Genomic DNA, 89,225 nt, shown 5'->3' on the forward strand with positions numbered 1-89,225 from the left:
ACAGCGTGCCGAGCTTGACCTGGCCGGCAAAGACCACGCGGTCATCTTCGCCGACCGATTGATAGGCAGATGCCGTTGCTTCGAAGGACGAGAAAACCGTGCTGTTGAGGATCTCATAGCTTGGCGTCACGTTGATCGCGGCGCGATAACCCTCGGTCGGGTTGAGCTTGTTGTCGCGGGCATCTCGCACATATTCCAGCGGAATTGCGAAGGTCAGGTACTGGTTGTTGCCGAAGGCGTCGTCGATGTCGGCAAATTCCAGCGAGGTGCCGGCCGAGACCGTGTCATAGTCAGTCAACTCGTAGGAGAGGCCGACAAGTCCGGTCACCGTGGCCGAATCGTAGGAGTCCGTATTGAGCGTCGCAGCCTTGACGCTGGCGTTCAGCGTCGCGGAGGGAAAGAAGGCTCCCGGCTTGGAAAACAAGATGCCTGCCGAATAATTCAGCTCGGTCGCGTCGGTCGTTTCGCCAAGACCGCTGACGGATCCTTCGATCCGCAGGGATTCCGCCTGGCCGAACAGGTTGCGGTGTCCCCAATAGCCCTCCAGCCCGAAGCCATCGATGGTCGAGACCGATGCCCCGGCACCGAAGTAGCGATGCTTGCCTTCCGATACGACGATGCCCAGAGGGATGGAGCCATCGGCAGCCAGTTTCTCATCCTCGCGAATGGACACGCTTGAGAAGACGCCGAGCTTGCGCAGGCGGTCGCCTGCCTTGCGCAGGTCTTCGGGTGAATAGGGCTTGCCTTCGTTGAGACGCGAGTAGCGCCGGATGAAGTCCGGATCGACGGCCTTCGTGCCGGAAACCGAGACTGTTCCGAGGGGCGCCACCGGGCCGCCATCGGCGCCGATGGTCACGTCGACGGTGAGCGCCTTGTGATCGGCAACAACCTCGCGGGCCGTCAGCCGAGCCAAAGGCCGGCTTCCCGCCTTCAAGTCCTCGACGATCTTGTCGGCGGCTTTCAGGATCAACAGCGAGCCGGCACTGCCGCCGGGCACGAGATCGTATGTCTCAGCATCCAGTTCCGCCGCGTCGCCGGTCAGCGAGACACGGCCCAGCGTGAACACCGGGCCGGGCTCCACCTTGATTGTCACAGGCACAGGAGCGGCATGGCTGAATTCGGGGTTGGGCGGCAGGGTGTCGATATTCTGGCCGTCGATTTCCACGGTGACGACGCCGCCATAGCGGGCATTTTCATAAAGGGCGGCCAGCAGGCGATCGCGGTCGTCGCGCGCCTTGATCACCAGCCCGAGATCGCCGGATACGGGCTTGTCTGCTTCTTGGACCAGGCGGGAGCTGTTTTCCAAAACCTCGCGTAGATCCGGATCGGTCGTGGAAGTGCTCAGGTCGGCCTTGTAGGAAACAGGGTCGATAACGTCGTTGGCCGTTTCGGGTTCGCCGAAAATCGTTATCCCGAATAGCTTGAAAGCGTAAGCTTTGCCGGCAACGAGTGGACACAGGGACAGGGCGGTTGCGACCGTCAACCCGGTGCATGCCTTCCGAAACGCGATACTAACCTTCGGTGATGTCGATCTACTCGGCATACGCAGCTTTTTTGTTTACCCGGCCATCATGGCGGACAAGGGTTTCCGCTTAGCTAAGGTTCCACTTTAATAGCAAAAAGCCGGGATGGATATCATTTTGGGACGCATATCCCGAAAACTATCCTTGAATGAGGTCCGGGCGCAGGGCCCGGACCTCTGGTATCGACGGATATCAATAGCCGCGCGGGCAGGAATCGACATAGCGACGACCGTAGCGGTCGCGGTAGTAGCACTGGCCCGGCTGATCGGCGACGCTGCCGATAACAGCACCCGAAACGCCGCCGATGGCTGCGCCGACGGCTGCACCGCGCACGTCGCCGGTGATCGCGCCGCCGATGATGGCACCCGACACGGCGCCGATGCCGGCACCCTTTTCCGTCTGGGTGCAGCCAGCAAGCGACAGGCCCGCCAGCATGAGTACAATAGCCTTCTTCATGGTTCTCTCCAATTTGGGATCGTTGCGGTATTCCGGTTCGATCCGTCCTGCCTATCAGCGCCAGCCTTCATCCACCGTCCACTAAATGACGACTGCTCCGCGAAAATACCGTTGAAACTGTGAATGTCCACGGGTGGCCCGAGGTTTTTAGAGTCGCACCGGCGGCAATGTGCCGACCGTCACAATAATCAGGCGACGTTGCTGCAACGCAGCAAACAAAAAAGTTCCCTTTTCCAAAGTACAGGTTGATCCGGTCCGGAAAAAGACAAATGATGGTCTGGTGTCAGGGAGAGACACGAGGAGGAGCAATATGGCTAAGGTAACGCTGACGGTGAACGGCCGGACAGTGAGCGGCGACTGCGAGGAGCGGACGCTGCTTGTGCATTTCATTCGCGAAAAGCTTGGACTGACCGGCACCCATGTCGGCTGCGACACATCCCAATGCGGTGCCTGCGTGGTTCACATGGACGGCAAGTCTGTGAAGAGCTGTTCCATCCTCGCCGTGCAGGCATCGGGCTCGACGGTCACGACCATCGAAGGCCTGGCCGGCAACGGCGAGCTGCATCCCGTCCAGGCGGCGTTCAAGGAGCATCATGGCCTGCAATGCGGCTTCTGCACGCCGGGCATGGTGATGACTGCGGTCGACATGATCGCCCGCCACGGCGGCACTCTCGACGAGGCAACCGTCCGGCACGAGCTGGAAGGCAATATCTGTCGGTGCACCGGCTATCATAATATCGTCCAGGCGGTTCTTGCCGCCAATACAGAGATGCATGCCGGCCGCCAGGCCGCCGAATAAGCATAGATCGAGACGCCGGCCGGCCGCCGCTGCTGATAAGGTCCTGCGTGCGGATATCCGGGCTGGAAACGCCATCGGAGGATATCATGGGTATTGAAGGTGTGGGTGCGCGGGTGACGCGCAAGGAAGACAAGCGCTTCCTGACCGGCAAGGGCCGGTATACGGACGACATGGTCGTGCCGGGAATGAAATTCGCCTATTTCGTGCGCTCGCCCTATGCGCATGCCAGAATTAAAAGCATCGATGTTTCGGCGGCCAAGGCCATGCCGGGGGTGATCGACGTGCTGGACGGCAAGCAGTTGCTGGCCGACGGGATCGGCAACATCATCTGCGGCTGGATGATCCATTCGAAAGACGGCACACCGATGAAGATGGGCGCCTGGCGTCCGCTGGCGGTCGATACCGTTCGCTATGTCGGCGATGCCGTTCTGATCGTGGTGGCCGACACCTATGGCGAGGCGCGCGATGCGGCCGAGGTGGTCGAGATCGACTATGAAGAGCTGCCGGTGGTGACCACGGCCGTGGCAGCCCTTGAAGGCGGCGCACCGCAATTGCACCCGGAAGCGCCCGGCAACCTGATCTTCGACTGGGAGATCGGCGATAGCGCTGCCGTTGACAAGGCGATTGCCGAGGCAGCGCATGTCACGGAACTCAAGATCCACAACAACCGCCTGTCGCCCAACCCGATGGAGCCGCGCGCCACGCTCGGCATCTACGACAGCGCGGAAGACCATTACACCTGCTACACCACGAGCCAGAACCCGCATGTGGCGCGGCTTGTCATGAGCGCCTTCTACAATGTCGCGCCGGAGCACAAGCTACGGGTCATCGCGCCGGATGTCGGCGGTGGTTTCGGCTCGAAGATCTATATCTATCCGGAAGAAATCATCTGTCTGTGGGCTTCCAAGAAAACCGGCGTTCCGGTCAAGTGGACGTCCGACCGGACGGAAGCCTTCCTCACCGATGCCCATGGCCGCGACCATGTCTCGACGGTCAAGATGGCCTTCGACAAGGACAATCGCATCACCGGCCTGAAAGTCGACACGATCGCCAATCTCGGCGCCTATATGTCGCTGTTCTCGTCCTCGGTGCCGACCTATCTCTATGCGACTCTATTGTCGGGCCAGTACAATATCCCGGCGATCCATGCCAATGTGCGGACGGTCTATACCAACACGGTGCCGGTCGATGCCTATCGCGGCGCCGGTCGTCCGGAAGCGACCTATGTCATGGAGCGCACGATGGAAACGGCGGCACGCGAGCTGGGGCTGTCGCCGGCCGAGCTTCGACGCACGAATTTCGTCCGCACTTTCCCGCATCAGACGCCTGTCATCATGGCCTATGATGCCGGGGATTTCGAAGCCTCGCTGAATGCGGCCATGGCAGCGGCCGACTGGAACGGCTTTGCCGGCCGCAAGGCGGAGGCCGCATCGCGCGGCAAGAAACGCGGCATCGGCATGAGCTGTTATATCGAAGCCTGCGGCATTGCGCCGTCAGCGGCGGTCGGCTCGCTCGGCGCCGGCGTCGGCTTATGGGAATCGGCGGAAGTGCGGGTCAATGCGGTCGGCACGGTCGAAGTGCTGACCGGTTCGCACAGCCATGGCCAGGGCCATGAGACGACCTTTGCCCAGCTCGTCAACCAGCGTCTCGGCGTGCCGATCGACAATGTTTCGATCGTGCACGGCGACACCGACAAGGTGCAGATGGGCATGGGCACCTATGGCTCGCGCTCCGGCGCCGTCGGCATGTCGGCGATCGTCAAGGCGCTCGACAAGGTCGAGGCCAAGGCCAAGAAGATCGCCGCCCATCTGATGGAAGCCGACGAAAGCGATATCGTCATCGAGAATGGTGAGTTGAAGGTGGCCGGCACGGACAAGGTTCTGCCGTGGTTCCAGGTGGCGCTGGCTGCCTATACCGCCCACAATCTGCCGGCCGGCATGGAGCCGGGGCTGAAGGAAGGGGCGTTCTACGATCCCTCCAACTTCACTTTCCCGGCCGGCTGCTACATCTGCGAAGTCGAGGTCGATCCGGAAACCGGCAAGACCGAGATCATCCAGTTCGTCGCGGCCGACGATTTCGGCAATATCATCAATCCGATGATCGTCGAGGGGCAGGTGCATGGCGGCATCGCGCAGGGCATCGGGCAGGCGCTGCTCGAAGGGGTGAATTACGATCCGGTGACCGGCCAGTTGCTGACGGCGAGCTACATGGACTATGCCATGCCGCGCGCCGACGATCTGCCGTCCTTCAGCATCTCGCATCAATGCACGCCGTGCCCGGGCAATCCGCTCGGCATCAAGGGCTGCGGCGAGGCGGGCGCCATCGGCTCGCCGCCGGCGCTGATCAATGCGATCACCGATGCCATCGGCAACAACAACCTGAATATGCCGGCCACGCCGCTTGCGGTGTGGAACGCCATTCAGGCCGCGCAGTGAAGGGGAGATAGGTCCATGTATGCAACCAATTATCACCGCGCATCGTCCGTTGAAGATGCCGCCCGCCTGCTTGGTTCGGCGGAGGATGGGAAATATGTGGCGGGCGGTCAGACCCTGATCGCCACCATGAAGCAGCGGCTGGCCAGCCCCAGCGATCTGATCGACCTGCGCCATATCGATGCGATGAAGGGCATTGCCGTCGATGGCGGCACCGTTCGCATCGGAGCGGCCGTCACCCATGCCGAAGTCGCATCATCGGCGGCGATCAAGGCCGTCTGTCCGGCGCTCTCGGCGCTGGCCGGGATGATCGGCGATCCGCATGTGCGGCATATGGGCACGATCGGCGGCTCGATCGCCAATAACGATCCGGCTGCCGATTATCCCGCCGCCATGCTGGCGCTTGCCGCGACGATCATCACCGATCGGCGGCAGATTCCGGCGGACGAGTTCTTCGCGGGGCTGTTTGAAACGGCGCTTGAGGATGGCGAACTGATCACGGCGGTGTCCTTTGCCGCGCCGCCGGCCGCCGGCTACGCAAAATTCCCCAATCCGGCCTCGCGCTACGCGATGGCAGGGGTGTTCGTGGCCAAGGGGGCCGGCGGCGTGCGGGTGGCCGTCACCGGCGCCGGGGCGAGCGGCGTGTTCCGCCATGGCGCAATGGAAGCGGCCCTTGCCGCCAACTGGTCGGTGGCGGCGCTGGCCAATGTCCCGGTTGCCGAGGAAGGGCTGATGTCGGACATGCATTGCAGTTCGCAATATCGTGCGAACCTCGTGAAGGTCATGGCCAAGCGGGCTGTTGCCGGGGCCTGAGTCGGACTGTTTCCTCAAAGATTGGAAAAGGACGGCTGCGGCTGTCCTTTTTCTTTGAGTTTGACGCAGATCAAATTTCGATAGGAAGGGATCGGTTAGTAAATTTCTGGAAAGATTCGAAAAGCGCGCCTTTTGTCGCAGTTTAGAACGAATTTACAGTGCCGGGCTTGACCGCTCGCATGGACGGACCCAAAAAGGGTGTCAAAGACTGGAGTTTGGCAATGGATTTCGAAGCTTTTTTCAAAAGCGAATTGGAAAATCTTCACGAAGAAGGCCGCTATCGCGTTTTTGCCGATATCGAGCGTCAGCGCGGCAATTTTCCTCGTGCCACGCGCTATACCAATGAAGGCCAGCAGGACGTCACCGTCTGGTGTTCCAACGACTATCTCGGCATGGGGCAGAACCCCGATGTCGTGGAAGCGATGAAGAACGCCATCGACCACTGTGGCGCGGGTGCTGGAGGCACCCGGAATATTTCTGGCACCAACCATTACCATGTGCTGCTGGAGCGCGAGCTCGCAGATTTGCATGGCAAGGAATCGGCGCTGATCTTCACTTCCGGCTATATTTCCAACTGGGCATCGCTCGGCACGCTTGGCCAGAAGATCCCCGGCCTGATCATCTTCTCGGATGCCTTGAACCATGCCTCGATGATCGAGGGCATTCGCTATGCGAAATGCGACCGCGTCATCTGGAAGCACAACGATCTGAAGGACCTCGAAGCCAAGCTGGCGGCTGCCGATCCCCGGGCGCCGAAGCTGATCGCCTTCGAATCGGTCTATTCCATGGATGGCGATATCGCACCGATCAAGGAAATCTGCGACCTTGCCGACAAATACGGCGCCATGACCTATCTGGACGAAGTGCATGCCGTCGGCATGTATGGCGCCCATGGCGGCGGCATCGCCGAGCGCGAAGGCCTTATGCATCGTCTGACGATTATCGAAGGTACGCTTGGCAAGGCCTTCGGCGTGATGGGCGGCTATATCGCGGCGTCTGCCGCCCTTTGCGATTTCATCCGCTCCTTTGCCTCCGGCTTCATCTTCACGACAGCCCTGCCGCCGTCGCTGGCAGCCGGTGCGGTCGCCTCGATCCGCCACCTGAAGACCAGCCAGATAGAACGGTTCGCCCATCAGGAACGGGTTCGCCGCCTGCGCTCGATGCTTGATGCCCGCGGCATTCCGCATATGTCCAACCCGAGCCATATCGTGCCCGTGCTGGTCGGCGACGCGGCCAAGTGCAAGTGGATCTCGGATCTTCTGCTCGACAATTTCGGCATCTACGTTCAGCCGATCAACTATCCGACGGTGCCGAAGAAGACCGAGCGTTTGCGCATCACCCCGACGCCGCTGCATTCGGACGGGGATCTCGAACATCTGGTCGGCGCGTTGCATCAGCTCTGGTCGCGTTGCGCCCTGTCGCGCGCGGTCGCTTGATCGGTCCAGGATATTTCCTATAACGATGCGGGTCACGGCAACGTGGCCCGCATTTTTATTGGGAGATTTTTCAGCCATGACCATTGCGGACCGTGTCAACCGGATGCTCGACCAGGCGATCGAGCAGGAGCGCATCACCGGGGCGGTGGTTCTGGTCTACCGCGATGGCGAACCGCTTCTGCGTCGCGCCGCCGGATATGCCGATCGCGAAGCGCGGCGGCCCGTCACCCTCGACACGATCTTTCGCTACGCGTCGCTGAGCAAGCCGGTGGTTGCGGTGACGGCATTGGCCATGGCCGATGCCGGTCTCATCAGCCTGGATGATCCCGTTGTCGATATTCTGCCGTGGTTTCGCCCGAAGACCGCCGATGGGCGGGAGGCCGCGATCACCATCCGTCATCTGCTGACCCATACATCAGGTCTCGTCTACGATCCGGCCCTGGAACTTCTCGCCCCGGACCGCGCGGTGACGATGGGCCTTGTCGACACGGATCTTGATCTCAAGTCTAATTTCGAGCGGCATAACGCCATACCTCTGGCGTTTGCGCCCGGCAGCCGCTGGGCCTATTCCTTTGCGACAGACATTCTCGGCGCCGTGATTGCGGCCGTGCATGGCGATACGCTGGAGGCGGCCGTAATCCACCATGTTGCCGGTCCGCTTGGGATGTCGGATGCGCGCTTCCATGTCACCGACAAAGAGCGATTGGCCGTCGCCTATGCGGATGGCCGGGAGCGGCCGGACCGCATGCCGGATCCGTGGATAGCCGCCGGCGAGGCCGGATGGCGGGCGGCATTCTCACCGTCGCGCATCTTCAATCCCAAGGCGTTCCAGTCCGGTGGCGCCGGCATGGCCGGAACGGCCGACGACATGCTGAAACTGCTCGAAACGGTGCGGGCGGGCGGTCAGCCCGTGCTGAAGCCCGAGACGGCGAAGGCGGCGATCTCCAATCAGATCGGCGATATCGACGGCGAGCCGGGCATGCGGTTCGGGTTCATCGGCGCGGTGATCATCGATCCCGATGCGGCGGCAACGGCTCTGCCGAAGGGTGCGCTGCAATGGGGTGGGGTCTACGGAAACACCTGGTTCATCGATCCGGCCGAACGGCTGACCGTCGTCAGCCTGACCAATACCGCGCTTGAAGGCTGCATGGGTTTTTATCCCGAACTGCTGCGCCGGGCGGTCTATGGACGGCGCCAGGCGGCGAACTGATGCGGGCCTGGCCTGGCCGTCGTTACGCCGAGCGGCGAGTGGCGATCGCGTCCAAGGCCTGTCGGCGGGCCTCGTCGTCGGCTGCAAAGACGTCGGCGATGGTGGACGCGGCGCCGATGCCGCACAGGCCGTCCATCACCGTCTCGACGATATCGGCCATATCAAGAAAGCCGATGCGTTCTTCGACAAAGGCCGTGAAGGCGGTTTCTTCGGCGGCATTCATCACGGCGCCCTGCAGACCGCCGCGGGTCAGTGCCGTGCGGGCCAGCCGGAGCGCCGGGAACCGCACCTCGTCCGGCGCCTCGAAATCGAGCCGGGCCAGCTTTGCGAAATCCAGCCGCTCGACATTAAGGCTCGGACGCTGAGGATAGGTCAGCGCATAGCCGATGGCGGTGCGCATGTCCGGGCTGCCGAGCTGGGCAATCACCGAGCCGTCGGTATAGCCGACCATGGAATGGACGATCGACTGGGGATGGACGATCACCTCGATCTGATCCGGGCGGACATCGAAGAGATGTTTCGCCTCGATCATTTCCAGCGCCTTGTTGAACATCGAGGCGCTGCCGATCGAGATCTTCAGGCCCATCGACCAGTTGGGATGGGTGCGCGCGGTATGAGCGGTCACGCCCGCCATCTGCTCGCGGCTGAAGGCGCGGAACGGTCCGCCCGAAGCGGTCAGCACGATGCGCTCCAGCGCATGGCGCTGGTGGTCATCGAGGCACTGGAAAATGGCGCTGTGTTCGCTGTCGACGGGGATCAGTCGGCCGCCACCGTCGCGCACTGCCTGGACGAAGAGATCACCGGCGGAAACGAGACATTCCTTGTTGGCGAGCGCGATATCGGCGCCGCGGGCGGCCGCGGCAAGCGTCGGGGCAAGGCCCGCCGTGCCGACGATGGCCGCCATCACCCAGTCCGCGTCGAGCCGGGCGGCCTCGTCGAGCCCTGTCCTGCCGGCCGCGACATCCACGCCGCTTCCAGAAAGCGCATCCTTCAGGGCAATATACTGACTTTCATCGGCTGTGACGGCGAGCCGGGCGCCGGTGGCGCGGGCCTGCGCGGCCAGGAGATCGATATTGCCGTTGCCGGTCAGCGCCAGAATTTCGAAGGAATCCCGGCCGCCAAGCTGCGCAATGACGTCGAGCGTGTTGGTTCCAATCGAGCCGGTGGAACCGAGTATGGTCAAGCGACGCGGCACTTCGGTGACGGGGTTCATTCGGATATCCGCGGATTGCTTCATTTTCCCATGCGTCTACAAGGGAAATGGTTGTGCAGCAAGCATTTGATCCCGGATGCGCCGTCGCGCAACGGAGTTGATGGGGGGAACTGCAATGGTCGATGCGCTGGCCTTCTCGCGCACCTATGCCCGTCCTGTTCTGGCGCTGTTGGCCTTGCTGACGCTCGGCGCCGGCGGATTGGCGATCTCACTCGGCCGGGCAGACCTTGCCGCACTCGGCTGGTCGCTGGGCGCCGGCATTGTGCTTGCGGTGCTTGCCGCGGAAATCGCCGCGTCTTTGTGGCGCGGGCACTTCGGCATCGATGTCATCGCCGGGCTGTCGATGTCGGCAGCCCTTGCCTTCGGCGAACCGCTGGCCGCCAATATCGTCGCCCTGATGTATGCCGGCGGGCAGCAGCTGGAAAATTATGCGGAGGGCCGGGCGCGACGGGAAATGACGGCGCTGCTTGGCCGTGTGGCGCGCACGGCCATGCGCTATGCCGGGGAAAGCCTCGAAGAAGTGGAGATCGATCGGCTGGTGCCGGGCGACCGTATTTTGATCCGGCGCGGCGAGGTGGTGCCGAATGATGGTGTGCTGCTTGATGCACGGGCCGACCTGGACATGTCGGCGCTGACGGGCGAATCCCTGCCCATCCAACTGAGGAACGGCCAGGAGGTGGCCAGCGGTTGCCTGTCGATCGGCGGCGCCTTCGATCTCAAGGTCAGCCGGACCGCCGCAGACAGCACCTATGCCGGCATCGTCCGGCTGGTCGAAGGGGCGCAGCAGAGCAAGGCGCCCCTGGTGCGCCTGGCGGATCGCTATGCCATCTGGTTTCTGCTGGCGACGGTGCTGATCGCCGGCGGCGCCTGGTGGATCAGTGGCGACCGGTTGCGGGCGCTGGCCGTGCTGGTGGTCGCGACCCCCTGTCCGCTGATCCTCGCCGTTCCCGTGGCGATCATATCAGGCATATCGCGGGCCGCAGCGATCGGAGTGTTGATCAAGAACGGCGGCGCGCTGGAGGCGCTGGCGCGGGTGCGCACCGTCGTGCTCGACAAGACGGGTACCGTGACGACCGGGACGGCCGGGGTGGTCGATATCCGTGCCGCGCCGGGCTTAGACGGGGAGATGCTGCTGCGCATGGCGGCCTCGCTCGATCAGGCCTCGAACCATGTCAGCGCGGCAGCCCTGGTGCAGGCCGCGCATCAAAAGGGCATGGTGCTATCCAACCCAACGGATGTCCGCGAGGTGCCGGGTGCGGGCCTTGAGGGTCTTGTCGATGGCCGGCGGGTCGTGGTCGGCGGCAGTAGCTTCGTGCGCGACAGGAGCATGGTCGGCGATCCCTTCGAGCTTGGCGGTGATCTGCCGCCGGGCATGGCCGTGGTGGCGGTCGGCCTGGATGGCGCTGTCGCTGGCATCATCCTGCTCGCTGATCGCGTGCGCGACGACGCCCGCGCCACGCTCGACAGGTTTCGCAAGGCAGGGGTCAGCCGTTTCGTCATGGCGTCCGGCGACCGCTCCGACGTGGTGACCTCGATCGGCCGTACCCTGCAGATCGACGACATGCGCGGCGACCTGCAACCGGCCGACAAGGTGGAGATCGTCATCAGGGAACGTGTCGCGGCACCAGTGATGATGATCGGTGACGGGGTCAACGATGCGCCGGCGCTCGCAGTGGCCGATGTCGGGGTGGCGATGGGCGCGCGGGGTGCTGCCGCCTCCTCGGAGGCTGCGGATATCGTGCTGCTTGTCGACGATCTGCGCCGCCTGGCCCAGGCGCTGGTGGTTGCCCAGAACACGCTCGCCATCGCCCGCCAGAGCGTCGCCGTCGGTCTTGGCCTGTCCTTCCTCGCCATGGGTTTTGCCGGAATGGGCTATCTTTCGCCGGTGCAAGGCGCTTTGCTGCAGGAGGCGATCGACGTGGCTGTCATCCTCAACGCGCTCAGGGCATTGAAAATTCCAACGGACAAGGGCGGGGAGGACAGGAAGGTGCAGGCGTGAGGGAAAGCGATGGTGATTCCGGCGCGATTCGAACGCGCGACCCCCAGATTAGGAATCTGGTGCTCTATCCTGCTGAGCTACGGAACCACTTACAGGCATCCATACAAAAGGCTTAAGGCGAAGCCAAGCTTTTTTAGAGAGGCGGGGTCGGTTTGGCGGTGGCCGGCGGTCGATGTCCGGCCGCCCCAGGTCTCAGTCCGTCAGCCGCTGCTCGGCGAGCTTCACCCAATAGGAAATGCCGTGGGCGATGGCCTCGTCGTTGAAGTCATAGGCGGGATTGTGCAGGCCTGCGGTCTCGCCGTTGCCGATCATGATATAGGCGCCGGGACGAGTCTGCAGCATGAAGGCAAAGTCTTCGCCGGCCATCGATGGATCAACCTCGGTGTCGACATTGTCGGGGCCAGCCACGTCAATCGCGGCACGGGCGGCATGCAGGGTCTCGGCGGCATGGTTGACGGTGACCGGACAGGCCCGCTCATAGTCGACGACGGCCTCGGCACCGTTGGCGGCGGCAATGCCGGCGGCGATCTGGCGGATCCGGCTTTCGGCAAGATCGCGGACGGTTTCGTCGAGGCTGCGCACGGTGCCGGCCAAAAGGGCCTCTTCCGGAATGATGTTGTGGGTGGTGCCGGCAATGAATTTCGTGACCGAGACGACGACGGAGCGTAGCGGATTGGCGTTGCGCGAGGCGATCAGCTGCAGGGCGCCGACGATCTGCGCGCCGATGGCGATCGGATCCAAGGTGTGGTGCGGCTCGGCGGCGTGGCCGCCGCGGCCCTTGACGGTGATGGAGAACTTGTCTGGCGCGGCCATGATGCCGCCCTTGCGGATCGCGAAAGTGCCGACCGGCATGCCGGGCATGTTGTGCATGCCGTAGACTTCCTGGATGCCGAACCGCTCCATCAGGCCGTCCTTGACCATGGCGAGCGCGCCGGCGCCACCCTCTTCGGCGGGCTGGAAGATGACGACGAGATTGCCGTTGAAATTGCGCGTCTCGGCCAGGTATTTGGCAGCCCCCAGCAGCATGGCCGTGTGGCCGTCATGGCCGCAGGCATGCATCCGGCCGGCGACGGTGGAGGCCCAGGGCTTGGCCGTGATCTCGGTCAGCGGTAGGGCGTCCATGTCGGCGCGAAGGCCTATCGCCCGCTGGCTTTCACCGCGGCCGCGGATGACGCCGACCACGCCGGTGCGGCCGATGCCGGTCACGATTTCGTCAACGCCGAACTCGGCAAGGCGCGCCGCCACGAAGGCCGCCGTCTGCTCGACATCGTAGAGAATCTCGGGATTGCTGTGGATATGACGGCGCCATTCCTGCACTTCGTCCTGCAATTCGGCGGCTCGGTTCAAAATCGGCATGTCATTTTCCTGGCCCTGCATCTGAAACTCTGGGCAGTTTAAGCGCGGCAGTGGCCGCGTGGCAATTGACGGAATCAACGGGCTTTGCCATTGCTAAGTCATATAAGATAGATATCCGCGGGTTACGAGGGACATTCGGCAAGCGGTAAACCGTTTTGGCCGATCAAGGAGATGTCGTTGTCTGCCATGCTGCACCGTCTTGGACGCATTTTCGCGCTGTCGGCGGCGCTTGCCGCTTTGCTGCCGGCCCTTGCCGCGGCCAATCCGAAAATCGTGGTGGATGTGGCCACCGGCCGGGTGATCGAGCATGAGGATGCCTTCCGCAAATGGTATCCCGCGTCGCTGACCAAGATGATGACGGCCTATACGGTGTTCAGGGCGCTGAAGGCCGGCGAGGTCCGACTCGACAGCGTCGTGACCATGAGCCAGAAGGCCGCGGCCCAGCCGGCCAGCAAGATGTATTTCAAGCCCGGCTCGCAGATGACGCTCGACAGCGCCCTGAAGATCCTGCTCGTCAAATCGGCCAATGACGTCGCGGTGGCAATCGCCGAAACGGTGGGCGGCTCGCTCGATAATTTCATGGCGCGGATGAACAACGAGGCGGCACGTCTTGGCATGTCCTCGTCGCGGTTCATCAATCCGAACGGCCTGCCAGGCCAGGGGCAATATACGACGGCGCGGGATCTTGCTGTCTTGGCCGTGGCGATCCGCCGCGAGTTTCCCGAATATGCCGGCTATTTCGCGCTGGAAGGTATCAATACCGGCAAGCGCGAATATCCGAATTACAACATGCTGATCGGCCGCTTCGACGGCGCGGATGGCATGAAGACCGGCTATATCTGCGCCTCCGGCTTCAACCAGGTGTCATCGGCGACCCGCAACGGCCGCACGGTCGTCGCAGTGGTGCTGGGCGCCGATAGCCTCGGCGGGCGCGCCGACATGTCGGCCGATCTGCTGCAGAAGGCGCTGACGACGCGCACGGCGACCGGCGACCGGCTGGATACGCTCAGGCCCTATGGCGAGGGCCGGGATGCGGTCGTCGATATCAGCAGCGAGATCTGCAATCCAAAGGCGCGGCAGGTGCGCAGCGAAGGCCGCGACGAGGAAGGCCGGATGAAGGTGCATTCGCCTTATATCCAGCAGATGCCGCGTCCGCCGCGCACGGTATTTGCGGGCCTTATCCCTGGCACCGAAAAGCCGGTGGGCAAGCCCACGGCAGCCAATGAGATCGCCAACGTGCCGATCCCCATTCCGCGCCCGACCTTCTGAGCAAAGACAAAGGTGTCGTCATGACCCATCCCAGCGCACGGATCCCCGTGTCGATCCTTACCGGCTTTCTCGGTGCCGGAAAATCGACGCTGTTGAACCGTTTGCTTCGCGATCCCGGCCTCAGGGATGCGGCCGTCATCATCAACGAATTCGGCGAAGTGGGCATCGACCACCTGCTGGTGGAAGCCTCCAACGATGCGGTCGTCGAACTGTCGGACGGCTGCCTTTGCTGCACGGTGCGCGGTGAGCTGATCGACACGCTCGCCATGCTGATGGACAGGCTGCAGACCGGCAAGATCGCCAGGCTCAGCCGTATCGTCATCGAGACCACGGGACTTGCCGATCCGGCGCCGGTGATGCAGTCGGTGATCGGTAATCCGGTGCTGGCGGATTGTTTCGAGCTGGACGGCGTCATCACGGTCGTCGACGCGGTGAACGGCCTGTCGACGCTCGATCAATTCGAGGAGGCGGTCAAACAGGTGGCCGTCGCCGACCGGCTGATCATCTCCAAATCGACGATGACCGATGCGGCATCGCTCGTCCGGCTGACGGCGAGGCTTTTCGAACTCAACCCGCGCGCCGTGGTGATGGATGGCGATACGGATGCTGCCGGTCGGGCCGGCATTCTCGACAACGGTCTCTACGATGCGTCGAGCAAGGTGGCGGATGTCGCGCGCTGGCTCAACGACGAGGCCGCGGCCGACGACCATGGGCATACGCAACATCATCACGACCACCAGCATGGGCATCATCACGACCATGATGACGGACATGGGCACGACCATCACGGCCATCACCATGACGTGACGCGACATGGCGATTCAATCCGGTCCTATTCGATCATCCATGACGGGCTCATCAATCCGATGGCGCTGGAGATGTTCGTCGATCTGCTGCGGTCGGCCCATGGTGAGCGGCTGCTGCGCATGAAGGCTGTGGTGGGGCTCAGCGACAATCCGGACCGTCCGATCGTGTTGCATGGCGTCCAGGCGGTGTTTCACCCGCCGGTGCGCCTGCCGGCCTGGCCGGATCCCACGGATCGGCGCACGCGGATGGTGCTGATCACCAAGGACCTGCCGGAGGCCTATGTCCGGGATCTGTTCGATGCTTTCGTCGGCAAGATACGGATCGACCGGCCGGACCGCGAGGCGCTGACCAACAATCCCCTGGCCATTCCCGGTATGCGGCTCTGACGAGCCGCGGCGGCGGCCAAGCGGCTCTGATCAGCCGCGGCGAATGGAAAAGCGATGGCCGGTGTCGGTTTTTTCCGACGCGACCAGGTCGTGGCCGTTCTCGCTACAGAAATGCGGGATATCGATGACGGCGAGCGGATCGGTCGTCTCGACGATCAATTCCGCGCCCTTGGCCATATCGGCCAGACGCCGCCGGGTCTTCAACACCGGCAGCGGGCATTTCAGGCCCTTCAGGTCGTAGACCTGCGGCGAGCCGTCGGTCACTTCGAGGCCCAGAACTTCCAGAACGGCTTTTTCTCGTCGGCAGACGGCACCGGCGCCACCGCGACGGCGTTTGGATTGGGGGCCGGAACGGGAACGTTTGCCGTCTGCTGGGGGGCGGCAGGCGCAGCCGGGGTCGCCTGTGCGGCATTGGCGGCCGCTGCTGCGGCTATCGTCGGTCCTGGAGCCGGCGGTTGCGCGGCGGGCGCCGTTGCCGGTGCTGATGGAGCGGCCGTGAACAACGGAGGAACGGAAGGATCGGCGACAGCCTTGCGCAGGTTGAGCGTCGGTGCGGAGGGATCCTCCACTTCCTTCAGCTTGAGCAGCTTGCCGGCCTTGAGCGCCGAGCCGGTCGGGGCATAGGCCAGATCGCGGCCCTTGCGCAGGTCGGCCACCAGCGCCTTGCGCTCGGCTTCCGTCGGATCGTACCAGACCTTGTCGTCGTATTTCTTCATCGCCTTGTCGAAGTCGCGCGCATAGGCCGTCTGGTAGGATGCCAGCGCGGCCTGCAGAGGTGCGGGCGTCGTCAAGGTCGGGCAGGCGGCGGCGGCGTTGAAGGAACCGCTGCCCTCGATCTGCTGGTTGAAGACGTATTTCTTGTCGCAGAAATTGACCTCGGGCGGCCGCTTGGTCACCTCGAAATTGTCATAGCCGACCTTGAGGTTCTGCCAGAAGGCATAATGCGGGCTGTGGCGGTGGCGTGCCATGTTTTCGGCCGTCAGGCGAAAGGGGAAGGCCTGAAGCTGGATGGTCTCCTGGCCGCCCTTGAAGGCGTCGCGGGCAAAGGCATAGATTTCCAGGATCTGCGCGTCGGTCATCGAATAGCAGCCCGACGAGGAGCAGGCGCCATGGATCATCAGGTTCGTGCCGTTGCGGCCGTTGGCCTGGTCGAAGCGGTTCGGATAGCCGGTATTGATCGCCAGATAATATTTCGAATTCGGGTTGAGATGGTGCGGCGACAGCGAGTAGAAGCCTTCCGGCGCCTGTCGATCGCCTTCCTTGACCTTGGGTCCAAGCCGGCCGGACCAGGCGCAGATCGTGTATTCCGCGATCTTTTCGAAGCGGTTGTTGGTCTTGGCCTTCCAGATTTCCAGAACGCCTTCTTCCTTGAAGATGCGGATGGCAATCGGCGAGGTGCGTTCCATGCCCTTGGTGCGCATTTCGGTGAGAATGCGCTGCGGCAGCGGCTGCTCGACCTTGTTGCTGACATTTACAGGTGTATCGACACTATCCAAGGTGTCGTTGCAGCCGGAAAGGGCTGCTGCAGCGATCAGAACAAGTGCGGTCGATTTCAAACGCATTCCGGAAGCTCATTTGGCAGGGTCAGAAAGCTCCCGTTCGGGAGGGTTTCGGCATTGTTAACGCGACATGCTTCACAAAACATGAATCTCATATACGGCAAAGACGTTTCCGCCAATCCGATATACCGGCAAAGTAGCAGCATTGTGACCAGCCGAGGCCGGTCACCTGCTACAGATTGCGGCCGATATTCAGGAATTTCTGGCGGCGGGCCGTGCGCAACTGGTTGCCGTCCTGCCCGGCCAGATCGGCCAGTGCCTTGGCAATCGTCTCGCCGGTGCGGTCGATGACCGTTTCCGCGCCGCGATGCGCGCCGCCGATGGGTTCCGGAATGATGCCGTCGATGACGCCCAGGGATTTCAGGTCCTCGGCGGTGATCTTCATATTGGTGGCGGCTTCCTTGGCGCGGGTGGAATCGCGCCAGAGAATGGAAGCAGCCCCTTCCGGCGAAATCACCGAGTAGATGGCATGTTCCAGCATGTAGACGCGGTTGCCGGTGGCGATCGCGATGGCGCCGCCCGAGCCGCCTTCACCGATCACGACGGAAATCATCGGAACCTTGAGGTTGAGGCACATTTCGGTCGAACGGGCGATCGCCTCGGCCTGGCCGCGTTCCTCGGCGCCGATGCCGGGATAGGCTCCGGCCGTGTCGATCAGCGTGATCAGCGGCAGGCCGAAGCGATCGGCCATTTCCATGACGCGGATGGCCTTGCGATAGCCTTCCGGACGAGGGCTGCCGAAATTGTGCTTCAGGCGCGACTTGGTGTCATTGCCCTTTTCCTGGCCGATGACGGCGACCGGCTGGCCTTGAAAGCGGGCAAGGCCGGCCTGAATGGCGGCATCCTCGGCAAATTTGCGGTCGCCGGCCAGCGGTGTGAAATCGGTGAACAGCCGTGCGGCATAGTCGACGAAATGCGGGCGCGACGGGTGGCGCGCGACCTGCGTCTTCTGCCAGGCGTTCAGCTTGGAATAGATGTCCTCCATGGATTCGCGAACGCGAACTTCCAGCCGGCCGATTTCTTCCGAGGTGTCGATGCTCTCGTCCTCGGTGGCGATTTTCTTCAATTCATGAATCTTGCCTTCGAGGTCCGAAATGGGCTTTTCGAAATCGAGATAGTTAAGCATGAGATCCGTTCCGATCGTTGTGCCCACAGGTATTGGGGCGCCTGTCTCCGGGTGCTGCCGGTCCTAATCCTGTTTTTTAGCCTGTTTGGCAAGGGGGTGGTGCGTTTGAACCAGTCGCTGCAGCCTTTCCTCCAGGACATGGGTGTAGATTTGGGTCGTCGAAATATCCGTATGCCCCAGCAATTCCTGCACGACGCGCAGGTCCGCGCCGTTTTCCAGGAGGTGGCTGGCAAAGGCATGGCGCAGGACATGGGGCGAAATCATGGCGGCGTCGAGGCCGGCGCGGATTGCCAGGTCCTTCAGGTCGCGGGCAAAGACCTGGCGGGGCAGATAGCCCTCCTTGCTGGCGGAGGGAAAAAGCCAGGGGCTGGGTCCCGCCTTGCCATTATCCTGCCGGGCCAACAAGGCGCCGTAGCGACCAAGGGCGGTGACCGCCGTTTTCGACAGCGGCACCAGGCGTTCCTTGTTGCCCTTGCCGCGGATGACCAGAAAGCGTCCTTCGCGACCGAGCGTGTTGGCCGGCAGCGAGACGAGTTCGCTGACCCGCATGCCGGTTGCATAGAGGAGTTCAAGCAGGACCAGCATGCGGACGCGCAGAAGCTGGTGCTTGTCCTCGATCGCAGCCTCTTCCTCTGCAACCGAAAGCAGGCGGCTGACATCGGCAACCGTCATGGTCTTGGGCAGGCTGCGGTTTTTCTTCGGAGCGTCGAGAATGGCCGTCGGATCGTCGCCGCGGATGCCCTCGGCATAGAGGAATTTGTAGAACTGGCGCATGGCCGACAGGCGCCGCGCCTGAGAGGACGGCTCGAAGCCGCGCTTTGCCAGGTCGCCGAGATAGGCCGACAGGTCGGCGGATGCGGCGTCGACGATACTGGTCGACCGCGCCGTGAGAAAACCGCGCAGATCATCCAGGTCCCGTTCATAGGACAGCAGCGTATTGCCTGCCGCGCCGCGTTCGGCGCTCATCATTTCGAGAAAGGCCTCTATGCGGGCGTAGCTCAGATCGGACAAGACGGATCCTTGGGGACGTTCATTGCGAGGGCGCAGGCGGGTTCAGCCGTTCTGCCGGAATCTTGACGGTCACGTCGCGCGGCGTTGGCTCCACGAAGACGACGAGAGCCCACATGCTTCCATAGATCATCGCCGCGACGGTGGCGCATAGGAACAGAAAGCGGAACAATGTCGGCATGATGTCATCCCCGGCGTATTGATGGTCGATGTTTATGATGAAGCGCGCAATCAGGGCAAGACGCCAGTTCGTGCCGGTCTTTCGGCATCCACGGCTTGACGCTGCGCGCTCATTTGTCAATACCGTTGCAAAACACTTGCGAACAGGCCGATGACGGATTTGCCCCTATCAGTAGCCCCGACACTCAGCGAGCGTGCCCGCGCGGCGCTTGGACGTCGCAATCTCGTTTTCGTGGGATTGATGGGAGCGGGCAAGTCGGCGGTCGGCCGAGTGACAGCCCTGCAACTCGGGCTTCCCTTCGTCGATACGGATGCCGAGATCGAGCGCGTCTCGCGCATGACCATCAGCGAACTGTTTGCCGCCTATGGCGAGGAGGAGTTCCGGGCGCTTGAAACCCGGGTGATCAAGCGGCTGCTGCGTGGGGGCCCAAGAGTCATCTCGACCGGCGGCGGCGCCTTCATCAACGAGCGGACGCGCCGGCAGATCGAGCGCGGCGGCATATCGCTGTGGCTCAAGGCGGATATCGACGTGTTGTGGGAGCGCGTCAACAAGCGCGACCACCGGCCCCTGCTCAAGACCGAAAATCCCAAGCAGACTCTCGAGAAACTGATGAACGAGCGCTATCCGGTCTATGCGACTGCAGACCTGACGGTGATCTCCCGGGATGTCCGCAAAGATGTGATTGTCAACGAGGTTCTGGCGGCGCTCGCCTCCCTTCCCAGTTCCAGTGAAAGCAAGATCGATGAATGATGTTCAGTCCCCGGAACGCCTGGTGCATGTGCCCCTTGGCGAGCGCGCCTATGATATCCTGATCGGCCCCGGCATGATCGGGCGGGCCGGCGGCGAGATTTCGACGCGGATCAAGGGCCGGAAGGCCGCGATCGTGACCGACGAGAATGTCGGCACGCTCTATCTCGAGGAATTGATGGACAGCCTTGAGGCGGACGGGATCGAAGCCGTGTCCCTGTCGCTGCCGGCCGGGGAAAAGACCAAGAGCTTCGAGCACCTGATGAAGGTCTGCGACGTGCTTCTGGAAGCGCGCATCGAACGCAACGACGCGGTCATCGCGCTCGGCGGCGGGGTGATCGGCGATCTCACCGGCTTTGCCGCAGGGATCGTCCGGCGTGGCGTGCGCTTCGTGCAGATGCCGACTTCGCTGCTGTCGCAGGTCGATTCGTCCGTTGGCGGCAAGACCGGCATCAACGCCCGGCAGGGCAAGAACCTGGTCGGCATCTTCAACCAGCCGGATCTGGTGCTGGCCGACACGGGCGTGCTGAATTCGCTGAGCGCCCGCGAGTTCCGGGCCGGTTACGCCGAGGTGGCCAAGTATGGTCTGATTGATCAGCCTGATTTCTTTGCCTGGCTGGAAGGCAATTGGCAGGAGATCTTTTCCGGCGGCGCGGCGCGCATCGAGGCGATTGCCGCGAGCTGCCAGGCCAAGGCCGATGTGGTGGTCGCCGACGAGCGGGAAAACGGCCGGCGGGCACTGCTCAATCTCGGCCACACCTTCGGCCACGCTTTGGAAGTGGCGACGAACTACGACAGCCGACGGCTGGTGCATGGCGAAGGTGTGGCGATCGGCATGGTTCTGGCACACCAGTTTTCGGCCCGCTTGAACCTTGCCAGCCCCGACGATGCGGCCCGCGTCGAGGCGCATTTGAAGGCCGTGGGCCTGCCGATATCGATCAAAGACATTGAAGGCGAGATGCCGACACCCGATATATTGATGGACGCCATCGCCCAGGACAAGAAGGTCAAGGGCGGCAAGCTCACCTTCATCCTCACTCATGGCATCGGACGGTCCTTCGTTGCAGACGACGTTCCGTCGTCGGAAGTCCTGCGGTTCCTCACTGAAAAGCTGGAGACATGACCATCGAGATCTTCCTGGCCAATCTGGCGGAATACTGGCTGCTGATCGTCGCCATTCTGGGCCTCATCATCGCATCGGCCTTCTTTTCCGGTTCCGAGACGGCGCTGACTGCTGCGTCGCGGGCGCGCATGCATACGATGGAGAACAACGGCGATATCCGGGCGAGGCTGGTCAACACGCTGATCGAGCGGCGCGACCGGCTGATCGGCGCGCTGCTGATCGGCAACAATCTCGTCAACATCCTGGCCTCATCGCTGACGACCAGCCTGTTCCTGGCTCTGTTCGGCGATAGTGGCGTGGTCTACGCGACCCTGGTGATGACGGCGCTGCTGGTGATTTTCTCCGAAGTGCTGCCGAAAAGCTGGGCGATTTCCAATCCGGACCGTTTCGCATTGCGTGTGGCACCGGCGGTGCGGCTGTTCGTGGCGGTCGTTGGGCCGGTATCGAGCGGCGTCAACTTCATCGTCCGCGGGCTGCTGGGGCTGTTCGGGCTGACGCTGTCGAAGGAAACCTCGATGCTGTCGGCCCATGACGAGTTGCGCGGGGCGGTGGACCTGCTGCACCGCGAGGGCTCGGTGGTCAAGGCCGATCGGGACCGGTTGGGCGGCGTGTTGGACCTTGGCGAGCTGGAAGTGTCCGACATCATGATCCATCGCACGTCGATGCGCGGGGTCAATGCCGACGATCCGCCGGAGGTCGCCGTGCGGGCCGTGCTGGAAAGCCCCTATACCCGCATGCCGCTGTGGCGCGGATCGACGGACAACATCGTCGGCGTCGTCCATGCCAAGGATCTGCTTCGGGCGCTGGCCGAGCCGAATGTCGAGCCGTCCAATCTCGATATCGGCAAGATCGCCCAGAAACCCTGGTTCGTTCCGGACACGACCAACCTGAAGGACCAGCTCAACGCCTTCCTGCGTCGCAAGGTGCATTTTGCCGTGGTTGTCGATGAATATGGCGAGGTGCAGGGCATCGTCACGCTCGAAGATATCCTGGAAGAGATCGTCGGCGACATTTCCGACGAGCATGACATCGATATTCAAGGGGTCCGCCAGGAAGCTGACGGGTCGATCGTGGTGGATGGAACGGTACCGATCCGGGATATCAATCGGGCGCTCGACTGGCATCTGCCCGATGAAGAGGCTACCACCATTGCCGGACTGGTGATACACGAGTCGAAATCGATCCCGGAGGAGCGTCAGGCCTTCACCTTCTATGGCAAGCGTTTCATCGTGATGAAGCGGGAAAAGAACCGCATCACGAAACTCAGGATCCGTCCGGCGGACGAAGCGACCAAGCTCGACTGAGGCCTTCGTCTACCAACGTGTCGGTTCGCCCGGTGCGGAGGGTTCGATGGCGAGCGCATGCAGCCCGGCGTCGATTTCCGGCTTCAGCAGGTCGGTGACCGCCCTGTGGCGGGCCAGCCGCGGCAGGCCGGCAAAATGCGCCGATACGATCCGCACCCGCATATGGGTTTCGCCGGTGCCTGTGATGTCGGGCTGATGGCCTGCATGATGGGCGCTTTCGTCCAGAACGATCAAACGCTCAGGCCGGAAGGCTTCCTCGAGTTTTTGTTCTATCGTCTTTCGAAGCGACATTCGGTTACTCCCGTCTCGAGCCTTTGGAAAAAGCCCCACAAAGGCAATAACAATCTGATTTGTCAATTCTTGTTGTGTTCGGGCAGAGGTCCCATACTTACGTGATGAAGCTTGATTCAAAATATTTCGACAAGATCCGGACGCGCCGGAAGAAACCGCAGGAGCCGGAGAACACCACTCCGACCTGTCAGTGGGACGGCTGCGAGAAAACGGGTGCCCACCGTGCACCGGTCGGCCGCAATGCCGAAGGCCAGTTTTTCCTGTTCTGCTTCGAGCACGTGAAGGAATACAACAAGGGCTACAACTATTTTTCCGGCCTCTCCGACACCGAGATCGCACGCTACCAGAAGGAAGCGATCACCGGCCATCGGCCGACCTGGACGGTGGGCGTCAACAAGGCGGCCAAGACGAGCCCGCTGCATTCGACAGTGCGCTCTGGTTCGGCCGGTGCTCAGGCCCGCATGAAAGACCCGTTCGGCTTCGTCGGGCAGGGGCGCGGCAATGGGTCGCGATTCGACACCCAGGCGCGCAAATTGAAGACGCTCGAGGCAAAAGCCTTTGACGCCTTGGGCCTGCCGGGCAATTCGACGTCTGCCGAGATCAAGAGCCGCTACAAGGAGCTTGTAAAAAAACATCATCCTGACGCAAATGGCGGAGACCGCGGCTCGGAAGAGCGTTTTCGCGCTGTTATTCAGGCGTATCAATTGTTAAAGCAGGCTGGTTTCTGTTAATCGAAAACGCTACGAAATAGGCCTGACATACGCAGCCGGTCGGTGCCGTCCGGCATGGAGACACGATGAGCAAAATTGACATTGATATTTCCAATCTTCCCGACATTACGGTTTCGGTTCGGGAAGTCTTCGGAATTGACAGCGATATCCGCGTACCGGCCTACAGTAAGGGCGACGCTTACGTGCCGGATCTTGATCCGGACTACCTGTTCGACCGCGAGACGACGCTCGCCATTCTGGCCGGGTTTGCGCACAACCGCCGCGTCATGGTGTCCGGCTTTCACGGCACCGGCAAGTCGACCCATATCGAACAGGTCGCAGCCCGGCTCAACTGGCCTTGCGTGCGCGTCAACCTCGACAGCCATGTCAGCCGTATCGATCTGGTCGGCAAGGACGCCATCGTGCTCAAAGACGGCAAGCAGATCACCGAATTCAAGGACGGCATTCTGCCCTGGGCCTATCAGCACAATGTGGCGCTGGTGTTTGACGAATACGATGCCGGTCGTCCGGACGTGATGTTCGTCATCCAGCGCGTGCTGGAATCCTCCGGCCGTCTGACGCTGCTCGACCAGAGCCGGGTTATCCGTCCGCATCCGGCCTTCCGCCTGTTTGCAACGGCCAACACGGTCGGCCTCGGCGATACGACCGGCCTCTATCACGGCACGCAGCAGATCAACCAGGCGCAGATGGACCGCTGGTCGATCGTCACGACGCTCAACTATCTGCCGCATGACAAGGAAGTCGACATCGTGCTGGCCAAGGTCAAGAGCTTCCGCAAGACGGAAGCTGGTCGCGAAACCGTCGGCAAGATGGTGCGTCTGGCCGACCTCACCCGTGCGGCTTTCGTGAATGGCGATCTGTCGACCGTCATGAGCCCGCGTACCGTCATCACCTGGGCGGAAAATGCGGAGATCTTCGGCGATGTCGCCTTCTCGTTCCGCGTCACCTTCCTCAACAAGTGCGACGAACTGGAGCGCACGCTGGTGGCGGAACAGTATCAGCGCGCTTTCGGCGTCGAGCTGAAGGAAAGTGCGGCCAACATCGTGCTTGGCGCCTGAGAAAGGCATAACAGCAGATGGCAGGTCGCGGCGACAATTCCAGAGCGAAACCCGGCACGGCGGTCGATACGGAACCGTTGCGCCGGGCGATCACCGGCTGCGTGCGCGCCGTTGCCGGCAATCCGAATGTCGAGGTGGCGTTTGCCAACGAGCGGCCGGGGCTGGTCGGCGATCGGGTACGGCTGCCGGAAATCTCCAAGCGGCCGACGGCGCAGGAGCTTGCGGTGACCCGCGGGCTCGGCGACAGCATGGCGCTGAGAATCGCCTGCCACGACCAGAAGATCCATGCCTCGCTGGCGCCCCAGGGGCCTGACGCCCGAACGGTGTTCGATGCGGTCGAGCAGGCCCGCGTGGAGTCGATCGGTGCGCTGCGGATGGGCGGCATGGCGGCCAATCTGCAGTCGATGAATGCGGAGAAATACGCCAAGGCGAATTTTGCCGGCATTGCCAAGCAGGAGGACGCTCCGCTTGCGGAAGCCGTTGCCATGCTGGTGCGCGAGACGTTGACCGGGGAGAAGCCGCCGGAAAGTGCGGGCAAGGTTCTGGATTTCTGGCGTCCCTATCTTGAGGAAAAGACGGGCGGCGATTTGGCCAACCTGTCTGCGACGATCGAGGACCAGCAGGCCTTCGCGCGTGTCATCCGGCATATGCTGAGCGCCATGGAAATGGCCGATGATGTCGGCGACGACGATGCCGACGACAGCCAGGACGAGGACAGCTCAGACGAGGATCAGCCTCGCAGCAACGAGGAAGACCAGGACAGCGCCGAAGAGGAAGCCGGTTCCGAGAGTGCGCCTGCCGAGGACAGCGAAGCCTCGCAGGAGCAGATGGATGACGGCGAAATGGACGGCGCGGAGATTTCCGACGACGACATGACCGAGGAGGGCGACGAGGATTCCGAGACGCCCGGCGAGATGCGCCGTCCGGCCAGTCCCTTCGACGATTTCAACGAGAAGGTCGACTACAAGATCTTCACCCAGGAGTTCGATGAGGTGGTGACGGCAGAGGAGCTTTGCGACGACGCCGAACTCGATCGTCTGCGGGCCTTCCTGGACAAGCAGCTCTCTCATCTGCAGGGTGCGGTCGGACGGCTGGCCAACCGGCTGCAGCGCCGCCTGATGGCTCAGCAGAACCGCTCCTGGGATTTCGACCTCGAGGAAGGTTATCTCGATTCGGCGCGGCTGGTGCGCATGGTGATCGATCCCATGCAGCCGCTGTCCTTCAAGATGGAGCGCGACACCCAGTTCCGCGATACCGTCGTGACGCTGGTCATCGACAATTCCGGCTCCATGCGTGGCCGGCCGATCACGGTTGCCGCCACCTGCGCCGATATCCTGGCCCGTACGCTGGAGCGCTGCGGCGTCAAGGTCGAGATCCTCGGCTTTACCACAAAAGCCTGGAAGGGCGGCCAGAGCCGAGAAAAATGGCTGGCGGGCGGCAAGCAGCCGACACCGGGCCGTTTGAACGACCTGCGCCATATCATCTACAAGTCGGCCGATGCGCCCTGGCGCCGGTCACGGCGCAATCTCGGGCTGATGATGCGCGAAGGCCTGCTCAAGGAAAACATCGACGGCGAAGCGCTGATGTGGGCGCATAACCGCCTGATCGCGCGGCGCGAGCAGCGCAAGATCCTGATGATGATTTCCGACGGTGCGCCGGTCGACGATTCGACGCTGTCGGTCAATCCCGGCAATTATCTTGAGCGGCATCTGCGGGCCGTCATCGACCAGATCGAGACGCGTTCGCCGGTCGAATTGCTGGCGATCGGCATCGGCCATGACGTGACGCGTTATTATCGCAAGGCCGTGACGATCGTCGATGCGGACGAGTTGGCGGGGGCCATGACCGAACAGCTGGCGGCGCTGTTCGAGGACAAGACGCGCGGTGGCGGGCGTCAGGCCAAAAGGGCACGATGAAGCATCCGATATCGATCCTTGCGCTTGGGTTGGCCCTTGGGACCAGCCTTTGCGCTGCTGCGGCAATGGCCGAACTGGTTCCGACGAGCAGCCGGCAAATCCCGGTCTTCAGGCCAGGATCGGAAGGGGCGGTCTTCGGTTCGTTCGAATTTCTGGGCGGCATCGACATATCGTCATCGACTGCCCTCTTCGGCGCCTGGTCGTCTGTCCGCTTCCTTCCAGGCGGCCGTGACTTTATCGGCGTGCTCGATACGGGCCACTGGATGTCGGGCCGGATCGAGCGCGACGCGACCGGTCGGCTTTCAGGCCTTGCCGATATGGCGATTGTTCCGATGACCGATGCCAGAGGCCTTCAGGACCAGGGAAAGTCTTCCATGGACGCCGAGAGCCTGGCAATTCGCGACGGTCAGGCGATCGTCGGCTTCGAACAACGGCATCGGGTGGATGCCTATGCCCTGCCGGTTACGGAAACCGGCCGCCCGGTGCGGACCCTGGCGCTTCCCTTTGCCGTCGGCCGACTGCGCGGCAATGGCGGCTTGGAGACGCTGGCCGCTTCTCCCGTCGCAAGTCCGCTTGCCGGCGGACTCGTGGCGGTTTCCGAGCGTAGCGTCGACGCACAGGGTTATCTGTATGCCGGTATCCTCGACGGCCCGCTGAAGGGCTCCTTCAAGGTCGCCCGTCACGATGATTTCGACGTGACGGATGGTGCCTTTCTTCCTGATGGCGATCTTCTGCTGCTTGAGCGGCGTTTTGGCCTGGCAACCGGTATCGGCATGCGCATCCGCCGCATCGAGGCCGACGCGCTGAAGCCTGGGGCGGTGGTGGATGGCGATATCGTGTTCGAAGCCGGCTACAGCGACCAGATCGACAACATGGAAGGTCTCGACGTCGTTGCCCTGGACGGTGGCGAGGTGAGGGTCATCGTCGTCTCCGACGACAACCATTCGATCCTGCAACGCAATCTGATGCTGGAGTTCCGGGTCATCAACTGATGACTGCCAGGCACCGGCCCAATGGCCGGCGCGGCTCTTGTCCTCAGCGGGTCTGCGTGGCCGGAGCCATCGGCTTCAGCGTGTTCATCAGGGCGCCGTAGGGCAGCAACAGGACCAGGCCCACCAGGATCTTCACGCAGAGATCGCCGATCGCCCAGGATACCCAGCGCGGTGCTTCCACTGCAAAAATGCCGAGGACAGGTGCGTTCTCGATCGCGAAGGCATCGTTGGGCCCGATGAAGGCAAAGCTCGCGGCAAAGGCCAGCGAGAAGAACAGGGTTGTGTCGAGTACCGAGCCGGCCACCGTGCCGGCCAGCGGCGCATGCCACCAGCTCTGGCGGCGCAGGCGGTTGAACACCGAGATATCGAGGAACTGGCCGATCAGGTAGGCCGTGCCGGAGGCAATCGCAATGCGCGGAATGGAGGTCCAGAACGACAGGGCGATGCCGACGACGAAACCGAGGAACACCACCTTGCGGGCCATGGAAGGACCGAACTGGCGATTGGTGAGGTCGGTGATCAGGAAGGCGATCGGATAGGTGAAAGCCCCGTAGGTCAGCAAGTCGCCCAGCTGAATGCCGGCCAACTCGCCGGACAAGGGGTACTGAACGAGGACGTTGGATGCGACGACCACGGCGGTCATCAGCAGGCTGTAAATGAGGATATAGCGTAGCGTCAGCATTTTTTTATCCTGGGTGATGCCACCAGTTGGAGGGAAATTCGATCAACACAAAAGGCTTGCGCGGACAGACGCCCGCTCAAGCCTTGCGCAATCTTTCAGAAATGTTGTGATGCCTTAGGCGGCAGCAGCAACGGTCTTCTTGACGATCTGGCGACGCAGCAGGCGCGCGCGCATGCTCAGTTCGGTCTCGTCGGCCTTCAGCAGGAAAGCGTCGAGGCCACCACGATGTTCAACAGTGCGCAGGGCAGCTGCCGAAACGCGCAGACGATAACGCTGGCCGAGTGCATCGGAGATCAGCGTCACGTCGCACAGGTTCGGAAGGAACTTGCGACGAGTCTTGTTGTTTGCGTGGCTCACATTGTTGCCCGACTGGACGCCCTTGCCGGTCAATTCGCAACTGCGGGACATGGTACACCTATTCTTCTTGGCCATTGGAAAAGCGTTCCGGGCAAAACCCGGCTCGCAATCCAACTGAGCATGATTGGAAAGTTGCGGTTCTATAGTCAGACTGGCGGGCCGCGTCAAGCCAAACCTTGTGTTTTCCGGCAATGCCGATGAAAAGAGGCTATTTTATTGCCACAGTCTCGACCATAGATGTCATTCCAATCAATCGGATCGAAGAATAAAAATGCTCCTGGGCACACAGTGGTTTTCAAGGCGCCGTCTGGCACAGTTCGCCATCGCCGCCACGGCAATTCTGGGATCCGTCTCGTCGTCGGCCGCAGCCGACCAACGCTACAAGACCGAGTACCGGATCACGCTGGCCGGTCTGCCGATCGCCAATGCGTCCTTCGTCACCCAGCTGGACAGCCGGACTTATTCGATCTCGGGTTCCGTCCGCTCGTCGGGCATCGTCGATCTGATCACCAAGATTACGGCTCAGACCACCGTTTCCGGCACGGTGCAGGGTAGCAACAAGCTGCAGGCGAAGCGCTACTCGCTGGTCTACAAAAGCGACGAGCGGACCCGGACCTACGAGGTTCGCTTTGCCAATGGCGACGTGACCTCGACCACCATGAAGCCGAGCCGAAGATCGCGCGCCAAGAACTGGGTGCCGGTGGCGGCGCACGATTTGAAATCGGTGCTGGACCCGATCAGCGGATTGATCTTTGCCGAGGGCGACAGGATCTGCCCGAAGACGCTGCCGATCTATGACGGCGAGAGCCGGATGGACCTGGTGCTGTCGCCCAAGGGAACGCGGACATTCACGGCCGGAGATTTCACCGGCGAGGCGATCGTCTGCGGCATTCGCTATGTGCCGAAATCCGGTTTCGCCAAGGGACGCAGCGACATCGAGTATCTGCGCAAGGCCTCCGACATGGAAATCTGGTTTGCCAAGACCGAGGTCATGAAGGTATATGCTCCGGTCTATGCCCGCGTTCCGACGCGAATGGGGCCGCTTTACATTACCGCCGTCAATTTCGGCGGCTGACGGGTGCGGGAACTCGATGCCCGCAAGGGGGCATGAGTTGAAGCTTCAGGCAACTTTGATCGGCTTTACGGCCATCGTCATGTGGTCGTTTCTGGCGCTGTTCACCGCGGCATCCGGCAAGATGCCGCCGTTCCAGCTGTCCGCCGTTGCCTTCGCGATCGGCAGCCTGCCCGGCCTCGTCACCTTCGCCCTGCGGCCGGAACGCCTGGCGCTGCTCAAGCAGCCGGCCAAGGTCTGGATTGTCGGTATCGCGGGACTTTTCGGCTATCACTTCTTGTATTTCACGGCCTTGCGCAACGCGCCGGCCGTCGAGGCGGGCCTTATCGCCTATCTGTGGCCGCTATTGATCGTTGTCGGTTCGGCGCTTCTGCCGGGCGAGCGCCTGCGCTGGTATCATGTCGTCGGCGCCTTTGCCGGTCTTGCCGGCACGATCCTGATCATCGGCAAGAACGGCATCGCTTTCGATCCGGCCTTTGCCTTCGGCTATGGCGCAGCCCTTCTCTGCGCCTTCACCTGGTCGGGCTATTCTCTGCTGACCCGTCGTTTCGAAGCGGTCTCGACGGATGTGGTGACCGGCTTTTGTCTTGCGACCTCGCTGCTGTCGCTGGTCTGCCATCTCGGGCTGGAGGATACCGTCTGGCCGGCGAGCAATGGCGAATGGCTGGCTGTGGCCGGGCTCGGGCTGTTTCCGGTCGGGGCGGCGTTCTATGCCTGGGACCATGGGGTCAAGAATGGCGATATCCAGATTCTCGGTGCGGCGAGCTATGCAGCGCCGCTGCTGTCGACGCTGATCCTGCTGCTCACGGGCTTCGGGGAGCCTAGCTTCAGAATCGCGCTGGCCTGCGTGCTGATCACCGGCGGTGCGCTGCTGGCCGCCAGCGAGATGTTCCGCAGCAAGGGGCGCGTGCCGAGCGCCTGAGCCGGCATTCCTGGGAGGGAAAGATGCCATGCAGATCGTTGAGGGGACCATTCTTGGCACGGCACTGCTGCTGGGGATTTCCTATCTGCGGCTGACGGGCGATCCGACCGGCCACCGGCGGACGCTGTTCAAGGTCCTGCCGATTGCGCTTCTGTTGCTTTATGCGTTCCTCGCCGGGGGACCTGCATGGTTGCTTGCAGCACTGGCGCTCAGCGCGTTTGGCGATGCTTGTCTGGCCTATGAGGGCGAGGCGGCTTTCCTGTCCGGCCTCGTTTCCTTCCTGCTGGCGCATGTCGCCTATTGCCTGCTGTTCGCCGGCCATGCCGACAGTAGCCTGATCGTGACCGAGCCCTGGCGCCTGGCCGTGGCCTTGCTCCTGGCCGCCTCGACCGCCGCACTGGTCATCGTGCTCTGGCGGCCCGCCGGCAAGCTGGCGCCGGCCGTGGCCCTCTATGGGTTGACGATCGTTTCCATGGCACTGCTGGCGCTCTCTACGGGCCTGGCGATCCCCTTCATCGGCGCCGTGCTGTTCGTCGGCTCCGACACCCTGCTGTCCCTGCAGACCTTTCTCGTGGCCAAAGGTTCGCGCTGGCGTCGGCCCTTGTCGCTTGGCGTCTGGATCACTTATTTTGCCGCGCAGTTCCTGCTCACGGTATCGCTGGTTTCTTTTGCCGGCTAACTCTTGGCTGGAGACCAGCCCGGCGCTGCCATCTCGAAGCTCGAGAAGGTGAAACCCGGAGACACGGTACAGCCGACGAGGGTGTAGGCGCCAAGGCTTTCTGCCGCCTGCCAGGCATTGGCGGAGACGACGGCCTGGGGCCGCTCGCCGCGTGCAAGGTCCGCACCGAGGATCACGGTCTCCACCGTTTCGCCGTCCGGGGACAAGTAGAGGGCCAGCGGTGCGCCGGCATAATAGTGCCAGATTTCGGCCGCATCGCGCACGCGGTGCCACTGGGACCGTTGGCCACTTTCCAGCAGGTAGTAGATGGCCGTGGAATGGCCCCTGGGCCTGCCTGCCGGATCGCGGAAGGTTTCCGTGTACCAGCCGCCTTCCGGGTGCGGCTGCATGGCAAGCGCCTCGATAACCTCACGGGCGTCCATCAGAAATTGTCCTTGCGCTTGCGGATCTCGGCAAACACCTCTTCGTTGGTGCGGGTCTCCATCAGGAGATGCCGGCGAATGGCCGGGTCGGCGGCGCGCAGGAAGGGGTTGGTTTCCTTTTCAAGGCCGATGGTGGTGGGTATGGTGAAGCGGCCTTCTGCCCGCATGGCTTCAATATCCTTGGCCCTATCCTTGAGGCGTTGGTTGTCGGGATCGATGGTTAGCGCGAAGCGGGCATTGGACAGGGTATATTCGTGGCCGAAATAGACGGCGGTCTCATCGGGCAGCACGGCCAGCTTCTGCAACGACCGCCACATGTCGGCGGCGGGCCGCTCGAACAGGCGGCCGCAGCCGAGCGCAAACAGGGTGTCGGCGGAAAACAGCAGCTTGCTGTCGGGCAGGTGGTAGCAGACATGGCCGGCGGTATGGCCGGGTGTCTCGATCACATGGACGGCATGGGCGCCGAATTCGAAGATATCGTCGTCCATCACCGCCCGGTCGAGGCCGGGAATGGCGATTGCCTCGTTGAGAGGGCCGATGACTTCGCAGCCGAACTTTTCCTTCAGGGCCAGATTGGCCTCGACATGGTCGCCATGGTGATGAGTCGTGAAGACATGGCTGATCGTCCAGCCGCGGCGGTCGGCCGCCGCCAGGATCGGCTCAAGTTCCGGAGCGTCGATCGAGGCGGTCAGGCCGCTGTCGGGATCGTGCAGGAGGACGCCATAGTTGTCGCTGCGACACGTGAAGATTTCAAGCTCAAGTGCGTTCATCGATCCGATATCCAATCCGTGGCTATTTCCGGCAAATGTAGTGCCTTCGATCTTGATGTCCAACCGTTGCCTGATAACAATCGCGCATGCACGCTGATATCGTCGATCTTCGCCAGTTCTATCACTCCATGCTCGGCCATGTCGCCGAACAGTCGATTGCCATGGCGCTCAGTTCACTCTGGCAGCGCCTGCCGCAGGAGAGGCTGGTGGGCCTCGGATATGCCGTTCCCTATCTCGACCGCTTCCGCAGCGATACCGAGCGGACGTTTGCCTTCATGCCGGCGGGTCAGGGTGCGGTAAACTGGCCGGTCGGCGAACTGTCGGCCACGGCTCTGGTGTTCGACGAGGAACTGCCGCTGCCGGATGCCTCGATCGACCGGGTGCTGATGGTGCATTCGCTCGAATATGCCGAGAACCCGCGGGAGACGCTCAAGGAGATCTGGCGAATCCTGGCGCCGGGGGGGCGGCTGGTGATCGTCGTGCCGAACCGTCGCGGCGTCTGGGCGCGGATGGACCATACGCCGTTCGGATCCGGCAGGCCCTATTCGCGGGGGCAATTGACGGCCTTGCTGCGCGAAACGAATTTCACGCCGGGGGCCTCGGCCGAGGCGCTGTTCTTTCCACCGTCGAAGATCCGCACGATTCTGAAACTGCGCAGCAATTTCGAGCGAGTGGGTCGGCTTTTGTGGCCAGCCTTCTCCGGCGTGATCGTCGTTGAGGCGCAGAAGCGGCTCTATCAGGGCTTGCCGGTGGCAGCCCGAGCATCGCGCCGGGTCTTTGCTCCGGCCCTTGCGCCGCAAGGCATTCCGACGACACGGGACCGCGCCAAACCGGCGTGGCGCGCCATGCCGCACTCGACAAAGTAATTTTTCCGATTTAATTCCGTCAGACCATTCATGTCCGGCCTGTCCCGGATGAGAGAGCCAAGAAAGCCGCCTTGATGACCAGCCCCTTGAACCAGCCCGTGCCGCGCCCTGGAATCCTTGACATTGCCGCCTATGTGCCGGGCAAGGAACATGCGCCGGGTGTGGCACGCGTCTTCAAGCTGTCTTCCAACGAGACCCCGCTTGGCGCAAGCCCGGTAGCGATCGATGCCTTCAAGGCGAGCGCTGGGCACCTGGAACTCTATCCCGACGGCCAGGCGACGGCACTGCGCGAGGCGATTGCCGATGTGCACGGGCTCAACCCTGCCAATATCCTGTGCGGCAATGGTTCGGACGAGTTGCTGGGCCTGCTCTGCCATGTCTATCTGGGCCCAGGCGACGAGGGCATCATCACCGAGCACGGCTTTCTGGTCTACAAGATCCAGATCATGGGCGCCGGCGCCACGCCGGTGGTGGTCAAGGAAACCGAATGCCGCGTCGATGTCGATGCGATCCTTGCCGCGGTGACGGACAAGACCAAGATCGTGTTCATCGCCAATCCCGGCAATCCGACCGGCACCTATGTTTCCGGCGCCGAGATCCGGCGTTTGCAGGCGGGCCTGCCGAAACATGTCGTTCTGGTGCTCGATGCGGCCTACGCGGAATATGTCCGTCGCAACGATTTCGAGGCCGGTATCGAGATCGTCTCGGAAAACCGCAATGTCGTGATGACGCGGACGTTTTCGAAGATTTATGGCCTTGCCGCCCTTCGTATCGGCTGGATGTATGCACCCGCTGCCATCGTCGATGCGCTGAACCGGGTGCGCGGACCGTTCAACATGAATGCGCCGGCGATTGCCGCGGGTGCTGCCGCCATTCGCGACCGTGCGTTCACGGACAAGGCGGTCGAATACAATCTGATGTGGATCGACAAGCTGACCCACGCCTTCACGGCAATCGGCCTTGAGGTGACGCCGTCGGTCACCAATTTTCTGCTGATCCACTTCCCCGATGTCGACGGCAAGAGGGCTGCTGAGGCCGACGACTTCCTGACGAGCCGCGGCTATATCCTGCGGGCGGTGCGCGGTTACGGCTTTGCCAATTCGTTGCGCATGTCGATCGGGACGGAAGAGGCCAATCGCGGCGTCGTCGAGACGCTCGGCGAGTTCATGGGACGCAAGTAATGGCTGACGTGCATTTCGACAGGGTCGCCCTGATCGGCATCGGCCTGATCGGGTCGTCGATCGCGCGCGACATCAAGGCGCTCGGCCTGGCCAACGAGATCGTCGTTTCGACACGCAGTCCCGAGACGCTGAAGCGGGCCGAGGAGTTGCAGCTCGGCAGCCACTATACGACCTCGGCCGCCGAAGCGGTTCAGGGCGCCGATCTCGTCATCGTATCGGTTCCTGTCGGGGCATCCGGAACGGTCGCCGAACAGATCGCCGCGCATCTGAAGCCGGGCGCAATCGTCACCGATGTCGGATCGACCAAGGCGTCGGTCATCGCGCAGATGACGCCGCATATGCCGCCCGGCGTACATTTCATTCCTGGCCATCCGCTGGCCGGCACCGAAAAATCAGGGCCCGATGCTGGGTTCACCGGTCTTTTCCAGGGGCGCTGGTGCATCTTCACGCCGCTTCCCGATACGGATGGCGAGGCGCTTTCGCGATTGAAGGCCTTCTGGGAGGCTCTGGGGTCGCGGGTCGACGAGATGGACCCGGAGCACCATGACAAGGTCCTGGCGATCGTCTCCCACCTGCCGCATATCATCGCCTACAATATCGTTGGAACTGCCGACGATCTCGAGACGGTGACCGAATCGGAAGTGATCAAATATTCCGCCTCCGGTTTCCGCGACTTCACCCGCCTGGCGGCCTCCGACCCGACCATGTGGCGCGACGTGTGCCTGCACAACAAGGATGCGATCCTCGAAATGCTCGCACGCTTCTCCGAGGATCTGGCCTATCTGCAGCGAGCGATCCGCTGGGGCGAGGGCGACAAGCTGTTCGATCTGTTCGCCCGCACGCGGGCCGTCCGCCGCTCGATCATCGAGGCCGGCCAGGATGTCGACACGCCAGACTTCGGCCGGCACTCGCTGGACAAGAAACCCTGAGGCTTACAGAGGCGGCAGGCGGCCGATCGGGATGAAGCCGAGGGCCATTTCGCCATCGGATATGGTGAGCGTGACATTGCCCTTGTCGCCGCCGCCGGACATGGCCTTCAGGGCCTTGGCGGCAAGATCTGCCATATCCTCGACCTCCGGGAAGGCCGCCCGGACCGCATCGCGCCAGCCGTCTATGCCTTCAATGTCGAGGCGCAATGTGCCCGACAACAAACCGTCTTCGGCAATCGAAACCGGCCCTGCCACGGTCAGCACCCGGCCCTGACCGAGATCGACGACCAGACGGCGGATTTCACCTTTGGTGCCGCGAAAGCCGATGGGGCTCTTCCGGCCATAGTCGAGGACGATGGCGCGGTCGGTGACGGTCAGGTCGATGCTGGCGGAGACAGGCGGCAAGGTCCGTGCGACATCGCGCAGGGAGAATTGCGCATCCTTTACCAGCATTGCCGCATCCAGATCGTCACCAGCGCGACGGGTGTGAACCTCGCCGTGGGGCACAGCGATGTCCAGGGTCTGCCCGGCAAAGGACATGGTGATGTTGGTCTTCAGGTCTTCGACTGTCGTCGAGCCGCTGGACATGCCGCTGAAGCCGGTATGCAGGCTGGAGCGCAGCTTGGACCATTGCGACGAGATGGTCAGGCCGTCGGCCGACCGGATGATGCCTGGGCCATCCAGTTCCCAGAGGATTTTGCCAGGCTGGTAGACGAGGGCCGCGGAGCGGAACTCGCCGAACGAGCCGGAGATGCCCCGGCTGACATCGTCGATGGCGACGGAGGAGCAGAACAGGCCGAAGCGGAACGGAAAGCCGCGCAGATCGCGGTTCTGGCAGTCGACGGCGGCCGCAAAACGGTTGTTGCCATCGAATAGTCTTTCCACCCGTGCGGTAATCAGGCCGGCGGAGTAGTACCAGGCGACGCAATAAGCCGTGGCCAGCAGGAAAACCACAATGCCGAGCCGCAGCACTTTCACGCTGATCGAGGTTTTGCCGGTTCGGCTTGACGTTGCCATGCGCTTCTCCAATGGTATGTCGCTTTGGAACGATCAGGTTTGATGTGCGATATGGACGAATTTTGGGTGTTTGGCTACGGCTCGCTGATGTGGAACCCCGGTTTCCCCTACGAGGTCCGGATGCAGGCAAAGGCCTTCGGCTATCGACGCTCGCTTTGTGTCCGGTCCTGGGTCCACAGGGGGACTGAGGAAAAACCGGGACTGGTTCTGGGGCTCGATCGGGGTGGCTCCTGCCGAGGGGTGGCATTCAAGGTGGCACCGGAAGAGTGGAACGATACGGTCGACTATCTGCGGGCGCGCGAACTGGTAACGCATGTCTACCAAGAGCGTTCCGTGCCTGTTGTGCTTGATGATGGGCGGGCCGTTCGCGCCCTGACCTATGTGATCGACCGGAACCATCGACAATATGCCGGAGCGGTGACGGTGGATGAGGCTGCGTTTGTGGTGCGCGGTGCCGTCGGGCAGTCCGGCGCCAACCAGGATTATGTGGCCAATACCATCGCCCATCTCCAGGACATAGGCATACGAGATCACTGGCTGGAGCAGGTCGCCTCAGAGATTGCCCGTCTCAATGCTGCCGGAGGCTGACAATTTCTGAAGCTCGGCGATGCGGGCCTTGGCGCTTGGCGGTAGCGGCACATGCGGATTGTCCCGTGCCGTTTCCAGCAACAGATCGTCGCTTGCCTTTTCCAGGACCGCCATCAGCCGTTCGAAGAACACGTCGGGATCAAGACCCGGTTCGATCGGCGGCAGGATGCGCACCTTGAAATGGCCGGGATAGCGCATGAATTTGCGCCGCGGCCAGAACAGGCCCGGATGCATGGCGACCGGGACGACCGGCACCTGCAGGTCGCGATAGATCCGTGCGATACCGTATTTGTAGTGCGGCTCCGCGCCGGGCGGGCGACGGGTGCCCTCGGGATAGATGATCAACTGCCGGCCGTTGCGCATTTCCATCGCGGTCCGCTCCATGACGGCGGCCATGACTTTGCCGCGGGCGCCGCGATCGACCGGGATCATGCGCTGCTTCATCACATACCAGCCGAAGATGGGGATCCACATCAGTTCGCGTTTGAGAATGTAGACCGGATCGTTGAGCCAGGGCAGCAGGGCATAGGTGTCCCAGAAGGACTGATGCTTGGGGGCCAGGATGTAGCCACCGTCCGGAATGTTCTCGAGGCCCTCGATGGTGAACGTCGTTCCGACGATCTTTTCCATCAGCCAGTGGGAAGACGATGCCCAGTTCTTCGGAACGGAAAAAGCCTTCTTTCGTGGCGACAGGAAATAATACGGCGACAGTACGATCATCCGAAGAATCAGATTGGCGTAAAAAGCGGCGTTGAACAGAACGGAACGGAGTGTGAGCATAGGCGGGGCTTCCGGCGGCAAGTCGCAACGTGCCTATACGAAATCCGGCCGGAGAGAAAGCCGGGACGCAGCTTTTGTCGGCGGTCAGCTCCGGGCGTTGATCACCGCCGCGCCGCGCCGCAATCCGTCACTGGCGCCCCAGCCGATGAAATCCCGGGCGATGGCGTACAATGTCTTTCCATACTCTGAGAGAAGGGTGCGCAGGACATTGGGATCGGCATACCATTCCATGGATTTCAGATCGGAATTGACGACCGGATAGGCAATGAAACGGGTCGACCGGTCGATCCGTCGCAGTTCGAGCAGGCTTCGCTGCATATGGTAATTATTGGTGACGACCAGGACCGATTGATAACCGCGATCATGGATCCAGTGAGCGATCTCGTTGGCATTGCCGATCGTATCCAGCGCCTGGTAGCCGATATCCACGCAGCAGGCAAAGAGGTCCGACGTGCTCTGGGTCATCTTGCGGATCTGGGCTGGCGAGGTGTCGGGATGGGCGCCCGAAATCAGCAGCCGGCGGCCCGAGCCGCGGCGCAAAAGTTCCACCGCCTGGTCGATGCGCTGATAGCCGCCGGTCAGGACGACGATGGCATCGGCCTTCGGGTTGGCTGGCGGCATCAGCATGCTGACGGAATCGGCGAAATGCAGGAAGCCGGCAAAAAACAGCGCGACGGCGAGGATGAGGGTCATGCCGGCATAACGCAGCACGCGGCGCAGCAGTCCGTTACGGGCAAACGGGCTGTTCGGCACGGGCTGCGGTATCTGCGGAGCGGCGGTGTTATTGTCGGTCTGACCCATCGTCATGTCTCGTGAATAGCGACCTTTTAGAGCAGTGCAGGCTCAAATGGAATCACTTCTGTTGGACCGATTCGCCGGGCTCACTGCTCTACCGGGTCGAGCGGGCGGCTTTGTGGCGATTCAACGGACTGGATCAATCGTTCGGCAGGCCTTCGGTGCGGGTCGGATCGGAGCGGATCAGGTCGATTTCGTAGATCGCCCGCATGACCGTCAGCCGTGCCGTCAGGGTGGTCAGCAGCGCAATGACGATCATCGTCGCGAAAATACCGAGATAGCCCATGAAGCCGATCTGGAACGTGCCGAACAGGGCTGCTGCCTGGTCACTTTGCGGCGTGGCCAGCATCTTGTTCTGCCAGAGTCCGGCAAGGGCGAAGACGGCGGCTGCCAGCAGCCCGCCGGTAGCCGCACCCTTGAGGCTGATCTTCAGAAAATGCTTCTGGAATTCCTGCGCGACGAAGGATCCCTCGGCGCCGACGAAATGCAGCACCTCGATGATGCGACGGTTGCCGGAGAGGGCGCCGCGGGTGGCGAAGACGACGGTCAGCACCATGGCGCTGAAGACCAGCACAAGCACGCCGAAGCCGATCAGCACCGTCGTGCGGGCCATCGAGACGAGCCTGTCCACCCAGGTACGGTGGTCGTCCAGGAAGGCCTGGGGGACTTCGGATTTCAGCAGGTCGCGCATGGCGGCGAAATCCGGCGGATTGGTTTCGTCGATGGTGATGATGACCAGCCGTGGCACCGGCAGGTCCTTCAGATCAAGGCCGGTGCCGAGCCAGGGCTCCAGCAGCCGCGCCGTGGCGTCTTCGTCCATGATCTGGCCGTCGCGGGTGCCGACGAAGGTCAGCGCCAGATCCTTGGCGCGCACCAGCGCCTTGTTCATGTCGAGGTTTTCGTCGGGCTTGATCTGGATGGTGATCTCCCGGGAAATCTGGCTCTGCCAACCGGCCGCGGTGGTCTGTACCATGCTGACGGCGCCGAGCGTCAAGCAGGCGAGAAATGCCATGATGGCGATGACCACCATCAGCGCATTGCCCTGGATATTGGACGGCGGCAAAATGGGGGCCGTTGGGCGCACCTGCATTTCGGCGCGGCGGGCGGTCTTGGCGTTGGTGGCTTTGCGCGGCGGGCTTTCCTGTTCAATCATAGATATCGAGCCGCCCGTCGGTCAGGATCATGCGGCGCGCTTCCACCTGGTCCATGAGGCCGAGGTCATGGGTGGCGATCACGACGGCGGTTCCCAGCCGATTGAGCTCCAGGAACAGGCTGAGCAGCCGGCGGGCCATCGGCGGATCGACATTTCCGGTCGGTTCGTCGGCAAGCAGCACCTCCGGCCGGTCTATCAGGGCGCGGGCAATGGCGACGCGCTGCTTTTCGCCACCTGACAGCACCGGCGGCAGGACATTGATGCGCTCGCCAAGGCCCACCCATTTCAACAGTTCGAGCACATCCTGCTTATAGGCGCTTTCCTCCTTGCCGCGAACCCGAAGCGGCAGGGCGACATTTTCGTAGGTGGTGAGGTGATCGAGCAGCTGGAAATCCTGGAAGACGATGCCGACGCGGCGGCGCAACATCGGCAGTTCACCGCGCGGAATCTGGGTGATGTCGCGGCCGAAGCTGCGAATGAGGCCGCGTGTCGGTTTCAGCGACATGAACAAAAGGCGCAGCAATGTCGTCTTGCCGGCGCCCGAGGGGCCGGTCAGGAACTGAAAGGACCGCTTCGGAATATCGAATGTCAGGTCGCGGAGGATTTCCGGCCCCATTCCGTATCGCAGGCCGACATTTTCGAAGTGGATCAACGGATAAGCCCAGTTTGACGCGTCTTGAGAGCAGGGGACTTGTTAACGACGAGGGTTAACAGCCGGTAAATTTTACCACACAGCCGGCCCGTTCCGGCAAATCTTTGCGAAGCATTAACCCTTTAAATTTACGACTGTGAAGGATTCGTTTCAATGGCCAGTTTTTGCTGGCTCAAAACCGTGCTTCCTTGCGAGCAGGTGGGGGGTCCCATGAACGCATTCCGTTTCCGGCAGCAGCCGGCACAGCCGGATTTGGATCTTCTGCCGCCTGAACGGCACTACAAGCCATTGCCGCGCAACGGCTTTCCCGTTGCAAGCGACGTGACAGACGCCGAGTTTATCACGGTTCGCGATTTGCCGCGACGGGATTTCGGCGCCGAGCGCTGCAACGACAATCGCAAGAAACCTCCCTTTTTCACGACAGCGGCCAAAGCCGGCCGCCGACGCGAGTCGATGGTAGTCGGGATGCTGGCGGCGGTCGAGCGCCTGCTGGGGCGGCTTTCGGAGCGATCCTTTACGTCGCTGGTGGCCTTGCTGTCGGTCACGGCCTTTATGTTGGCCGGCGGCATCACGGTGGTCAATGGCCGGTCGGGGCCGATTCCGCAGCCGAGCGCGTTGGACATTACCCATGTCAGCCTGACGCCGCAGGATGCGAACGGCATGCAAATGCTGTTCATCAACGCGATCGTCGAAAACCGCAGCTCCCGCCGCCATCCGGTGCCGCAGGTGCGGGCCGATCTGTTTGCCGATGGCCAGTTGATCGCATCCACGCTGATTGCCGTTCCGGCCGATGCGATCGATGCCGGGCACAGCCGCGGGATTTCTGCAAAGCTGCGCCATCCCGGTGGAAAAATCCCGCAATTGAAGCTTTCCTTTGCCGAGGCGGATGCCTCGCGCTCCTGACTGTGCTATCGGCAAACTCCCTTCGCGCGCGGTGGCGCACCTGAACTGGAGTGAAATATGCCTGTCGTCCGCGGAAAAATCATCGAGCCGCTTTATACCGCCGAGCAGATTGCCGTGCGCAACAAGGCGCTGGCGCTGCAGATTGCGAGCGGCCCGACGAACGATCTGCTGGTGATTGCCATCCTCAAGGGCTCGTTCATCTTTGCCGCCGACCTGATCCGTGCGCTGCACGATACGGGACTGGCACCTGAAGTGGAGTTCATCACCCTGTCGAGCTATGGCACCGGCACCGTGTCGCAGGGCGTGCGGATCGTGAAGGATATCGACAGCGACGTGCATGGCCGCGATGTGCTGCTGATCGATGATATCCTGGAATCCGGTCGGACGCTGAAATTCGCTAAGGAACTGCTGTTCGAGCGCGGCGCTCGGAATGTCAGCATTGCCGTGCTGCTCGACAAGAAGGTCAAGCGCAAGGAAGAGCTCGAGGCGGACCATGTCGGCTTCGAATGTCCCGATTATTTCGTCGTCGGCTATGGCATGGACGTCGCCTATGCATTCCGCGAACTGCCCTTCGTCGGCGTCGTCACCGGCGATGCCCTCAACGATGCCTGAACACGTCGTTTCAAGATGACTTGTTAACCATCCGGCGGCTCTCCCTCTGCCTGTTTACCGATCGCAAAGAAAACTCTGATGATTTGCGATCGGGGCACGACGATGAAACGGGAGCATGCCATGGCCAAAATTCTGATCACCGAGGACGAGGATTCCTTACGTTCCTTCGTTGCCCGCGCCCTGCGACTTGACGGGCATGAAACCCATGAAGCGGCGGACGGTGCCGAGGGCCTGGAAATGCTGTCTGCCGAGGCGTTCGACCTGTTGCTGTCCGATATCCGCATGCCTGTCATGGATGGCATCGAGCTGGCACACCGGGCCTCATCAGACTTTCCTCAGCTGAAGATTCTGCTGATGACCGGCTATGCGGAACAGCGCGAGCGGGCCGACGACCTCATGGAAAAGGTCATCGACGTGGTGTCGAAGCCCTTTGCCCTTCCGGATATCCGCAAGGCCGTGGCGCTGGCGCTCGCCTCCTGAGACGTGATTTCTAACCGTCACCTGATATCGAGCAGGCGTTCCAGATAGCGCCGCTCCAGTTCCGGACCGGCATTGTCGCCGAGCTTTTCGCGAATGGCTTCAAGGATTTCGCGGGCCCGCTGCACATCGATCTCGTCGGGCACCTTGACGCGCTCCCCGAAGTCAGGACCTGACGAGGAGCGCGGGCGGCCCAGCGGGTCGCGGCCATTCTGGTTGCCCTGCGACATGCCCTGGCCTTGTCCCTGCCCCTGCTGGCCCTGCATGGCCTGCATCATCTGGCCCATCATGTCGCGTGCACCTTGGCGCAAGGCTTCCAGCGCCTTGCCCTGGCCCTCGACGGCCCGGCTGCCCTGGCCCTTGCCGAGCGCTTCGCCGGCACCTTGCATTTCCCGCTCCGCCTGGCCAAAATTGTCGCCCGGCTTGATGCCAAGCTCGGCCAGACCCTTCTGGAGGTCTTTGAGTTTCTGACCCAGACCCTGCTGCTGTTCGCGCAATTGCTTCAGCGCTTCGCGCAGCTGTTCGGCCGTCATCTGGTCGGTCGGCGAGGGCTGCTGGCCGTCGGCTTGCGGCGGGCGGTCGAGAAACTCGCCGTCTTCCCCGTCGCCCGGATCGCCGCGCTGCATGCGGTCCTTCAGCGCCTGGTCGAGCTTGAAGGTCTCTTCCATCAGCTTCTGCTGTTCCTGCATCAGCTCGCCGAGCTTGTCGACCTGCTGGCGCATCTGGCTGTTTTCCTGCTGGTTGCCGCGCTGGGGCCGGCCGGCCTGCAGATTGTTCATCATGCGCTGCAGTTCGGAGAGCATCTGGCGCGCGGCGTCCTTGTTGCCGGAGCGGGCCAGATTTTCGATCTGGTCCATCATGTTTTCCAGATCCTGCTGGCGCAGGGTGTTCTGGGCCGTCTCGTTCTGCTGCGGCTGGGCACCATTCTGCTGCTGGCGCTCGGCCATGGCCTGCATGAATTCCTGCATGGCGGCCCGCAGCTCGTCCATCAGCTTCTTGATTTCCTCGTCGGGGGCGTTGCGTTCCAGCGCATCGGCCAGTGCCTGCTGGGCATCCCGCAGCTTGCGCTCGGCCAGCGACACATCGCCGTCGTCGATACCAAGAGCAATCTCCCAGAGATGATCGGAGGTGTCCTTGAGCTCGGCCGTGGTGCGGGCAAGCTTCATGCGGGCGAGCGCCGATTCGATCATGATGTAATGGGTCAGATTGGGGATGGTCTCATCGGCCCGCAAGGTCAGGGCTTCGTTGAGGGCCACGGCTTTCGGCATGGCGCGGGTATCCAGCGTGAAGACCTGACGCTCCTCGGCCAATGCGGCGGCCAGCGGCTCGATGAAGCCGCGCGCCGGCAGGACCATCTCATGGGGCTGGCTTCGCCCTTCCTGTCCCGCGCCATCGCGGGCCACCAGCGTGACCCGCACCTTCTTGCCGGATAGCGGGTGTTCCGTCAGGTTGCGGCTCGAGACGCCCTTGATCTCGCGGGCATTGTGGCGCGGCAGGTCGAGCTTGTATTCCGGCAGCGGATAGAGCGGCGTGGCGTCCGCGGCCTTGTCGAGCGGCTCAATTTCAGCGCGCGCCTCCTGCAGGCCGTAATCGTCCTTGGCGGCAAAGCTGATTTCCAGCGCGCCGTTGGCGCTGCGCCTCGGCATTCCGTCGAAGGAGATTTCCGGCGCCCTGTCGGCGATCACGTCGATCTGCCACACCTGGCTGCCGATCGACAGCGCGCCGCTTTCGGCAAGTTTCATCTCATGGGTTCGGGGCTTCAGCGGGTCGGCGGCTTGGGGTGCTGCGTCTGGCGCGGCTTTGGCCGCAGCTTGTTCCGCCGGCGCTGCAACGGCGACCTCTTCAACCGAATCACTCTCGGCCTTGCGAAACAGTGCCGGTTCATCGCCATTGCCGCCGGTCATGCGGATCGTCATTGAGGAAAACTGCGGCACGCTGACGGCTGCCGCGGCGTCGGCATTGCGGCCGGTGAGGAAGACAGGTGCGCGGCCGGTATAGGGCGGCGGCGTGATCCAGGCATCGATGCGCAGATCCGGGCCGGTGCCGGTCGGGGCCTGGCTGCGGAAAGCATCGGCAAGACTGCCGGCACCGTTCGAGCCGGAAAACGCAAAGGCGGTCACCAGAAGAAGAGCAGGCAGGGCGCGCAGACCATGGCGGTCGAACCGGGCGATATCCGGTCGCGGCAGGCCGGCATCCAGTGCGGCGATCTTCTCTGCCATGCGCCGCTGATGCTCCTGCCAGAGGGCACGGGCAAAGGGCGTGTCGAAGGCCGGTTCGTCTTCCTGCACGGCAACCGGCTGATGGGGCAGATGATTGCGCGCTTCGAGCAGTCGGTCGGCCTCGGCCGGCACCGGCCAGCGCAGCCGCAGGAACGGCAGGAAGGAGGCGATGAAGCCGAAGGTCAGGGCGAAGACAAGCGCCCAGCGCGCCAGATCGGGCAATTGGCGGAAGATGCCGAACCAGGCGAGTGAGACGAAGACGGCGGCAATCGACAAGGGCGGCAGGAACAGCGGCGTCAACCGTTCGGCGAACAGGACGAGCCGGGCCAGAAAACGCTTCACGGCGACGCGCCGTGCCAGTTTTGGATCGGTTCGGAAGGCGCCCTTCCTGCTTCCCTGGTCAGGAGCATTCATTCGTCAGGTCTCCCGTTCATGGCAGCGCGACAATCATCAATGATGATGACGACGCACAGCGCGATGCAAAAAGGATAACACTGTTTGTGGCGAAGACGAGGGCGTTGGGCCCATCGTCACCATTTTTCGGCCCAGTTCGCCAAATTGTGAACGGCGATCAGTCCAGCCAGGCCGGCACGGAATCGAGCGCGATCAGATCCTCATAGCTCGGTCGGGGCCGGATGATGTGGAACTCATCGTCCTTGACCAGCACTTCCGGGATCAGTCGCCGGCTGTTGTAGGTTCCGGACTGGACGGCGCCGTAGGCACCCGCCGAGCCGACCGCCAGCAAATCGCCGGGCTTGGGCATGACCATTTCCCGATCGAGCGCCAGATAATCGCCCGTCTCGCAAACAGGACCGACGATATCGGCACGAATGCGCGGCGCGCTGGACGCCGACAGCGTCACCGGCCGCACTTCATGGAAGGCATCGTAGAGGGTTGGACGAATGAGGTCGTTCATCGCGGCATCGACGATGACGAAGGTCTTGTCGCCGCCGTCCTTCACGTAGATCACCTCGGTCACCAGGATGCCGGCATTGCCGACGATCAGGCGGCCGGGCTCGGTGATGATCTTGCAGTTCAGCGCGCTGAGTTCGTTCTTGACGATCGCCGCATAGGCGTCCGGTTCTGGCGGCGGGTTGTTGTCGTCCTTGTAGGGAATGCCGAGGCCGCCGCCGACATCGACGTGATCGATGGTGTGGCCATCGGCGCGCAGGGTCGAAACCAGTTCGCGCAGCAGCTTGAATGCATCCTGGAAGGGCTGCAGCTCGGTGATCTGGCTGCCGATATGCATGTCGATGCCGGTCACCTGGATGCCTTCCAGCGTCGCAGCGCGGGCATAGGTCGGCCGGGCACGCTCGAAGGAAATGCCGAACTTGTTTTCCTTCTTGCCGGTCGAGATCTTGGCATGGGTCTTGGCATCGACGTCCGGATTGACGCGGAACGAAACGTGGGCAACCTTGCCGGCCTTCAGCGCCCGCTGGTTCAGCACTTCCAGTTCCGGCTCGGATTCCACGTTGAAGCAGTAGATACCGACGTCCAGCGCCAGATCCATCTCGTGCACGGTCTTGCCGACGCCGGAAAACATGATGCGGCTGGCCGGAATGCCGGCGGCAAGAGCCCGGCGCAATTCACCTTCCGAGACAACGTCGACGCCGGCGCCGAGGCGAGCCAGCGTCTTCAGGACGGCCTGGTTGGAATTGGCCTTCATGGCATAGCAGACCATGGCATCGACGCCATCGAAGGCCTTGGAGAAGACCTTGAAATGGCGCTCGAGCGTTGCGGTCGAATAACAGTAGAACGGTGTTCCGACCGCCTGGGCGATCTTAGGAATGGAGACGTTCTCGGCATGCAGCACGCCGTCACGGAAATCGAAGTGGTTCACGGAAAAGGCCTGTTACAGGAGTGGGTCGAGCAGGAACGGCTTGTCGGGCACGGGCGGCGCCTTGCTGTTCAGCTTGTTCTGTTTCTCGACGGGCATGCTCGGCGGATCGAGGTCCCCCTTGCGGCCGCAGCCGGACAGCGCGATGGAGGCGGCAGCCAGAAGGCCGGCGGCAATTGTCATGCGTCGAAGCGATGTCTGCATCATGGCGTCCACTCGAAAAACCGTTGTTCTAAGCCTGTAGCGAAAAACCGAAGCCTTGTGCACCCTCATTCTTGTGATGGATGGCGAGCTTGGCGTGATCAGTTGCGCGAGCGCCACCAGGCGATCTGCTTGCGGACCTCCGCCGGCGCCGTGCCGCCATAGCTCTTGCGGCTGGCAACCGAGGCCTCGACCGTCAGCACGCCGAAGATTTCGTCGGTGATAGCCGGGTTGATGGCCTGCAGGTCGGCCAAAGACAGTTCGGCCAGTTCGCAGCCCTTTTCTTCGGCCAATGCGACTGCCTTGCCGGTGGCATGATGGGCATCGCGGAAGGGAAGGCCCGCTTCCCGCACCAGCCAGTCGGCCAGATCCGTTGCGGTCGAATAGCCGGAGCCGGCGGCCGCTTTCATCCGATCGGTGCGGATCACCATGTCGCGCACCATGCCGGTCATGGCGGCCACGGCCAGTTCCAAGCTTTCGGCAGCGTCGAAGACCTGTTCCTTGTCTTCCTGCATGTCCTTGGAATAGGCAAGCGGCAGGCCCTTCATCACGGTCAGAAGGGCGATCAGCGAGCCGTTGATGCGGCCGGTCTTGGCGCGCACCAGTTCGGCCGCATCCGGATTCTTCTTCTGCGGCATGATCGAGGAGCCGGTCGAAAAGGCGTCGGACAGGCGGATGAAGCCGAATTGCGGCGTCGACCAGATGACGATCTCTTCGGCGAGCCGCGACAGGTGTACGGCGGCAATCGAGGCGATCGCCAGGAATTCGAGCGCGAAATCACGATCCGAGACCGTATCGATCGAATTGCGGGTCGGTTCGCGGAAGCCGAGCGCCTTTGCCGTCATGTGGCGGTCGATGGGGAAGCCGGTGCCGGCCAGCGCTGCCGCGCCGATCGGCGACTCGTCCATATGCTCGATGGCGTGGCGCACGCGCTGGCGGTCGCGGCCGAACATTTCGACATAGGCCATGCAATGATGGCCGAAGGTGACCGGCTGGGCGGTCTGCAGATGGGTGAAGCCCGGCATGACGCTGTCGGCATGTTCTTCGGCGCGGTCGAGAAAGGCGGCGATCAGGCCGCTCAGCGCAGTTTCCACGCGCTGCAGCTCCTCCTTGACCCAGAGGCGGAAGTCGAGCGCCACCTGGTCGTTGCGCGAACGGGCGGTGTGCAGGCGTCCGGCGGCGGGACCGATCAGGGTCGCCAGCCGCGCCTCGATGTTCATATGGATGTCTTCGAGCTGTCTGGAAAACTGGAACGTGCCGGCTTCGATCTCTGACAGAATCGTGTTCAGGCCGCCGGTGATTTTGTCTTTGTCTTCCGCTGAAATAATGCCTTGATGGGCCAACATGGCCGCATGGGCCAAAGAGCCGCGGATGTCCTGGGCGTAAAGCTTCTTGTCGAAACCGATCGAGGCATTTATCTCCTCCATGATTGCCGCGGGACCGGACGCGAAACGGCCGCCCCACATCTGGTTGGAGGTGTCCTGGTCCTTCGTGCTCTCGGCCATGCGATGCCCATCCTGGAGACTGACATGACAGAAAAGAAACCCCTCGGGCTGCCTTCCGCCAAGCTGATTGTAATTGCGGCGATTGCCGGGATCATTGCCGGCGCGGTGGCGGTATACGTGAAGGAGACCGGGTCTGGCAATGGTATCGTCACGGCCGGTGCCGCGCAATGCGAGGGTGTTGCGGCGCGCCAAGCGAGCCTGAACCCGCTGATGAAGGGGCAGGTGGCGGCGATGGTCGCAGCGGAAACGCCACGCAAGCTGGACGGTCTGTCCTTCAAGAATGCCAGTGGTGTCGACCAGACCATCGACAGCTTTGCCGGCCGGACCGTGCTGCTCAATCTCTGGGCCACCTGGTGCGTGCCGTGCCGCGAGGAAATGCCGGCGCTGAACGCTCTGCAGGCCGCCCTCGGCAGCGATAAATTCGAGGTGGTGGCGGTCAATATCGACACCGGTGACGACGAGAAGCCGAAGGCCTTCCTCAGCGAAACAGGCGTCGACAAACTGGGCTACTATCGCGACGCCAGCATGGGCGTCTTCAACACCATGAAGAAGCAGGGGCTGGCCTTCGGTCTGCCGTCCACCATGCTGGTCGATGAAAAAGGTTGCCTGCTAGGGGCGATGAACGGGCCGGCAGCCTGGGACAGCCCGGAGGCCAAGGCGCTGATTGCGGCGGCAATTGCCCCTTGAGTCTGATGCTGCGGCCGCTCGCTTTAGAGCCAGCGGTGCTTACCGCGTCGGGACCGGCACGTCGCCGCGGTAGTCGTAGAAGCCGCGGCCTGCCTTGCGGCCGAGCCAGCCGGCTTCGACATATTTGACCAGCAGCGGGCAGGGGCGGTATTTGCTGTCGGACAGCCCGTCATGCAGGACCTGCATGATCGACAGGCAGGTGTCGAGGCCGATGAAATCGGCGAGCTGCAACGGGCCCATCGGATGATTGGCGCCGAGCCGCATGGCGGTATCGATGGCCTCGACCGAACCGACACCTTCGTAAAGCGTGTAGATCGCTTCGTTGATCATCGGCAGCAGGATGCGATTGACGATGAAGGCCGGGAAGTCTTCGGCAACGGTAATGGTCTTGTCGAGCGAGCGGACGAAATTCTTGGCGGTTTCAAAGGTCTTTTCGCCGGTGGCGATGCCGCGCACCAGTTCCACAAGCTTCATCACCGGCACCGGGTTCATGAAGTGGATGCCCATGAAGCGTTCGGGCCTGTCGGTGGCCGAAGCCAGCCGGGTGATCGACAGGGAGGACGTGTTGGTCGCCAGCAGTGCCTCCGGTTTCAAAACAGGGCAGATCTGCGCAAAGATCTTGCGCTTGACGGTTTCGTCTTCCGTCGCCGCCTCGATAACGAGATCCATCGGTGCCATGTCGTTGATATCGGAGGTGCCGGTGATGCGCGACAGGGTTGCCTTGCGTTCCTCGTCGGTCATCTTGCCGTTGGAGACCTGGCGGGCGAGGTTGCCATTGATGGTGGCGAGGCCCGCCTCGATACGGTCCTTGGCCAGATCGTAGATCGTGACCTTGTATCCGGAAAGCGCGCTGACATGAGCGATGCCGCAACCCATCTGGCCGGCGCCGACAACGCCGATATTGGTGATTTCCGTACCCATCGCGCCACTCCTTCACGGCAATCCGTCGGACTGCCTTCCCCCACATAAGTGAATGCCGGCCCCGCCTTCTGGCGGACCCGGCAAATTGATAGACCGACAGCGCCGGTTTTTCCAGTCTTTTCGCTGCTGCGAGAATGCCGGCTTACAGAGCCTTTTCCAGCTCCGGCAAGGCTTCGAAGAGATCGGCAACCAGGCCATAGTCGGCGACCTGGAAGATCGGTGCTTCTTCGTCCTTGTTGATGGCCACGATGACCTTGCTGTCCTTCATGCCGGCGAGGTGCTGGATGGCACCGGAAATGCCGACCGCGATGTAGAGCTGCGGGGCAACGACCTTGCCGGTCTGGCCGACCTGCCAGTCGTTCGGCGCATAACCGGCATCGACGGCGGCGCGGCTGGCGCCAACGGCGGCTCCGAGCTTGTCGGCAACCGGCAGGATCACCTCCTTGAACTTGTCCGAGGAGCCCAGCGCACGGCCGCCGGAAATGATGATCTTGGCGGAGGTGAGTTCCGGGCGATCCGAGGATGACAATGCGTCTCCGACGAAGGTCGACAGGCCTGGGTTGGCAACGGCCGAGATGGCCTCGACCGAAGCGGAACCGCCGCTTGCCGCTGCTGCAAACGAGGCGGTGCGAACGGTGATGACCTTTTTGGCATCCGTCGACTGTACCGTCTGGATGGCGTTGCCGGCGTAGATCGGGCGCTTGAAGGTATCGGCCGAGACGACGTCGGTGATCTCGGAGATCTGCATGACGTCGAGCAGGGCGGCAACGCGCGGCATGACATTCTTGCCGACGGAGGTCGCCGCGGTGATGATCGTGTCATAGGCGGGTGCCAGCGAGACGATCAGGGCGGCCAGCGGTTCGGCCAGGTTGTTGGCAAGATCGCCGCTGTCGGCGAGCAGCACCTTGGAGACGCCGGCAAGCTTTGCAGCCTCATCGGCGGCAGCCTTGGCGCCGGCGCCGGCGACCAGTACTACCACATCGCCACCGATCTGGGTCGCAGCCGTCAGGGCCTTGGCGGTCTGGTCGGACAGGGTTGCATTGTCGTGTTCTGCCAGAAGAAGAATGGCCATTGTTTTTGTTCTCCTATCCCGTTCCGATTAAAGCACGCCGGCTTCGTTCTTGAGCTTGTCGACCAACTCGGCGACGCTCTTGACCTTGACGCCTGCCTTGCGGCCACTCGGCTCTTCGGTCTTCAGGACCTTGAGGCGCGCGGTGGTGTCGACGCCGAAATCGGCGGGGGTCTTCTTGTCGAGCGGCTTCTTCTTGGCCTTCATGATGTTCGGCAGCGAGGCGTAACGCGGCTCGTTGAGGCGAAGATCGGTGGTGACGACAGCCGGAAGCTTGATTTCGATGGTCTGCAGACCGCCATCGACTTCGCGGGTGACGGAAGCCTTGCCATCGCCGATTTCGATCTTGGAGGCGAACGTGCCCTGTGCCCAGCCGAGAAGGGCGGACAGCATCTGGCCGGTCTGATTGGCGTCGTCATCGATCGCCTGCTTGCCGACGATCACCAAACCTGGTGCTTCGGCTTCGACGATGCCCTTGAGGATCTTGGCGACGGCGAGCGGCTCGACGGTGTCGTCGGTCTCAACCAGGATGGCGCGGTCGGCACCCATGGCAAGACCGGTGCGCAGCGTTTCTTCCGCCTTGGCCGGGCCGATGGAAACCACGACGACTTCGGAGGCCTTGCCGGCTTCCTTCAGACGCAGCGCTTCTTCAACGGAGATTTCGTCGAAGGGGTTCATCGACATCTTGACATTGGCAAGCTCGACGCCCGAGCCGTCCGGCTTCACGCGGATCTTGACGTTGTAGTCGACAACGCGCTTCACGGGTACAACAATCTTCATGGGTTCCTTCCTTCACTGGGTCGGCTCGAAAATGCGCCATAATGCGATGTTTCGATGTTCGATTGGCGACATCGATACGCATTTTTTCTTCAAACACAACGTTCCGTCATGCCCTCGGGCTATTTTGTTGCACCATAAAGTAACGTTTACGTTCACGTCAATAATCTAGCTGCGCCGATATGTTTTATCGGCCCCAGTGGATGGTCTTGCGCGGCGCGGCCGGTGACGGCTGAACGGCAGGGGGTATCGTTTCAAGATGCTCGATCGCTTTTGGCGTGACGATGGTGCGATCGAACAGCGGCACGCCGCGACGCCGCAGCGGCACGACCAACAAGGCGCCGGCCAGGATGCCGCCGACATGGGCGCCCCAGGAGACATTGCTGCCGTGATCGGAGGCCAGCATCCAGAATTGCTGGCCGATCCAGAAGGCAAGCGGAATGAAGGCCGGAAGGGGTATGGGGAAGCGGAACAGCACCAGCACCCAGACGCGGACCTTCGGATGGAGAATGATGTAGGCGGCGACGATGCCTGCCACGGCGCCGGAGGCGCCGATCAGCGGGCTTTCGGAGGTCGGCGCGACGAGGCCGTGGAAGAGGGCGGCGGCCACGGCGCAGAGCAGGTAGAAGATCAGGTATTTGATATGCCCGAGCGCATCTTCGACATTGTCGCCGAACACCCAGAGAAACACCATGTTGGAGGCGAGATGCAGAATGTCGCCGTGCAGGAAGGCATAGGTGATGGCGGTGGCATCCTCCGGGACAAGAACGAGGGCCGGATCAAGGGTGGCATATTCGAAGGCGACTGCCGGGATGAATCCTAAGCCAACGACGGTCGCCTGGGCAAACTCCTCGGTTGCCAGCAGGCCCGTGGCGATCCAGACAAAAACATTGATGGTGATCAGTGTCAGCGTGACATATTGCCGGCGAATATGTTTGAGGGCATTTCGGTCATGCAGCGGAATGAACATGGCGTCCCTCTAGGCGTCGGTCTCTAACGTCAGCGATTGTTGCCCGGCACCCACAGAATGTCCGCCTTGCCGCCGTCATTGGCAAAGCGCGCCGCCACGAACAGGAAATCCGACAGGCGGTTGATATATTTGAGCGCCGGCGCGCCGATCCTCTCGTCTGGACTATGGGCCAGATCGACCATGATCCGCTCAGCGCGCCGCGCGATCGTGCGGGCCAGATGCAGATGGGCGGCCGCCGCCGAGCCGCCGGGCAGGATGAAGGATCGCAGCGGATCGAGGTCGGCGTTCAGCTTATCGATCTCTGTCTCGATGCGGTCGACCTGGCTCTGCACGACGCGCAGAGGCTCGTAGGCCGGCACTTCGCCGGTATCGGGCGTGGCCAGATCGGCGCCCAGATCGAACAGGTCGTTCTGGATGCGCATCAGCATGGCGTCCAGTTCGGGACGGTCGCCCGTATAGAGCCGGGCCATGCCGATGCAGCTGTTGGTCTCGTCCACCGTGCCATAAGCCTCGACGCGGGCATCGTGCTTCAGGCGCCGCGGGCCGGAGACCAGCGCCGTGGTGCCGTCATCGCCGGTGCGGGTATAGATCTTGTTGAGCTTTACCATGGGATGCCCTTTATCGTCCGCCGCCGGTCAGCCACAGGGTCAGCATGATCAGCGCGATGGCGATCGCCTGCAGCACGATGCGCATGCGCATCAGCCTGTTGGAGAGGTTGCCGTCGCCGCCCTTCATCATGTTAAACAGCCCACGGATGAGCACGAGGACGACGAGCCCCATGACGATCAGGGTCAGAATGGTTGTGAAACTGGACATGGTTTCCTTGTCTGCCTGTTTCGCGGTTCTCAGTCCAGAGACCGCATCAATCTGTAGAAGAGGTCGGCGGGCAGCAGCCGTTTGAGAAAGGCGCCCTGTTTTGCCGGCGTGGTTACAAGATAATGTGGCCGCGGCCGCTTTGCGGTCAAGGCGTGTTTCAGCACTTTGTAAACGGCGTCCGGGCCGAGCTTGTGACGGTTTATCGGGCCGTTGCCGCTCAGGCGAGCCAGTTGCCGCCGGTATTCGACCGCATGGACAGAATTTTCAAGATCGATATTCTTTTCGATCTGGGCCAGGGCATTGGCCGTGAACCGGCTCTCGATCGGTCCGGGCTCGATCAGGCTGACATGAATGCCGCTGCCGTCGAGCTCCATGCGAAGCGTCACGCTCAGGCCCTCCAGCGCATATTTCGAGGCCGTATAGGCACCGCGCCAGCGATAGGGCATCAGCCCCAGGATCGACGAGCACTGCACGATCCGGCCGCAGCCACGTTCGCGCATCAAGGGAATGACCTGCCGGGTCAACTCGTGCCAGCCGAACACATTGGTTTCGAACTGCTGTCGCAGCACGTCCGTCGTCAGGTCCTCGACGGCGCCCGGCTGGCCATAGGCGCCGTTGTTGAACAGGGCGTCGATGCGCCGTCCTGTCCGCTCGGCAACAGTTGCGACCAGGGCGGATATGCTGTCGAAGTCCGTGTAATCCATCAGCAGGGCGTCAATTCCGTCCTTTTCCAGCGACGCCAGGTCTGCGGGTTTGCGCACCGTGGCGAAAACGTGCCATCCATCCGCCTGCAAAGCCCTTGCGCAATAGGCGCCGATGCCGGACGAGCAGCCGGTGACAATGATGGTGGGGCGATCCGGCATCGAATGGTTCCTGTACAAAGCCGTATGGGTTTCCCATATTCGCACTCGGGTGACAATCGGCGCATCAAAGCCAAGGAGACGGAATGCGGGCTTTCCTGCGTATGATCTACAAGGTGACCTGGGATGCCCTGTGGCATTTTACCGAAGATGACGGTTGGGCGATGGCAAGCCATGTGGCGCTTTCGGCGCTGTTGGCTATCTTCCCCTTCCTGATCTTCGGTACCACGCTTGCAAACTTCCTTGGGGCTGACCGGTTTGCCGAAACGGCGATCCACCTGATCTTCGACACATGGCCGGAGGCGATTGCCAAGCCGCTGGCCGAACAGGTGGTGCAGGTCCTGACCATTCCGCGCGGCGGACTGCTGACCGTTTCGGTGCTGGCGGCCGCCTATTTCGCCTCGAACGGCGTCGAGGCCCTGCGCATCTCGCTCAACCGCGCCTACCGGGTCAGCGAGACGCGCCCCTGGTATCTGACGCGGCTTTTGAGCCTCGGCTTTGTTCTCGGGGCGGTCGTCGTGTTCGCCGTCATCAGCGCCTTGCTGGTGGCCGTGCCGCTGGCCCTGAATTTTGCCGAATTGTGGTTTCCCTGGCTCAAAGATGCCCTTGCGACGATCTCCAACTGGCGCGTCTACGGCACGCTCGGTCTGCTGGCCGTCGGACTGATTGCGTCCCATCTCAGCCTTCCGGCCGGACGCCGGCGCATCATGGACGTCATTCCCGGCGTCATTCTGACCCTGCTTCTCTGGCTGATCGGCGCTCTGATCTTCACTTCCTATCTGGTGACTTTCGCCAATTATGCCGCGACCTATGCCGGCCTTGCCTCCGTCATGGTGGTCCTGGTGTTTCTCTACATGATCGGTGCGATCTTCATCATCGGCGCGGAGTTCAATGCCGCGCTGCTGAAGTTCGAAGTGCTGGGCGGCATGCACAGCGTCAAGACGCCGGTCGAGGTGTCAGAGGCCGACAAGCCGACGGATATCCAGAGGTGACAGACCGTTTGCTCTGAGCGCCGAGAGGCCGGTGTCGCCGGCGCTTTTGGAAAGCTTGCGGCCATCGCGATCCAGGATGAGGCGGTGATGACGGTATGTCGGTGCCGGCAGGTCGAGCAACGCCTGGAGCAGGCGGTGGACAGCGGTTGCCGAAAAGAGGTCGCGACCACGGATCACCTCGGTGATGCCCTGAAGCGCATCGTCGACCACTACCGACAGATGGTAGCTAGACGGCGCGTCGGAGCGCCAGAGAACCACGTCGCCCCAGGCCGGCGGGTCCGCCGCGATGGTGGTGGTGCTGCCATCACCCTTTTCGATCCAGTGCAAGGGGCCGGTAATGCTCTCCAGCGCGCGCCGCATATCGAGCCGCCAGGCATGTTTTGCGCCGCTCTGCAAAAGCCGCGCGCGCTCCGTCTCGCTGCGGTCGCGGTCGGTCGGCGGATAGAGATAGGCGCCATCCGGGTCGCGGGGCCGGGGTGTGCCCCTAGCTTCTTCGGCAAGCGCATAGGCCCGCACCTCGCCACGGGTGAGAAAGGCCGGGTAGATGAGGCCGCGCTCGCGCAAGCGGTCCAGCGCGGCACGATAGGCGTCGAGGTGCTCCGACTGACGGCGCACCGGCATGTCCCAGCGAAGGCCGAGCCAGGCCAGGTCCTCATAGATCGCCGCCTCGAATTCCGGCGTGCAGCGGGTGATGTCGATATCCTCCATGCGCAGCAGAAAACGGCCACCCGCGGCGCTGGCGGCATCGAAGTTGAGCATGGCCGACAGGGCGTGGCCCAGATGCAGTGGGCCGTTCGGACTGGGCGCGAAGCGGAAAACCGGCTTTTGACTGTCAGGGGCGATCATGATTTCTTCTGCCACGAAACGGGCCTGCGGCAAAGATGGCCTGTACGGAAGGGTAAGGCATGAAGATCATTGGCGCGGACGACGACGTGGCCCTGGGCCTGGATGCGCTCCTGCGCCTCGATCCGAGGCTTCGTACCGTGGCGGCTGTGGCGGGGCCTCTGCCACTCAGGCTGACCGAGCCGGGTTTTGCCGGGCTCGCCTTCATCATTGTCTCGCAAATGGTCTCGAAGGCCAGCGCGCAAGCGATCTGGCGACGCATTGTCGCGGCCACGGGCAGCCCGACCGCGGATGCCTATCTGGCTCTCGACGAGGAGAGCCTAGCCGGCCTGGGCCTGTCGCGGGCCAAATCGGAAACCCTGCGGCTGGTGGCGGAAGCGGTTCGCGACAGTCGTCTGGATCTGGATGCGATCGCCCGCCAAGAGGGTAGCCAGGCAATTGCCCAATTGACGGATATTCGCGGCATCGGGCTCTGGACCGCGGAGGTCTATCTGATGTTCTGCGGCGGGCATCCGGATATTTTTCCGGCGGGAGACGTTGCCCTTCGCATCGCTATCGGTCGGGCTTTCGGACTGGAATCGCGGCCGGACATCCGTTCCGTCGGGCAAATGGCGGAGATCTGGAGCCCGTGGCGATCGGTCGCGGCCCGGCTTTTCTGGGCCTATTATGCCGCCACCAGCGGGCGTGAGGCGATGCCTGTCGCCAAATAGCTGCGACCGATTAAGCACATGATGAGATAGGGCTTCACAATCCTGTAACAACCGACCTAATATAGAAGTGCAGATGCCGAATCGATCAGGAGAAGCCCTTGACGATTGCAGTCTCCCCCCAGTCCTTGCCGGCGCTCGTCCTGAACGCCGACTACAGGCCACTGAGTTATTATCCCTTGTCGCTGTGGTCCTGGCAGGACGCGATCAAGGCCGTCTTTCTTGACCGTGTCAACATCATCGCCGAATACGATCACTCGGTCTGTTCCCCGAGCTTCTCCATGCGCCTGCCAAGCGTGGTGAGCCTCAAGAGTTATGTCCAGCCGACCCGCAATCCGGCGTTTACCCGGTTCAACGTGTTTCTTCGTGACCGCTTTTCCTGCCAGTATTGCCACTCGACGGACGATCTGACCTTTGATCACGTCATCCCGCGCGCCCATGGCGGCGAGACGACCTGGGAAAATGTCGTTGCCGCCTGCTCGCCCTGCAATCTGCGCAAGGGCAGCAAGCTGCCGCGCCAGGCCAACATGTTCCCGGCCCAGAAACCCTATCGGCCGACCGTGCAGGACCTGCACAACAATGGCCGGCTGTTTCCGCCGAACTACCTGCATGAAAGCTGGGTGGACTATCTCTACTGGGATTCCGAACTGCAGCCGTAAGACGTCACCGCTTGGCTTTCGAAACCCCGAGGAAGGCAAGCGCTGCCAGGGCAATGCTGGTCAGCACGTTCCATCCCGCAAAGGACAGACCGAGGACGCGCAAGGTGGCTTCCGTGCAGGACGGTCCCTTGACGCTGTTCAGCTGATCTAGAATGTTGCCGGCGGCTGACATACCGGCTGTGCCGCCGACCGAGCAACTGGTCGGACCTTCCCAGAACTTCCATTCGACGCCGGCGTGGTAGACGCCGAGCCCGGCACTGATGATCATGATGACGGCGATCAGGAGCAGGAGCGCCTGCACGACGAGATCCGGCAGTTTTGCCAGTGAGGCCAGGACGGCGAGCGCTCCGACGCCGATGCCGATGTAATAGGGATTGCGCTGCAGCAGGCAGAGCGCGCACGGAATGTAACCGCCGATATGCTCGAAGCCGAGCGCCGAGCCGACGACGACTGCCATTCCGGCGGTCAGCAGCAGGGCATAGCCCAGTCCGGGGCGGGTTGTGATCGAATTCGTGGTCATGGTCGGACTTTCAGTGGGCGATGTAGCGATAAGCAATATAGAGCAGGATCAGCACGCCTGCACCAATGCCGGCAAGCAGGCCCAGCCGCTTTTCGATGAATTCCCGGATCGGTTCGCCATAGCGCTGCAGCAGCCAGGCCAAAAGCATGAAACGGGCACCACGGGCGACAATCGCCGAAACGATGAAGAGCCAGAGGTTGATATGGGCGACGCCGGACAGGATCGTGACGATCTTGATCGGCGGCAGATGGGCAAGCCCGGAGGTTATCAGAAGCAGCACGACGGTCTGGTAGTCCACCGAAGCGCGCAAGGCGTCGAAGGCTTCCAGCTTGCCGTAAAATTGCAGCACCGGCCGAGCTATCGTCTCATAGGCGTAATAGCCGAGGAACCAGCCGGCAATGCCGCCCAGAACCGAAGCGACGGTCGCGATCAAGGCATAGCGCCAGGCCTTTTCCGGCTTGGCCAAAGCCATGGGCAGGAAAAGGACGTCGGCCGGCACCAGGAAGACCGAACTTTCGATGAAGGCAATGACCGCCAGCCATTTTTCGGCAGATTTGCGGGCCGCAAGCGACATGGTCCAATCGTAGAGGCGTCGTAACATGCCGGGGTCTTTCTTGTTTGCTGCGGCGCACATGCTTTTAGGCGGGCGGGGCGGTCATGTAAATGCTCGGCGGTGCAGACCCATGCGCGCGCCGTCAAACTTTTCGTGAAAGTGATGAATCTGAAAAATCCCGGTTGACCGCTGGCTGCCGCTTCGTGTAGTTCGGCCAAAGCTAGGCTTTCTCAAGGCCTTTGGCCCCTTTGGCGGAATTGGTAGACGCGCCTGACTCAAAATCAGGTTCCGAGAGGAGTGCTGGTTCGATTCCGGCAAGGGGCACCACATCACTTTTCAGGCTTTGATTGCCTAACAATCTGCCCCGGTTCTCGACTGCGGCCAGCTGAGCGGTGTGTGTCGGGCCAGCAGCGCGGTCTTTAGCTGTTGTCCTTCTCGTCGTAATTCAGATCCCAGTCCTTCGGCGGATTTTTCGTTCCCGGCGGCCATTTGTTGATGGTGGCGTCCTGCGAACCGGTGACCACCGTTGGTTTGGCGCTTGCAACGCCATCATTATCTGCGCCTTTGCGGGTCCGTACGAACTGCCCTTCGGCATCCTTGCGGATGGCGCCTGCGGCGTCGTAGTGAAACATCTTCCCTTTCATGACTTGCCTCGATTTCCGTTTGATTTCACATGAAGAACCGGCTGAAAATCAGTCGATCATTCTACCGGGGCTAACCGTTGACCGCGGTGAATGTTCCAGGAAACGGCGGCCTATGCCGTTCCGGGCCTGGCCTTTCGGCGCCAGCAACACGGTGGTTTTCCATTGTGCAGGTGCGAGATGAATGCTAGCAAAAACACCGGTAACAATGGAAACTCCGGGAATGTTCTTGCCTGCGCGTGCCCCTTACGAGGCTCTTTATCGCGATTTTACCTGGTCGATCCCCGAGCGCTTCAATATCGGGCGTGCCGTCAGCGACGCCTGGGCGCAGCGGGAGCCGGACCGGGTCTGCCTTGAGCATTTCAGCCCTGACGGTCAGCATCTGACGATGACCTATGGCGAACTGGCCACGCGGTCTTCAGCCTTTGCGGTCGGCCTGCAGCGTCTGGGCATCGGGCGCGGCGATCGGGTGGCCTTGCTGCTTCCCCAATGTTTCGAAACGGTGATTGCCCACCTGGCGATCTATAAACTCGGGGCCGTTGCCCTGCCGATGGCCCTGCTGTTCGGCGTGGAAGCGCTGCAATATCGGCTGGGCGTGGCCCAGGCGGCGGCTGTCGTCACCAATGATTTCGGCCTGTCGCGCATTCTGGAGATTCGGGCGCAGCTGCCGTCTCTGGACCACGTCATTTCGATCGACCCAGTCGAAGGCGAGGTATTCTCCTTCGATGCCCTTACCAATGGGAATGTCGGCTCGTTTGTCGGCGCCGATACGGGGCCGGACGATCCGGCGCTGATGATCTTCACCTCCGGGACGACGGGCGCGCCGAAGGGCGCCCTGCACGGGCACCGGGTGCTGGCCGGCCATATTCCGGGCTTTCAACTCGCCCATGATTTCCTGCCGCAGCCGGGCGACAAGATCTGGACGCCGTCGGACTGGGCCTGGGCCGGCGGGTTGCTGAATGTCCTTCTGCCGGCGCTGCTGCTGGGCGTGCCCGTGGTGTCGTCGCCGGCGCAGAAATTCGATCCGCATATGGCGTTCCGCATCATGGCCGAGATGAAGGTGCGAAACGCCTTCATTCCGCCAACGGCGCTGCGGCTCCTGAAGACCGTGGAGCGGCCGCGCGACACTTACGATCTCGTCCTGCGCAGTATCGGCTCGGCGGGGGAATCGCTCGGGCGTGAGACATACGAGTGGGTAAAATCGGTGCTCGGCATCGTGCCCAATGAATTCTATGGCCAGACGGAGTGCAATTTCGTTCTCTCGTCGGCCGCAAGCCTCGGCATCACTCGGGCCGGCGCGATCGGCAAGGCCGTTCCAGGGCATCGGGTGGCGATCATCAATGACAAGGGTGAGCGTCTGCCGCCCGGCGCAATCGGCCAGGTGGCAATCGCCCGGCCGGATCCGGTGATGTTCCTTGAGTATTGGCAGGATCCGGCCGCAACGGCGGCCAAGTTCGTCGGCGACTGGATGCTGACCGGCGATCTTGGCCGGCAGGATGGCGAAGGCTATGTCGAATTCTTCGGTCGCGACGACGACGTGATCACGTCGTCGGGCTATCGCATCGGCCCGGCGGAAATCGAGGATTGCCTGAGCGGACATCCGGCGGTGCGTCTCGCGGCGGCGATCGGCAAGCCTGATCCCGTGCGCACCGAAATCGTCAAGGCCTATATCGTGTTGGCGGAAGGCTTTTCGGCAAGCGCCGCGCTTGCGGCCGAGATCAGCGACTGGGTCAAGCAGCGGCTGTCCATGCACGAATATCCGCGGGAAGTCGCTTTTATCGACGACATGCCGCTGACGACCAGCGGCAAGGTAATCCGACGCATCCTCAGAGACCGGGAGGTCGCGACCGCAGCCGCATGAGGCCGTGCCGGTCCGGATGCCGGTGTCTCAGCCCTCGTGGACCCGTTTCGACAGGATCTTGTCGCGCAGGATGCGCGCGATGTTGCGTGTGTTGCGATACATGTGCAGCTGAGCCGCTGCCTGGCGCACGTCGCGGTCGGAATTGCGGGTCAGTCCGATGACCAGGGTGCCCATGTCCTCCCGCTCGCGCCACAGGCGGCTCATGATCGGATGATCGGGAACACCGCAGGAATCGGTGCGCACGATATTGGCATCGTCGAGATGCCATTCGGTCAGCCGGGCGGTCAGCAGCTTGCCGGGCGAAAATTTGGAATAGCGTTCGTCATAGGCGGTCTTCCAAGTGTACGCCTCGCCCCCCATGACGAAAACGATCATCGATGCGATGGCCCGTCCGTCGAGGTCCAGCGTATGGATGCGCACCGCATCGGTTTCGGCAAGATTGGTGATGGCCTCGCGGGCGAAGGCGGCCCGATAGCGGTCCATCACCATGGCGGTCCGCTTGCGGCCTTTCCAGCCGCTCGCTTCGAGCGTCAGGAATTCCTCGGTGCGGATGCGGATATCATCCGGCTGGCGGGCAACGTTGTAGGTCAGGGTGCCGAGTTCGCCGAGGTTGCGTGATTGCCGGCGCATCTCGCGCAAATGGGATTTCGAGACTGAGGCCCGCAGATAGGTCTCGCCGTCCTCCAGGCTCTCGAGCATCGGCCGCGCAAAACTGTTGGTGACCGTCAGCGGAAGATCGCGGCCGATGGCCAGCGCTCTTGCCAGCTGGGCGAAGGGGCCGTTCAGCCGCAGATCGGGCAGGACCAGCACGCCGGGCAGCTTGGCGTCGCGCAGCGAAAGGCCTTCCAGCAGGTTGTCGATGGTCTCGGCTGCATCCTCCGCATCGACCAAAGGAGTGCCCAGTGGCCCGAAGGGGTTGGACCATACCCTGATGATCGATGGACCGACGGAGAAGCCCGGTTTTTCGATCGAGAATGGCATCAGCAGACGGATGCGGCTCTTGTCGCCGCGGTCGTCACGGATCAGGGCAATGCGAACCTGCCGCTCGTCAAGCCGCGGAATGGCGGGGGTCAGAAAACGGCTGGAGAAGAAGACGTTGGGTTCCATCGCCCGATTGGTGAGGAAATCGAGCTCCTGCTCGAGATCGTAGCCGGCGTGGCGAGGATAGAGGCAGAGATGTCGCCCGGCCCGGCCGATGGCGACCTGCACGTCGGCGACGGGACGCCCCTGACGGGTGGTCGCCAAGGCGTCCACCATCCGGTTGGCATTGCTGTTCATGCTTTCGTTATAGATGGGCGGTTGAGGCATTGTCAGCCTGCCTTCTTCTTGTCGAGGATGGACAGCGGATCGGCGAACGCAAACAGCACGATGCCGAGAGACCAGCGCACGGCGACATGCAGCAGGATGGCTTCCACCATCATTGCTGACGCTGTGGCAAAAGCGGCCCCTTCAAGGCCGTAGAGCGGAATGAGGGTAATGTTGAGGCCGATATTGGCGGCCAGCGCACCGACATAGAGCAGCACGCAGAGCTGCTGTTTTCCGGCCATGGTCAAGAGCACTTCGCCGGGGCCGACCAGGGCCTTGGAGAGGCTGCCGGCAAAGAGGATCGCCATAATGCTGTAGCCGGCGGTAAATGTCGGGCCGAAGAGCGACAGCAGGAGGTTGCCCGCTGCCAGGACCGCCAGGCCGACCAGGAGCGATGGCCAGAAGCTCCAGCGGGCGGTCTGGCCGGCAAAAGCGGCCAGGGGACGCAGGTCCGTCTCATCCATCATCGCCGAAAAACGCGGCGCGGCCGCGGCCTTGACGGCGAAGTAGACGAACTGCACCAGCGCCATGGTCTTGGCCGCGGCAAAGTAGATCGCCACCTGATCCGGTTCGAGGTAGAAGCCGACGACCACCACATCCGAATTGGTCAGCAGGAAGCCGAAGCCTTCAATCAGGAAGATCGGTACGGCAACCCGGAACCAGGCGAAGAAGTCGATCTTCAGAGGGCCGGGCACATAGCGCCGGTTCATGCGCCAGCTGATGGTGGCGAATTGACCGAGCGTTGTCACATAGGTGGCGAGCAGGGCGGCCTGCATGGCGGTGGTTGCCGTATGCGGTGCGCCGAAGGCAACGGCGACCAGCATGAAGCCGAGGATCAGCGTCGGACGCACCAGATAGGTAGGGCTCAAGGCCGCGACCGGCCAGCTATTGGCGCGGGCGGTGCCATCCAGCACATCGCCCAGCGCAATCATCGGCAGGGCGATCAGCCCGAGAAAGAGAGGTACGAGATAGTAGCTCTCGATCCGGTCGCCGATGAAATGCAGACTCAGCAGGCCTATGCCGGCCAGCAGGCTTGCCGATGTTATGGCAAAGATGCGCGCGGTTGCCGTCAGGCCGCGGATCTCGTCGCGCTCGTTTCTGGCGTGATATTGTGGCAGGAAGCGAATGACCGTCGAGTGAAAGCCCAGGCAGGAGAGATTTCCGAACAGGACGACCAGAACCCAGACGAACACGAAGATTCCGTATTCGAATTCACCCATGATGCGGGCCTGGATGATCTGGGAAAAGAAGGCGATCGCGGCACTAATGACGCGGATCGCGAAGGCGATCAGGGCCATGCGCTGGGCGCGGGAAACGTCATCCTGTTTTGCCAGTGTTCCGGCCAGCCTGCGAAGTGCGGGATGCAGGCCGGGTGGCAGGATTCTCTCCGCTGTCTGGACAACCGCCATTATCGACACGCACAGCTCACTGATGACGCAAGAACACAGGCGCAGTCTTGTCAGATCAGGGTTAAGAAACGGTTCCCCTAGATGTTCGAGCGTTCAATGTTGCATGGTCGAGCGGTTGACGAGCGGGTCAGGTTGCGGGGCCGATCGTCGACCCCGCCGCCGTCAGAATGCGCCGTGGCAGTGTTTGTATCGCTTGCCGGAACCGCAGGGGCAGACTTCGTTGCGGCCGACCTTGCCCCAGGTCGATGCGTTGTTGGGGTCGCGGTTTTCCGGCGGGACATAGGCCGCCGTCGAGTCGGCGCCGGCCGGTGATGCAAACTCGTCCTCACCTGTCGTCGCATCGAGGTGATGAGCCTCCATCTCCGGCAGGCTCGGCGGTGGCGAGGCCTCGCGCACCAGCTCGACGCGCATCATCTGGGCGGTGACGGCTTCGCGCAGGTTGGCCAGAAGCGCCTGGAACAGCTCGAAGGCCTCGGACTTGTATTCCTGCAACGGGTCGCGCTGGGCATAGCCGCGGAAGCCGACGACGGAGCGTAGGTGATCGAGGTTGACGATATGCTCGCGCCACAGGTTGTCGATGGTCTGCAGCACGACCGAGCGTTCGACATAGGTCATGATCTCGGGACCGAACCGCTCCGTCTTGTCGGCGACGACGTTGTCGGCCGCGGCTTTGATGCGTTCTAGGAAATCATCCTCGGCGATGCCTTCCTCCAGGACCCATTCCTCGACCGGCAGATCGAGGTTCAGGATATTGGCAAGGGCGGTCTTCAGGCCCTTGACGTCCCACTGCTCGGCATAGGCCCGTTCGGGAATGTGGGTGCGGACCATCGTGTCGATGACTTCGTCGCGCATATCGGCGACGGTATCGCCGATATCGGTCATATCCATCAGTTCAATGCGCTGCTCGAAGATCACCTTGCGCTGATCGTTGAGAACGTCGTCGTATTTCAAGAGGTTCTTGCGGATGTCGAAGTTGCGGGCCTCGACCTTCTTCTGAGCCCGCTCCAGTGCCTTGTTGATCCAGGGATGAACGATCGCCTCGTTCTCCTTCAGGCCGAGCTTTTTCAGCATGCCGTCCATACGGTCGGAGCCGAAGATCCGCATCAGGTCGTCCTGCAGCGACAGATAGAATTTCGAGCGGCCGGGGTCGCCCTGGCGGCCGGAACGACCGCGCAACTGGTTGTCGATGCGTCGGCTTTCGTGGCGTTCGCTGGCAATCACATAGAGGCCGCCGGCGTCGAGGGCTACCTGCTTCAGCCGCTGCACCTCGACCTTGATGGCCTCCTCCATGGCGTCGCGCTCGGGGCCGGCTTCCATCTCGCCGAGCTCCCGCTCGATGCGCATTTCGAGGTTGCCGCCGAGCTGGATGTCGGTGCCGCGACCGGCCATGTTCGTGGCGATCGTCACGGCGCCGGGCACGCCGGCCTGGCTGACGATATAGGCTTCCTGTTCGTGGTAGCGGGCGTTCAGGACCTGGAATTCGCCGAAGCCGGATTGCTTGAGCATGGTGGCGAGAAGTTCGGACTTTTCGATCGAGGTGGTGCCGACCAGAACGGGCTGGTTGCGCGAATGGGCGTCCTTGATCTCAGCGATGATCGCCTTGAATTTCTCCTCGAAGGTCCGGTAGACCTCGTCATCCTCGTCGATACGCTGGATCGGCAGGTTCGTCGGCACTTCGATGACATCGAGGCCGTAGATGTTGGAGAATTCTTCCGCTTCGGTCGAGGCCGTGCCGGTCATGCCGGCGAGCTTGCCGTACATGCGGAAATAGTTCTGGAAGGTGATCGAGGCCAGCGTCTGGTTCTCCGGCTGGATCGTTACCTTTTCCTTGGCTTCGAGCGCCTGATGCTGGCCTTCGGAATAGCGCCGGCCCGGCATCATGCGCCCGGTGAATTCGTCGATGATGACGATCTCGTCATTGCGGACGATGTAGTCCTTGTCGCGCTGGAACAGCTTGTGGGCCTTCAGCGCGTTGTTGATGTGGTGAACGATGGCGACATTCTCGACATCGTAGAGCGAGACGCCCTTCAGAAGATTGGCCTCGCGCAGGAGGTTTTCGAGCTTTTCCGTGCCCACTTCCGAAAAGTTGGCGGAGCGCTGCTTCTCGTCGATTTCGTAGTCTTCCGCCGTCAGCACCGGGATGAAAGCATCGATGGTGGTGTAGAGGTCGGAACGGTCGTCGAGCGGACCGGAAATGATCAGCGGCGTGCGCGCCTCGTCGACCAGGATCGAATCCACTTCATCGACGATGGCGTAGTTATGGCCGCGCTGCACCATCTGGCCGCGCTCGTATTTCATGTTGTCGCGTAGATAGTCGAAGCCGAGCTCGTTGTTCGTCGCGTAGGTGATGTCGCAGGCATAGGCGGCGCGGCGTTCCTCGTCGGACATTCCGTGCACGATGACGCCGGTGGTCAGCCCGAGGAAGTTGTAGAGCCTGGCCATGGTGGTGGAGTCGCGCTTGGCGAGGTAGTCGTTGACGGTGACGACGTGAACGCCCTTGCCCGACAGCGCATTCAGGTAAACGGCCAGCGTTGCCACAAGCGTCTTGCCTTCGCCGGTCTTCATTTCGGCAATGGCATTCTCGTGCAGGATCATCGCGCCGACGAGCTGAACATCGAAGGGCCTTAACCCCAGGGTGCGACGCGCCGCCTCGCGGGCGACCGCGAAAGCGGGAACCAGAAGGTCGTCCAGCGATTTGCAGTCGGCAACCTGTTGCCGGAACTCCACGGTCTTGGCGGCAAGGGCCGCATCGTCCAGAGCCCGCATGCTGTCCTCAAGCGCTTTGATCGCTGCGACTTTCGGCTGGTGAGACCGGATGCGGCGATCGTTCGAAGATCCGAACAACTTGCGGGCGATACCACCAAGACTGACCATTTCAATGGTCCTTTCTGAAATCCATGACACAAAGTCCACGCCGGGTCCGACGATCCGTTTTCGTCAAAATGGCGTGTCGCGTCCGGAAAGTACTCTGGACGCGAGGTTGCGTGACAGATAAGAGGGGGGTCGAATTATGTCAACGGGACAGGTCGATACACAAGCGCCACATTCCGGTGCTTATGAAGATTTCCGCCCGATTTGTTCGGTTTCCATCGGCTTTCCTTCCGAAAGGTTCTTCTATGTTGCGCTATCATAAACTTGCTCTGGCCGCTTGCGTGGCTTTGGTCGCACTCGGCACTCAGGCATTTGCCGAAGATGCGGTGGTTGCCAAGGTGGGCGATCTGGAGATCCGCCAGTCCGAGCTTGATCTTGCCCTGAGCAATCTCGATCCGCAGTTTGCCCAGATGCCGGACGAGCAGAAGAAGGTCGCCGCTCTCTCCGGAGCGATCGACGTGAAGCTTCTAGCCGGCAACGCCATCAGCGAAGGCATGAAGGACGATCCGGCCTATCAGCAGCGCATGCAGTTCATTGCCGATCGCGAGCTGCACAATGCCTTCTTCAAGAAGCATGTCGTCGACGCGGTCAGCGATGCTGATGTCAAGGCACGCTACGACAAGGAAATCGCATCCCTTCCCAAGGAAGAGGAAGTGCGGGCCCGCCATATCCTGGTCAAGACCGAGGAAGAGGCCAAGGCGATCATTGCGGAGCTGGATGCCGGCAAGGATTTCATCGAGCTTGCCAAGGAAAAGTCCACCGATCCGAACAAGTCTGAAGGCGGTGACCTCGGCTATTTCAGCAAAGGCCGCATGGTGCCCGAGTTCGAAACGGCCGCCCTTGCCATGGATGTTGGGACCTATTCCAAGGTACCGGTTGCCACGCAGTTCGGCTTCCACGTCATCAAGATCGAGGACAAGCGCGTCGCACCGGCACCGTCTTTCGAGGAAGTCGGCCAGCAGGTCCGCCAGTTGGTGATGCGCGACAAGTATCTGGAACTGATCGAAGCCGCCAAGGCGAAGGCCAAGATCGACATTCTCGATCCGGCCCTGAAGCAGGGCTACGAGCAGATCAACAAGCAACCCTAATCGTTCCCGGGCTCGCGCATGTCGCGGGCCCTTCCACTTCAGGCAGCCCAACATGTCCGCAACCGTTTCTCCGCTTGCTCCGAAATCCTATGCTGAAATGCCTGTTATCCGCGGTCTGCGGATGGCAACCGCTGCGGCCGGCATCAAATACAAGAACCGCACCGACGTGCTGCTGATGGCCTTCGATGCGCCGGCCAGCGTTGCCGGCGTGTTCACGCGGTCCAAATGCCCGTCGGCGCCGGTCGATTTCTGCCGCAGCAATCTCAGCCATGGCGTGGCGCGCGGCGTCGTCGTCAATTCCGGCAATGCCAATGCGTTTACCGGCCTCAAGGGCAGGGCGGCCACAGAGCTGACGGCGAAATCGGCTGCACAGGCGCTCGGATGCAGCGAGCAGGAAATCTACCTCGCTTCGACCGGCGTGATCGGCGAGCCGCTGGATGCCACCAAGTTTGCCGGCGTGCTCGGCACCATGGCGACGGATGCCACAGGTGATTTCTGGCTGGAAGCGGCCAAGGCGATCATGACGACGGATACCTATCCGAAGGTTGCGACGCGCAGCGCCGATATCGACGGCGTCACGGTGACCATCAACGGCATCGCCAAGGGCGCCGGCATGATCGCGCCTGACATGGCAACGATGTTGTCCTTCGTCGTGACCGATGCGGATATCGCCGCGCCGGCCCTGCAGGCACTGCTGTCCGAAGGTGTCGGCCCGACCTTCAATTCGGTGACGGTCGATAGCGACACGTCGACCTCCGACACGCTGATGCTGTTTGCCACCGGCGCTGCTGCGGCCGATGGCCAGGCAAGGATCGAGCATGCGGACGACCCCAGGCTTGCCGGTTTCAAGACGGCGCTCAATGCCGTTCTGAAGGACCTGGCGCTGCAGGTGGTACGGGATGGCGAGGGCGCGCGCAAGATGGTGGCCGTGACCGTGACCGGCGCTGAAAGCGACCTGGCGGCCAAGCGGATTGCCCTGTCGATTGCCAATTCACCGCTGGTCAAGACCGCCGTTGCCGGCGAAGACGCCAACTGGGGCCGAGTCGTCATGGCGGTCGGCAAGTCGGGCGAGATGGCCGATCGCGACCTGCTGGCCATCTGGTTCGGCGATGTGCGCGTGGCCGTCAATGGCGAGCGCGATCCGGACTATTCCGAGGCGGCAACGACTGCCGTCATGAAGGAGCAGGATATCGCCGTGAAGGTCGATATCGGCCTTGGACAAGGGACGGCGACCGTCTGGACCTGCGACCTGACCAAGGAATATGTCGCCATCAATGGCGATTACCGGAGTTGAACCTGTCGATGCAGAGTGTTCTGCCCACTAACAACCTGCCGCTTGTGCGTCGGCTGGAAGCCGTCGGATTTCGTGCCTGGCCGGCGGCATCCGTGCAGTATGACGGAAGCTGGCAGATCCGGCTGACGGGCGGACACCCTTCGAAGCGGCTCAATTGCCTGGTGGCGCTCGACCCTTCGGATTCGCGCGATATTGCCATTCGTGTCGAGAAGGCAGCCCGCAAATTCGAATCCTACGGCCGTCCGATGATCTTCCGAGAGACGCCTCTGGCGCCTCGGCCGCTGGTCGAAATGCTGGAGGCCGATGGCTGGGAGCGTTTCGAGGAGGTCATCGTCAAGACGCTCGACCTTTCGCAGCTCGAACTGCCGGATACGCTGGATCATCTGCCGAGCCACGATGTCGGCCGGTTCGTCGATGCCTGCCTGCGTCTGGAAAGCGACGATCCGGTGATGAAACCGGCTCTGGCCGAGATCCTGACGGCGATCAAGCCGCCGACCGGCCTTTTCCTGATCGAGGAGCCGAATGACGGGCCCGTCGCGGCAACCCTGTGCGTTCAGGACAACGATCTGGCCGGCATCATGCTTCTGGCCGTTGCCGAGGAGTGCCGGGGGCGGGGTATCGGCCTTGAAATCCTGTCGTCGGCCTTGCGGTGGGCCCGCATGCGCGGTGCCCGCACGGCCTGGCTGCAGGTGCTGGCCGACAACACGGCGGCGCTGTCGCTCTACGACAAGCTCGGCTTCCAGGAAGCCTATCGCTATTGCTACTGGCGCAAGGAGCCGAAACCGTGAGCGAACAGGTTCGTCCCATCCTGCTGGTTGCGGCCTGCGCGCTTATCGATACGGATGGGAGGATTCTCCTGGCGCAGAGACCGGAAGGCAAGACCTTGGCCGGGCTCTGGGAATTCCCCGGCGGCAAGGTCGAGCCGGGCGAAACGCCGGAGGAAACATTGGTGCGCGAGCTTGAGGAGGAACTTGGGATCGTTACCCGCGTGCCGTGCCTGGCGCCGCTGACCTTCGCCAGCCATACCTATGAGACCTTTCACCTGCTGATGCCGCTTTTCGTCTGCCGCCGCTACGAAGGCATTCCACAGGGTCGCGAGGGCCAGGCGCTGAAGTGGGTCAAGCCGCAGGCACTGCGGCAATATCCGATGCCGCCGGCCGATGAGCCGTTGATCCCGTTTCTGCAGGATCTTCTTTAGCTCTATTTGTTTATACCGTCATATTAACAGTACGTTAATCACCATAGGTCAAAGATCATCAAAGCTCATGCGTGTAGGCATGGTATGAGGATTGTGATGGCGGACGAGGATTTCTGGAAGGCCGTTCGACTGCGGGACAGCGCTTCAAACAAATCCGGAAAAACGGGTGTACTGAATATTGCGCTGCTGTTCGGCACGGCTGCGATCGCGTTGACGCTCGTCCTGACGCCAATGCTTGCCGGCAACCCGGACAAGAAGCGCCTGGCCTTCACTCCCGACCAACTCGACATGCTGACCACCGGCTCGATCGCGCCGGGAGATAGCGGCAAGCGTTACACGATCCGCCGCAGCGTGCTTCAGGAAACACCAGGCTCCGTCTGCATCGTCGATGGCTACGGCGTCGACAGCGGTTGCTGAGTTTTTAATTCGACTGCCCTGGACCGGTTTTGACCTGCCCAGTCCCAACGGAGATGAAGAATGCGCTTGCTGAAATCCTTTGTCGCCGACGTGACTGGCGCGACCGCAATCGAATACGGACTGATCGCGGCGATCATGTCCGTTGCCCTGATTACAGGCTACGGAACCTTTACCGGGGCACTCGTGAACGTATTCGACACCGTGAGCAACGAGATCAAGCCCTGACGCGCTGACGACCGCTTCTCATCCCTGTCGCCCACCTGCGTGGCGAAGTGCGTCAGCGAGGCGCATCTTTGCCGAACCGGGTTTCAACGGCTTCTGCTGGCTTTCGTGCGGCGCCCATCCCGAGACATAGATGATCGAGAATGTTGCACGGATCCGGCCATCCGGATCGCTGTAGCGTTCGGCATAAAGCTCGGCCGCCCGCAGAAAGAAGCCGCGGGTAACGGGCCTGCGGCTTCGTCCCACCAGCGGATTGGCCATGCCCATCGCTCTCAGGTCCCGCATCAGCGGGAAGAGGGAATCGTAGCGCACCGTGTAATCCTCGACATCGACGACCGGCAGGGCAAACCCTGCCCGCTGGAGCAGCCCGCCCATGTCCCGGACATCGGCGAAGGGGATGACGCGTGGGCTGGCGCCGCCGGTCAGTTCAACCTCGGCCGAGAGAAGAACGTCGCGGAGTTCCCCCAGCGTGCCGGCACCAGGGACGGCTGCAAACAACAGGCCGTCCGGCTTCAAGGCCCGGCGCATCTGGATCAGGGCGCCGGTCGCATCATTGGTGACATGCAGGGCAAGTGGCGAGAGGATGAGGTTGGTCGATTGCTCGGCAAGCGGCAGGATTTCCAAGGGTGCCTCAATGAAGGGAAAAGCGGGATCGGCAAAATCGATGCTGGTCTCGACGCGCGTCAGGGCATCGATCTTGCCAGTCGCCAGGCACTGACGTGCAGCGCTTCCCGTTGCACCATGCAGTTCCACGGCGGTTTCGAACCGACGGTCGACAACGGCCAACCGGTCGGCCATTTCTCGCCCGACGAGATCGAGCAGGAAATCGGCCCGCGCATCGGCTTTGGCCAGGGCGCGGCGGCGATTGCGGGCAAGAAGGTCCTGATCGAAGAGGGTTTCCATGGAAGGGCTCCGACAAAAAGTTTGGATCGCAAAGGCGCCGGTATGGGGCTAATGTCAACCACATGGAGCTTGAAGACGTAGAAAGCAAGGCAAGCAATGGGAGACCAAAGCTGCTGGGGATGATCCGGCTGGCCGGGTTATTGCGCGATCTCGTCTATCCGCCGGGATGTTCCGGATGCGGTATCAGGACGGCCCGCCAAGGCGGCCTTTGCGTGGCGTGCTGGTGTTCCGTCCGGTTCATAGACCGGCCTTACTGCGAGGTCCTGGGCCTGCCGTTTTCCTACGATCCGGGCTCCGGAATGGTTTGCGCCGAGGCAATCGCTCATCCGCCGGTGTTTGATCGGTTGCGGTCGGTCGCCGTGCATGAGGGTGTCGCCCGTGACCTTGTCCATGGCCTCAAATATAGCGATCGAACCGATCTTGCGCCGATGATGGCCGGCTGGATGCTGCGGGCCGGCCAGGCGGAGATTGCGGCATGCGATGCCATCCTTGCCGTGCCGCTGCATCCCTTCCGTCTCATCCAGCGCAAGTTCAACCAGTCGGCCGAACTCGGCCGTCATCTGGCACGCCAGGCCGGCAAACCATTTTTGCCGGCCACGCTTCTTCGCGTCAAGCGAACGGCCCAGCAGGTTGGCCTTAGTGCCAACGCACGCGAGGACAATGTGCGTGGCGCCTTTCGCGTCGCTGAGCGACGGCAGTCTGATGTGTTCGGCCGGCGGCTGGTGCTGGTCGACGATGTTTACACGACCGGTGCCACGGTGACGGCGGCGACCAGGACTTTGAAACGGGCGGGGGCTGCCGATGTCACGGTTTTGACCTTTGCAAGGGCCATTGCCGGGCCTATATAACGATAGAGATTTCAAGGCCTTTTGCATCTGCGAGACGAGGCGATGACGGAGACGACCATGGTTCCGGTGACCATCTATACACGGCAGTTCTGCGGATATTGCGCCCGCGCCAAGCAGCTTCTGCAAGGCAAGGGCGTGGACTATGTTGAACACGACGCGACCGGCAATGCAGAGTTGCGCCAGGAGATGATCGCCAAGGCCGGTGGTCAGTCGACCTTTCCGCAGATCTTCATCGACGGGACCCATGTTGGCGGATGCGACGACCTGCACGCGCTGGAGCGTGCCGGCAAGCTGGACGCGATGCTGGCCGGTTGAGGAGCCCAGGGATGACGATCAAGGTTGCAGCCATTCAGATGTGTTCCGGGGTAGACCCGGAAAAGAACGTGGCTGCCATGGCCCGCCTGGTGCGCGAGGCCGCCGGTCGGGGCGCCGTCTACGTACAGACGCCGGAAATGACCGGTGCAATCCAGAAGGACCGAAACGGCCTGATGGCCATCCTGCGCGACGAACAGAACGATATCGTCGTCAAGGCGGCGAGCGTGCTTGCCCGGGAGTTGAAAATCCATCTTCATGTCGGCTCCACCGCCATCGCCCTTGACGACGGCAAGATCGCCAACCGCGGCTTTCTGTTCGGGCCTGCTGGTGAGAAGATCTGCAGCTACGACAAGATCCACATGTTCGACGTGGACCTCGACAATGGCGAGAGCTGGCGCGAAAGCTCCGTCTATCGGCCGGGCGCCGATGCCCGGGTGGTCGACCTGCCGTTTGCCAAGCTCGGTTTTGCCATTTGCTACGATGTCCGGTTTCCCGCACTGTTTCGCGCCGAGGCCGTGGCTGGCGCCCAGATCCTGACGGTGCCGGCCGCGTTCACCCGCCAGACCGGTGAGGCCCATTGGGAGATCCTGTTGCGGGCGCGCGCCATCGAGAACGGCGCATTCCTGGTTGCCGCAGCGCAAGCCGGCAAGCATGAGGATGGACGCGAGACCTTCGGCCATTCGATGATCATCGACCCCTGGGGCAGGGTGCTGGCATCGGCCGGCGGAACCGGAGAGGCGGTCGTCATGGCGGAGCTCGATCTATCGGCCGTCAAGGCAGCGCGTGACAAGGTGCCAAACCTGAAGAACGCCCGAGACTTCACTCTGGATATTCTGCCCGTCCTGGCGAAGGGAGGTGTCACCGTTTGATCCGTTATGCACTCACCTGTGACAATGGTCATTCCTTCGAAGGCTGGTTCGCAAAGAGCGATGACTTCGACCGTCAGAAGACGCTTGGCCTGCTTTCCTGTCCGACCTGCGGCTCGCTGGAGGTTGGCAAGCTGCTGATGGCGCCGGCGGTGGCGACAGCGCGCCAGAAGGAAGCCGTGCACGCGCTTGCCGTCGACCAGGTCCAGAAGGAAGCCATTTCCAAATTGAAGGAAGCGATTGCCTCGATCAAGGCCAATAGCGAGGATGTTGGCGAGCGATTTCCGGAAGAGGCCCGCAAGATCCACTACGGCGAAGCAGATGCGCGCGGCATTATCGGCCAGGCGTCACCGAGCGAGGTCAAGGCCCTCATCGATGAAGGCATCGAGATCGCTCCGATCCCGGTTCTGCCTGACGATGTTCACTGATTACGAAACTTCAGGCCAAGCCTTGGCTATTCAGCCCTTGAAGCCGCCGGCATCGAGAAAAGCCTGTTCCTCGGGCGTCGTCTGTCGGCCAAGTGCCTTGTTGCGGTGGGGAAAGCGGCCGAAACGGGCGATGATGTCGTGGTGTTCCTCCGCCCAGCGCAGGCTCTCCGTGTCGCCGGTTTCATCGCAATGGGCTCTGCAAAGCGCCATGCAGCGCTCCTGGTCGGCCAGCGTCTCCGAATGCTCGAAGGGCAGATAGAAGAATGGGCGCAGGGCCGGTTCCACGGCGCGGTCGAACCCGGCATCCAAGGCCTTTGCGGCGATAGATCGGGCCAGGCCGTCGGTTGCGTAGGAATGGGCGCTGCCGCGGTAGAGATTGCGCGGAAACTGATCCAGCAACAGAAGCAATGCCAAGGTCCCTTCCGCGGTCGCCTCCCATTCAGGGTAATCACCGCGGGAGGCGGCGACGTGGTCAGTCGCAAATAAAGCGGCAATTTCCGCATCGAAGGCGTCGTCCTTGCCGAACCACTTCTTCGGACCATGGCGCAGCCAGAACGCGACGATCTCAGCGGGTGTCGTCATGATGCGCGCCCCGTTGCCGCCGGCCGGCGCGTGAGCATCATGTAGTTCACGTCGATGTCGGGCGACAAGTTCCATTGGTTTTGCAATGGATTGAAGAACACGCCAATACGCTCGATCACTTCCATGCCGCTTTTCGCGACTGGCGCCTCGAGCTCTTCCGGACGCACTAGCTTTTCATACTGGTGGGTGCCGCGGGGCAGCCAGCGCAGCAGGTATTCCGCTCCAACGATGGCAAGGGCTGCCGCCTTGAAGGTGCGGTTGATGGTGGAAATCAGCATCATGCCGCCCGGACGCACCATCGATGCACAGGTCGAGATGAAGAATTCCACGTCGGCGACATGTTCGACGACTTCCATGTTCAGGACGATATCAAAGGTCTCCCCGGCGGCAGCCAGGGCCTCGGCGGTGACTGCCCGATAGTCGACTGTCACACCGGTTTGCGCCGCGTGGGTGCGGGCAATGCCTATGTTGCGCTCGGAGGCATCGGCGCCCAGGACGGTTGCTCCCATCCTGGCAATGGGCTCGGACAGAAGTCCGCCGCCGCAACCGATGTCGAGAATACGCAGGCCCTCGAGCGGTCGGTGCGCTTTCGGATCGCGGCCGAAGCTTTCGGCTGCCTTGTCGCGGATATAGGCCAGGCGAACGGGATTTATCTTGTGCAGCGGCCGAAATTTACCGGTCGGATCCCACCATTCCGCCGCCATCGCGGAAAAGCGATCGACTTCGCTCTGGTCGATCGTGCTGCGCGCCTGTTCGCTCATGGTCGGGCCTCCGGGATAAGGGATATCGCTTCAAGTCGGACGATCGGCCTGTAAAGTCAAGGGTCCGCCCTTGGAGCGACACACTGTCACGGTCGGTGGCTCCAGCATTTCCACCGTCGCCGCGCGGCTGCCGCAATTGCGGAACAACGTGCGTTTTCAAACGTTAAACGGATAAGGGCAAAAAAGCCCACGTGCAGGGACGTATTTGGAGAGACACCGATGAGGAAACTATATCTATCAGCCGCGATTGCCTTGACGGCGATTGCAGCGCCAGCGGTCGCCGAGGCGGCGACCGCCTATGCCACCGCCAATGTCAACATGCGGTCGGGGCCAAGTACGCAATATCCGCCCATTCTGGTCGTGCCCTACAGCAGCCCGGTCGAGATCTATGGCTGCCTGTCGGCCGCCAACTGGTGCGATGTAGCCTATGGCAGCTATCGGGGCTGGATCTCCGGCAGCTACCTTCAGACAACCTATTCGCAGCAGCGGATCTATGTCGGGCCGCAGTACTACGAACCCTTGGGTATCCCAATCGTGACCTTCAGCATCGACAGCTATTGGGATCGCCACTACCGCAGCCGCGATTTCTACCGCGATCGTGATCGCTGGCGCGAGCCGGCGCGGTGGGACCGGGATCGCCAGTACTATGTCGACCGTGACCGTGAGCCAAGTCGTATCGACCGTGACGATCGCCGCCGTCCGCCGCGTGTGGATGATCGTGACTATCGCCCCGATCCTCAGCCTCGCCCGCCACGGGTTAACCGCGAGGATGATCGGCCGGCCGGCCGGCCGCGGCCGCCGATCAGAATGGACAACGACGACAACCGTCGTCCGCCGGCCCGAGTCGAGCGCGAGAGACGAAACGACAATCGCAATGTCGAACGCCCGCCGCAGCGGGAGCGCCGTTCCGAAGGCGATCAGGACAGAAGGCGGATATGCCCGCCCGGCGAACCGCGTTGCGTTCGCGAAAGCCGATAAAAACTCTATGAGGGGGCCGCTTTCCGCGGCCCCTTTTTATTGGCAGCGCGGCTGGATTTTTCCAACAGGATCACAAGACTCCATTTGCCGGTAATGACTGATCGTTTCGTATACGGCGCGAACGAGGTGACGTAGGCGATCGCTTGGTCAAAATTGAAGGACGCTACACGGTTCAACGGCTTGCGGGCATTGAACTTGTCCAGCGTTTTCGATAAGAGACCGCAACCTTGCTTCCGGTTTGCCCGGAAGCGTCTCGTCTATTGGCGCCGGCATGGCGCCCCAGCGGTTTGCATCGGTAAGGCCATGGCTCGCATTGTGATGAAATTCGGCGGCACGTCCGTCGCCAATCTTGACCGCATTCATAACGTGGCCCGACATGTCAAACGCGAGGTCGATGCCGGCCACGAAGTGGCTGTGGTGGTTTCGGCAATGTCGGGAAAAACCAACGAACTTGTCGACTGGGTACAGACCATGCCGAAGGTGGCCGGTGCCGCTTCGCCGTTCTACGATGCCCGCGAATACGATGCCGTGGTCGCTTCCGGCGAACAGGTGACATCGGGCCTGCTGGCGATTGCACTGCAGTCGCTCGGCATCAATGCCCGTTCCTGGCAGGGCTGGCAGATCCCCATCAAGACCGACAGTGCCCACGGCGCAGCACGCATCATGGAAATCGACGGCGGCGACATCATCCGCCGCATGGGTGAGGGCCAGGTGGCGGTTGTTGCCGGATTCCAGGGCATCGGTCCTGACAATCGGCTTGCGACGCTCGGACGTGGCGGCTCCGACACGTCGGCCGTCGCGATTGCCGCGGCGGTCAAGGCCGATCGCTGCGATATCTATACCGATGTCGACGGCGTCTATACGACCGATCCGCGGATCGAGCCGAAGGCGCGCCGTCTGAAGAAGGTCGCGTTCGAGGAAATGCTGGAAATGGCGTCGCTCGGCGCCAAGGTGCTGCAGGTGCGTTCCGTCGAGCTTGCGATGGTGCACAAGGTGCGGACCTTCGTGCGTTCGAGCTTTGAAGACCCCGATGCGCCGGGCATGGGCGATCTGTTGAACCCGCCCGGTACGTTGATTTGCGATGAGGATGAGATCGTGGAACAGGAAGTTGTGACCGGCATTGCCTATGCCAAGGACGAAGCGCAGATCTCGCTGAGGCGGCTGGCGGACCGGCCGGGCGTTTCCGCGGCGATCTTCGGGCCGCTCGCCGAATCCCACATCAATGTCGACATGATCGTGCAGAACATTTCCGAGGACGGAACACGCACCGACATGACGTTCACGGTTCCCTCCGGCGATGTCGAAAAGGCGCTGAAGGTGTTGTCCGACAGCAAGGGCAAGATCGGCTATGACGTGGTGCAGAGCGAATCAGGCCTGGTTAAGGTCTCGGTGATCGGTATCGGTATGCGCAGCCACGCCGGCGTTGCGGCAACGGCGTTCCGCGCTCTTGCTGAAAAAGGCATTAATATCAAGGCGATCACCACATCCGAGATCAAGATTTCGATCCTTATCGATGGACCCTATGCCGAATTGGCAGTCAGGACTTTGCATTCCTGCTACGGCCTCGATAAGAGTTGATACTCGGGTGGTAATTCGCCACCCTTGACGACCGGTGCCGCGGACCTCGTTCCGCCGGCGGGGTTTTGGTTTTTGGGAGCACAGACGGGATGAGAGACCTATCCGCGGGTCCACGCGTCCTCCTCAAACGGTTGCGCGAACTGATGGCGGAACCGCTTGAGCCGCAGGAGCGTCTGGACCGCATCGTTCGCCAGATCGCGAGCAATATGGTCGCGGAAGTGTGCTCCGTCTACGTTCTGAGATCCGACGGCGTTCTGGAACTTTACGCAACCGAGGGCCTGAACCCGGACGCGGTGCATCTGGCCCAGTTGAAGATGGGGCAGGGCCTGGTCGGCACGATTGCGGCCAGTGCCCAGTCGCTCAATCTTTCGGACGCGCAGGCACACCCTGCCTTCCGTTACCTGCCGGAGACCGGCGAAGAAATCTACCATTCCTTCCTTGGCGTTCCTATTCTGAGGGCTGGCCGCAGTTTGGGCGTGCTGGTCGTCCAGAACAAGGCGCAACGCAATTACCGGGAAGACGAACTTGAAGCGCTCGAGACCACAGCCATGGTGCTGGCGGAAATGATCGCGACCGGCGAGTTGAAGAAGATCACCCGGCCGGGGCTCGAACTCGACCTGACGCGGGCCGTCACCATCGATGGCGACAGCTATAGCGAAGGCATCGGGCTCGGTTACGTGGTGCTGCACGAACCGCGCATCGTCGTGACCAACCTGCTCAACGAGGATGCCGATGCGGAAATAAAGCGGCTGGGCGAGGCGCTCGGATCGCTGCGGATCTCGATTGATGACATGCTGTCGCGGCGCGAGATTTCCATGGAAGGCGAGCATCGCGAAGTGCTCGAGACCTACCGCATGTTCGCCCATGACCAGGGCTGGGTGCGACGCATGGAAGAGGCGATCCACAACGGCCTGACGGCCGAAGCGGCTGTCGAAAAGGTGCAGAGCGACACCAAGGCGCGGATGATCCGGCTGACGGATCCTTATTTGCGCGAGCGGATGCACGATTTCGATGACCTGGCCAATCGGTTGCTGCGGCAGTTGACCGGGTTTTCGGCCAGTTCTGGCGCCGATGGCTTTCCTGCCGACGCGATCATCTTCGCCCGGGCCATGGGTGCTGCCGAACTTCTGGATTATCCGCGCGCCAACATTCGCGGGCTGGTGCTAGAAGAGGGTGCGGTGACCAGTCACGTGGTCATCGTCGCGCGGGCCATGGGCATTGCCGTGGTTGGCCAGGCAGCGGGTGCCGTCGCCCTTTCGGAAAACGGCGATGCCGTGATCATCGATGGCGACGACGGCAAGGTGCATCTGCGACCGGTGGCCGATCTGCAGAAGGCCTATGAGGAAAAGGTCAAGCTGCGGGCCAAGCGGCAGGAGCAGTTCCGCGCCTTGCGCGACGTCGAGCCGGTGACCAAGGATGGAAAACGAATCAAGCTGCAGATGAACGCCGGCCTGCTGGTGGACCTGCCGCAACTTGCGGAATCCGGAGCCGAAGGTATAGGCCTGTTCCGCACGGAACTGCAGTTCATGATCGCCTCCACCATGCCGAAGGGCGAGGAGCAGGAGAATTTCTACCGCAGCGTTCTGAAGCAGGCGGGAACGCGACCGGTCACCTTCCGCACGCTGGATATCGGCGGCGACAAGGTTGTGTCCTATTTCCGCGGCCACGAGGAAGAAAATCCGGCGCTGGGCTGGCGGGCGATACGGCTTTCGCTCGATCGGCCCGGACTGCTGCGCACGCAACTGCGCGCATTGCTGAAAGCGGCGGCCGGCGCGGAACTCAAGATGATGCTGCCGATGGTCACTGAGGTTTCGGAGATCCGGGCGGTGCGCGAGTTGATGCAGAAGGAAGTGCAACACATCTCCAAATTCGGCCATCAATTGCCGAAGAAGCTGCAGTTCGGCGCCATGCTGGAAGTGCCGGCGCTGATGTGGCAGCTTGATGAGTTGATGGAGGAGGTGGATTTCGTATCCGTCGGTTCCAACGACCTGTTCCAGTTCTCAATGGCGGTCGACCGCGGCAATGCCCGCGTCTCCGATCGCTTCGATATTCTCGGTCGTCCCTTCCTGAAAATCCTGCGCGATATCGTCCAGGCTGGTGATCGCCATCAGACACCGGTGACGTTGTGCGGCGAAATGGCGGGCAAGGCTTTGTCGGCCATGGCGCTTTTGGGTCTTGGCTATCGGTCAATCTCGATGTCGCCGACGGCCATCGGTCCGGCCAAGGCCATGCTGCTGGCACTTGATGTCGATAAGCTGAATGCCGGAATGACCGCCATTCTCGACGGTTCCGGCTCGACCGAAAGCGTGCGGGCTTTCCTGGGCCGCTTTGCCGAAGAGAACGGTATTCCCCTTTAATCATGCAATGTTCGGAGTAATGGGTGGCGAAGCTTCCTGTCGATAAAATGCGCGAGCTTGAACGCCGCTTTGGCGAGATCGAGGCGCGCATGGCTGCCGGGCCGGCTTCCGATGTCTATGTCAAGCTGGCCTCGGAATATTCCGAGCTGGAGCCGGTCGTTCGCAAGATCCGTGATTTCCAGCAGGCCGAAAAAGAACGCGACGACCTGAAGGCCATGCTCGGCGACAAGACGACGGATCGCGACATGCGGGATCTGGCCGAGATGGAACTGCCGGAGCTTGAAACACGGATCGAAGGGCTGGAGAAGGATATCCAGATCCTGCTGCTGCCGAAGGACGCCGCCGACGAGAAGAGCGCCATTCTCGAAATCCGCGCCGGCACCGGCGGTTCGGAAGCGGCGCTTTTTGCCGGCGATCTGTTCCGGATGTACGAGCGCTATGCCGCCGACAAGGGCTGGAAGGTCGAAGTGCTGTCGGCCAGCGAAGGTGATGCCGGCGGGTTCAAGGAAATCATCGCCACGGTGACCGGCCGCGGGGTGTTTTCCAAGCTGAAATTCGAGTCTGGCGTGCACCGTGTCCAGCGCGTGCCGGATACGGAAACGCAGGGGCGTATCCACACCTCTGCCGCCACGGTTGCCGTTCTGCCGGAGGCCGAAGACATCGACATCGAAATCCGCAACGAAGATATCCGTATCGATACCATGCGCTCGTCGGGTGCCGGCGGCCAGCATGTCAACACCACGGACTCGGCGGTGCGCATTACCCATATGCCGTCCGGCATCGTCGTCACGTCCTCGGAAAAGTCACAGCACCAGAACCGCGCCAAGGCCATGCAAGTGCTTCGCTCCAGGCTCTACGACATGGAGCGGCAGAAGGCCGACAGCGAACGCTCCGCATCGCGCAAGAGCCAGGTCGGATCCGGCGATCGTTCCGAACGCATCCGCACCTATAACTTTCCGCAGGGGCGGGTTACCGATCACCGCATCAACCTGACGCTCTACAAGATCGACCGAATGATGATGGGCGAAATCGACGAGGTGGTCGATGCACTGCTGGCCGATTATCAGGCCGGGCAATTGGCGCAACTTGGCGACCCCTCATGATGGACCGGCCGGGCACTGTGATGGGGCTGGTCGAACATGCACGGCAGTCCTTTGGGCAAGCCGGTCTCGCCAATGCGGCCGCCGATGCCCGTCTTCTGGTCGGCGGCCTGCTTGGACTTTCCCAAGGACAAATTGTCGCAGGCCATGACGCCGCAGTGGCTGGCGAGGACGCGCAAAGGGTTATCGCCGCTATCGAACGGCGCCTTCGGCATGAGCCTGTTCACCGAATTCTCGGCCACCGGACCTTCTATGATCTCGACCTTCGGCTGTCACCGGCGACGCTGGAACCGAGGCCCGACACCGAAATTCTGGTAGACCGGATCCTGCCGCATCTGAAGGCAATCATCGTCAGCAAAGGGGGTGCACAGGTCCTGGATCTCGGCACAGGTACCGGCGCCATTGCGCTTTCCCTGTTGAAGGAATGTCCCGAAGCGCGAGCCATGGGCACGGATATTTCGACTGAGGCCCTTGCAACCGCGCAGCAGAATGCCGATCTGAACGGGGTCTCAGACCGGTTTTCGACGGTCCAAAGCCGCTGGTTTGACGATATCGACGGTCGTTTCGACATCATTGTGTCAAATCCGCCGTATATAAGAGCGGATGTTATCAAGACCCTGGCGCCTGACGTGAGAGACTTCGATCCGCTGGCAGCGCTGGACGGTGGTCCGGATGGCCTTGACGCCTATCGTGCGATTGCGGCGGGGACAAAAACCCATCTGGCAGCAGACGGGTTGGTTGCCCTGGAGATCGGCTTCGATCAGAAAGCTGACGTCAGCGACATATTTCGGACACACGGATTTTCCCTGGTCGAAGCGGCGCGCGACTATGGCGGCAATGACAGGGCCTTGTTGTTTCGATAGGGCTGTAGCCGTTGAACCGTTTGCTGCACGTGCTCAGGTTAATTTGAAAAAACGAAGAAAAGGCTTGGTTTTCCAAATGAAGCGGGATAGGTTGCCCGCACACACACCGGGCAGCGGGGAATGAATAGAGATTCGTTCGGGTCTGGGTCGATCTCGAAAGCGGCTCTTCTTTGAGGAGTTACCGAGGCGAATGCATTCAGGTGGGTGGATCAGGAAATTTAACTTTCACCGGCGGCAGTATGCTGCAATGGCGCAGTATGCTCGTGGCGCGCAGAGCCTCGGTTCCCATATGACCGGATCCAGCAGCGTAGCCCTCATATCAGCAAAACAGAAAATTCAGGTGAGTATTCGATGAGGCCAGGACAGCAGAACAAGCGTAGTCGCGGGCGTAGCAGTGGTGGTGGCAGCAGCAACAATAATAACAACAATAACAACTACAACCGCAAGGGCTCCAATCCGCTGACGCGGTCCTATGACAGCTCCGGGCCAGACGTGAAGATCAGGGGCACCGCCCAGCATGTGGCCGAGAAATACAGCCAGCTTGCTCGCGATGCCCATAGCTCCGGCGACCGGGTCATGGCTGAAAACTATCTTCAGCATGCCGAGCACTACAATCGCATTATTGCTGCCGCTCAGGCCCAGATGCAGGAGCGCGTGCAGCGCGACGATCGGGGTGAGCCGCAGGACCGCGACACGATGGATCGCGACGGCGACGATTTCGACCAGATGGACGATCGGGGCTACAATCCGCAGCCGGTCGAAATTGCCGGAAGCGGGCCGCAGCCGGTGATCCCGGAAGTGCCGGTTGAAGTCGTGGCTGCGTCCGAGGCCCCAGTTGATGGCGCTGAACGCGGGCCGTCTCGTCGCCGCGCTGCATCCAACCGTCCCCGCCGCACGCGTCGTGGAAGCGGTTCGGATGAGCAGGCCGAGGCCGGCGAAGCATCGTCGGGCGATGCTGGCACCGAGGGTGGCGAGCAGCCGGTTCTCGTGACGGCTTCCGAATAAGCCACTCCGGAGTTGTTCGGGGCAGGGCGGCTGCATGGCCGCCCGTAGATAGCGATTGCGGTCGGCTGCAGTGGATTGCGCCGATCGGAGCGAAGCCACCGCGGCGCAATAGGCGTCGCCGGTGATGATGCGACAAAGTGCGCATAGGCATGGTGCCGAGACGCGGCGCTACCTGCGGATTTTCCCGCAAACGCCTCTTTAAACACGAAAAATTCCTCACCATATCTCGTTTACGAGGAAGAGCCGGGCCGGTTGATGCGCCTGTCTTTCCTGAGGCTCGCCTTTGAGGGGGCCTTGTCTTAACCGCCGTATTGCGCCGAGACGGGCAGTACGGCCAGTGGAGAGTGGCTTATGAACATCGAGAAATATTCCGAACGGGTGCGCGGCTTCCTGCAGTCGGCCCAGACCCATGCCCTGTCTGAAGGGCACCAGCAGTTCACGCCCGAGCATGTGTTGAAAGTGCTTCTGGACGACGATCAGGGCATGGCGTCGTCGCTGATTTCGCGCGCCGGGGGCGACCCGAAGAGCGCACGGATCGCCAATGACGCCGCATTGGCCAAGTTGCCCAAAGTGTCGGGCGGCAACGGACAGGTGTATCTGTCGCAGCCTCTTGCCAAGGTCTTTTCTACCGCCGAAGATGCTTCGAAGAAGGCGGGCGACAGTTTCGTCACCGTTGAGCGGCTTTTGCTGGCGCTGGCGATCGAAACCTCAGCCTCGACGTCGGCGACGCTGAAGAAGGCCGGCGTTACCGCCAATGCCCTTAATCAGGTCATCAATGACATTCGCAAAGGTCGCACGGCCGACAGCGCCAATGCCGAACAGGGTTTCGACGCCTTGAAGAAATACGCGCGCGACCTGACGGCCGAAGCGCGCGAAGGCAAACTTGATCCGGTCATCGGCCGGGACGATGAAATCCGCCGTACCATCCAGGTCCTGTCGCGCCGCACCAAGAACAATCCGGTTCTGATCGGTGAACCCGGCGTCGGCAAGACGGCGATCGCCGAAGGCTTGGCGTTGCGCATCGTCAATGGCGACGTGCCGGAGAGCCTCAAGGAAAAGAGGCTGATGGCGCTCGACATGGGCTCGCTGATCGCCGGCGCGAAATATCGCGGCGAATTCGAGGAGCGGCTGAAAGCCGTCCTCAATGAAGTCCAGTCTGAAAACGGCGAAATCGTGCTGTTCATCGATGAGATGCACACGCTGGTTGGGGCCGGCAAGGCCGATGGCGCGATGGACGCGTCCAATCTGCTGAAGCCGGCGCTGGCCCGCGGCGAGTTGCATTGCGTCGGCGCGACGACGCTCGACGAATATCGCAAGCATGTCGAGAAGGATGCGGCCCTGGCCCGGCGCTTTCAGCCTGTGATGGTCGACGAGCCGACGGTCGAGGACACGATCTCCATTCTGCGTGGCCTCAAGGAGAAATACGAGCAACACCACAAGGTGCGAATCTCGGATTCGGCGATCGTTGCGGCTGCAACCCTGTCGAACCGCTACATCACCGATCGCTTCCTGCCGGATAAGGCCATCGACCTGATGGACGAGGCTGCATCCCGGCTGAGGATGCAGGTCGATTCCAAGCCGGAAGAGCTTGACGAACTCGATCGCCGCATCATCCAGCTGAAGATCGAGCGCGAGGCCTTGAAAAAGGAAACCGATGCCTCGTCGGTTGACCGGCTGAAGCGTCTCGAGATGGAACTCACAACGCTTGAAGAACAGGCCGATGCGCTGACGGCGCGCTGGCAGGCCGAAAAGCAGAAGCTCGGTCTTGCCGCCGACCTGAAGGGACAGCTCGATGAGGCGCGCAACGAGTTGGCGATCGCCCAGCGCAAGGGTGAATTCCAGCGCGCTGGCGAGCTTGCCTACGGCGTCATTCCGAAGCTCGAAAAGGAGTTGACCGAGGCGGAAGCCCAGGACGGCAGCGGGCGCGACAACATGGTTCAGGAGGTTGTCACCCCCGACAACATCGCCCATATCGTGTCGCGTTGGACCGGCATTCCGGTCGACAAGATGCTGGAAGGCCAGCGTGAAAAGCTGCTGCGCATGGAAGACGAACTGGCAAAATCGGTGGTCGGCCAGGGCGATGCGGTGCAGGCAGTCTCCCGGGCCGTTCGCCGGGCGCGGGCCGGCCTGCAGGATCCCAACCGGCCGATCGGCTCGTTCATCTTCCTCGGGCCGACCGGCGTGGGCAAGACCGAGCTGACCAAGTCGCTGGCCCGTTTCCTGTTCGACGACGAAACCGCGATCCAGCGCATGGACATGTCGGAATACATGGAGAAGCACTCCGTGGCCCGGCTTATCGGCGCACCTCCGGGCTATGTCGGCTACGAGGAGGGCGGTGCGCTGACGGAATCGGTTCGCCGCAAGCCGTATCAGGTCGTGCTGTTCGACGAGATCGAAAAGGCCCATCCGGATGTCTTCAATGTGCTGCTGCAGGTGCTTGACGACGGTCGCCTGACCGATGGCCAGGGCCGGACGGTAGACTTCAAGAACACGATCATCATCATGACCTCCAATCTGGGCGCCGAGTACCTGACGGCTCTCGGCGAAAACGAGGACAGCGACAGTGTGCGCGAACAGGTGATGAATGTGGTCAAGGCGTCGTTCCGGCCGGAATTCCTCAACCGTGTCGATGAGATCATTCTCTTCCATCGCCTGCGTCGGCAGGAAATGGGCACGATCGTCGATATTCAGCTGAAGCGGCTGATGGAACTGCTGGCCGAGCGCAAGATCACCATCAGTCTGGGACCCGACGCTCGGACCTGGCTTGCCGACAAGGGCTACGATCCGGTCTATGGCGCGCGTCCGCTGAAGCGGGTGATCCAGAAGCATCTTCAGGACCCGCTCGCCGAGCAGATCCTGGCCGGCGCCATTCCGGACGGTTCCGCCGTTACCGTTTCTGCCGGCTCTGACCGCTTGCTGTTTGCAACCGAAACCGGTGTCGACAAGGCTGCCTGAGAGAAGGCTGCCTGATCCCGGAACAGAGCACCACGATTACAACAATGGCGGCCGAAAGGCCGCCATTTGCGTGTTCACCGCGTCTTTTGCCAGGGTTAGCGGCTCGCCACCTGCTTGGCCTTGTCGGTATTGCCGAGCAAGGTGTCGATGCGCTGGCGCTCGGCTTCGAACCGTGCCAGGGCTTCGCCCTCCAGCGATTTTCCGCCGGGCAGCCGGACCCGCAGGGGATCGACTTTCGTGCCGTTGACGATCAATTCGTAGTGCAGATGCGGTCCGGTCGACAGGCCGGTGGTGCCGACCCAGCCGATCACCTGGCCCTGGCGAATGGTGGCGCCGGGCTTGACGCCCTTGGCGATGCCGCTCTGATGGTTGTAGGAAGTGACATAGCCATTGGCATGGCGGATCAAGGTCTGATTGCCGTACCCGCCGGAATCCCAGCCGGCCTTCTCGACCGTGCCGTTGCCGGCGGCAATGATCGGCGTTCCGCGGGGTGCGGCCCAGTCGGTGCCGGTATGCATGCGCGAGAAACCGAGGATCGGATGGCGGCGCATGCCGAAGCCCGACTTGAAGGTGCCGTTCGGTACGGGATTGCGCAGCAGGAACTGCCGTATGCTCTTGCCGTTCTCGTCGAAATAGTCGACCGAATTGTCACTCGGATCCTGGTAGCGATAGAAGCTGGTGACGTTTTCGCCGAAGCGTGCCCGAACATAGAGCAGTTCCGAGGATTCCGTTGCTAGGCCGCTTTCGTCGGCGACCGAGAAGAACGCCTCGAGCGCATCCGTCGGTTTCAGAGGCGCCTGGAAATCGACATTGCTGGCAAGCAGCTTGATGACCAGTGCGGTCATATCCTTGCTCATGCCGTAGGAGAGGGCGGCGCGGTATATCCCGTCATAGACTCGCGGCAGATCGCGGCCGGTCAGCACGGGCACGGGGGCATCGTCGTTGAAGGCGGTGGTGATGGCGTCCAGCATCGGCGGCTCCTGGCCGTCGACCAGGCGGTCGTTGTCGTCGACGGCGAACGTCACGACATGGCTCGTACCGTGATAGGCGCTGAAACGGACGATGCGGGCTTCTTCGCCGCGCTGGATGATGCCGATGCGCAGCAGATCGCCGGCCGCCAGATCTGGTGAGCCCAGATGTTGGGCCAGGTACTTGGCCATATCCTCGGCCTTCGACTTCGGATAGCCGGCTCCGGTCATGGCCGCAACGATCGACTGCGGCTGGCGGATCGGGATGATGTCGTCGGCATATTCCGGCGTGTCCGGCGTAAACGGTTCGGGCGTCGAGACGGTCATATTCTGCTCGACGATGCGTGCGGAGAGTCCCGGGCTGATATCCAGCCCGTCGGCGTCGGCGGAGAACCGTTGCGGATCGATATAATAAAGGGCGGCAATCTGGCTGTTGCCGTCGGTCAGCACCGACCCGTTCGAGCGGACATTCTCCTCGATCTCGTCGAGCGTCATGACGCCGGCATAGGGGTAGGGGGCATTGTCGGAAGGAAACGCACCGGTCTTCAGGCTGACTTCGGATTCCACGTCGGATTCGTAGATGGTGCCCGTTCGGCCGCCGGCTGACCCGGTCTTTTCGTCGGCGGAGAAGATGGCCAAGGGGTCGAAGGGCGGATAGGTGTCCTGCGTGGCATAGTTGGCGGCAAGCATCATATGCACATGCGCGAAGGGCTGCCGGCGCACGACATCCTTCTCGCCTTCCTTGATCACCGTGGAGATTTCCATGATGGACCGGTCCGCCGGCTTGGCGGCGATCACCGGGGCGATCAATCGGGCGCCGCGCTTGGCATTGTCTTGCGGACTGTCGTCAAGGCCATCAATATCGCCGGATGCGAAGGCCTCGGCCGGAATGGCCAGCTGCTGCCGACCGTCGAGTGCGGCAAACAGGGCGACGCCCATCAGGATGCTCGAGGTAATGCCGGTCAAAAAGGTTCCCGACAGCCAACGCAACGAGATCTCGCGGCGATCGGGCGCACGGCGGCCGTCGGCAAGAATGGGCGGCTCATTTCCCAGGGATCGCGCCAGGTTCCTGTCGGCCATCATGCCGTTACGCCCGTCTCTTCAACTGTTCAGGTCTCGCTTGTCGCTCGTTCTGAAATATCTGCATGTTTGGCATCCGGGAGTCAAATCGAGGGCATTCCGGTGGGCGGCGTTACGCCTGACACGGCCTCTTGCAGACCAAGACCATCAGATTGTGATTTTCTGAGGGCGTCCCTACCGGAGTGACGAGGAAGGCCGGCCATAGGGCCCCGCGCGGCCTTGCGCCTGCCATGTCTTGGTGGCGGCTGCGGTATGATGCGCAATCCTTCTCTCCGGGAATGCTCTATATAGGGGCATCATATGGGAGCGCATCGACAGGTCCGGTGGGCTTGTGGGAGGACTCGCAACCAGAGAGACGGTGCCCTGACCTTCTTCACTCGTCATAGGTGCTCTCAGGTGGGTCGTGCGATCGATGCTGTCGAATTTATCCTTTTTAAACAGTCATCTAGCAAAAAGCTTCGTTTTTTCTAGAATGGCTGTTGACTTGATCGGGTAGTGGGATCTATAAACCGCTCACTGAACGAGGGCGGCGGCGCTGCTGGCGACGGTGACTTTCGTTCTAAAGAAATCCGACAGAGCTTGGCCAGATTGGCTGGTTTTGGGT

General features: G+C 62.0%; 87 protein-coding genes, 2 tRNA genes and 2 pseudogenes (1 of these 91 cut by a window edge). 48 read left to right on the forward strand and 43 right to left on the reverse strand.

The annotated features are described in order from the left end of the window. Both HFC70_RS11695 and HFC70_RS11700 read right to left on the reverse strand, forming a co-directional pair. A protein-coding gene (locus HFC70_RS11695; protein ID WP_168473416.1) for an autotransporter assembly complex family protein crosses the window boundary here: on the reverse strand, positions 1-1,543 show its 5' portion. The gene continues 383 nt to the left of window position 1, outside the view; only the first 1,543 of its 1,926 coding nucleotides appear in the window; its start codon is at positions 1,541-1,543; its stop codon lies off the left edge, out of view. Positions 1,544-1,715: 172 nt separating this feature from the next. Then, the gene (locus HFC70_RS11700; protein WP_168473417.1) at positions 1,716-1,979 is read right to left on the reverse strand and encodes a YMGG-like glycine zipper-containing protein; all 264 of its coding nucleotides are present in this window, start codon (positions 1,977-1,979) and stop codon (positions 1,716-1,718) included. A gap of 310 nt (positions 1,980-2,289) precedes the next feature. Between HFC70_RS11700 and HFC70_RS11705 the strand changes: the two genes are divergently transcribed. The 5 genes from HFC70_RS11705 (at position 2,290) to HFC70_RS11725 (ending at position 8,669) form a co-directional block, all read left to right on the forward strand. Further along, entirely contained in the window at positions 2,290-2,778 is a 489-nt protein-coding gene (locus HFC70_RS11705) for a (2Fe-2S)-binding protein (protein WP_168473418.1), read from the forward strand. Positions 2,779-2,864: 86 nt separating this feature from the next. After that, entirely contained in the window at positions 2,865-5,213 is a 2,349-nt protein-coding gene (locus HFC70_RS11710) for a xanthine dehydrogenase family protein molybdopterin-binding subunit (RefSeq protein ID WP_168473419.1), read from the forward strand. Positions 5,214-5,228: 15 nt separating this feature from the next. Next, positions 5,229-6,023 carry a xanthine dehydrogenase family protein subunit M gene (locus HFC70_RS11715; protein ID WP_168473420.1) on the forward strand — a complete coding sequence of 265 codons (795 nt, stop codon included), beginning with the start codon at positions 5,229-5,231 and terminating at the stop codon, positions 6,021-6,023. 221 nt (positions 6,024-6,244) lie between these two features. Next, positions 6,245-7,459, forward strand: a complete 1,215-nt coding sequence (gene hemA, locus HFC70_RS11720) for a 5-aminolevulinate synthase (protein ID WP_168473421.1) — start codon at positions 6,245-6,247, stop codon at positions 7,457-7,459. 76 nt (positions 7,460-7,535) lie between these two features. Then, on the forward strand, positions 7,536-8,669 hold the full coding sequence (locus HFC70_RS11725; RefSeq protein WP_168473422.1) for a serine hydrolase: 1,134 nt from the start codon (positions 7,536-7,538) through the stop codon (positions 8,667-8,669). A gap of 22 nt (positions 8,670-8,691) precedes the next feature. On the opposite strand, the gene dxr is transcribed toward HFC70_RS11725, so the two are convergent. Beyond that, the gene (gene dxr, locus HFC70_RS11730; protein ID WP_168473423.1) at positions 8,692-9,882 is read right to left on the reverse strand and encodes a 1-deoxy-D-xylulose-5-phosphate reductoisomerase; all 1,191 of its coding nucleotides are present in this window, start codon (positions 9,880-9,882) and stop codon (positions 8,692-8,694) included. Positions 9,883-9,982: 100 nt separating this feature from the next. Here dxr and HFC70_RS11735 point away from each other — a divergent pair, with 100 nt between their 5' ends. Then, a complete protein-coding gene (locus HFC70_RS11735) occupies positions 9,983-11,881 on the forward strand; it encodes a heavy metal translocating P-type ATPase (protein ID WP_246735741.1) in 1,899 nt (632 codons plus the stop codon). A 10-nt stretch (positions 11,882-11,891) separates the two neighbouring features. On the opposite strand, the gene HFC70_RS11740 is transcribed toward HFC70_RS11735, so the two are convergent. Continuing rightward, positions 11,892-11,968, reverse strand: a tRNA-Arg gene (locus HFC70_RS11740). 105 nt (positions 11,969-12,073) lie between these two features. Beyond that, positions 12,074-13,237: a M20 aminoacylase family protein gene (locus tag HFC70_RS11745; RefSeq protein ID WP_168473425.1), complete on the reverse strand. Its 1,164-nt coding sequence runs from the start codon at positions 13,235-13,237 to the stop codon at positions 12,074-12,076. A 186-nt stretch (positions 13,238-13,423) separates the two neighbouring features. On the opposite strand from HFC70_RS11745, the gene HFC70_RS11750 reads away from it, so the two are divergent. Both HFC70_RS11750 and HFC70_RS11755 read left to right on the forward strand, forming a co-directional pair. Beyond that, positions 13,424-14,506, forward strand: coding sequence for a D-alanyl-D-alanine carboxypeptidase family protein (locus tag HFC70_RS11750; protein WP_246735751.1), 1,083 nt, complete (start codon positions 13,424-13,426; stop codon positions 14,504-14,506). Positions 14,507-14,526: 20 nt separating this feature from the next. Continuing rightward, positions 14,527-15,699, forward strand: a complete 1,173-nt coding sequence (locus tag HFC70_RS11755) for a GTP-binding protein (RefSeq protein ID WP_168473427.1) — start codon at positions 14,527-14,529, stop codon at positions 15,697-15,699. A gap of 30 nt (positions 15,700-15,729) precedes the next feature. On the opposite strand, the gene HFC70_RS11760 is transcribed toward HFC70_RS11755, so the two are convergent. The 5 genes from HFC70_RS11760 to HFC70_RS11780 all read right to left on the reverse strand — a co-directional run bounded on the left by HFC70_RS11760 (position 15,730) and on the right by HFC70_RS11780 (position 19,573). Then, complete coding sequence (locus HFC70_RS11760; protein ID WP_168473428.1) at positions 15,730-15,963, reverse strand: sulfurtransferase TusA family protein; 234 nt, start codon at positions 15,961-15,963, stop codon at positions 15,730-15,732. Continuing rightward, positions 15,960-17,261 carry a murein L,D-transpeptidase family protein gene (locus tag HFC70_RS11765; protein ID WP_168473429.1) on the reverse strand — a complete coding sequence of 434 codons (1,302 nt, stop codon included), beginning with the start codon at positions 17,259-17,261 and terminating at the stop codon, positions 15,960-15,962. Before HFC70_RS11765 ends, HFC70_RS11760 begins: the two co-directional genes overlap by 4 nt. A gap of 169 nt (positions 17,262-17,430) precedes the next feature. Further along, a complete protein-coding gene (locus HFC70_RS11770) occupies positions 17,431-18,384 on the reverse strand; it encodes an acetyl-CoA carboxylase carboxyltransferase subunit alpha (protein ID WP_168473430.1) in 954 nt (317 codons plus the stop codon). 63 nt (positions 18,385-18,447) lie between these two features. Next, the gene (locus HFC70_RS11775; RefSeq protein ID WP_168473431.1) at positions 18,448-19,395 is read right to left on the reverse strand and encodes a site-specific tyrosine recombinase XerD; all 948 of its coding nucleotides are present in this window, start codon (positions 19,393-19,395) and stop codon (positions 18,448-18,450) included. A gap of 19 nt (positions 19,396-19,414) precedes the next feature. After that, positions 19,415-19,573: a hypothetical protein gene (locus tag HFC70_RS11780; protein WP_168473432.1), complete on the reverse strand. Its 159-nt coding sequence runs from the start codon at positions 19,571-19,573 to the stop codon at positions 19,415-19,417. Between the two features lie 150 nt (positions 19,574-19,723). Here HFC70_RS11780 and HFC70_RS11785 point away from each other — a divergent pair, with 150 nt between their 5' ends. The 3 genes from HFC70_RS11785 to HFC70_RS11795 are packed head-to-tail and all read left to right on the forward strand — an operon-like array spanning position 19,724 to position 22,747. Continuing rightward, complete coding sequence (locus HFC70_RS11785; protein WP_168473433.1) at positions 19,724-20,323, forward strand: shikimate kinase; 600 nt, start codon at positions 19,724-19,726, stop codon at positions 20,321-20,323. Beyond that, on the forward strand, positions 20,316-21,443 hold the full coding sequence (aroB, locus tag HFC70_RS11790; RefSeq protein WP_168473434.1) for a 3-dehydroquinate synthase: 1,128 nt from the start codon (positions 20,316-20,318) through the stop codon (positions 21,441-21,443). Before HFC70_RS11785 ends, aroB begins: the two co-directional genes overlap by 8 nt. Next, a complete protein-coding gene (locus tag HFC70_RS11795) occupies positions 21,440-22,747 on the forward strand; it encodes an HlyC/CorC family transporter (protein ID WP_168473435.1) in 1,308 nt (435 codons plus the stop codon). Before aroB ends, HFC70_RS11795 begins: the two co-directional genes overlap by 4 nt. 9 nt (positions 22,748-22,756) lie before the next feature. Here HFC70_RS11795 and HFC70_RS11800 read toward each other — a convergent pair whose 3' ends face one another. Further along, complete coding sequence (locus tag HFC70_RS11800; protein ID WP_168473436.1) at positions 22,757-23,038, reverse strand: BolA family transcriptional regulator; 282 nt, start codon at positions 23,036-23,038, stop codon at positions 22,757-22,759. A 104-nt stretch (positions 23,039-23,142) separates the two neighbouring features. On the opposite strand from HFC70_RS11800, the gene HFC70_RS11805 reads away from it, so the two are divergent. From HFC70_RS11805 to HFC70_RS11820, 4 genes are all read left to right on the forward strand, one after another. Next, positions 23,143-23,769, forward strand: a complete 627-nt coding sequence (locus HFC70_RS11805) for a J domain-containing protein (protein WP_168473526.1) — start codon at positions 23,143-23,145, stop codon at positions 23,767-23,769. Positions 23,770-23,834: 65 nt separating this feature from the next. Next, complete coding sequence (gene cobS, locus HFC70_RS11810) at positions 23,835-24,827, forward strand: cobaltochelatase subunit CobS (RefSeq protein ID WP_168473437.1); 993 nt, start codon at positions 23,835-23,837, stop codon at positions 24,825-24,827. A gap of 17 nt (positions 24,828-24,844) precedes the next feature. Further along, the gene (gene cobT, locus HFC70_RS11815; RefSeq protein ID WP_168473438.1) at positions 24,845-26,743 is read left to right on the forward strand and encodes a cobaltochelatase subunit CobT; all 1,899 of its coding nucleotides are present in this window, start codon (positions 24,845-24,847) and stop codon (positions 26,741-26,743) included. Next, positions 26,740-27,735, forward strand: a complete 996-nt coding sequence (locus HFC70_RS11820; protein WP_168473439.1) for an esterase-like activity of phytase family protein — start codon at positions 26,740-26,742, stop codon at positions 27,733-27,735. Before cobT ends, HFC70_RS11820 begins: the two co-directional genes overlap by 4 nt. A 43-nt stretch (positions 27,736-27,778) precedes the next feature. On the opposite strand, the gene HFC70_RS11825 is transcribed toward HFC70_RS11820, so the two are convergent. After that, positions 27,779-28,417, reverse strand: coding sequence for a queuosine precursor transporter (locus HFC70_RS11825; RefSeq protein WP_168473440.1), 639 nt, complete (start codon positions 28,415-28,417; stop codon positions 27,779-27,781). 114 nt (positions 28,418-28,531) lie between these two features. Further along, positions 28,532-28,825, reverse strand: a complete 294-nt coding sequence (rpmB, locus tag HFC70_RS11830) for a 50S ribosomal protein L28 (protein WP_168473441.1) — start codon at positions 28,823-28,825, stop codon at positions 28,532-28,534. Between the two features lie 220 nt (positions 28,826-29,045). Between rpmB and HFC70_RS11835 the strand changes: the two genes are divergently transcribed. The 3 genes from HFC70_RS11835 to HFC70_RS11845 are packed head-to-tail and all read left to right on the forward strand — an operon-like array spanning position 29,046 to position 31,447. After that, a complete protein-coding gene (locus tag HFC70_RS11835) occupies positions 29,046-29,849 on the forward strand; it encodes a DUF3108 domain-containing protein (protein ID WP_168473442.1) in 804 nt (267 codons plus the stop codon). 37 nt (positions 29,850-29,886) lie between these two features. Next, positions 29,887-30,768, forward strand: coding sequence for a DMT family transporter (locus HFC70_RS11840; protein WP_168473443.1), 882 nt, complete (start codon positions 29,887-29,889; stop codon positions 30,766-30,768). A gap of 28 nt (positions 30,769-30,796) precedes the next feature. Next, on the forward strand, positions 30,797-31,447 hold the full coding sequence (locus HFC70_RS11845; protein ID WP_168473444.1) for a lysoplasmalogenase: 651 nt from the start codon (positions 30,797-30,799) through the stop codon (positions 31,445-31,447). Here the strand turns inward: HFC70_RS11845 and HFC70_RS11850 are convergent. Beyond that, complete coding sequence (locus HFC70_RS11850) at positions 31,444-31,869, reverse strand: cupin domain-containing protein (protein WP_168473445.1); 426 nt, start codon at positions 31,867-31,869, stop codon at positions 31,444-31,446. The genes HFC70_RS11845 and HFC70_RS11850 overlap by 4 nt on opposite strands. Further along, positions 31,869-32,639 carry a hydroxyacylglutathione hydrolase gene (gloB, locus tag HFC70_RS11855; RefSeq protein WP_168473446.1) on the reverse strand — a complete coding sequence of 257 codons (771 nt, stop codon included), beginning with the start codon at positions 32,637-32,639 and terminating at the stop codon, positions 31,869-31,871. The genes HFC70_RS11850 and gloB overlap by 1 nt, the downstream gene beginning before the upstream one ends. 86 nt (positions 32,640-32,725) lie before the next feature. Between gloB and HFC70_RS11860 the strand changes: the two genes are divergently transcribed. The 3 genes from HFC70_RS11860 (at position 32,726) to HFC70_RS11870 (ending at position 35,615) form a co-directional block, all read left to right on the forward strand. Next, positions 32,726-33,505 (forward strand): class I SAM-dependent methyltransferase, encoded by a 780-nt coding sequence (locus HFC70_RS11860; RefSeq protein WP_168473447.1) that lies wholly within the window; start codon positions 32,726-32,728, stop codon positions 33,503-33,505. 74 nt (positions 33,506-33,579) lie between these two features. Then, positions 33,580-34,686: a histidinol-phosphate transaminase gene (gene hisC / locus HFC70_RS11865; protein WP_168473448.1), complete on the forward strand. Its 1,107-nt coding sequence runs from the start codon at positions 33,580-33,582 to the stop codon at positions 34,684-34,686. After that, positions 34,686-35,615: a prephenate/arogenate dehydrogenase family protein gene (locus HFC70_RS11870; protein ID WP_168473449.1), complete on the forward strand. Its 930-nt coding sequence runs from the start codon at positions 34,686-34,688 to the stop codon at positions 35,613-35,615. The genes hisC and HFC70_RS11870 overlap by 1 nt, the downstream gene beginning before the upstream one ends. Positions 35,616-35,618: 3 nt before the next feature. On the opposite strand, the gene HFC70_RS11875 is transcribed toward HFC70_RS11870, so the two are convergent. Further along, complete coding sequence (locus HFC70_RS11875) at positions 35,619-36,632, reverse strand: DUF2125 domain-containing protein (RefSeq protein ID WP_168473450.1); 1,014 nt, start codon at positions 36,630-36,632, stop codon at positions 35,619-35,621. A 51-nt stretch (positions 36,633-36,683) separates the two neighbouring features. Between HFC70_RS11875 and HFC70_RS11880 the strand changes: the two genes are divergently transcribed. Then, entirely contained in the window at positions 36,684-37,220 is a 537-nt protein-coding gene (locus HFC70_RS11880; protein ID WP_168473451.1) for a gamma-glutamylcyclotransferase, read from the forward strand. Here HFC70_RS11880 and HFC70_RS11885 read toward each other — a convergent pair. The 4 genes from HFC70_RS11885 to ftsE form a co-directional block, all read right to left on the reverse strand. After that, entirely contained in the window at positions 37,185-38,000 is an 816-nt protein-coding gene (locus HFC70_RS11885) for a 1-acyl-sn-glycerol-3-phosphate acyltransferase (protein ID WP_168473452.1), read from the reverse strand. The genes HFC70_RS11880 and HFC70_RS11885 overlap by 36 nt on opposite strands. An 84-nt stretch (positions 38,001-38,084) precedes the next feature. Further along, positions 38,085-38,807, reverse strand: a complete 723-nt coding sequence (locus HFC70_RS11890) for a YdcF family protein (RefSeq protein WP_168473453.1) — start codon at positions 38,805-38,807, stop codon at positions 38,085-38,087. Positions 38,808-38,934: 127 nt separating this feature from the next. Beyond that, complete coding sequence (locus HFC70_RS11895; protein WP_246735753.1) at positions 38,935-39,885, reverse strand: ABC transporter permease; 951 nt, start codon at positions 39,883-39,885, stop codon at positions 38,935-38,937. A gap of 55 nt (positions 39,886-39,940) precedes the next feature. Next, entirely contained in the window at positions 39,941-40,600 is a 660-nt protein-coding gene (gene ftsE / locus HFC70_RS11900; RefSeq protein ID WP_168473455.1) for a cell division ATP-binding protein FtsE, read from the reverse strand. 153 nt (positions 40,601-40,753) lie between these two features. On the opposite strand from ftsE, the gene HFC70_RS11905 reads away from it, so the two are divergent. The 3 genes from HFC70_RS11905 to HFC70_RS11915 all read left to right on the forward strand — a co-directional run bounded on the left by HFC70_RS11905 (position 40,754) and on the right by HFC70_RS11915 (position 42,595). After that, complete coding sequence (locus HFC70_RS11905) at positions 40,754-41,503, forward strand: hypothetical protein (RefSeq protein ID WP_168473456.1); 750 nt, start codon at positions 40,754-40,756, stop codon at positions 41,501-41,503. 57 nt (positions 41,504-41,560) lie between these two features. Then, the gene (gene hpt / locus HFC70_RS11910; RefSeq protein WP_168473457.1) at positions 41,561-42,115 is read left to right on the forward strand and encodes a hypoxanthine phosphoribosyltransferase; all 555 of its coding nucleotides are present in this window, start codon (positions 41,561-41,563) and stop codon (positions 42,113-42,115) included. 120 nt (positions 42,116-42,235) lie between these two features. Further along, positions 42,236-42,595, forward strand: a complete 360-nt coding sequence (locus tag HFC70_RS11915; RefSeq protein ID WP_168473458.1) for a response regulator — start codon at positions 42,236-42,238, stop codon at positions 42,593-42,595. Between the two features lie 17 nt (positions 42,596-42,612). Here HFC70_RS11915 and HFC70_RS11920 read toward each other — a convergent pair whose 3' ends face one another. The 4 genes from HFC70_RS11920 to argH all read right to left on the reverse strand — a co-directional run bounded on the left by HFC70_RS11920 (position 42,613) and on the right by argH (position 48,354). After that, complete coding sequence (locus HFC70_RS11920) at positions 42,613-45,225, reverse strand: TIGR02302 family protein (RefSeq protein WP_168473459.1); 2,613 nt, start codon at positions 45,223-45,225, stop codon at positions 42,613-42,615. Between the two features lie 157 nt (positions 45,226-45,382). After that, the gene (lysA, locus tag HFC70_RS11925; RefSeq protein ID WP_168473460.1) at positions 45,383-46,651 is read right to left on the reverse strand and encodes a diaminopimelate decarboxylase; all 1,269 of its coding nucleotides are present in this window, start codon (positions 46,649-46,651) and stop codon (positions 45,383-45,385) included. Positions 46,652-46,663: 12 nt separating this feature from the next. Next, entirely contained in the window at positions 46,664-46,852 is a 189-nt protein-coding gene (locus HFC70_RS11930; protein WP_168473461.1) for a lipoprotein, read from the reverse strand. 98 nt (positions 46,853-46,950) lie between these two features. Beyond that, positions 46,951-48,354: an argininosuccinate lyase gene (gene argH, locus HFC70_RS11935; RefSeq protein WP_168473462.1), complete on the reverse strand. Its 1,404-nt coding sequence runs from the start codon at positions 48,352-48,354 to the stop codon at positions 46,951-46,953. A 24-nt stretch (positions 48,355-48,378) separates the two neighbouring features. Between argH and HFC70_RS11940 the strand changes: the two genes are divergently transcribed. Then, positions 48,379-49,041, forward strand: a complete 663-nt coding sequence (locus tag HFC70_RS11940; protein WP_168473463.1) for a TlpA disulfide reductase family protein — start codon at positions 48,379-48,381, stop codon at positions 49,039-49,041. A 39-nt stretch (positions 49,042-49,080) separates the two neighbouring features. Here HFC70_RS11940 and HFC70_RS11945 read toward each other — a convergent pair whose 3' ends face one another. The 7 genes from HFC70_RS11945 to HFC70_RS11975 all read right to left on the reverse strand — a co-directional run bounded on the left by HFC70_RS11945 (position 49,081) and on the right by HFC70_RS11975 (position 54,457). After that, the gene (locus HFC70_RS11945; protein ID WP_168473464.1) at positions 49,081-49,962 is read right to left on the reverse strand and encodes a 3-hydroxybutyryl-CoA dehydrogenase; all 882 of its coding nucleotides are present in this window, start codon (positions 49,960-49,962) and stop codon (positions 49,081-49,083) included. Positions 49,963-50,104: 142 nt separating this feature from the next. Then, on the reverse strand, positions 50,105-51,034 hold the full coding sequence (locus tag HFC70_RS11950; RefSeq protein ID WP_168473465.1) for an electron transfer flavoprotein subunit alpha/FixB family protein: 930 nt from the start codon (positions 51,032-51,034) through the stop codon (positions 50,105-50,107). Between the two features lie 27 nt (positions 51,035-51,061). Further along, complete coding sequence (locus HFC70_RS11955) at positions 51,062-51,811, reverse strand: electron transfer flavoprotein subunit beta/FixA family protein (protein WP_168473467.1); 750 nt, start codon at positions 51,809-51,811, stop codon at positions 51,062-51,064. A gap of 184 nt (positions 51,812-51,995) precedes the next feature. After that, positions 51,996-52,778, reverse strand: a complete 783-nt coding sequence (locus HFC70_RS11960; protein ID WP_168473468.1) for a rhomboid family intramembrane serine protease — start codon at positions 52,776-52,778, stop codon at positions 51,996-51,998. Between the two features lie 29 nt (positions 52,779-52,807). Then, positions 52,808-53,386, reverse strand: coding sequence for a cob(I)yrinic acid a,c-diamide adenosyltransferase (locus HFC70_RS11965; protein WP_168473469.1), 579 nt, complete (start codon positions 53,384-53,386; stop codon positions 52,808-52,810). Between the two features lie 10 nt (positions 53,387-53,396). Then, a complete protein-coding gene (locus HFC70_RS11970) occupies positions 53,397-53,594 on the reverse strand; it encodes a twin transmembrane helix small protein (protein ID WP_168473471.1) in 198 nt (65 codons plus the stop codon). A 29-nt stretch (positions 53,595-53,623) separates the two neighbouring features. Beyond that, positions 53,624-54,457: an SDR family oxidoreductase gene (locus tag HFC70_RS11975; protein ID WP_168473472.1), complete on the reverse strand. Its 834-nt coding sequence runs from the start codon at positions 54,455-54,457 to the stop codon at positions 53,624-53,626. Between the two features lie 83 nt (positions 54,458-54,540). Between HFC70_RS11975 and HFC70_RS11980 the strand changes: the two genes are divergently transcribed. Next, on the forward strand, positions 54,541-55,446 hold the full coding sequence (locus HFC70_RS11980) for a YihY/virulence factor BrkB family protein (protein WP_168473474.1): 906 nt from the start codon (positions 54,541-54,543) through the stop codon (positions 55,444-55,446). Here HFC70_RS11980 and gluQRS read toward each other — a convergent pair. After that, on the reverse strand, positions 55,411-56,292 hold the full coding sequence (gene gluQRS, locus HFC70_RS11985) for a tRNA glutamyl-Q(34) synthetase GluQRS (RefSeq protein ID WP_168473527.1): 882 nt from the start codon (positions 56,290-56,292) through the stop codon (positions 55,411-55,413). The two genes, HFC70_RS11980 and gluQRS, sit on opposite strands and share 36 nt — an antisense overlap. On the opposite strand from gluQRS, the pseudogene HFC70_RS11990 reads away from it, so the two are divergent. Further along, a pseudogene (locus tag HFC70_RS11990) lies at positions 56,291-56,999 on the forward strand (DNA-3-methyladenine glycosylase). The gene gluQRS and the pseudogene HFC70_RS11990 sit on opposite strands and share 2 nt — an antisense overlap. Before the next feature lie 98 nt (positions 57,000-57,097). Then, entirely contained in the window at positions 57,098-57,655 is a 558-nt protein-coding gene (locus tag HFC70_RS11995; RefSeq protein ID WP_168473477.1) for an HNH endonuclease, read from the forward strand. Positions 57,656-57,659: 4 nt separating this feature from the next. Here HFC70_RS11995 and HFC70_RS12000 read toward each other — a convergent pair whose 3' ends face one another. Together HFC70_RS12000 and HFC70_RS12005 are read right to left on the reverse strand one after the other, a co-directional pair. Further along, positions 57,660-58,175 carry a disulfide bond formation protein B gene (locus tag HFC70_RS12000; protein WP_168473478.1) on the reverse strand — a complete coding sequence of 172 codons (516 nt, stop codon included), beginning with the start codon at positions 58,173-58,175 and terminating at the stop codon, positions 57,660-57,662. Between the two features lie 10 nt (positions 58,176-58,185). Further along, entirely contained in the window at positions 58,186-58,776 is a 591-nt protein-coding gene (locus HFC70_RS12005) for a YqaA family protein (protein ID WP_168473479.1), read from the reverse strand. Positions 58,777-58,970: 194 nt separating this feature from the next. Between HFC70_RS12005 and HFC70_RS12010 the strand changes: the two genes are divergently transcribed. Continuing rightward, positions 58,971-59,055: transfer RNA gene (locus HFC70_RS12010), tRNA-Leu, on the forward strand. A 92-nt stretch (positions 59,056-59,147) separates the two neighbouring features. On the opposite strand, the gene HFC70_RS12015 is transcribed toward HFC70_RS12010, so the two are convergent. Further along, positions 59,148-59,372 (reverse strand): hypothetical protein, encoded by a 225-nt coding sequence (locus HFC70_RS12015; RefSeq protein ID WP_246735742.1) that lies wholly within the window; start codon positions 59,370-59,372, stop codon positions 59,148-59,150. Between the two features lie 220 nt (positions 59,373-59,592). Between HFC70_RS12015 and HFC70_RS12020 the strand changes: the two genes are divergently transcribed. Continuing rightward, positions 59,593-61,230 (forward strand): AMP-binding protein, encoded by a 1,638-nt coding sequence (locus tag HFC70_RS12020; RefSeq protein ID WP_168473481.1) that lies wholly within the window; start codon positions 59,593-59,595, stop codon positions 61,228-61,230. 27 nt (positions 61,231-61,257) lie between these two features. Here the strand turns inward: HFC70_RS12020 and HFC70_RS12025 are convergent, their stop codons facing one another. From HFC70_RS12025 to HFC70_RS27265, 4 genes and pseudogenes are all read right to left on the reverse strand, one after another. Then, positions 61,258-62,538, reverse strand: coding sequence for a GNAT family N-acetyltransferase (locus HFC70_RS12025; protein ID WP_168473483.1), 1,281 nt, complete (start codon positions 62,536-62,538; stop codon positions 61,258-61,260). 2 nt (positions 62,539-62,540) lie between these two features. Continuing rightward, positions 62,541-63,944 carry a lipopolysaccharide biosynthesis protein gene (locus HFC70_RS12030; RefSeq protein ID WP_168473529.1) on the reverse strand — a complete coding sequence of 468 codons (1,404 nt, stop codon included), beginning with the start codon at positions 63,942-63,944 and terminating at the stop codon, positions 62,541-62,543. A gap of 162 nt (positions 63,945-64,106) precedes the next feature. Beyond that, positions 64,107-66,818: a preprotein translocase subunit SecA gene (gene secA / locus HFC70_RS12035; protein ID WP_168473485.1), complete on the reverse strand. Its 2,712-nt coding sequence runs from the start codon at positions 66,816-66,818 to the stop codon at positions 64,107-64,109. A 63-nt stretch (positions 66,819-66,881) separates the two neighbouring features. Beyond that, positions 66,882-66,989: pseudogene (locus HFC70_RS27265) on the reverse strand (hypothetical protein); the annotation flags it as partial. Between the two features lie 71 nt (positions 66,990-67,060). On the opposite strand from HFC70_RS27265, the gene HFC70_RS12045 reads away from it, so the two are divergent. From HFC70_RS12045 to HFC70_RS12070, 6 genes are all read left to right on the forward strand, one after another. After that, entirely contained in the window at positions 67,061-67,903 is an 843-nt protein-coding gene (locus tag HFC70_RS12045) for a peptidylprolyl isomerase (RefSeq protein WP_168473486.1), read from the forward strand. A gap of 52 nt (positions 67,904-67,955) precedes the next feature. Next, positions 67,956-69,197, forward strand: a complete 1,242-nt coding sequence (gene argJ / locus HFC70_RS12050; RefSeq protein WP_168473488.1) for a bifunctional glutamate N-acetyltransferase/amino-acid acetyltransferase ArgJ — start codon at positions 67,956-67,958, stop codon at positions 69,195-69,197. An 8-nt stretch (positions 69,198-69,205) separates the two neighbouring features. After that, positions 69,206-69,985: an N-acetyltransferase gene (locus tag HFC70_RS12055; protein ID WP_168473489.1), complete on the forward strand. Its 780-nt coding sequence runs from the start codon at positions 69,206-69,208 to the stop codon at positions 69,983-69,985. Continuing rightward, on the forward strand, positions 69,982-70,395 hold the full coding sequence (gene mutT, locus HFC70_RS12060) for an 8-oxo-dGTP diphosphatase MutT (RefSeq protein ID WP_168473491.1): 414 nt from the start codon (positions 69,982-69,984) through the stop codon (positions 70,393-70,395). The genes HFC70_RS12055 and mutT overlap by 4 nt, the downstream gene beginning before the upstream one ends. A 96-nt stretch (positions 70,396-70,491) precedes the next feature. Next, positions 70,492-70,812: a hypothetical protein gene (locus tag HFC70_RS12065; RefSeq protein WP_168473492.1), complete on the forward strand. Its 321-nt coding sequence runs from the start codon at positions 70,492-70,494 to the stop codon at positions 70,810-70,812. A gap of 60 nt (positions 70,813-70,872) precedes the next feature. Next, the gene (locus HFC70_RS12070; protein ID WP_168473493.1) at positions 70,873-71,037 is read left to right on the forward strand and encodes a Flp family type IVb pilin; all 165 of its coding nucleotides are present in this window, start codon (positions 70,873-70,875) and stop codon (positions 71,035-71,037) included. A gap of 18 nt (positions 71,038-71,055) precedes the next feature. Here HFC70_RS12070 and HFC70_RS12075 read toward each other — a convergent pair whose 3' ends face one another. Then, positions 71,056-71,937: a methyltransferase domain-containing protein gene (locus HFC70_RS12075; RefSeq protein WP_168473494.1), complete on the reverse strand. Its 882-nt coding sequence runs from the start codon at positions 71,935-71,937 to the stop codon at positions 71,056-71,058. Between the two features lie 119 nt (positions 71,938-72,056). On the opposite strand from HFC70_RS12075, the gene HFC70_RS12080 reads away from it, so the two are divergent. Genes HFC70_RS12080 through HFC70_RS12095 form a run of 4 tightly spaced genes read left to right on the forward strand, consistent with a single transcriptional unit; the run spans position 72,057 to position 74,394 of the window. Next, positions 72,057-72,785: a ComF family protein gene (locus HFC70_RS12080; RefSeq protein ID WP_210259233.1), complete on the forward strand. Its 729-nt coding sequence runs from the start codon at positions 72,057-72,059 to the stop codon at positions 72,783-72,785. Positions 72,786-72,842: 57 nt separating this feature from the next. Next, a complete protein-coding gene (gene grxC / locus HFC70_RS12085; protein WP_168473530.1) occupies positions 72,843-73,100 on the forward strand; it encodes a glutaredoxin 3 in 258 nt (85 codons plus the stop codon). A gap of 11 nt (positions 73,101-73,111) precedes the next feature. Then, on the forward strand, positions 73,112-73,969 hold the full coding sequence (locus HFC70_RS12090; protein ID WP_168473496.1) for a carbon-nitrogen hydrolase family protein: 858 nt from the start codon (positions 73,112-73,114) through the stop codon (positions 73,967-73,969). Next, positions 73,966-74,394 carry a DUF1178 family protein gene (locus HFC70_RS12095; RefSeq protein ID WP_168473498.1) on the forward strand — a complete coding sequence of 143 codons (429 nt, stop codon included), beginning with the start codon at positions 73,966-73,968 and terminating at the stop codon, positions 74,392-74,394. Before HFC70_RS12090 ends, HFC70_RS12095 begins: the two co-directional genes overlap by 4 nt. 30 nt (positions 74,395-74,424) lie before the next feature. On the opposite strand, the gene HFC70_RS12100 is transcribed toward HFC70_RS12095, so the two are convergent. Then, positions 74,425-74,976 (reverse strand): DUF924 family protein, encoded by a 552-nt coding sequence (locus HFC70_RS12100; protein ID WP_168473500.1) that lies wholly within the window; start codon positions 74,974-74,976, stop codon positions 74,425-74,427. After that, entirely contained in the window at positions 74,973-75,737 is a 765-nt protein-coding gene (gene ubiG / locus HFC70_RS12105) for a bifunctional 2-polyprenyl-6-hydroxyphenol methylase/3-demethylubiquinol 3-O-methyltransferase UbiG (RefSeq protein ID WP_168473501.1), read from the reverse strand. The genes HFC70_RS12100 and ubiG overlap by 4 nt, the downstream gene beginning before the upstream one ends. A 219-nt stretch (positions 75,738-75,956) precedes the next feature. Between ubiG and HFC70_RS12110 the strand changes: the two genes are divergently transcribed. From HFC70_RS12110 to clpB, 7 genes are all read left to right on the forward strand, one after another. Continuing rightward, positions 75,957-76,715 carry an SH3 domain-containing protein gene (locus HFC70_RS12110; RefSeq protein ID WP_168473502.1) on the forward strand — a complete coding sequence of 253 codons (759 nt, stop codon included), beginning with the start codon at positions 75,957-75,959 and terminating at the stop codon, positions 76,713-76,715. 303 nt (positions 76,716-77,018) lie between these two features. Then, positions 77,019-78,293 (forward strand): aspartate kinase, encoded by a 1,275-nt coding sequence (locus tag HFC70_RS12115; RefSeq protein ID WP_168473503.1) that lies wholly within the window; start codon positions 77,019-77,021, stop codon positions 78,291-78,293. A gap of 89 nt (positions 78,294-78,382) precedes the next feature. Continuing rightward, positions 78,383-80,650, forward strand: a complete 2,268-nt coding sequence (ptsP, locus tag HFC70_RS12120) for a phosphoenolpyruvate--protein phosphotransferase (RefSeq protein WP_168473504.1) — start codon at positions 78,383-78,385, stop codon at positions 80,648-80,650. Positions 80,651-80,673: 23 nt separating this feature from the next. Beyond that, positions 80,674-81,753 carry a peptide chain release factor 1 gene (gene prfA, locus HFC70_RS12125; protein WP_168473505.1) on the forward strand — a complete coding sequence of 360 codons (1,080 nt, stop codon included), beginning with the start codon at positions 80,674-80,676 and terminating at the stop codon, positions 81,751-81,753. Continuing rightward, a complete protein-coding gene (prmC, locus tag HFC70_RS12130; protein WP_246735754.1) occupies positions 81,753-82,613 on the forward strand; it encodes a peptide chain release factor N(5)-glutamine methyltransferase in 861 nt (286 codons plus the stop codon). The genes prfA and prmC overlap by 1 nt, the downstream gene beginning before the upstream one ends. Before the next feature lie 351 nt (positions 82,614-82,964). Continuing rightward, positions 82,965-83,618, forward strand: coding sequence for a DUF4167 domain-containing protein (locus HFC70_RS12135; RefSeq protein ID WP_168473507.1), 654 nt, complete (start codon positions 82,965-82,967; stop codon positions 83,616-83,618). Between the two features lie 351 nt (positions 83,619-83,969). Further along, positions 83,970-86,573, forward strand: a complete 2,604-nt coding sequence (clpB, locus tag HFC70_RS12140) for an ATP-dependent chaperone ClpB (protein WP_168473509.1) — start codon at positions 83,970-83,972, stop codon at positions 86,571-86,573. A 95-nt stretch (positions 86,574-86,668) separates the two neighbouring features. On the opposite strand, the gene HFC70_RS12145 is transcribed toward clpB, so the two are convergent. Beyond that, positions 86,669-88,624: a M23 family metallopeptidase gene (locus HFC70_RS12145; RefSeq protein ID WP_168473510.1), complete on the reverse strand. Its 1,956-nt coding sequence runs from the start codon at positions 88,622-88,624 to the stop codon at positions 86,669-86,671. Between the last annotated feature and the right edge of the window lie 601 nt (positions 88,625-89,225).

The sequence above is a fragment of the Agrobacterium sp. a22-2 genome (genome assembly GCF_012276985.1).
Taxonomy (GTDB): domain Bacteria; phylum Pseudomonadota; class Alphaproteobacteria; order Rhizobiales; family Rhizobiaceae; genus Allorhizobium.

Excerpts from the sequence above, each read along its gene's own strand:
- HFC70_RS12045 (WP_168473486.1), top strand. The coding sequence starts at position 67,061 with ATGTTGCGCTATCATAAACTTGCTCTGGCCGCTTGCGTGGCTTTGGTC.
- HFC70_RS11715 (WP_168473420.1), top strand. The coding sequence starts at position 5,229 with ATGTATGCAACCAATTATCACCGCGCATCGTCCGTTGAAGATGCCGCC.
- HFC70_RS12055 (WP_168473489.1), top strand. The coding sequence starts at position 69,206 with ATGCAGAGTGTTCTGCCCACTAACAACCTGCCGCTTGTGCGTCGGCTG.
- HFC70_RS12030 (WP_168473529.1), bottom strand. The coding sequence starts at position 63,944 with ATGGCGGTTGTCCAGACAGCGGAGAGAATCCTGCCACCCGGCCTGCAT.
- HFC70_RS12005 (WP_168473479.1), bottom strand. The coding sequence starts at position 58,776 with ATGTTACGACGCCTCTACGATTGGACCATGTCGCTTGCGGCCCGCAAA.
- HFC70_RS12115 (WP_168473503.1), top strand. The coding sequence starts at position 77,019 with ATGGCTCGCATTGTGATGAAATTCGGCGGCACGTCCGTCGCCAATCTT.
- HFC70_RS11780 (WP_168473432.1), bottom strand. The coding sequence starts at position 19,573 with ATGCCGACATTGTTCCGCTTTCTGTTCCTATGCGCCACCGTCGCGGCG.
- HFC70_RS11820 (WP_168473439.1), top strand. The coding sequence starts at position 26,740 with ATGAAGCATCCGATATCGATCCTTGCGCTTGGGTTGGCCCTTGGGACC.
- HFC70_RS11905 (WP_168473456.1), top strand. The coding sequence starts at position 40,754 with ATGGCCAGTTTTTGCTGGCTCAAAACCGTGCTTCCTTGCGAGCAGGTG.
- HFC70_RS12065 (WP_168473492.1), top strand. The coding sequence starts at position 70,492 with ATGGCGGACGAGGATTTCTGGAAGGCCGTTCGACTGCGGGACAGCGCT.
- HFC70_RS12070 (WP_168473493.1), top strand. The coding sequence starts at position 70,873 with ATGCGCTTGCTGAAATCCTTTGTCGCCGACGTGACTGGCGCGACCGCA.
- HFC70_RS12145 (WP_168473510.1), bottom strand. The coding sequence starts at position 88,624 with ATGATGGCCGACAGGAACCTGGCGCGATCCCTGGGAAATGAGCCGCCC.
- HFC70_RS11845 (WP_168473444.1), top strand. The coding sequence starts at position 30,797 with ATGCAGATCGTTGAGGGGACCATTCTTGGCACGGCACTGCTGCTGGGG.
- HFC70_RS11835 (WP_168473442.1), top strand. The coding sequence starts at position 29,046 with ATGCTCCTGGGCACACAGTGGTTTTCAAGGCGCCGTCTGGCACAGTTC.
- HFC70_RS11805 (WP_168473526.1), top strand. The coding sequence starts at position 23,143 with ATGAAGCTTGATTCAAAATATTTCGACAAGATCCGGACGCGCCGGAAG.
- HFC70_RS11960 (WP_168473468.1), bottom strand. The coding sequence starts at position 52,778 with ATGTTCATTCCGCTGCATGACCGAAATGCCCTCAAACATATTCGCCGG.
- HFC70_RS12000 (WP_168473478.1), bottom strand. The coding sequence starts at position 58,175 with ATGACCACGAATTCGATCACAACCCGCCCCGGACTGGGCTATGCCCTG.
- HFC70_RS11785 (WP_168473433.1), top strand. The coding sequence starts at position 19,724 with ATGACGGATTTGCCCCTATCAGTAGCCCCGACACTCAGCGAGCGTGCC.
- cobS (WP_168473437.1), top strand. The coding sequence starts at position 23,835 with ATGAGCAAAATTGACATTGATATTTCCAATCTTCCCGACATTACGGTT.
- HFC70_RS11700 (WP_168473417.1), bottom strand. The coding sequence starts at position 1,979 with ATGAAGAAGGCTATTGTACTCATGCTGGCGGGCCTGTCGCTTGCTGGC.
- HFC70_RS11930 (WP_168473461.1), bottom strand. The coding sequence starts at position 46,852 with ATGCAGACATCGCTTCGACGCATGACAATTGCCGCCGGCCTTCTGGCT.
- HFC70_RS12135 (WP_168473507.1), top strand. The coding sequence starts at position 82,965 with ATGAGGCCAGGACAGCAGAACAAGCGTAGTCGCGGGCGTAGCAGTGGT.
- HFC70_RS11745 (WP_168473425.1), bottom strand. The coding sequence starts at position 13,237 with ATGCCGATTTTGAACCGAGCCGCCGAATTGCAGGACGAAGTGCAGGAA.
- HFC70_RS12075 (WP_168473494.1), bottom strand. The coding sequence starts at position 71,937 with ATGGAAACCCTCTTCGATCAGGACCTTCTTGCCCGCAATCGCCGCCGC.
- HFC70_RS12025 (WP_168473483.1), bottom strand. The coding sequence starts at position 62,538 with ATGCCTCAACCGCCCATCTATAACGAAAGCATGAACAGCAATGCCAAC.
- HFC70_RS11970 (WP_168473471.1), bottom strand. The coding sequence starts at position 53,594 with ATGTCCAGTTTCACAACCATTCTGACCCTGATCGTCATGGGGCTCGTC.
- HFC70_RS11750 (WP_246735751.1), top strand. The coding sequence starts at position 13,424 with ATGCTGCACCGTCTTGGACGCATTTTCGCGCTGTCGGCGGCGCTTGCC.
- grxC (WP_168473530.1), top strand. The coding sequence starts at position 72,843 with ATGGTTCCGGTGACCATCTATACACGGCAGTTCTGCGGATATTGCGCC.
- HFC70_RS11825 (WP_168473440.1), bottom strand. The coding sequence starts at position 28,417 with ATGCTGACGCTACGCTATATCCTCATTTACAGCCTGCTGATGACCGCC.
- HFC70_RS11725 (WP_168473422.1), top strand. The coding sequence starts at position 7,536 with ATGACCATTGCGGACCGTGTCAACCGGATGCTCGACCAGGCGATCGAG.
- HFC70_RS11705 (WP_168473418.1), top strand. The coding sequence starts at position 2,290 with ATGGCTAAGGTAACGCTGACGGTGAACGGCCGGACAGTGAGCGGCGAC.
- HFC70_RS11710 (WP_168473419.1), top strand. The coding sequence starts at position 2,865 with ATGGGTATTGAAGGTGTGGGTGCGCGGGTGACGCGCAAGGAAGACAAG.
- prmC (WP_246735754.1), top strand. The coding sequence starts at position 81,753 with ATGGACCGGCCGGGCACTGTGATGGGGCTGGTCGAACATGCACGGCAG.
- argJ (WP_168473488.1), top strand. The coding sequence starts at position 67,956 with ATGTCCGCAACCGTTTCTCCGCTTGCTCCGAAATCCTATGCTGAAATG.
- HFC70_RS11980 (WP_168473474.1), top strand. The coding sequence starts at position 54,541 with ATGCGGGCTTTCCTGCGTATGATCTACAAGGTGACCTGGGATGCCCTG.
- HFC70_RS12080 (WP_210259233.1), top strand. The coding sequence starts at position 72,057 with ATGATCCGGCTGGCCGGGTTATTGCGCGATCTCGTCTATCCGCCGGGA.
- HFC70_RS11965 (WP_168473469.1), bottom strand. The coding sequence starts at position 53,386 with ATGGTAAAGCTCAACAAGATCTATACCCGCACCGGCGATGACGGCACC.
- HFC70_RS12090 (WP_168473496.1), top strand. The coding sequence starts at position 73,112 with ATGACGATCAAGGTTGCAGCCATTCAGATGTGTTCCGGGGTAGACCCG.
- HFC70_RS11765 (WP_168473429.1), bottom strand. The coding sequence starts at position 17,261 with ATGCGTTTGAAATCGACCGCACTTGTTCTGATCGCTGCAGCAGCCCTT.
- HFC70_RS11950 (WP_168473465.1), bottom strand. The coding sequence starts at position 51,034 with ATGGCCATTCTTCTTCTGGCAGAACACGACAATGCAACCCTGTCCGAC.
- HFC70_RS11895 (WP_246735753.1), bottom strand. The coding sequence starts at position 39,885 with ATGCAGGTGCGCCCAACGGCCCCCATTTTGCCGCCGTCCAATATCCAG.
- hemA (WP_168473421.1), top strand. The coding sequence starts at position 6,245 with ATGGATTTCGAAGCTTTTTTCAAAAGCGAATTGGAAAATCTTCACGAA.
- HFC70_RS11975 (WP_168473472.1), bottom strand. The coding sequence starts at position 54,457 with ATGCCGGATCGCCCCACCATCATTGTCACCGGCTGCTCGTCCGGCATC.
- HFC70_RS12110 (WP_168473502.1), top strand. The coding sequence starts at position 75,957 with ATGAGGAAACTATATCTATCAGCCGCGATTGCCTTGACGGCGATTGCA.
- HFC70_RS11795 (WP_168473435.1), top strand. The coding sequence starts at position 21,440 with ATGACCATCGAGATCTTCCTGGCCAATCTGGCGGAATACTGGCTGCTG.
- HFC70_RS11890 (WP_168473453.1), bottom strand. The coding sequence starts at position 38,807 with ATGACGATGGGTCAGACCGACAATAACACCGCCGCTCCGCAGATACCG.
- HFC70_RS11880 (WP_168473451.1), top strand. The coding sequence starts at position 36,684 with ATGGACGAATTTTGGGTGTTTGGCTACGGCTCGCTGATGTGGAACCCC.
- HFC70_RS12100 (WP_168473500.1), bottom strand. The coding sequence starts at position 74,976 with ATGACGACACCCGCTGAGATCGTCGCGTTCTGGCTGCGCCATGGTCCG.
- secA (WP_168473485.1), bottom strand. The coding sequence starts at position 66,818 with ATGGTCAGTCTTGGTGGTATCGCCCGCAAGTTGTTCGGATCTTCGAAC.
- ptsP (WP_168473504.1), top strand. The coding sequence starts at position 78,383 with ATGAGAGACCTATCCGCGGGTCCACGCGTCCTCCTCAAACGGTTGCGC.
- cobT (WP_168473438.1), top strand. The coding sequence starts at position 24,845 with ATGGCAGGTCGCGGCGACAATTCCAGAGCGAAACCCGGCACGGCGGTC.
- HFC70_RS11955 (WP_168473467.1), bottom strand. The coding sequence starts at position 51,811 with ATGAAGATTGTTGTACCCGTGAAGCGCGTTGTCGACTACAACGTCAAG.
- argH (WP_168473462.1), bottom strand. The coding sequence starts at position 48,354 with ATGGCCGAGAGCACGAAGGACCAGGACACCTCCAACCAGATGTGGGGC.
- HFC70_RS12015 (WP_246735742.1), bottom strand. The coding sequence starts at position 59,372 with ATGAAAGGGAAGATGTTTCACTACGACGCCGCAGGCGCCATCCGCAAG.
- aroB (WP_168473434.1), top strand. The coding sequence starts at position 20,316 with ATGAATGATGTTCAGTCCCCGGAACGCCTGGTGCATGTGCCCCTTGGC.
- HFC70_RS11755 (WP_168473427.1), top strand. The coding sequence starts at position 14,527 with ATGACCCATCCCAGCGCACGGATCCCCGTGTCGATCCTTACCGGCTTT.
- HFC70_RS11915 (WP_168473458.1), top strand. The coding sequence starts at position 42,236 with ATGGCCAAAATTCTGATCACCGAGGACGAGGATTCCTTACGTTCCTTC.
- dxr (WP_168473423.1), bottom strand. The coding sequence starts at position 9,882 with ATGAACCCCGTCACCGAAGTGCCGCGTCGCTTGACCATACTCGGTTCC.
- HFC70_RS11945 (WP_168473464.1), bottom strand. The coding sequence starts at position 49,962 with ATGGGTACGGAAATCACCAATATCGGCGTTGTCGGCGCCGGCCAGATG.
- HFC70_RS11770 (WP_168473430.1), bottom strand. The coding sequence starts at position 18,384 with ATGCTTAACTATCTCGATTTCGAAAAGCCCATTTCGGACCTCGAAGGC.
- hpt (WP_168473457.1), top strand. The coding sequence starts at position 41,561 with ATGCCTGTCGTCCGCGGAAAAATCATCGAGCCGCTTTATACCGCCGAG.
- HFC70_RS11800 (WP_168473436.1), bottom strand. The coding sequence starts at position 23,038 with ATGTCGCTTCGAAAGACGATAGAACAAAAACTCGAGGAAGCCTTCCGG.
- gloB (WP_168473446.1), bottom strand. The coding sequence starts at position 32,639 with ATGAACGCACTTGAGCTTGAAATCTTCACGTGTCGCAGCGACAACTAT.
- HFC70_RS11875 (WP_168473450.1), bottom strand. The coding sequence starts at position 36,632 with ATGGCAACGTCAAGCCGAACCGGCAAAACCTCGATCAGCGTGAAAGTG.
- HFC70_RS11940 (WP_168473463.1), top strand. The coding sequence starts at position 48,379 with ATGACAGAAAAGAAACCCCTCGGGCTGCCTTCCGCCAAGCTGATTGTA.
- HFC70_RS12020 (WP_168473481.1), top strand. The coding sequence starts at position 59,593 with ATGTTCTTGCCTGCGCGTGCCCCTTACGAGGCTCTTTATCGCGATTTT.
- HFC70_RS11885 (WP_168473452.1), bottom strand. The coding sequence starts at position 38,000 with ATGCTCACACTCCGTTCCGTTCTGTTCAACGCCGCTTTTTACGCCAAT.
- HFC70_RS11850 (WP_168473445.1), bottom strand. The coding sequence starts at position 31,869 with ATGGACGCCCGTGAGGTTATCGAGGCGCTTGCCATGCAGCCGCACCCG.
- gluQRS (WP_168473527.1), bottom strand. The coding sequence starts at position 56,292 with ATGATCGCCCCTGACAGTCAAAAGCCGGTTTTCCGCTTCGCGCCCAGT.
- HFC70_RS11735 (WP_246735741.1), top strand. The coding sequence starts at position 9,983 with ATGGGGGGAACTGCAATGGTCGATGCGCTGGCCTTCTCGCGCACCTAT.
- hisC (WP_168473448.1), top strand. The coding sequence starts at position 33,580 with ATGACCAGCCCCTTGAACCAGCCCGTGCCGCGCCCTGGAATCCTTGAC.
- clpB (WP_168473509.1), top strand. The coding sequence starts at position 83,970 with ATGAACATCGAGAAATATTCCGAACGGGTGCGCGGCTTCCTGCAGTCG.
- HFC70_RS11920 (WP_168473459.1), bottom strand. The coding sequence starts at position 45,225 with ATGAATGCTCCTGACCAGGGAAGCAGGAAGGGCGCCTTCCGAACCGAT.
- rpmB (WP_168473441.1), bottom strand. The coding sequence starts at position 28,825 with ATGTCCCGCAGTTGCGAATTGACCGGCAAGGGCGTCCAGTCGGGCAAC.
- HFC70_RS11870 (WP_168473449.1), top strand. The coding sequence starts at position 34,686 with ATGGCTGACGTGCATTTCGACAGGGTCGCCCTGATCGGCATCGGCCTG.
- ubiG (WP_168473501.1), bottom strand. The coding sequence starts at position 75,737 with ATGAGCGAACAGGCGCGCAGCACGATCGACCAGAGCGAAGTCGATCGC.
- HFC70_RS11860 (WP_168473447.1), top strand. The coding sequence starts at position 32,726 with ATGCACGCTGATATCGTCGATCTTCGCCAGTTCTATCACTCCATGCTC.